An 88532-nucleotide genomic window follows, 5' to 3' on the forward strand; every position below is an offset into this window, starting at 1 on the left:
CGCCCCATGAGCGGCTGTGATGGACTTGAGCGCCGACTGGCCTCAGCCTGCGGGAATGGACGAATCGTCGCCCGCGACCTCTGACCTTCGACATGTTTGAAGCCTTCGAGTTCTTCGCAGGCGGCGGAATGCTGCGCGCGGGCCTCGGCGAGACGTGGCGGTGCACGCTCGCCAACGACTTCGACCCGGCGAAGGCCGCCGCCTATCGTGAAAACTGGGGCGGCGACGAACTGGTCGTCGGGGACATCTGCGCCCTGGACGCCAAAGACCTGCCCGGACAGGCCGACCTGATGTGGGGCTCCTTTCCCTGCCAGGATCTTTCGCTGGCGGGAGCAGGCAAGGGACTGGGCGGCGAACGGTCAGGAACCTTTCACGCCTTCTGGGACCTGTCGCGAGCGCTGATTGCACAGGGCCGGGGTCCGCGCATCGTCGCCATCGAGAATGTCTGCGGAGCGCTGACGTCCCGCGACGGCCGTGATTTCGAGATTCTTTGCCGGACATGGGCGGATGCCGGCTACGCGTTTGGCGCCTTGGTGATCAACGCGGATCGGTTCCTGCCGCAGTCCCGTCCCCGGCTGTTCGTGATCGGGGTGCGTGGCGATCTGGACCTTCCCCAAGGCCTTCTTTCTGCCGAACCCGTCGAGCCGTTTCACCCGATCGCACTTCGTCGCGCTGTGGAACGGTTGCCCGCTGACCTGAGGGGGCGGATGCACTGGTGGCGCCTGCCGACCCCGGCGCAGCCATCGCTGTCGCTGGAAGCGGCGACCGAGCCTGATGGTCCGGCTCTCCGCTGGCACTCTCCAGCCCAGACCGCACGCCTGCTGGAGCTCATGTCTCCGTTGAACCGGGCCAAGGTCGACAAGGCCGTGGCCGCCGGCGGGCGGCATGTCGGCGCCCTGTTCCGCCGGACCCGCGTCGAGGGTGGCCGCAAGGTGCAGAGGGCCGAGGTGCGCTTCGACAGGGCGGGCTGCCTGCGAACTCCGGGTGGAGGCTCGAGCCGCCAGACGCTGGTGATCGTCGAGGGCGGACGGGTGCGCAGTCGCCTGATGACCGCTCGCGAGACCGCCCGGCTGATGGGGCTGCCCGACAGCTATCGCCTGCCCGCGTCCTATAGCGCCGCCTGCCGGCTGACGGGAGACGGCGTCGCCGTGCCGGTCGTGGAGCATCTGGCGCGCCACCTGTTCGAACCGCTGCTGGGCATGGACGGCGCGGCGCGGCGCGCGGCCTGAAGCCGGCAAGCGACTTGCCAAAACCTTCCGTCGGCGCATCATGTCAGCGTCGATCTGGGAGGGTCTTCAATGAAATCGGCAATACTTGGCCTCGCCGTGCTCGGGGCCGTCGCGATGCCTGCCTCGGCAGAGGACTGGCACATCTATTCGCGCAGTCAGCTCAACGCCTTCATGGCCCAGGTGGACAGCATCGCCACCATGGATGACGTGACCTCGATGACGGTCGCGCAGGTGCCGCGTCAGGGTGCGGCGGGCAACCTCGGCCACACCACGGAGCTGTACCAGTTCCGTTGCGCCGCGAGGCAGTGGCGAACCGCCGGGCAGGTCGAATACGGACCGAACGGCGCGGAGATGGATCGCTACCCGGAGGACAACGCCGCCTGGGAGCCCGTGCGGGCGCAGAGCATCCCCGAGCAGCTGATGGGGATCGCCTGCGAGGGCGCGCGGGCCAATCCGCCGACCTGGCCGACGATACGAGCCTGGATCGACGCCGGGCGGCCCTGAAGGCCGCCCGACTGATCCCGCTTACGCGTCGACCGCGGCGTCCAGCGCGTTGGCCTGGATGAACTCGCGACGGGGTTCGACCACGTCGCCCATCAGCTTGGCGAACAGGTCCGACGCCTCTTCCTCGTGCTCGACCGAGACCTGCAGCAGGGTGCGGGCGTTGACGTCCAGCGTCGTCTCCCACAGCTGCTCGGGGTTCATCTCGCCCAGACCCTTGTAGCGCTGGATGGCGATGCCCTTCTTGCCGGCGTCCAGAACGGCGTCAAGCAGGTCCAGCGGACCGCGGATAGTCACCGACTTCTCCTTGCGGCGGAAGACGGCGGGCTTGGCGAACAGGCCCTCGAAGGCGGCGGCGCGCTCGGCCAGACGACGGGCGTCCAGCGATCGGATCAGGGTCTCTTCCAGCACGATGCGCTCGGTGACCGCGCGGCGAACGCGTTCGAAGGCGATCGCGCCCTGGGCGCCAGGCGCGCCGGTCCACGGACCATCGCCTTCCTCCGCATAGAGGTTGAGACGCTCGGCGGCGGTCTGCGGATCGCCGCCGACCTCGGCGAACAGGCCGGCAAGGGCCGACTGCTCGATGGCGAAGGCGGGGGCACGCTGCGACAGGCGGTCGACGCCCGCGCGGAAGGCCTTGGCCTCGCGCACCAGCGACTGCAGGTCCAGCCCCGTGCGGCGCTCGCCGGTAGCCAAATCCAGCTCGGCGTCCGAACAGCCTTCCTCGATGAGGTAGGCGTCCATCTCGGACTGGTCCTTCACATATCGATGCTGCTTGCCCTTGGAGACTTTGTAGAGCGGCGGCTGGGCGATGTAGACGTGGCCGCGCTCGATCAGCTCGGGCATCTGCCGGTAGAAGAAGGTCAGCAGCAGGGTCCGGATGTGGGCGCCGTCGACGTCGGCGTCGGCCATCAGGATGATCTTGTGGTAGCGCAGCTTGTCGGCGTTGAAGTCGTCGCGGCCGATGCCGGTGCCCAACGCCAGAATGAGGGTGCCGATCAGGTCCGACGACAGCATGCGGTCGAAGCGGGCGCGCTCGACGTTCAGGATCTTGCCGCGCAGGGGCAGGACGGCCTGGTTCTCGCGGTTGCGGGCCTGTTTGGCCGAGCCGCCGGCGGAGTCACCCTCGACGATGAACAGTTCGGACTTGGCCGGATCGCGTTCCTGACAGTCGGCCAGCTTGCCCGGCAGGGAGCTGATTTCCATCGCCGTCTTGCGGCGGGTCAGGTCGCGCGCCTTGCGGGCGGCCTCGCGGGCGGCGGCGGCCTCGATGATCTTGGCGACGACCATCTTCGCCTCGACCGGATGCTCCTCGAACCAGGTGGCGAGGCCTTCCTGGCACAGGCCTTCCACGGCGGGACGGACCTCTGACGAGACCAGCTTGTCCTTGGTCTGGGAGCTGAACTTCGGGTCAGGCACCTTGACCGACAGGACGCAGGTCAGGCCCTCGCGGGCGTCCTCGCCCGAGACCGAGACCTTCTCCTTCTTCGCCGCGCCGGCGGCCTCGATATAGCCGCCCATCACGCGGGTGAGGGCCGCGCGGAAGGCCGACAGGTGGGTGCCTCCATCCCGCTGGGGGATGTTGTTGGTGAAGCAGAGCATGGTCTCGTGGTAGCTGTCGTTCCACCACAGGGCGAGATCGAGCTCGATCCCCTCCTTCTTGCCGCGGATGACGATGACATCCTTGAGGATGGGCGACTTGGACTTGTCGAGGTGGCGCACGAAGGCCTCGACGCCGCCCTCGTAGTGCAGGATTTCCTCGAACGGCTCGGCGTGTCGATCGTCGCGCAGCTTGATGACCACGCCCGAGTTCAGGAAGGCCAGCTCGCGCAGGCGGTGCTCCAGCGTCTTCAGGTCGAAGTCGATGTGGCTGAAGGTGGTCAGCGACGGGAAGAAGGTGACCTGGGTGCCGGTCAGCAGCTGGCCGGCCCTGGCGCCTTCGGTGCGGATCGGGGCGTCGCCGGTGACCTTCAGGCTCTCGGCCGTGTCGCCGCGCTCGAAGCGCATCTCGTGGCGTTTGCCGTCGCGGAAGATGACCAGTTTCAGCCAGTCAGACAGGGCGTTCACGACCGAGACGCCCACGCCGTGCAGGCCGCCGGAGACCTTGTAGGAGTTCTGGTCGAACTTACCGCCGGCGTGCAGCTGGGTCATGATGACCTCGGCCGCCGACACACCTTCCTCGGCGTGGATGGCGGTCGGAATGCCGCGGCCGTTGTCGGTCACCGTGACCGAGCCGTCGGCGTTCAGGATCACCTCGACCAGATCGGCGTGACCGGCCAGGGCTTCGTCGATGGCGTTGTCGACCACCTCATAGACCATGTGGTGCAGGCCCGAGCCGTCGTCGGTGTCGCCGATGTACATGCCGGGGCGTTTGCGGACGGCATCCAGGCCCTTGAGAACCTTGATGGAGTCGGCGCCGTATTCGGCCGGGGCGACAGCGTCGTCGGGGGTCTGATCGGTCATTCAATCGGTCGGTGAAACGGCCTCGCGAGAGGCCCGGAGGGCGGCGCGAATCTGACCCGCGCCGAAGTCGTCAGAATATAGGAAATATGACGGGAATTGCGAGTTTTCAGGGGCCTCCTCGTGGAGAGTGGAAACCCCTCCACCCCCGGCTTCGCCGGCGGTCCCCCTCCCCGCTACGCGGAGAGGTGAGGGGCATGCGTGATCGCCGCTTCGGCTGAAGCGGTGGAGGGAAGGCGGCGGGGCGTCCGGGCCTCGCCCGGAGCAGATGGAAAATACCGTTTCGACGAAGCTGAACGCCCCGCGTGAGGATTATCCGGGAGCTTGCGTCAGGTGGCGCTCTTAACGCCTTACCGCAGCGCCTCCGGCGGGCGGGTCGTACTTGCGCGTACGAGCCCCGGACCGGACGAGTATCCCCCTCGCCCCTGTCCCCGCTTCCCCACACCCGCCGCCAGATCACGCAAGGCCTCTGCGCCTCCCCGTGCGACGGGATGGGCAAGAGTATGGGGCTGGGCTTTGGTCAGGACGCTTCGTAACGCTACTTTTTTGGGAAGGTGCGGGATTTCAGCGGGTTGGGGCGCGGGGGATGGCTGACAATCGGAAAATAGTCAGCGGTGTCGGACCCCTCCGTCCCGGCGCGCGAGCGCGCCGGGCCACCTCCCCACCTTCGGTGGAGAGGTGAATCTGGGTCTGTGCTCACCTCTCCAGCGAAGCTGGGGAGGGGGACCATGCGGAGCATGGTGGAGGGGTTAATCCGCGCACGCTTCGGACCCCTCCGTCACGCCGCGTATTCGCGGCGCGCCACCTCCCCACTGCGTGGAGAGGTGCAGCTGTGCCCCCTCACCTCTCCAGCGAAGCTGGGGAGGGGGACCGCCGCCGGAGGCGGGGGTGGAGGGGTCAGCCGAACCCGCCGGCTTCCACCTTCACGAACTGCGCCCGCCCCTGCAGCGGAGCGAACAGATCGGCTTCGGTGCCGGTCATGAAGGCCTGCAGGCCCAAGGCCTCGATCTCGTCGAAGAGGGCGGCACGGCGGGCAGTGTCGAGGTGCGCCGGGGCCTCGTCGAGGAGGAGGATGGGGGCGGCCGCCTGACCCGAAAGGCGGGTGATCTGGGCGAGGATCAGGTTCAGGACCAAGGCCTTCTGCTCGCCGGAGGAGCCCTCGGCGGCGGGGCGGTTCTTCTCGCGGTGCAGGGCGGTCAGGTCCGAGCGGTGCGGGCCGAACAGGGAGCGACCGGCGGCGGCGTCGCGAGGACGGGAGCGGGCCATGCCCTCGCGGATCGCGGCGGCGATGGCGTCCGCTTCGGCGCCGTCGGCGGCCATGGTTTCGGCGTCGCCGGTCAGGCCGAGGTCGGCCTGGGGGAAGGGGCGGTCGTTGCGGGCGTCGATGGCGGACTGCAGCGTCTTCAGGGCGGCGGCGCGGGCGATGGCGGCAGCCGCTCCCGCCTCGCCGAGACGGACCTCCAGCGCATCCAGCCAGATGGGATCGGCCTCGCGCCCCTCGGCGCCGTCGACCAGCAGACGCAGGCGCTCGCGCAGGGCCTTCTCATAGGCCGAGACGGTGGCGGCGTGGTCGGGATCGGCGGCGAAGACGAGCCGGTCGAAGAATTTCAGCCGCTCGGCGCGGGCGTCGGAGAACAGGCGGTCCTGCTCCGGCGTGGCCCAGACCGGGCGCAGATGATCCAGCAGACGGCCGGGCTGGGCGGTTTCGCCGTCGATGCGGACGATGCGGCGCGCGGCGCCCGGCGTCTGCACGCCCGTGCCCAGCCGGATCTCGTCGCCGTCGCCGGTCAGCACCGCAGCGACGGCCCAGGCGCGGCCGCCGCTCTCTCCCGGTTCGCGCCGACCCATCTCGGGCGCGGAGGCGCCGCGCAGGCCCTTGCCGGGCGTGAACAGGCTGAGCGCCTCCAGCAGATTGGTCTTTCCCGCCCCGTTCGGGCCGTGCAGCACCACCGCCCCCGCCTCGATCGGCAGGGTCGCGCTCGCATAGGAGCGGAAGTCGGTGAGGGTGAGGGCGGTGATCAAGGGATTGGAACTACACCAATTCCGCTCATCCCGGCGAAAGCCGGGACCCAGTTCTTTTGAGCGGACTCAGACGGCGCGCCGGAAGCTCTCGAAGAGATCAAGCGAACCGGGGTTGGACTTCTCGATGAGCTCCAGTTTCCAGACGCGCTTCCATTCCTTGATCTGGCCTTCGCGGACGAAGGCCGCATGCCGCGTGGAGTGCGTTTCGTACCAGACCAGTCGCGCAACCCCGTATCTTGCGGTGAAACCATCTCTCGTTTTCGCGCGATGCTGAATGACGCGGTCAATCAGGTTGTCCGCCGAGCCAGTGTAGAGCGTTCCATTTCGCCCACTGGCGACGATGTAGGTGAAGAACGCCAACTCGAACCTCCGCGTAAGAACGAAAGCACTGGGTCCCGGCTTTCGCCGGGATGAGCGGAATTCAACGCTCCTGCATCACACCCGCAGTGGCATCAGCACGTACTGGACGCCCGGATCGCCCGGATCGAGGACGAGGGTGGGGCTGGCCGGGTCGGCGAATTTGAAGCTGGCGGTCTCGCCGGTGATCTGGCCGGCGACGTCCAGCAGATAGCGGGCGTTGAAGCCGATCTCGAAAGGCTCTTCGGAGTAGCCGATCTCGACCTCCTCGACGCCCTGACCGGCTTCCATGTTGCGGACGGTCAAGGTCACGCGGTCCAGCTCGAAGGCCAGTTTCACCGAGCGGCTTTTCTCGGCCGAGATGGTGGCGACGCGGTCGACGGCCGAGGCGAAGACGGCGTTGTCGATGTCGGCCTGCTTGTCGTTGCCTTTGGGGATGACGCGCATGTAGTCGGGGAAGGCGCCGTCGATGACCTTGGAGGTCAGACTGGCCTGGCCGAACTCGAAGCGGATCTTCTGCGGGCTGACCATGACCTCGACCGGGCCGGCGCCGTCGTCCAGCAGGCGGCGGACCTGATCGATGGTCTTGCGCGGCACGATGACGCCCGGACCGCCGGCGGCGCCCTCGGGGGCCGGGGTCTCGGCGAGGGCCAGACGGTGACCGTCGGTGGCCACGGCGCGCAGCAGCGGAATGCCGGCCTCGGCCACCGTGTGCAGGTACAGGCCGTTCAGATAGTAGCGGGTCTCTTCGGTCGAGACGGCGAAGCGCGTCTTGTCGATCAGGCGGGCCAGATCTTCCTTCGGCAGGGTGAAGCGCGCGCCCGAGGTGTCGGTCGACATGACCGGGAAGTCGCCGGCCGGCAGGACCGGCAGGTTGAACTTGGACCGGCCGGCCTGGACCAGCAGGCGGGGATCGTCACCCGAATAGCTGAGCGAAACCTCGGCGCCGTCCGGCAGCTTGCGGACGATTTCGTACAGGGTGTGGGCCGGGGCGGTGATCTGGCCCTCGACGTTCACGGTGGTCTCGGCCTCGTCGACCATCTCCATGTCGAGGTCGGTGGCGGCGAAGCTCAGCTTGTCACGGCCCGCCGACAGCAGGACGTTGGACAGGATCGGAATGGTGTTCCGACGCTCGACGACGCTCTGGACGTGCCCGAGGGCCTTCAGAAGCGCGGATCGTTCGATGGTCAGTTGCATGTCGTCTCGCCCCGCGGCGACTCAACGAGCCGCCGGTAAACTATGGGCTACGGACACTAGCGGATTGGGCGGGCGGAGCAACGGGGGAGGCGGAAAGCCTCCCCGCTGTCCACAGTCAGCCCCGGAGCTTGCGGGTCAGGGCCTCGACGTCGCGGGCGATCTGCTCGTCCTGGGCGATCAGTTCCTCGATCTTGCGCACGCCGTGCAGGACCGTGGTGTGATCGCGACCGCCGAAGCGACGGCCGATGTCCGGATAGGACCGCGTCGTGTGCTGCTTGCACAGATACATGGCGATCTGGCGCGGGCGGGCGACCGAACGGGTGCGGCGCTCCGACAGCAGGTCGGCCTGTTTGAGGTTGAAGTGCTCGGCGACGGTCTTCTGGATTTCGTCGACGGTGATGCGACGCTCCGGACCGCCGCGCAGGGCGGCGCCCAGCAGGCCTTGCGCCTCGTCGACGGTCAGGGCCGACAGACGGGTGGCGGCGACGGCGGCCAGGGTGTTCACGGCGCCTTCCAGCTCGCGCATCGAGCCGGGGGTGCGGTCGACGAGATGCTCCAGCACCTCGGGGCGAACCTCGCCGGAGACGACGCCCAGCTTCGACAGGGCCTCGATGCGGTTGCGGGCCACGGCCAGTTTCAGCGAGCGGTCGGCCGGCTCGACCGGGCAGGTCAGGCCCGAGGCCAGGTGGCTGCGCAGGCGCGGCTCGATCTCGGTCAGGGCCATCGGCGCGCGGTCGGCCGACAGGATGATCTTCTTGCCGTCCTCGATCAGGGCGGTCAGCGTCGACAGCAGCTCTTCCTGGGTGCCGGCCTTGCCGCCGACGAACTGGACGTCGTCGATCAGCAGCATGTCGGCGCTGCGCAGGCTGTCCTTGAAGGCGGCGGTCGAACGGTCCTGCATGGCGCGCACGAAGGTCGACAGGAAGCGCTCGGCGGTCAGGTAGACGACTCTGGCGTCCGGACGCAGGCGCTGGGCCTCCCAGGCGATGGCGTTCAGCAAGTGAGTCTTGCCGTAGCCGTAGGGGCCGCAGAAGAAGATCGGGTTGAAGTGACCGTCGGCCCAGGCGGCGGCCTGACGGGCGATGGCCAGGGCGAAGGCGTTGCCCTGCCCTTCCACGAAGCTGTCGAAGGTCAGACGGTCCTGCAGGCCGGCGGCGCGCACGGCGCGGGCGCCGTCGGCGCTGGGGGCCACCGTGGCCGAGGGCATGGCGACGACGTTGCTGGCGACCGGGGCCGGAGCGGCGCGGCCGGCGGCGACCTGCGAGGCCGGCGGGGTCGAGCCCATCTCGGCGCGGCAGCGGACGTCCAGACGGCGGTTCAGGCCGTCCAGGCCCAGCCACAGCTCGTTCATACGACGCAGGGCGTTCTTGCGCACCCAGTCGCGGGCATAGGCGGTCGGCGTGACGAGGATCAGCTGGCCCGAGCCGTCAACGCGCACGGCGGACGGCGCGATGTAGGAGCTGAAGGCCCCGTCGCCGATCTCGCCGCGCAGGCGACCCGCCGCCTCGGTCCAGATGTGATCCGGATCCGTCATGCCCGCCATCCCCGCACTCCCCATCATCGGTCAGCCACCCGCCTTGAAGTTCCATCACCTGACGCAACTTCCGGAGGGCCTGGAGCGGGGACGACTTCTCCTGCCCGGTGCAGCTGGTCGCCGCCCGGATGGGGTCGTTCTCTCACTCAGACATTCCGCGTCGACGCGACACCAGGGCCCCGCGCCGTCTTCATCCGTGTGAGGATGGAAGTGCGTTAGAGGCCCAAACTTACGCCCGGCGACCCGGCCGTCAACGCTGATTCGAGAGTCGATTCGAAGTTAAAAATGTTGACTCCGCTAAAGGCTGCCGCCGCCTTGGGAAATCCTCATTTCGCCACTGACGCGAGCGCAAATTCCCGCAAGGGGAGTTAGCAGCGCACGCGGAAACGGCGAGGGAGCCTGCGCGCCCTCGCCGTTGTAATCGTTCGAATTTACCATGACAGGCCCGTAAAAGGCCGTCCGGTCGCCGAATGTCAGGCGGCCGACATTTTCTTCAGCTGGGCGGCGAGGCGCGAGACCTTGCGCGAGCCCGTGTTCTTGTGAACGACGCCCTTCGAAACGGCGCGCATCAGCTCCGACTGAGCCTCGACGAAGGCCGTCTTCGCGGCGCCGGCGTCACCACCCGTGACCGCTTCCTGGAACTTGCGCAGGAAGGTGCGGACGCGCGTGCGGCGCGACTTGTTCACTTCGGTGCGGGCAGCGATCTTGCGGATCGCTTTCTTGGCGCCGGCATTGTTGGCCATCAGTCAAACCTTCGAACGGAAAGCGCCGCGGAACACCGTCCACGGCGCGGAAATCTCAAGAGCGCGCGGCTATAGCGGAAAGCCTCAGGCGGTTCAACCCGAGTCTGACTCGTTTTGAGAGACGCCGGGCGCGGGCTTCATCCGTTCTATAGAGGCGAAGCAGGGCTCTCAAGCGACAGTTGACGCTCATTGGTTACAATTGTAGCGTACTTGCGACATTGATCGCAAGGACTGTTCGATGACCGAGCCCGTGGCCCCGACCGACGCCGAGATGGATCTGCTGAAATGCTTCTGGCGCGACGGCGACCTGAGCGCCCGCGAGGTGCAGACGCGGATCGCCGACGGGCTGGGCTGGACCTCGTCCACCACGCGGACCGTGCTGGAGCGCATGCGGGGCAAGGGCCTGCTGGCGCGCAAGGAGGTGCACGGCATCGCCGTCTACTCCGCGAGCCAGCCCAAGGTGGCGGTCATCGGCGGAATGATGAAGCGCCTGTCCGCCATGCTGGAGATGGACGGTCCCCTTCCGGCCTCGGCCTTCTCGGGCAGCTCTCTACTGACCGCGGAGGACATCCGGGCGCTGGACGAGGTGCTGGAAGCCGACGCCGGTGAGGAGAAGGCGAAATGATCGGCGCGGTCGAGCTGCTGACCCTGTCGATGGGTCTGTCCGTCGCCGTGTCGGCGCTCGCCCTCGCGGCAGGATCGCTGATCGAGGCGCGGAACGGCGATCCGGTGCTGAGAGACCGGATCTGGGGCGCGGCCCTGGTTCTGAGCCTGACGCCGGTTCTGGCGGTCGCGATCCTGCTGCTGACGCCCGCCCCGGTTCGGGAGGTTTCCATTCCGACCCTCGTTCCGATCCCGGCCGCCCCGATGGTCGATGCAACGCCGGTCGCCGTCGCGAGAGGCGATATCGCACCCGACTTCGGGCTGCTCGCTCTGGCCCTGCTCGGGGCCGCGGCGGCGCTGGTCGGCCTCAGGGCCATCGGCCTGGCGCTGCGCTCTGTACGGCTGGCCCGCATCCTTCGCGAAGCAAGGCCTGCGGACGTGGTAGTCGAGCGCCAGGTGGCCAAGGCCGCCGCAACGCTGGGCGTCGCCGCACCGCCGACCATGGTCAGCGCGAAGGCCACCGAAGCCCTGCTGTCCGGTCTGGGGCGCGCGCGCCTGATCCTGCCGGAAAGCCTCACGCCGGAGGCCGGCGAGGTCGTCGTCAGTCACGAACTCGCCCATCTGAAACGCGGCGACCATCGCATGTTGTGGCTGGAGGAGGTCGCGGCCGTGCTTCTGGCGTTCAACCCTCTCATCCCGCTGATCCGCGCGAAGCGGGACGGGGCGCGGGAGGAGGCCTGCGATGCGCTCGCCCTCGGCGACGCCGCGCCAGAGGCCCGGCGCGCCTATGCCCAAACCCTGATCGAGGCCCTGCGGAACCGCGCCGGTTCGCAGGCGCCCGCCCTGACCTTCACCGGCGCGGGGAGGACTACCGCCATGCGTCGCCTGAAAGCCGTCATGACCCCGGCCGCCCCGGCCGGTCGCCGCACCCGCCTGATCGCCGGCGTCGCCGGTCTCGCCCTGTTGACCGCCGTCGGCGGCGCCACCGCCGCCCTGGCCGGACAGAGGGAGGCCGAGGTCCGCGTGATCGCCCCGGTCGAGGCGCAGGAACCGCAACACCTCGATGCGCGTGGCCACGCCCAGCTCCTGAACGGTCAGCCCCTGCCCGATGGACTCCCGGTCTGGGCCCTGAGCCCCGAGCGGGTGGATATCCGGACCACCGGCGAGGGGGCCGGCGTCGTGGACTTCATCCTGCCGTTCACCGGGACGACGCCGGTCAGCGTCAATGGACGGCGGCTGCCGGACGGCTTCCCTGTCCGGGGGATCAATCCAGAGGCCGTCGCCCGCGTCGACATGCAAGGCGACCACATGATGCTCACCCTCAAGCCGGAGGACGAAGTCCGCGGGCGCGCGGGACAGGACCCGGCCGCGGCGGAAACACAGACCGCAACCCGGGCCGAGCCCTCGGCGCGCTATCGCCGGGCGTCCGCCACAGATCTGAAGACCTACTGTCTGACGCCGGGCAATGCGGGGGATTACGGGTTCTGCGCCGGCACAATGCTGTCCAGACTGGAGCGCACGCCGGGGGCCGGCCTTTGCCTGCCGACGATCCCGAGCAGCGACGGGGCCGGTCTCACCGCCTATGTCGAACGCGGCAAGGCCCAGATGGCGCGTCTGACGCCCCGGCGCGACGAGGGCGCTCATGAATATGCGACCCGCGCCCTGCAGGCCGCCTATCCTTGCCCGGCCGCAACCCAGGCCACGGCCGCGGCGATGCAGGCGGCGGCTCCGACGAGCGACCGGTCCTCGCAGCGGTTGTCGGTACGCGTCGCCCAGCCCGAGCGCACGCCTTTGGTCCTCGCCGAGGGCGACGTCCTCCGCGTCGTGATGGAAGGGCGCCCGGAGGGCCGCGAGCCCCGCAACGTCATGGCGCAGGAGTACGCCATCCCGCGGGGCGGGTCCGTCGGGATCGAGGCCTGGTTCGACCTGAGGGGCGACCAGTTACCGTCGCTGACGCGCGGCCGGGTCTACACGCTGACGGCCGAGGTGCGGGGTCGTGACGGGACCGTGCGGTATGCCGCGGAGCCGGCGACGATCCGTTTGGGAGCGGGCTCGGACGTGAGCCGGTTGCGGCCGGAGCTGGTGCTGCAGCCGTAGAGGCGACAACCCCTCCGTCTCGTCGGCTGATCGCCGCCGAGCCACCTCCCCACTGCGTGGAGAGGTGAACGGGATATCCTCACCTCTCCACCGAAGGTGGGGAGGGGGACCGCCGGCGAAGCCGGGGGTGAAGGGGTCGGCGCCGCCCCCTATCCTCCCCGCCACCTCTGAAGGTGATCCAGCACGTCCTCGACCAGTTGGTCCTTCGTGAAGCCGGTGACGTCCCTCGCCCGGCGGGCGTCGTCGGAGCGGGCGGAGAGGCGCCACTCCATGGTGCGGCGGCGTTCGGGGGCCTCGAGCGCGGTGAGCGCCGGGCGGGGGCGTTCGTGAGCCGTCAGCCGATAGTGGAAGTCCGAGGCGTGCAGGCTGGGCGCGGTCAGGGTCAGGCCGTCGGCGTCGCGGGCGACCTGGGCGACCAGACCTTCGGCCTCGAGCGCTGCGCGGACAGTTTCGAGGGCGGGGACGCCCGAGCGCTCGATCTGGCGATCGATCTCACGGCGACTGGCGGGCGAGAGGATGCGCTTCAGCTGTTCGCCCAGCGGCGGGGCCTCGGTCTCCAGCGTCTGTCCGGAGAGGTCGGCGTTCATCTGGCGCACCAGACCGATCGAGATCAGGATCATGATGACGGTGAACGGCAGGGCGGCCACCAGGGTGGCGGCCTGAAGCGCGCCCAGACCGCCGGCCAGCAGCAGCAGGGCCGCGACCGCGCCCAGCAGCAGGCACCAGTAGAGACGCTGCCAGCGCGGCGTGTCGTCCGCGCCTCCGGAGGCGATGGTGTCGATGACCAGCGCGCCGGAGTCGGCCGAGGTCACAAAGAAGACGGCCACCAGCAGGATGGCGAGGCCCGAGGTGAAGGCCGCGCCCGGCAGCTGTTCGAGGAAGTGGAACAGGGCGGTCGACAGGTCGGCGCTGACCGCCTGGGAGATGGCGCCGGCGGCGGTGGTCATGTCCAACGCGATGGCCGTGTTCCCGAAGACCGTCATCCAGAGGAAGGTGAAACCGGCCGGGACCAGAAGCACGTTCAGGATGAACTCCCGCACCGTGCGGCCGCGCGAGATGCGGGCGATGAACATGCCCACGAACGGCGACCAGGCTATCCACCACGCCCAGTAGAAGAGCGTCCAGTCGGCCATCCAGGCGCGGGGCTCATAGGCGTAGAGGGTGAAGCTGCGCTCGAAAAAATGGTCGAGATAGAAGCCGAAATTCTGGACCAGCGCCCGGAACAGGAAGTTTGTCGGGCCGACGACCAGCACGAACAGCATCAGCAGGACGGCCAGGATCAGGTTCAGCTCCGACAGGCGGCGCACGCCCTTGCCGACCCCGCTCATCATCGAGGCCGTCGCCGCGGCCATGACGATGGCGATCAGGCCGACCTGAACCCAAGCGTTGTTCGGGATGCCGAACAGATAGGTCAGTCCGCTGTTCATCTGCGATACGCCGAAGCCCAGCGAGGTCGCGATGCCGAAGGCGGTGCCCCAGATGGCGAAGATGTCGACGGCGTCGCCCAACGGCCCGTTGGTGCGCTTGCCCAGCAGGGGCGACAGGCCGGAGCGCAGGGTCAGCGGAAGACCCTTGCGGTGGGCAAAGAAGGCGAGGCTGAGGCCTACCACCGCATAGATGGCCCAGGCGTGGACGCCGTAGTGGAAGAAAGTGATCCCCATGGCCTCGCGGGCGGCGGCGAAGGTGCCGCCCTCGCCGTCCGGCGGGCTGACGAAATGCTGGATCGGTTCGGCGACCCCGAAATACATCAGGCCGATGCCCATGCCCGCCGCGAACAGCATGGCGATCCAAGACAGGTAGGGGAAGTCGGGCTCGGCATCGTCCGCGCCCAGTTTCAGGGCGCCTGTGGGGCCGACCGCAAGGATCAGGATCAGCCCGAGGAAGCCGGCGACGGCGGCGATGTAGAACCAGCCGAAGGTGTCGATGACCCAGCCCTGGGCGGTCTGGAAGATGCGGTCGGAGAGGCCGGGAGCCGCGATCGAAAGCACGAGCAGGAGCCCGATAATGAGGCTCGCCCCCCAGAAAACACGGGGGTTCATCTTGGTGGTCAGCATGGGCCCCAAGCGTCGCAGTGGCGGTTGGGTTCCGAGAAAGTTTGGAACTCAACCCCTCCACCACGCTTCACGTGGTCCCCCTCCCCACCTTTGGTGGAGAGGTGAGGCGTGGAACTGACCCCTCCACCACCGGCTACGCCGGCCCCCCCTCCCCGCTACGCGGAGAGGTGAGGCGACACAGTTTCACCTCTCCACGCAGTGGGGAGGTGGCTCGGCGCGCTCGCGCGACGAGACGGAGGGGTCACCGCCCCGTGAAGTTCGGCTTCCGCTTCTCGACGAAGGCGGACATGCCTTCCTTCTGGTCGTCGAAGGCGAACAGGGAGTGGAAGAGGCGGCGTTCGAACTGGACGCCGTGGGCGAGGGTCGTCTCCAGCGCGGCGTTGACCATTTCCTTGTTGGCCATGACGGCCAGCGGGCTCTGTGAGGCGATCTTCGCGGCAATGGCGCGGGCCTCGTCCAGCAGGCTCTCGTGCGGGAAGACGCGTGAGGCGAGGCCCGCGCGCTCGGCCTCGGCTGCGTCCATCATCCGGCCGGTGAGACACATGTCCATCGCCTTCGACTTGCCCACCAGACGGGTCAGGCGCTGGGAGCCGCCGATGCCGGGAGCCACGCCGAGGTTGATCTCGGGCTGGCCGAACTTCGCCTTCTCCGAGGCGAGGATGAAGTCGCACAGCATGGCCAGCTCGCAGCCGCCGCCCAAAGCGAAGCCGTTGACCGCGGCGATGATCGGTTTGCGGAAGCGCACGATGCGGTCGTGGCCGAGGGCGAAATAGTTGCCCGTGTACATCTGGGCATAGGACTGGTCGGCCATCTCCTTGATGTCGGCGCCAGCGGCGAAGGCCTTTTCGCCCGAGCCGGTCAGGATCAGGCAGCGCACCGAGGCGTCGTGCTCGACGCTGTCGAGGAAGTCCGCGAGGTCCTTGAAGAGGGCCGAGTTCAGCGCGTTCAGCGCCTCGGGCCGGTTCAGGGTGACCACCGCATAACCGTCGGCATGACGCTCGATGAGGAGGTTGGCGTAGGTGTCCATCGACTGAGCTCCGGCGGCGAAGAGGGGGTGGCGGAAAGTGGTTAGTGGCTAGTGGTTAGTAGACGACCGCGCAACGGTCGACGAACCCGGCCAACCACTAATCACTCATCACTTGCCCAACTCTAGCGTCTGGGAAGAAGCGCCAGCGTGAGAGCCGCCCGCAGCAACTCCGCGACGACCACCATGGCCAGCAAGATGTGGGCGGCGATGACCGCGCCTCGGCCGGAGAGGTCGAGGCTCCAGTCGAACAGGCTGGCGACGGCGAGGGCCGTGGCCGCGATCAGGACCATGGCGATCAGCAGCATCAGGGCGACGTGGCTGGCTTTCAAAGCGGCCTGCAGCGTCGGCCCCTCCTCCAGCGTCCGGGCGCGGCGGCGGAACAGCCAGGCGATCAGGCCGGTGGCCACCGTCTCGGCGGCGACGACCACGACGAGGGCGCCGAGAAACCAGAAGGGCAGATCGCCGAAGCTCTGTCGCGCCGCCTGCTGCACGAAATGGACGAAGTAGGCGCCCCAGACGACGACGCCGACGATCAGGCTGATCCAGAGATGGGTCTTGCGATGGGTCATGTCAGCGCTTCTGGCAGCTGGGACAATAGAAGGTCGACCGGCCGCCCTGGACAATGCGTTTGACGACGCCGGTACAACCTTCGCCACGACAGGGTTCGCCCTCGCGGCCGTAGACGTCGAAGCGGTGCTGGAAATAGCCCTGTCCGCCCTCGGCGTTCGCGAAGTCGCGAAGGGTGGAGCCGCCGGCCTCGATGGCGTCGTTCAGCACGTCGCGGATATTGGCCGCCAGCAGTTCGAGGCGAGGCTTCGAGACCTTGCCGGCGGCCAGCGTCGGAGAGATGCGGGCGCGGTACAGGGCCTCGCAGACGTAGATGTTGCCGAGGCCAGCGACGATGCGCTGGTCCAGCAGGGTGACCTTGATGTTCTGCTTCTTGCCGGCCAGCACCTCGACCAGATGGGCGCCGGAGAAGGCGTTGCCGAGCGGCTCGGGCCCCATGCCGGCGAACCACGGATGCGCCTCGACCTGATCGGTCGGGATCAGGCCCATGAAGCCGAAGCGGCGGGCGTCGGCGAAGCCCACGCGGTGGGTGGCGCCGTCGCGCGCAGCGCAGAAGCTCATGTGCTCGTGCTTGCCGGCGATGGGGGCCGGCTCCTCGAACTCGCCCAGTTGACGGCCGTCGAGGGTGAAGCGGCCGGTCATGCCGAGGTGGGTGACCCAGGTCTCGCCGGTGTCGAGGGCGAAGAGGAGGTATTTGGCGCGGCGGTCGAGGCGCTGCACCGTCGCGCCGTTCAGGCGGTCGGGGAAGCGATCGGGGAAGGGGAAGCGCAGGTCCGGGCGGTTCTGGCGGACACGGGACAGGGTCGCGCCTTGCAGGACGGGCTCAAGACCCCGGCGGACGGTCTCGACCTCGGGCAGCTCAGGCATCGGCGCGACCCAGCGCTTTCCAGCCGAAATCGAGCAGGGGGCGGGCGGCGACGGCGAAGTCGGCGAGGCGCCCGGGCAGGTCCGGCGAGGCGATGTCGGCGCCGGTGAGGCGTCGCACGACCAGCCAGCGGGTACGCTTGAGCGTGGTCTCCAGCGGGCCGCCGGCGTGGGCCTCGAAATCCTTGGGCATGCGTTTGACAGGGTCGCCGGGACGCAGGGTCAGGCCGGCGCGGTCCAGCGCGGTCTCGACAGCGGCCCAGGCGGCCGGGCTGGCGACAATGGCGCGGCGCATGGCGTCGATCTCGGGACGTTCCGACAGATAGAAGCCCAAGGCGGCGAAGGGGCCGTCGCCGAACAGGACCTCGCCCTCGTTCGCCGCCGGGGCGGCTGCGGAGGGGTGGGTCGAGGGATCCAGCGGATCGATGCTGTCGGGGTCGAAGCGCGGGCGGCTGCCGCCGTCAGGCTCGATGTGGACGTACATCATGCCCGGAGACATCTTCGCCCCGTCGCGGGTCAGGGTGGCCGAGACGTGGGTTTTGTAAGGCCGCTTGTCCTTCGAGAACCGGACGTCGCGATGGATGCGGAAGACGCTCTTCTTCCCGTCGCCGGACAGGGGCACGCCGCGGGCGGCGCAGGCGGCGGATGTCGCCTCGATCAGGGCCGAAAGCGTCGGTTTCAGTCCATTATCGTAGGCGGCGCGGTTGGCGAGGAACCAGTCGCGGTCGTTGTTGGCGGCGAGGCCCGTCAGGAAGGCGAGGTCGGCGGCGGCGAAGCCGGGGAAGGAGGCGGTCATGGGCGCCAGCCTGACCCCGGAACCGGCGACGGCGCAAGGCTGATGCTCAAACCACTGGCCAGCCGCACGATCTTGAGCTTAGGTCCCGCCCAGGGAGAGGACATTCACCATGACCGATACATCCGCGAGCCCGCCCGCAAGCGGCGGCAAGCGTATCGAACTGACGCTTCGCGCGCTGGTTCTGGGCTGCGTTCTGGCCGTGATCTTCACGGCCGCCAACACCTATCTGGGCCTGCGCGTGGGCCTGACCTTCGCCTCGGCGATCCCCGCGGCGGTGATCGCCATGGCGGTAATGCGGACGTTCCGCACCTCGACGATCTGGGAGAACATGACGGTTCAGACCGTCGCCTCGGTCGGCGGGGCGATGAGCGCCATCATCTTCGTGCTGCCGGGTCTGGTCATGGTCGGGGCATGGCGCGAGTTCCCGATCTGGGAGTCGATCGCCATCTGCGCTCTGGGCGGCGTGCTGGGCGTGACCTTCTCGATCCCGCTGCGCCGGGCGTTGGTCGTCAACGGCGGCCTGCCCTACCCCGAAGGGGTCGCCGCGGCCGAGGTGCTGAAGGTCGGCTCGCGCGGGGCGGACCAGAGCGAGAGCGCGGTCCGCGAGAACAAGATCGGCCTGTGGGTCGTGGTCTGGTCGGCCGTCGCGGCGGCCGGCTTCGCCTTCCTGCAGGCGGCAAGAGCCTTCGCCGGTGAAGCGGCGGCCTTCTTCAAACTTCCCGCCGCCCTCGGCGGCGGCGCGACCGGCCTGGGCGCCGGGATGCAGTTCGCCCTGCTGGGCGCCGGTCACCTGATCGGCCTGACCGTGGGTCTGGCCCAGCTGTTCGGCCTGCTGGTCGCCTGGTTCATCATCGTGCCGATCATGACCTCGCCCGACTATGTGACCTGGACCGCGGGCATGGGACTGGAGTCGCTGGCGGCGACGGTTCCGGCGGGCGCCAGCGCGGCGGAGCTGGCCACCACGGTGTGGCGCAACGAGGTGCGCTTCATGGGCGCCGGCGTCATCGGCGTCGCGGCCATCTGGACCCTGGTCAAGCTGGCCGGCCCGCTGGTCGGCGGCCTGACCTCGGCCCTGAGCGCACAGGCCCGTCGCAAGGGCGGCGAGGTTCTGGACCGTACCGAGCAGGACATTCCGATCAGCTGGGTCGGCGGCCTGTCGGTCCTGTGCCTGGTCGGCATCGCGGCCCTGCTGGCCTATGTGGCCCAGGCCGAACCGGCGCTGGCGGGCTCCACCGCCATGCTGGTGGCCGGCGGCATCGTCTACGTCATCCTGATCGGCTTCTGCGTCGCGGCCATCTGCGGCTACATGGCCGGTCTGATCGGTTCGTCGAACAGCCCGGTGTCAGGCGTCGGCATTCTGGCGATCATCGTCTCGTCGCTGATGATGCTGGCCATCATCGCCGCGGCGGGCGTACCGGCCGATCCGGCCTTCATCGCCTACGCCCTGATCGTCACCGCCATCGTCTTCGCGGTCGCGGTCATCGCCAACGACAACCTGCAGGACCTGAAGACCGGTCAGCTGGTCGAGGCCACGCCCTGGCGTCAGCAAACGGCCCTGATCGTCGGCGTCGCCGCCGGCGCCGTGGTCATCCCGTTCGTACTGAACGCCCTGAACCGCGCCTTCGGCTTCGAGGGCGGACCGGCGGGCATCGCCTCGGAGCCGCTGGCGGCGCCGCAGGCGACCCTGATCTCGGCCCTGGCGCGCGGCGTCATCGGCGGCGACCTGCGCTGGGACCTGATCGGCGTCGGCGCCCTGATCGGCGTGGCCGTGATCCTGCTGGACGCGGTGCTGAACAAGTCAACCAACGGCAAGGTCAAGCTGCCGCCGCTGGCGGTGGGCATCGGCTTCTACCTGCCGGCCGCCGTGACCGTGATGCTGGTCATCGGCGCGGTCTGCGGCTGGCTCTACGAGCGGACGCTGAAGGGCAAGTCGTTCGAGGAGGTAGGCAAGCGCATGGGCGTGCTGATGGCTTCGGGTCTGATCGTGGGCGAAAGCCTGTTCGGCGTGCTGAACGCCGGCGTGATCGGCAGCACCGAGAACGAAGCCCCGTTCGCCGTCTTCGGCATCGCCGAAACCTGGCCCGAGGGCGGCGGCATGCTGAGCGGGATCATCGTCTTCGGCCTGATCGTGTTCGCCCTGTACAACTGGATCCGCGGCCAGTCGGCCAAGGTCTGATCGCCAAAGGATCGCCTCTTTCGGAGGCGATAGGGCCTGCAGTTGCGCCAGTGCGTGTTTCCCACGCACTGGCGTTTCCGCGTGCGGGCCTGTATGAGGCGCGCGCCTTCCCGCAATTACGCCCTGTTCGCGGCCCGAACCGTTCCGGCCGCCCTTTCGCGATACCCATATGAATCTGCGCAACGTCGCCATCATCGCCCACGTTGACCACGGCAAGACGACCCTGGTCGATCAACTGCTGGCCCAGTCGGGCGTGTTCCGAGCCAACGAGGCCACCACCGAACGCGCCATGGACTCCAACGACCAGGAGAAGGAACGCGGGATCACCATCCTGGCGAAAGCCACCTCGGTGCTGTGGAACGGCAAGGCGGGCGAGACCCGCATCAACATCATCGACACCCCCGGCCACGCCGACTTCGGCGGCGAGGTCGAGCGCATCCTGGGCATGGTGGATGGCTGCGTCATCCTGGTGGACGCCGAAGAGGGCGTGATGCCCCAGACCAAATTCGTGCTGACCAAGGCGCTGAAGATGGGCCTGCGTCCCATCCTCTGCATCAACAAGGTCGACCGCGCCCACGCCGATCCGGACCGCGTGCACCTGGAAACCATCGAGCTGTTCGAGGCCATCGGCGCGACGCCGGAGCAGCTGGACTTCCCGCACATCTACGCCTCGGGCCGCAACGGCTGGGCGACGATGGACCTGAACGAGAAATCCGACACCCTGGCTCCGCTGTTCGACCTGATCGTCGACCACGTGCCGCCGCCGGCCGTGCAGGCCAACAAGGACAAGCCGTTCCAGATCCTGAACGTGCTGATCGAGTCCGACCCGTTCCTGGGCCGCATCCTGACTGGTCGCATCGAGAGCGGCAAAGCCGTTCCGGGCATGCCGATCAAGGCGCTGGACCGCGATGGCAAGACGATCGAACAGGGCCGCATCACCAAGGTGCTGGCGTTCCGCGGCCTGAAGCGTCAGGCGCTGGACGAAGGTTCGGAAGCGGGCGACATCGTCGCCATCGCCGGCATGTCCAAGGCCACCGTGGCCGACACCCTGTGCGCGCTGGAAGTCACCGACGCCCTGCCGTCGCAGCCGATCGATCCGCCGACCATTTCCATGACCGTCTCGGTCAACGACAGCCCGCTGGCCGGCCGCGAGGGCGACAAGGTCCAGTCGCGCGTCATCCGCGATCGCCTGCTGAAGGAAGCCGAGGCCAACGTCGCCATCCGCGTGACCCAGACCGCCGGCGCCGACGCCTATGAAGTCGCCGGCCGCGGCGAACTGCAGCTGGGTGTTCTGATCGAGAACATGCGCCGCGAAGGCTTCGAAGTGTCGATCTCGCGTCCGCGCGTGGTCTATCAGACCGGCGAGAACGGCGAGCGGCTGGAGCCGATCGAGGACGTCATGATCGACGTCGACGACGAGTACACCGGCGTGGTCATCGAGAAGCTGTCGACCCGCAAGGCCGAGCTGAAGGACATGGGTCCGTCCGGCGCCGGCAAGACGCGCATCCAGCTGATGTGCCCGTCGCGCTCGCTGATCGGCTATCAGGGCGAGTTCCTGACCGACACGCGCGGCTCCGGCGTGCTGAACCGCGTGTTCAGCCACTACGAGCCGCACAAGGGTACGATCGAGGGCCGCCTGAAGGGCGTGCTGGTCTCGAACTCGGACGGCGATACGGCGGCCTTCGCCCTGTGGAACCTGGAAGACCGCGGCGTCATGTTCGTCGGCGCGGGCGAAAAGACCTACCAGGGCATGATCATCGGCGAGAACTCGAGGTCTGACGACCTCGACGTCAACCCGATCAAGGGCAAGCAGCTGACCAACGTCCGCGCCTCGGGCAAGGACGAGGCCGTGCGTCTGACCCCGCCGCGTCGTCCGTCGCTGGAGCAGGCCATCGCCTATATCGAGAGCGATGAGCTGGTGGAGGTGACCCCGAAGTCGATCCGCCTGCGCAAGGCGGTCCTGAACCCCTCCTTCCGCAAGAAGCGCGTGCGCGAGGACTAGATTTTCGAAACAGGGTTTTCGAGCGAAGGGCGGGCCGAGAGGTGCGCCCTTTTCGATTTCAGGCAAGGATCGACCCTGAATCGGTCAATCCGGGCAGACCTGAGGTCATTTCGTGGCGGTCGAAACAATCCGTCACATCGTGTGTTTGTATCTCCATGCGAGCTCTCCCCGCTCGTGCAAACAAGGCAGAGACATCATGCGTAAGACCGCGCTCCTCACTGGCGTCGCCGGCCTGCTCCTCATGACCGCTCCCGCGTTCGCTCAGGACAGCACGGCGCCGCAAACTCCTCCCGCCCCGGCTGAACAGCCCGCGCAGGAGGCCGCTCCGCAGAGCCTCACCCTCAACCCCGGCCAGACGATCGTCAGCTCGGATGGTCAGGATCTTGGCCAACTGGTTGGCGCCCGTAACGGCGACGCCGGCCAGGAACTGACGGTACGTGGCGCGGATGGTTCGGTCCGCGCCGTTCCGACCACCGGCATCAGCCAGCAAGGCGAGAAGGTCGCGGTGGGCTGGACGGCCGCCGAGTTCCAGGCCGCTCCGCCGATTGCCGATGAATCGGGCGTCCCTGCCGCCGAGCCTTCGGCTCCGCCGGCCCCGGTCGATCCGTCGGCCGCCAGCGAGCCGTCTTCTGTCGAACCGGCCACGCCGCCGAGCGAGCCGATGTCGGAACCGACCCCGGAGCCGGCCCCGGCCGAACCGGAAGCCTGATCGGCTGACGACACTTGAAGTGGAAAGGGCGGTCCCCCGGGGCCGCCTTTTTCACGTCTGCACTCCGGGCAAACAAAAAGGCGGTCCCGATGGGGACCGCCTTTCGTTTCGATGGCCGTCGGATCAGCCGCGTCGTTTGATGAGGCCGACCAGGAACAGCAACAGACAGGCGCCGAGGAAGGCGACCAGCAGAGTGATGAGATTGAAGCCGCCGACGGCGATCCCCAGCAGGTTGCTGGCGATGAAGCCACCCAGCAGGGCGCCGATGACGCCGACAATCAGATTGGTCAGCAGACCGTGGTTACGACCCATGACCTGTTCGGCCAGCCAGCCGGCTGCGATGCCGATGACGATCCAGCCAATGATACCCAAGCCCATTTCTATCTCCTGAAAAAGCAACGCTCGGGCGGGCAAACGTCTCTCCAGCGTTACAGTTGCCTGACATGGTGAAGAACGCTGCTCGGCGACAATCCCCCAAGACGCGAGCGCGGCACGCCCCTTGCCGCTTGAGGGGGGAGACGTCCCGCTTCGGGACAGGCTTGATCAAAGGGGAACGGGGACATGGCCTCGGACATCGATCTTCATCTCGGACGCCGCCTGCGCCGCCGCCGTCGCCTGCTGGGCCTGACCCAGCAACAGCTGGCCATGCAGGTCGGGATCCGCTTCCAGCAGATCCAGAAGTACGAGTGCGGCGCCAACCGCATCTCGGCCGCCCGCCTGTGGCAGCTCGCCGAGGCGCTGGAATCGCCGGTCAGCTATTTCTACGACGGCCTGGAAGAGGCCATCGAACGCAGGGAGGCCGCCAATCAGGGTGGAGAGATGTTTTCCCGCAAGGAAACGCTCGACCTGATCCAGGCCTACTACCAGCTGGACGAGAAGCCGCGCCGTCGCCTTCTGGACCTGGCCAAGTCGCTGCACGCCGAAGACGCGGCCTGATCGGCTACCCCTGCGACCGATTGCACGCGGTTGCGGGGTGACATGACGGCGGGGCGTGAGTATCCCGCCCGTCATGACCGAATTTGAGCGCTTCATCGTCGAGCTGACGTCGGCCGCGGCCGAGGTCACCCTGCCCTTCTTCCGCTCGGACATCGGGCATGTCGACAAGGGCGGCGCCGCGGGCTTCGACCCCGTCACGGAAGCCGACAAGCAGGCGGAGGCCGCGATCCGCAAGGTGATCGCCGCCCGCTATCCGGACCATGGGGTCATCGGCGAGGAGTATGGAGAGGACCGGCCGGACACCGAGTTCGTCTGGGTGCTCGACCCCGTCGACGGGACGCGCGCCTTCATCGCCGGCCTGCCGCTGTGGACCACGCTGATCGGCCTGCGCCACAACGGAAGGCCCGTCGTGGGCGCCATCGCGCAGCCCTATCTGGACGAGGTGTTCGTCGGCGGACCCTCGGGCGGCCAACTGATCTCGCGCGGCGGATCGCGGCCGCTGAAGACGCGGCCCATCGAGACGTTGAACGACGCCATCATCGCCACCACCGACCCGGCCATCTTCACCGGCTCGGAACTGGGCGCCTGGACACAGGTCCGGGCGGCGGCGCGGCTGGCCCGCCTGGGCTGCGATGCCTATGCCTATGCCATGCTGGCGGACGGGCGGATCGATCTGGTCGCCGAGAGCGGGCTGAAGGTCTGGGACTGGTCGGCGCTGGTTCCCGTGATCGAGGCGGCCGGCGGCGAGGTCACCAACTGGCGCGGCGAAACGCCGGACGGCTCGGGACAGATCCTGGCCGTCGGCGACGCCCGCATACGCGATCAGGCGCTGGTGACGCTGAAGCGCGCGGCGCTCTAGGCGGCGCTCGGCTCCGTCGCGGGCACGGGATCAGCCGGCGCGATCGGGCTCAGGTCCTCGACCGGCGACACATAGGCCGCCATGGCGTCGAACTCCTCAAGGAAGACGGCGCGCTTGTCGTCCGTCTCCATGATGACCTCGTGCTTCGCGAAGGGCACCTCGACGTACCGGCCGCGGCCGAGGCGCTTGGCCGCCCATTTGTTGGTCTGCTTCCAGACGCGGTCGTCCTCGGCGGCCTGCACGATGGCGACCGGAACGCGGACGGCCTTCAGCGCCTTGGGCTTGAGTGCGCGCTCGCCGACATCGAGACCGAACGCCAACCAGCCCCAGGTCGGGCCGCCGACGGCGAGGTGCGGGCAGGCGAACAGCTGCTGACGCCACTGTTCGTAACGGGTCTCGTCGGACGTCAGGGCGTCCTTGTCGAACGTGTGGTCGAAGGGATCGTCCGCATCGTCCAGCACATAGTCGCCGGCCTTGCCGTGACGCAGGTTCCAGCGCACCGCCAGCTTGACTGACCACATCGACCGCTTGCCGGTCTTGATGCGCAGCATGGGGCTGGACAACAGGGCGCCCGAGAAGCGGCTCTCGCCGTTCTCCAGCGTCATCAGATTCAGCACGCCGCCCATCGAATGGCCGACCATGACCCAGGGCTTGGGCGCACGGGTTTCGAAGGCGTCGAGCAGGCGGGCGTAGTCGTCGAGAAATTCCTCGACCGCGCGGGCGTGGCCCTTGAGGCGATCCGGCAGCAGGCGGGCCGACAGGCCCTGGCCGCGCCAGTCATGGGCCAGAACGCACCAGCCGCGGGCGAGGAAGTTGCCGATGACCTCGAAATATTTCTCGATCGGCTCGGTCCGGCCGGGGCTGAGGACGACCGTGCCGCGAGGCTTCTGCGCGACGAGGGCCGAGGGGGTCCAGAAAGCCGCGCGCAGACGCAGGCCGCCGGCGCCCCGGAACCATTCGCCCTGACCGCCCGGAGGCGCGGAGGCGCCCGGGACCCCCATCAGGGGTGCGTTGGCGGCGTAGGCGGCGGCTCGATTCACTCGGGTTTCCTGAACTTCAAGGTCATTCGGTCACTCTCACCGATCTCGTCGTACTTACTACGATCGAAGGTCGGATCGGGCGCAGAGCCGCGCGGCGCCGTGAGGCTCCGCGGCGGAAGGGTCTCGACGCCGAATGGATGATCCTTGGTATCTCTTTCATTCGCGTTGATTTCGGACGCGGCGACGAAGGCGAAGCCCGCTTCGGCCGCCAGCTGTCTGACGAACGCTTCCTGGACGTATCCGTTCGCCGCAGCCGGATCCTGATCCTGGTCGGGCGCGAGGCGATGCTGCTCGATGCCGAGAACGCCGCCCGGCCGCAGGGCGGCGAAGGCATCGGCGAAGGCCTTCTCCGCGATGCCGGCGGCCATCCACTGGTGGATGCTGCGCATGAACAGGACCATGTCCGCCGTGCCGGCCTCGGTCACCGGACCGGACGTGGCGCCGAAGGCGCTGATCTCGATCTGGCCATACAGGCGGCGGTCGTTTGCGAAGCGCTGCTGGAAGGCGGCCATCAGCTGGACCTGGGCCGGGTCGGCGCCGGGACCGGTCTGGAAGCCGGCGGCGACATAGGTTCCGCCGCCCTCGGCGAGATAGGGCGCGAGGATCTCGGTGTACCAGCCGCTTCCCGGCCAGAACTCGACCACCTTCATGCGCGGCTGGAGGCCGAAGAAGCGCAGGGTCTCCATGGGGTGACGCCAGACGTCGCGGCCGGCGTCCTGCACGCGCCATGGCCCCTGCACCGCCCATTCGAGCGAACCCTTGGCCGGGCCATCGGGCGTCGCAGGCGGCTCGGCCGTCTGCTCGCGCCGGCCACACGCCGACATGCCCAGCAAGGCCGCCGCCGCAACGCCGGAAAGCACGCTCCGGCGCGACGGCGAAATGCGCCGGCCCTTCGTTCGATCACTCATGCACGTCCCCCGGTCGGGCGCGTCGGCTCGTCGACATACGCCCCGGTCGAACCGGGCTTAACCGTGTTCCCGGACGGGGTCAAAGCCTGCACGGCTCAGCCCGGCTTGCGGAACCGGAGGGTCATGCGGTCGCTCTCGCCGACCGCGTCGAGCTCGGCGCGCTCGGCCTCGGTCAGCGGGGTCGGCCGGTCGAGGGTGTTGCCCTCACGCGGCGCGCTGACCCGGTTGGGCGGGAGGCTCCAGACGCCATAGGGATGGTCATGGTCATCCTTCGGGTTGGCGTTCAGCTGGCTCCGTTCTTCAAGAACGAACCCGGCGGCCTGGGCGGCGTGGATGACATAGCTTTCGGACACATAGCCGGTCGGCGCGGTCTGGTCGGGGTTCAGGCCCTCGGGGCCGCGGTGCTGTTCGATGGCGAGGACGCCGCCCGGCTTCAGGGCCTTGAAGAAGGCTTCCATATAGGGCGCGGTTCGGCCCGCCCGGTGCCAGTTGTGCAGGGCGCGGGCGACCACGACCATGTCGGCCGAGCCGTCGGCGACGCCCATGCCTTCCAGCGGGCGGTTGACGCCGACGTAGGTCCCGCCGGTCGCGGCGGCGTAGGGCTCGAGGATGTTGCGCCACCAGCCGGCGCGGCCCGGCTCGATCTCGACCACCGTCAGATTGGGACGCAGGCCCCAGAAGGTCAGGGTTTCGAAGGGATGCCGGAACTGGTCGCGGGCGCGGTCCGAGGCCGGGCGGGTCTCCGAGGCGACAGCGGCCTGCAGGGCCGTATCTTCCTGAAGGACCGGCGGGGCCATGGCGGCGCGACGGGCGGTGCGCTGGGCCGGGGTCTCGTCCAGCGTCGGCATGGCCGGCAGGGTCTGGGCGGTTGCGAGGGCAGGAGCGAGAACGGCCGCGGCGGCGGCGAGGGCGACAAGGCGCATGGACGTCTTCCTTCAGAACGGCGTCGACTTCAGTGAGCGGGACCCTGACCGTCACCGGCGGCAGGGGCAAGCGAGGTTCGGCGACAAGCGACGAAATCACGCGACCTTGAACGCGCCATCCGTCCCCTTGAACGCGGATCGCGACCTCCTAACTCATTCCCCGAGGCCGCCGATGTCGGGGTCTCCAGACCGGACGGGGCCGAATGCGGGCCGACCGGACTGATCTCCCACTGCCGGTCCGGGCGCCAAACCGCGGGACCGGTTCACCTTGCTGATCCTCAGGAGGATGACCATGCGTACCTATGATTTCTCGCCGCTGTATCGTTCGGCCGTCGGCTTCGACCGTCTGGCCGGTCTGCTGGAAAGCGCCGCGCGCACCAGCCAGGAAAACGGCTGGCCGCCCTACAACATCGAGACGACCGGCGAGAACGCCTATCGCATCGAGATCGCCGTCGCCGGCTTCAAGCCCGACGAGCTGACGCTTGAGGTGAAGGAGAACCTGCTGACCGTCACCGGCCGCAAGACCGCTAACGACGACGCGGGCGCCGAGCGCACCTATCTGCATCGCGGCCTGGCCGAGCGCGATTTCGAGCGCCGCTTCCAGCTGGCCGACTATGTGGTGGTGAAGACCGCGGACCTGAACAACGGCCTGCTGTCGATCGAGCTGGCCCGTGAACTGCCGGAGGCGCTGAAACCCCGCCGCATCGAGATCGGCGCCGGCAAGCCGTTGATCGAGGGCAAGAAGTCGAAGGCGGCGTAAGACCCGCTTTCAACGAAGCCTGATGAAGGGGCGGCGCGATGCGTCGCCCCTTTTTCGTGGTCAGCTGAAGTCGATGCCCCGCGCGCCGGCGGTGATGGCGCCGTCCAGCTCGGCCTGACGCAGACAGGCGCCGCGCATGATGGCCCGGGTCAGGTCAGCGCCGGTCAGGTTGGCGCGCTTGAGATCGGCGCCCGACAAATCGGCGCTCTTGAGATTGGCCCCGGTCAGATCGGCCGGAAGCAGGCGTTCGGGCCCGATCATCAGCGGCCCCAGCTGGGCGCCGCGAAGATCGGCGCCGGACAACCGGGCGCGAGCGAGGCGCGCGCCACGAAGATCGGCGCCCTTCAGATTGGCCGAGCGGAGATCTGCGTCCTCGAGGTGCGCGCCCTGAAGCTGCACGCCCTCCATATCGAGGCCGTAGAAGACCGCGCCCTTGGCCGACAGGGCCGTGAGGTTGTAACCGCGGATCGAGCGGAGGGATCGCAGATCGACCCCGTCGAACACCGAGGGCTGCCCCTCGCCGCCGCCGGTCTCACACCAGCGCGCATGTTCGGCCAGCATGTCGGCGGCCGGCATGTTGTCGACCGGAGCGCCCGAGGCGCGGTCGGTCAGGCAGCCGGACATGTCGGCCCCGTCGGTCCGCCACATGGCGGCCTTGACGCCCACCAGCACCGCATCGCGCAGGTCCGCGCCGGTCAGGTCGCAGCCGGACATGTCCGCGCCGGCGAGGTCCGCGCCGCGGAAGCTGGCGTGCTTCAGGTTGGCCCGGACCAGCTTGCAGTCCTTCATGATGGCGTCGGAAAAATCGGCCGAGACGGCGACGATACCGGTCAGCTTGGAACGCTCGAGGTTTGCGCCCGACAGGTTTGCGCCCTGGGCCTGGGTGTCGTTGCGCTGCTGGGCCTCGATCACCCGGAAGCCGAGCTTGGGGTCCGAGGCGGCGATGGTGCCCTCGCGCAGGTCGGCCTCGAACAGGTCCGCGCCCGTAAGGTCCGCGCCGCGCAGGCAGGCCCCGCGCAGGTCGGCCCGGCGCATGCTGGCGTCCTTCAGGACGACCTCCTGCATGTCGGCGCCGAAGAAGGTGGCGTTGTCGAGGGTGGCGCCGGTGAGATCGCATCCGATCATGCAGGCGGCGGCGAAGTCGGCGTCGGCGAGGTTGCGACCGGCGAGGCTGAGGCCGCTCAGGTCCAGCCATGCGAAGACCGCGCGCGCACCGCCGGGCTTGGCCTGCCACAGGCGATCGTGCCGGGCGCAGATCGCGTCCAGTTCCTGTTGATCAAGACGGCGCCGTCCGGCCGCTGTGGTCGTGTTCCCCGACATTGACCCAGAATGGCACGCTGCCGCTTAAAAAAGCGTTTGGAATCGAGCGTTACGCGAAGCTTGCAATCAGAGGGTCAAAAGACCCTGCTCCTTCAACGCCTCGGCCAGTTCTCCCGGCCCCACCCAGACGCGGGTGTAGCCGGCCTCGCCCAGCCGCTTGAGCTCGGTCGAGAGATCGGATCTGGACGAAGCGGCGAAGCGGGCGTCGAAGCCCTCGCCCGTCTCGTCGATGCGGACCATCGGCCGGCCGGTCTCGACGCGGTGGAGATAGCCCTCGTAGAGAACCGCCGCTTCCTCGGCCAGCAGGCCGGTCTCGACCTCCAGCCCCGCCTTGCGCAGGCGCTCGACGCCCCGCCCCGAGGCGAAAGGCGACGGATCGACAGCAGCGACCACCACGCGGGTCACGCCGGCGTCCATCAGAAAGTGGGAGCAGGAGATACGGCCCGACGAGCGAGCGCCGCAGGGCTCCATCGTCACATAGGCGGTTGCGCCCTTCGCCGTGTCGCCGGCGGCGGGGACAGCCTGTTCCTCGGCGTGGGGACGGCCACCCGGAGCCGTGGCGGCTTCGGAGACCACCTCGCCATCCTTGACGATCACGCAACCGACCGCCGGGTTCGGCCAGGTCTGGCCCATCCGCGCCTTGGCCAGCGCAATGGCCCGGCCCATGAAGCGGATGTCGTCGGAGGCCTGCTGCGCGGTGGTCATGTTCAGGCTCCGACCGCCGGCAGCGGCGTGGCGCGGGTCTGGTCCAGATAGCGGGCGGCCGTCGGCTTCAGGCCGGCGTCCAGATCGATCTCCAGCGGATTGCCTGTCGGGATCTCGACACCGACGATCTGGTCGTCCGGCACGCCGAACAGATGTTTGACGATGGCGCGCAGCGAGTTGCCGTGGGCGGCGATCAGCACATCCTCGCCGGCCTGCAGGCGCGGAGCGATGGCCTCGTTCCAGTAGGGCAGGACGCGATCCAGCGTGGTCTTGAGGCTTTCGGCAGCCGGGATGTCCTTGCCGACATAACGGGCGTCGGCGGTGAAGTCCCATTCGCCGCCCGGAGCCAGCGGAGGAGGCGGAATGTCGTAGCTGCGCCGCCAGATCTTCACCTGATCCTCGCCATGCTTCGCAGCGGTCTCGGCCTTGTCCAGCCCGGTGAGGCCGCCGTAGTGGCGCTCGTTCAGACGCCAATCCTCGACCACCGGCACATCCTTCAGACCGGCCGAGTCCAGCGCCAGCGCGCCGGTGCGCTTCGCCCGTTTCAGGACCGACGTGAACATGACCGCCGGCTTGAAGCCCGCTTCCGCGATCAGTTCGCCGCCGCGCCGGGCCTGGGCCTCGCCCTCGCCCGTCAGATCGACATCGACCCAGCCGGTGAAGCGGTTTTCCAGATTCCACTGGCTCTGGCCGTGGCGCAACAGGATCAGGCGGGGCATGCAGGTCTCCGGTGAACGTCGAACCGGGGTAGGCCGGGGGTCGGAAAGGGTCAAGGTTCGGTGCGATTCGCAGTTCCGGGGACCTCGCCGCGAACTCGTGCGTTGTTGCGGCTTCGCGAGCGGCGCGGCTACAAGTCGGGCCAGCTTCGCCGCACCTTACGGCCATCCAGGATCACCGATGCAAAAGCCCCGCGCCGACATTCGTCCGAACACGGCGGAGTACGAGACCATCCCTCTGGTCAAGGCCACCGGCTTCCGGGAGTACGACGCGCGCTGGGTGCTGGAGAAGGAAATCAACCTGCTGGGCATCCAGGCGCTGGGCCTGGGTCTGGCGACCTACATCCACGAGATCGGCCAGACACCGAAGATCGTCGTGGGCCACGACTTCCGCGGCTACTCCCTGTCGGTGAAGCAGGCGCTGACGCTGGGCCTGCTGGAAGGCGGGATGGAGGTGCTGGACATCGGCCTGGCTCTTTCTCCGATGGCCTATTTCGCCCAGTTCGAGCTGGACGCCCCGTGCGTTGCCATGGTCACCGCCAGCCATAACGAGAACGGCTGGACCGGGGTGAAGATGGGCGCCAATCCGCCGCTGACCTTCGGGCCGGACGAGATCGGCCGCCTCAAGGACATCGTGCTGAATGCCGAGGGCGTCAGCCGCGCCGGCGGCACGCTGACCCGGATCGACGACTTCCGCGAGCGCTACATCGAGGAAGTCTCCAAGCGGGTGAAGCTGAGCCGGCCGATCAAGGTGGTCGCGGCCTGCGGCAACGGCACCGCCGGCGCCTTCGCCCCGGAGGCCCTGCGCCGGATGGGGGCCGAGGTGATCGAGATGGACACCGAGCTGGACTTCACCTTCCCGAAGTACAATCCGAACCCGGAAGACCATGCCATGCTGATGCAGATGGCGGCGCGGGTGAAGGAGACGGGCGCCGACCTCGCCCTGGGCTTCGACGGCGACGGCGACCGCTGCGGCGTGGTGGACAACACCGGCGAGGAAATCTTCGCCGACAAGATCGGCCTGATGCTGGGCCGCGACCTGTCGGCCCTGCACCCCAACGCGACCTTCGTCGTCGATGTGAAGTCGACCGGCCTGTACAAGACCGACGAGGTGCTGGCGGCCAATGGCGCGCAGACGGTCTATTGGAAGACGGGCCACAGCTACATCAAGCGCAAGACGGCCGAGCTGGGCGCGCTGGCGGGCTTTGAAAAATCGGGCCACTTCTTCTTCAATGCCCCGCTGGGCCATGGCTATGACGACGGCATCGTGGCGGCCGGCGCCGTGCTGGCCATGCTGGATCGCAATCCGGGCAAGCAGCTGTCCGAGCTGAAGGCGGCCCTGCCGGACGCCTGGACGTCCCTGACCATGAGCCCGCACTGCGACGACGAGCTGAAGTACGGCGTGCTCGAGCGGATCGTGGCCGAGTACCAAGCGCTGGCCGACGCCGGCAGCGAAATCCTGGGCCGCAGGATCGTCGAGGCCATCACCGTGAACGGCGTGCGCGTGCATCTGGAAGACGGCTCGTGGGTGCTGGTCCGCGCCTCGTCCAACAAGCCGGAGCTGGTGGTCGTGGTCGAGAGCATGCGCTCCGAGGACGACATGCGCGCCCTGTTCCGCGAGGAGGTGAAGCCCCGACTCGCGAAGTACGAAGAGATCGGCGCCTACAACCAGGAAATCTGATCTTCTTTTCGCAGGGCGCGCTCAAAAGGCTCCGCCTTTTCGACCCGACGCGCCCGGAGTTTGACCCCGGATGCGACCCGGTCCAGAAGCGGGCATCCGGGAGGCGACATGGACGGCAAGATCCAGCGCGTGACGATCATCGGCGGCGGGTTCTCCGGAGCCATGCTGGCCGCACGGCTGGCCGAGGGCGGGATCGCCTCGACCCTGATCGACCGGGGCGGGGATTTCGGTTTGGGCGTCGCCTATGCGACCCCGTTCGACGGCCACCTGCTGAACGTCCGCTCCAACCGGATGACGGCGGTCGAGGGTCGGCCGGACGACTTCGTGAGCTGGCTCACGCAACACCATCCCGACCATGCCGCGCCGGAAGGGTTCGCGCCGCGGCGGCTCTATGGCCTTTATGTTCAGGACCGTCTGGCTGCGGTGGACGCTGCGTGTCCGGGTCTGATTTCCCGCGTGCTCGGCGAGGCTGAAGCCATCGACGGCGCTGCTGTCCGGCTGGCGGACGGGCGGGTGGTTGAAGGCGACGCCGTCGTGCTGGCCACGGGCAATCCGACGCCCAAGGCCGCATCGTCCGGCGAGGTCGAGGGACGGGTCATCGGCGATCCCTGGGCGCCCGGGGCGCTGGACAGGATAGGGCCCCAGGATGACGTGATCGTCGTCGGCACCGGCCTGACGATGGTGGACATGGTGCTGTGGCTGGAGGCCCGGGGCTGGCGCGGCAAGGCGAAGACGCTGTCGCGCCGGGGCCTGACGCCGCGTGGACACGAGGCCCGGCCGGACGCGGCCATCGCGCCGACGGATGTGTTGTTGAAGGCCGCGCCGTCGCAACGGCTGCACGAGGCGCGCCGGCTGTCCGGCGACGCGAACTGGCGCGGAATGATGGAGGGCCTGCGCCCGATCACCGCCGAGCTTTGGCAGGCGGCGGACACGCGGACAAGGGCGCGACTGGTCCGGCACCTGCGCCCCTGGTGGGATGTTCACCGACACCGGATCGCCGACGGTATCGCGGCCGCTCTCGCTGCGCTTCAGGCGGGCGGGCGAATGACGGTGACGGCCGGTCGGGTGTCACGGATCGAACAGGACGCCGATGGCGTCAGCCTGAGCTTCAAACCCCGGTCGGGACCGGCCCAGCCGCCGCTGACGGCGCGGTGGCTGATCGACTGCACCGGGCCGGGGCATGATCCGGCGAAGGACCCGCTGACCGGCCCGCTGCTGGCCTCGGGCCGGGCGCGTCTGGATGCGCTGCGGCTGGGGCTGGACCTGGATGCGCAGGGTCGGGTGCTGGACGCGGATGGCGCGACCGATCCGCGGTTGCTGGTATTGGGGCCGCCGGCGCGCGCGGCTTTCTGGGAAACGATCGCCGTGCCGGACATCCGCAAGCGGATCGAGGACATGGCGAAGACATTGGGTGGGGAGACCGCGGCATGATGCTGAAACGAACGGCCGCCGTCGGCCTGCTGCTGGCCCTTGCCGCCTGCGAAGGCGCGCCGCCCACGACCCTGCCGGTCACCGGGACCGAAGTCGCCTCGTCCTGCGTCCTGCCGGATACCCTGCCGGCGCCGCACATGGCCACGGTGCGGCCGGATGAAGTGGTCGCCGACCGGCCGATCCGCTTCCACATGCTGGCGGTCACCTGGATGCCGGAGACCTGCAAGGCTGGCGGCGACGGTCAGGGCGATCTGGCCTGCGGCGGCGAGAACCGCTTCGGCTGGACCCTGCACGGCCTGTGGCCCAACTCGGACGGCCGGCCCTATCCGCGCTACTGCCGTCCGGCGACGCGGGTCAGCGACGCGACCATCCGGGCCAACCTGTGCCGCACGCCCTCGGTCGATCTGGTCCAGCACGAATGGGCGGCGCACGGCACCTGCGGCTGGGAGACGCCAGAGGCGTATTTCGAACAGGCGGCGGTGCTTTACGACAACCTGAAACGCCCCGATCCGACGACGCTGGCGAGCAACGGGGACCGCGGGCCGACGGCGGGCCAGATCCGGGACGCCTTCGTCGCCGCCAATCCGGGCCTGCCGCGCGACGCCATTTTCATCGCCGTGGCCTCGGGCAACCGTCTGCGCGAGGTGCGCATCTGTCATGACCTGCAGTTCCGCGCCGCGACCTGCCACAACGGCGGGCTTGGCGCGCCGGATCCGGTGGTGCTGACGGTGGAGCCGGTGGCGGGTTAACCCGCCGCCTTCACCGCCGCGGCGACATCCGCGACTACCGACCTCACCAACGCCTCGTCGTCGCCCTCGGCCATGACGCGGATCAGTTTCTCGGTGCCGGACGGGCGGACGAGCAGACGGCCCTGGCCTGCAAGGCGAGCCTCGGCGTCGGCGATGGCGGCCTTGACCTGCGCGTCCTCCAGCGGCTTGCCGGCGGTGTAGCGGACGTTCTGGAGAAGCTGCGGGACCTTGTCGAACTGGCGGGCCAGTTCGCTCATCGGCCGGCCGGACTCGACCAGCACCGCCAGCACCTGCAGCGCCGACATCAGGCCGTCGCCGGTCGTGGCGTGGTCGTGCAGGATGATGTGGCCCGACTGCTCGCCGCCGACGTTAAAGCCGCCCTCGCGCATGCGCTCCATGACGTAGCGATCGCCGACCTTGGTACGCTCCAGCGTCAGACCCTCGGCAATCAGCGCGCGCTCGAGACCGAGGTTGGACATCACGGTGGCGACCAGGCCGCCGCCGGTGAGAAGGCCACGCCGGGACCAGTCCAGAGCGACCAGTGCCATGATCTGATCGCCGTCGACGATCTGGCCCTTCTCGTCGCAGATGATGAGACGGTCGGCGTCACCATCCAAGGCGATGCCGATGTCCGCGCGGTAGCGCTTCACTGCCTCGACGAGCGTGTCGGGGTGGGTCGAACCGCACTGTTCGTTGATGTTCACGCCATTCGGCTCGACCCCGACCGGGAAGACCTCGGCGCCAAGCTCGTAGAGCGTCGTCGGCGCCACCTTGTAGCCAGCGCCGTTTGCGCAATCGATGGCGATGCGCAGGCCCTGCAGGCTCAGGCGTTTGGGGAAGCTGGCCTTGGCGATCTCGATGTAGCGCGCCTGGGCGTCGTCGATACGCTTGACCCGGCCCAGCTGATCAGGAGCCGCCAGATCGGTGTCCAGCGCCTCGTCCATCATCGCCTCAATCTTCAGCTCGACCTCGTCCGACAGCTTGTAGCCGTCAGGACCGAACAGCTTGATGCCGTTATCGGCGAAGTTGTTGTGCGAGGCCGAGATCATGACGCCGATATCCGCGCGCATCGAGCGGGTCATCATCGCCACACCCGGCGTCGGCAGAGGCCCGAAAGTCAGGACGTCCATCCCGGCCGAGCTGAACCCGGCCACCAGCGCCGGTTCGATCATGTAGCCGGACAGTCGCGTGTCCTTGCCGATGACGACCAGATGCCGGCGGTCGTCCGCAGACATGAAAAGACGCCCCGCAGCCAGTCCGACGCGCAGCGCCACCTCCGGCGTCATCGGGTGGGTATTGGCCCGGCCCCGGATGCCATCCGTGCCGAAATATCGCCGCTCAGCCAACGCTCTCGATCCTCTACTGCGGCTCGCCGTAACGTTGCGAAACCGCTTTTCAGGTGTAATAGCCGACCACTGTCGCCTAGAGGAAGGCGCAGGACAGTCAGGGTCGGCTTAGACCCTCCCGCGCGGCCATGCCAAGCGCGGAACGTGTAAATCTCCGAGGTTTCTCCCCATGTGCGGCATCATCGGCGTCACCGGCATCGGACCGGCCGTTCCCCGTCTGATCGACAGCCTGAAACGGCTTGAGTATCGCGGTTACGACTCCGCCGGGGTCGCCGCCCTGGTCGATGGACGCATCGAGCGTCGCCGCGCCAAGGGCAAGATCCGTGAACTGGAAGCCGTTCTGATGCAGGAGCCGCTGGAAGCGACGGTCGGCATCGGCCACACCCGCTGGGCGACGCACGGCGCGCCGACCACCGCCAACGCTCACCCGCACAAGGCTGGCCGGGTGACGCTGGTCCACAACGGCATCATCGAGAATTTCGCCGAACTGAAGGCCGACCTGATCGCCGGCGGCAGCGACTTCGAGAGCCAGACCGACACAGAGGTCGTGGCGCACCTGATGAACCGCGAACTGGAGCGTCACAACGATCCGCTGGCGGCGTTCAAGGTGGTGCTGGACCAGCTGACCGGCGCCTATGCCCTGGCGGTCCTGATCGAAGGCGAGAACGAGCTGATCCTGGGCGCCCGTCGCGGCAGCCCGCTGGTGGTCGGCTGGGGCGAGGGCGAGATGTACCTCGGCTCGGACGCCCTGGCGGTCGGTCCCTTCACCCAGAAGATCAGCTATCTCGAGGAAGGGGATTTCGTCGCGCTCGACCGTTCGGGCGCCCGCATGTTCGACGCCTCGGGCGCGCCTGCGGATCGTGCCATCGTCCAGGTTTCGGCCTCGTCGGCCCTGGTCGAGAAGGGCGAGTACCGGCACTTCATGGAGAAGGAAATCCATGAGCAGCCCGACAGCGTGCAGCACACGCTGAGCCACTACCTCGACTTCGTGAACGGCAAGGTGAAACCGGGCGATACCGATTTCTCGAAGATCGATCGCATCCAGATCATCGCCTGCGGCACGGCCTTCTATGCCGGACAGATCGGGCGCTATGCGTTCGAGAAACTGGCGGGCCTGCCCTGCGACGTCGAGATCGCCTCGGAGTTCCGCTACCGCAACCCGGCGCTGACGCCCGGCACGCTCGGCGTGGCCGTCAGCCAGTCGGGTGAGACGGCCGACACCCTCGCCAGCCTGTCATGGTGCAAGCAGAAGGGGCTCGATACCGCCGCCCTGGTGAATGTCCACTCGTCTTCGATGGCGCGGGAAGCCGGGCATCTCTGGCCGACCCACGCGGGGCCGGAGATCGGTGTCGCCTCGACCAAGGCCTTCACCGCCCAGGTCGCCGCCCTGCTGGCTCTTGCGGTGACCGCCGGAGTTCAACGCGGGACGATCGACCCGACCCGCGAGGCGGAACTGGTCAAGGCCCTGTTCGAGGCTCCCCGTCTGATCGCCGAGGCGATGCAGATGGAGGACGCACTCAAGGACGTCGCCCACGAGCTCGCCAAGGCGACGGACGTGCTGTTCCTCGGTCGCGGCTCGATGTTCCCGCTGGCTATGGAAGGCGCGCTGAAGCTCAAGGAGATCAGCTACATCCACGCGGAGGGCTATGCCGCCGGCGAGCTGAAGCACGGGCCGATCGCCCTCGTCGACGAACTGACGCCGATCGTGGCCCTGGCCCCGCTGGACGACGTCTATGAGAAGACGGCGTCGAACCTGCAGGAAGTCGCGGCCCGCGGCGGCCCGGTCATCATGATCGCGCCGAAGTCGGCTCCCGATCCGCATGGCGCCGGCATTCGTCGGGTCGACGCACCGGAGTGCCACACCCTGATCGCGCCGCTGGTCTATGCCATTCCCGTGCAACTGCTGGCCTACTACACGGCCGTTCAGAAGGGCACGGACGTCGACCAGCCGCGCAACCTGGCCAAGTCCGTCACCGTCGAGTGATCGCTTCGGCCGCCTCATGCGTTAGGGTGGCCGACTTCGCTGTTCAGGATACCCGATGACCGCTTCCCCTCGCCGCCTCCGCAAGGCCGTGCTGCCTGTCGCCGGTCTGGGCACGCGCGTGCTGCCCGGCACCAAGACCACGCCCAAGGAACTGCTGAACGTCGTCGACCGACCAATCCTCAGCTATATCGTCGAGGAAGCCCGCGAGGCGGGGATCGAACACATCGTCTTCGTCACGGGTCGCGCCAAACAGGCGATCGAGGACTATTTCGACCACCAGATCGAGCTGGAAGCCCAGCTTCTGGCCAAGGGCAAGACCGACATCCTCGAGATGATGAATGCGGAGCTGGCCGAGGCCGGCGAAATGAGCTTTACGCGCCAGATGCAGCCCAAGGGCCTCGGCCACGCGGTCTGGTGCGCGCGGGACATCATCGGCGACGAGCCGTTCGCTGTGATCCTTCCGGACGTGATCGTCGACTCGGCGCCGGGCGCCCTGAAGCAGCTGGCCAACGTCTACGCCGAGGTCGGCGGCAATGTGATCGGCGTCGAGCAGGTGCCGGAGAGCGAGACCCACAAGTACGGCATCATCGACCCGTCGGCGCACGATGGCCGGCGCTTCGCGATGAAGGGGATGGTGGAAAAGCCGGCCCAGGGCACGGCGCCGTCAAACATGTCGATCTCGGGCCGGTACATCCTGCAGCCGGAGATCTTCGACCTGCTTGAGACGCAGGAGCGCGGCGCCGGCGGCGAGATCCAGCTGACCGACGCCATGGCGCGTCTGATGCAGACCCAGTCCTTCACCGCCTACGAGTACGAGGGCGTGACCCACGACTGCGGCGACAAGATCGGGCTGCTGCGGGCCAACGTCGCTTTGGCGCTAAAGCGGGCGGATCTCGGCGACGCCGCGCGCGCGGCTATCAGCGCGTTGCTCTGAGGCGGAACGCCTCCCGCCGAGGCGGGAGGCTCCGGACTCCTTGGGATCAGCCGCCGCGGGCAGGCTGACCGCGGATCTGGCAGACATAGTCCTGTGGCGCGCGGCCGGTGTTGGCCCCGGTCGGCGCGATGATCCCGCCCCGATCGGTGCAGGTCGCAGTCAGTCGATCGACCTCGGCCTGATAGGCATTGGGGCCGGATTCGGCGGTCGCGCAGGCCGAGAGGGCGAGAGCGAGAGCCGCAGGGGCGGCAAGGATGAGGCGGCGCATGATGATCTCCTGGGACAACAGATAGCTTAGGCGTCAGACCCGTTTTCGTTCCACCGCCTCGATCAGGCGAGCGAGGTCGGCGGGCGTCGACAGACGATGATCCCCGTTTTCGATCAGGTCCAGTGTGACATCGCCGCCGTTGAGTCGCTCGACCAGGGCGGCGTTGTGACGCCACGGGACCGTATCGTCGGCGCGGCCTTGCAGAATGTGCACCGGCGCAGTGATTTCGATAGCGCCATCAAGCAACAGCCAGCTCCGGGCCTCCTCGAACATGTTGCGGGTCAGGACGTACTCGCCGAGCCCCTCCTCGACAATCAGGGCCTCGCCGTCGCGCATGATGGCCTGACGGACATGGTCGGACAGTCCGGGCCACATCAGGCGCTCGGTGAAGTCCTGCGCCGGATTGACCAGCACCAGCCCGGCGATCCGGTCGGGACGGGCGAGCGCCAGCAGCAGCGCGACCCACCCGCCCATCGACGATCCGACCGGGATAACGGGCCCCTCGAGGCTGCCGATCAGGGCGATGGCGTCCTCGCGCCAGCGCCCGATGGTGGCCTGCCGCCAGTCGCCGGAGGAGACGCCATGCGCGAAATGATCGTAGCGGACGTAGTTCCAGCCCCGCTCGCGGGCGGCGGCGTCAAGGGCCAGCGCCTTGGTCCCCTCCATGTCGGAACGGAACCCGCCGATCCACACCACAGTCGGCCCGGAGCCCGCCACCCGCTTCAGGGCGAGGGTTTCGCCGTCGGAGCGCGCCAGCCGTTCGACCTGATCCATGAGGCTTCCTCTCGCGAAATCGTTCGGGGACTGATAGCGAACCCGGAACAGAGAAGCGAAGGCGTAAAGCGTGTCCGAACCCACGGTCCTGTTCGTCACCTCCAACCGCATCGGCGACTGCGTGATCTCGTCTGGCGTGATCCGCGAGATCGGCCGCCAATTGCCGGGCGCCCGGATCACCGTGGCCTGCGGCCGGCCGCCGGCGCCCTTCTTCCGCTCCGCGCCCGGCGTGGTCGAGACCATCATCCTCGACAAGAAGAAGATGGCCGGACACTGGATCGATCTGTGGAAGCAGGTCGCCGGTCGCCGCTGGGACCTGGTCATCGATATCCGCGGCTCGGCGCTGGCGTATCTGATCCCGGCCAGGCGGCGGGTGATCTACAACCGCTCGTGGGAGACCGGGCTGCGCAAGGTCGAGATGGTATCGAAGCTGATGGGCTCCGACACGCCGCTGGATCCTGAAATCTGGCTGGACGATCAGGCCCGCGCCGAGGCCGCCGCCGTGATCGATCCGCAACTGGCCGACGGCGCGGGGCCGGGCCCGATCATCGCTCTGGCCCCCATTGCGCACCAGCCGGGCAAGAGCTGGCCGGCCGAACGCTGGGGCCAGTTGGTCGAGCGCCTGAAGGCCGAGCCGCGCTTCGACGGCTGGCGGTTCATGCCGGTCGGCGGACCCGGCGACCGGCCGCCGGCGACGCCAGCGCTCGAGGCTGCCGGGCCACGCGGCATCGATTTCGTCGGCAAGGGCGACATCCTCGCCTCGGCCGCCGCCATCGCCCGTGCTGATCTGTTTGTGGGCAACGACTCCGGCCTGATGCACGTCTCGGCGGCGCTCGGCGGCCCCACGCTGGGCCTGTTCGGGCCGACCGAATGGTGGTTGTACGGACCGTGGGGCCAGAAAACCCGCACGGCGGCCTCGAACGAGGTGCGTGGGCAGTTCGCGCCGATCGAGGACCTGACGGTGGATCACGTCTTCGACGCGGTCATCGAGTTACACGACAGCTACATCGGCGCGTCATCGCCCGCGAAGCCTTGAAAATACGGGGTTTGACGGTCATATAGGGCCGCTTGGGAGGAACGTCGCGATCCGTCGCGCGCTTCGCCCTGTCAGAACATCAGACTTTTTCGACCACACAAGGAACCGACGCCCATTCGCCGTCCCATGCAAGCGCCGCCCGTCAAGGACGGCCCGCCTATCAACCAGGAAATCCGCGCCACCCGCGTTCTGCTCATCGATCAGAACGGCGAAAAGCAGGGCGTGATGCCGCTGTCCGCAGCGCTCGAGGCCGCCGAGGAAGCCGGGCTGGACCTCGTCCAGATCGTCGCCAATCCTGACGCTCCGGTCTGCAAGATCCTGGACTACGGCAAGCACCGGTTCCAGGAGCAGAAGAAGAAGGCGGAGGCGCGCAAGCGCCAGAAGGTCGTCGAGCTGAAAGAGATCAAGCTCCGTCCGAACATCGACACCCACGACTACGAGGTGAAGGCCAAGGCCATGCACCGCTTCTTCGACGAGGGCGACAAGGTGAAGGTCACCCTGCGCTTCCGCGGTCGCGAGATGGCTCACCCCGAGCTGGGCATGAAGCTGCTGAACAAGGTTCAGGCGGACTTCGAGGAAGTCGCCAAGGTCGAGTACGCCCCGCGTATGGAAGGCCGTCAGATGATCATGATCCTCGCGCCGAAATAGGCTCTGGATCCGATCAGAAATCAGAAGCGCCCCGGTCGGAAACGGCCGGGGCGTTTTCATTTCCGCCGGTCGGAATTCCAGCTAAGCCTGCGACATGACCGACGCGCCCTCGTCTGAGCCCGTGAAACCCAAGGCGCCGGCGCTGGCCGTGCTTTTCTCGGTGGTGTTCATCAATCTGGTCGGCTTCGGCCTGGTGGTGCCGCTGCTGCCCTTCTTCGCCCAGAGCCTGAACGCCGAGGCGTGGCAGATCACCCTGATGTTCTCGGCCTATTCTCTGGGCCAGTTCTTCGCCGAGCCCTTCTGGGGCCGGCTGTCCGATCGGATCGGGCGCAAGCCGGTTCTCCTGATCACCGTTGCGGCCAATGCGGTCGGCTATCTGGCGCTGGCCTTCGTGCCGAACATCTGGCTGGCCATCGCGGTGCGTCTGTTCACCGGCCTGGGCGCCGGCAACATCTCGACCGTGCAGGGTTATGTCGCCGACGTCACTCCGCCGGAGCAGCGGGCGGGGCGGATGGGCCTGATCGGCGCCGCCTTCGGTCTGGGCTTCATCGTCGGGCCGGGACTGGGCGGCCTCCTGACCCAGCCGCAACTGGGCCATATCGGCTATCAGCTGCCGATCTTCACCGCGGCCGCGCTGGCCGCTCTGGCGGCGCTGGGCGTGCTGGTCTTCCTGCGCGAGAGCCGCGCCAAGGCCGATCCGGCGGCGCCGCGCCCCGCCTTCCTGTCGGGCCTGCACGATGCGCGCGCCAATCCGGTCGTGTCGCGGGTGCTGCTGGTGTCGCTGGTCTACATGGCCGGTTTCTCGGCGATGGAGAGCGTGTTCGGCTTGTGGGCCGAGGATCGCTACAGCTGGGGCGCGCGAGAGGTGGGGCTCAGCTTCATGATCGTGGGCATCGTCTCGACGCTGAACCAAGGGTTCCTCGCCGGGCGGCTGGCGCGGACGTTCGGCGAGGCGCGAGTGCTGGCGACGGGGATGCTGCTGTTCGGGGCGTCGCTGATCGCGCAGGTGGTCGCGCCGACCAGGTGGTTCCCGGCCGTCTCACTGGATCTGGGGGTCTTCACCCTGCCGGTCGTGCAGGGCTGGATCATCCCGATCGTGATGGCCGTGGGAGCGTGCGGCATGTCGTTGGCCATGCCGAACATCTCGGCCATGATCAGCCGCTCGACCCCGCCTGACCGGCAGGGCGCCATGCTGGGACTGAACATGGCCTCGGGCTCCATCGCCCGCATCTTCGGTCCGATGGGCGCCGGCGCTCTGTTCTCCACCCTCGGCCACGACTGGCCCTTCCTGGTCGGCGCCGCCCTGACCGTGCCGGCGGCGATCATGGCGATCAACGCGGGCCGGGCCTTCCGCGCACAGCAGGCGAAGGTGCAGGCTGGAACGGCCTGAAATCCAGACTCCGCTTGCCCTGAGCCCCCACATCGACTAGAAGCCGCGCCTTCGCGTACCGAACCGTCGGGCGAACAGGCATGCCTGGGCGGTTCCTAATCAGGGCGACCATATCGGGGGCTTCCGGGCTTCAGACGCGGTAACCCGCTCAAAAGAGAGAGTGAAAATGCCGAAACTGAAGACGAAGTCGGGCGCCAAGAAGCGCTTCAAATTCACGGCGACTGGCAAGGTTAAGGCCGGTGTTGCTGGCAAGCGTCACCGCTTGATCAGCCACAACAGCAAGTACATCCGCCAGAACCGCGGCACCTCGGTCATGGCCGACGCCGACGCCAAGAAGATCAAGTCCTACATGCCGTACGCCTGATTGGCGCGCGCATCTGACTGATCTCACGTAGAATTTGAAAGGATAGCGAAATGGCTCGCGTCACCCGGGGCGTAACGTCCCACGCCAAACACAAGAAGGTCCTGAAGCAAGCCAAGGGCTTCTACGGCCGCCGCAAGAACACCATCCGCACGGCCAAGGCCGCCGTCGATCGCGCCGGCCAGTACGCCTACCGCGACCGCCGCAACAAGAAGCGCAACTTCCGCGCCCTGTGGATCCAGCGCATCAACGCCGCCGCCCGTCTGGAAGGCTTCACCTACTCGCAGTTCATCCACGGCCTGAACAAGGCCGGCATCGAACTGGACCGCAAGGTCATGTCGGCGATCGCCGCCGACGAAGCCAGCTTCAAGGCTATCGCCGACAAGGTCCGCGCCGCCCTGGCGTAAACCTTTTCCGGCAACGGACGATCAAAGAGCCCCCCGGTTCGCGCCGGGGGGCTCTTTCGTTGTCGGTCAGCCCGGGATGCGGGCGATCACCTTGATCTCGAACCGGAAGCCGGCCAGCCAGGTCACGCCGACAGCGGTGATGTTCGGATACGGCTTGTCGCCCCAGTTGGCGCCCAGCACCGGCCAGATGGTCTCGAAGATGGCGTCCGGGTCGACCATGAACAGGGTGACGTCGACCACATCCTCAAAGGTGCAGCCAGCTGCAGCCAGCGTGGCGTTCAGGTTGTCAAAAGCCAGCTGGACCTGTTTCGCAAGGTCCGGCTCCGGGGAGCCGTCCGGCAAGGCACCGACCTGACCGGACACGAACAGAAGGTCGCCCGAGCGCACCGCCGGCGAGTACCGATGATGTTCGTAAAGGGCATGGGGATTGGCGGGGAAGACGACGTCACGGGTGGTCATGGGAGGCTCCATTCAGGCTGCTGCTGTCCAGATGGGGCCCGCAGAGCGCACGAAAAGGCCTCCCTGCCGCGGCAGGGGCTTTTGGCCGCGCCTCTCAGCCGCTAGACGGATCGCGACATGACCGATCTCGCCCAACTCGAACTCGACCTGATCAACGCCATCGGCTCGGCGGAGACCGCTGCGGCGGTCGAGGACATCCGCGTCGCCGCGCTCGGCAAGTCCGGCTCCATCTCCGGCCTGCTCAAGGGCATGGGGGCCATGAGCCCGGACGAGCGCCGCGAGAAGGGTCCGATGATCAACGGCCTGCGCGACCGCGTGCAGTCGGCGCTGGCGGCTCGCAAGACCGAGCTGGAAGCGGCGGAGCTGGACGCCCGGCTGAAGGCCGAGCATGTCGATCTGACCCTGCCGTCGCGCCCGCGCCGCAAGGGCAGCGTCCACCCGACCATGCAGGTGATGGACGAGATGATCGCCCTGTTCGCCGACATGGGCTTCGCGGTGGCCGAGGGCCCGGACGTCGAGGACGACTTCCACAACTTCACGGCCCTGAACTTCCCGCCAAAGCACCCGGCGCGGGAGATGCACGACACCTTCTTCCTGAAGCCAGACCCGGAGACCGGCGAGCGCAAGGTCCTGCGCACGCACACCAGCCCGGTGCAGGTGCGCACGATGATGTCGCAGAAGCCGCCGATCCGGATCATCGCGCCGGGCCGGACCTTCCGGAAGGACTCCGACGCCACCCACACGCCGATGTTCCACCAGGTCGAGGGCCTGGTGATCGACAAGGGCATCCACATGGGCCACCTGAAGTGGACGCTGGAAACCTTCGTCGCCCGCTTCTTCGAGGTGGACGGCGTCGATGCGCGCTTCCGCCCGCACCACTTCCCGTTCACCGAGCCGTCGGCCGAGATGGATATCCGCTGCGACCGCTCGGGCGGCGAGCTGAAGCTGAACACCGGCGACAGCTGGATGGAGATTCTGGGCTGCGGGATGGTGCATCCCAACGTCCTGCGCGCCTGCGGCATCGACCCGGACGAGTACCAGGGCTTCGCCTTCGGCATGGGCGTGGATCGCCTCGCGATGCTGAAATACGGCATCTCCGACCTGCGGCCCATGTTCGAGGCCGATACCCGGTGGCTCGCCCACTACGGCTTCTCCCCCTTCGTCGCACCGAACCCGGCCAGCGGCCTGAGCTGAATCATGACCCAGTCCCCTTCCCTCCACGCCCTGCAGCCCCTCGGCCCCGGGCCGCACTACGTCGATCAGCACATCTGGCTGCCGCAGCTGTTCGCCGAGCACGCCCAGGCCGGACAGCCGTTTATCGACGGCAAGACGTTCGAGCGCTGCCGCTTCGAAGGCCCCGCCGTGCTGTTGCCGCTGGCGGGCACCACCTTCGACGCCTGCAACATGGGCGAGGCGAGCGGTGACATCCGCAACCTGCTGCTCGCCCCGGTCGGCGAGTCGAAGGTCGTCGGCGTGATCCCCGTGCGCAACTGCGCCTTCCGCGATTGCGCCTTCTACATGGTCGGTTTCACCGGCACGACGGAGTTCCTGAAGCAGTTCCGTCAGATGGTGGGCCTGCCCGACGCACCGTCCGCGAACGGCGGGGAAGCCTGACGCCATGAAGTTCACCCTCTCCTGGCTCAAGGAGCACCTCGACACCGAGGCGGACGTCACGGCCGTGGCCGACGCCATGACCATGGCCGGCCTCGAGGTCGAGGAGGTCCACGACCCGATCGCCTCGCTGGCCCCGTTCACGGTTGCGATGATCGTCTCGGCCGAGCGCCACCCCAACGCCGACCGCCTGCAGGTCTGTCAGGTCGATACGGTCGACGGGATGAAGGAAATCGTCTGCGGCGCGCCGAACGCGCGCGCGGGCCTGACCACCATCTACGCCCCGATCGGCGCCTATGTGCCGGGCCTGGGCGTAACCCTGGTCGAGAAGCCGGTGCGCGGCGTGGTCTCGAACGGCATGCTGTGCTCAGGCGCCGAGCTGGAGCTGGCCGACGACAGCGACGGCATTCTCGAGCTGGATGACGCCCTGAAGGTGGGCGAACCCGCCGCCGGCGTGTTCGGCGCCGAACCTGTGATCGACTTCGAGGTCACTCCGAACCGCCCCGACTGGCTGGGCGTCGCCGGCATCGCCCGCGACCTGGCGGCCGCCGGGCTGGGCACGCTGACGACCCCGAATGTCGAGCCGATCGCCGGGACCTTCGTCTCGCCCGTGACCGTACGCATCGACGCGCCGGAGATGTGCCCCACCTTCGGCGGCCGCTTCATTCGCGGCGTGAAGAACGGCCCGTCACCCGACTGGCTGAAGCGCCGTCTGGAGGCTATCGGCCTGCGCTCGATCAATCGACTGGTCGATGTGACGAACCTGATCTCCTACGACCGCGCGCGGCCCCTGCACGTCTATGACGTGGCCAAGCTGTCGGGCGACCAGATCGTCGTGCGCGCCGGACAGGTCGCCAGCGACACGGGCGAGCCCGAGCATCTGATCGCGCTGGACGGCAAGACCTATGCGGTCGATCCGACCATGTGCGTGATCTCCGACGCCAGCGGCGAGCGGCCGATCGGCCTGGGCGGCGTCATGGGCGGCGAGAGCACCGGCTGTTCGGACGAGACCACCGACGTCTTCGTCGAATGCGCCTGGTTCGATCCCATCCTGATCGCCCAGACCGGCCGCACCCTGACCCTGAACTCGGACGCCCAGTACCGCTTCGCCCGGGGCGTGGACACGCACTCGGTGCGCGACGGGCTGGAGCTGGCGACGAAGCTGATCCTCGATCTGTGCGGCGGCGAGCCGTCCGAGGTCGCCATCGTCGGCGAGCCTCCGGCTCCGCCGTCGGCCTTCGCCTTCGACCCGGCCCGCGTCGGTTCGCTGACCGGCCTGACCCTGACCGATGACCGGATCGCGGACATCCTGACCGCCCTCGGCTTCGAGGTCGCGAAGGGTTCGCCCTGGTCGGTGACCCCGCCGACCTGGCGTCGCGATGCCGAAGGTCCGGCCGATCTCGTCGAGGAAGTCGCGCGGATCGAAGGCTTCGGTGAACTGCCGTCCACGCCCCTGCCCGACCAGGGCGCGCCGTCGCGTGGCGTGCTGAGCCCGCGTCAGGCCCGCGTGCGTCTGGCCCGTCGGGCGCTGGCCGCCATGGGCTATGCCGAAGCCGTCACCTGGTCCTTCACCAAGCAATCGACTGCGGCCCTGTTCGGTGGCGGCGACGAGCGGCTGATGGTTGAGAACCCGATCGCGGCCGATCTGGACTGCATGCGGCCCTCGGCCCTGCCGAACCTGATCCAGGCCGCCGCCCGCAACGCCGCGCGCGGCCACGCGGACGCCGCCCTGTTCGAGATCGGTCCGATCTATCTGGACGACCAGCCGAACGGTCAGCGCACCGTCATCGCCGGCCTCGTCGCGCCGCGCAGCGCCCGTCACTGGGGCGGCGGGGCCGAGGATGCCCTGTTCGCAATGAAGGGCGATCTGATGGCCCTGCTGGAGCAACTGGGCGCACCGGTCGCCTCGCTGCAACTGGTGCAGGGTCAGAACCGCGATTGGTGGCATCCGGGCCGTTCAGCTCGTCTGCAGCTGGGTCCGAAGAACGTCATGGTCGAGTTCGGCGCCCTGCACCCGCGCGTGCTGAAGGCGCTGGACGCCGATGCGCCGATGCTGGCGTTCGAGATCGTGCTGGACGCCCTGCCCGAGCCGCGCGGCGCGAAGTCCAAGGCGCGTGGCGCAGCCAGTCTGGCCAATCTGATGCCCCTGACCCGCGACTTCGCCTTCGTGGTCGAGGACGCCAAGGCGACCGGCGATCTGGTCCGCGCTGTGGCCGGGGCCGACAAGGCCCTGATCACCGACGTGCGGGTATTCGACGTCTATCGCGGAAGCGGCGTGCCGGAGGGCATGAAGTCGGTCGCTCTGGAGGTCCAGCTTCAGCCTGTCGAGGCGACGCTGATCGACGCGGAGATCGAGGCGCTGTCGAACAAGGTGGTAGCGGCCGCGACCAAGGTCGGCGCGGCTCTGAGAAGCTGATCCGGGAAAGCTGACGATGGCCCTCAAGCCCAGGATCGAGACGGCGTTCGAACGCCTGCTGTTCCAGTCGCGCTGGCTGATGGCCCCGTTTTACGCGGGTCTGGCTCTGGCGCTGCTGATGCTGCTGGTCGTGTTCCTGCGCGACCTCTTCTACTACCTGCCCAAAGCCTTCCTGATGGCTCCGGGAGCCGGCCTCACCTCCAACGACGCCATTCTGGCCGTGCTGACGCTGGTGGACCTGTCGCTGGCCGGCAATCTGCTGCTGATCGTGATGTTCTCGGGCTACGAGAATTTCGTCTCCAAGCTGGATCTGGAGGGCGAGCAGGACCGTCCGCCGTGGATGGGCACCGTCGACTTCTCCGGCCTGAAGATGAAGCTGATCGCCTCCATCGTGGCGATCTCGGGCATCCAGCTGCTGAAGTTCTTCATGAACATCGGCAAGGACGGCGCGCCAATCGATACGCAGGAAGCGATGTGGGGCGTGATCATCCACCTGGCCTTCGTGCTGTCGGGCGTTCTGCTGGCGCTGATGGACTGGCTGACGGCCAAGACGGACAAACACTGACGCTGACGCGTCAGTATCCTTGTGGGCCGCGGTCAGAAGGCTCGGCCTTCTCGATCCGACGCGGCTTGGCGCTTCGCGCATGCCCGCGCTCAGGCAGCGAGCGGCCGCGCGGCAATCTCCCGTTAACCTTGCCGCCGCAAGGCTGACTCAAAGACCGGCGACGGTGAAGCCAAGCGCCCGCGCGAGTCGGGCGGACCGTCCCGCCTTCGGAGCCAGACCATGCACCGCCGTCACCTGATTCAGTCCGGTATCGCCCTCGGAGCCACCTCAGCCCTCGGCGCCTGCGCCTCGGCGCGCGGCCCGGCCGACCCGAACTATCCGATCCGCTCGGACCAGACCGCCCCGGCCTATACGTCGGACGAGCTGATCGCCGCCGGCTCGCGCGAGCTGGGCATCGCGGCCGAAGCCATCGGCGGCGTCATCGAGCGGATCTTCGCCGACCAGGGCGACCGCCCCACCGCCTATATCGCCGGCGAGGAAGCCTCGGCCGCCATCGCCGTCGGCGCCCGCTACGGCCGTGGCGCGCTGCACATGAAGGACCTGTCGGCGTCGCAGGAGGTGTTCTGGCAAGGCGCATCGATCGGTTGGGATATCGGCGGCAACGGCAGCCGGGTCTTCACCCTGATCTACGGCCTTTATCACCCGGACATGATCTACCGCCGCTACCCGGGCGTGGAGGGCACCGCCTATCTGATCGCGGGTCTGGGCGTGAACTACCAGCAGGCCGACGGCATCGTCCTGGCGCCGATCCGCACCGGCGTGGGCGTGCGTCTGGGCGCCAACGTCGGCACCATGTCCTACAGCCGCCAACGGAATCTGCTGCCTTTCTAGGGCGCTATCGCTCGCCTCTCGGAGGCTCGCTGCTTGAGCGCAGAGGCGCTCAGGCGGCGTCAGCGATCATCGCCTCAAGCCCTTCGCGCCAGCCGGGATATTTCGGCCGCCAGCCGAGCTCGGCCTTGGCCCTGGCGTTCGAGAGGCGTTTGGAGTCGCGGTAGAAGCGGCGCATGGCGTCCGACACCGAGGGGTCGTCCAGATCGACCTCGGGCGGCAGGGGCAGGCCGAGGCGCTGGGCCGCCCCCTCGACGATCACATGGGCCGGCGAAGGCTCGTCGTCGCACAGGGTGTAGGCCGCGCCGGGGTGCGGGCGCGCCATCGAGGCGAACAGGCCCGAGACCGCGTCGTCGACGTGGATGCGGTTGAAGACCTGTCCCGGCTTGCGAACCATCCGGGCCGTGCCGTCGCGCAGCTTGTCCAGCGGCGACCGGCCGGGACCATAGAGGGCCGGCAGGCGGAACAGCTGCACCGTCAGCCCCATGCCGCGTCCGGCATCCAGCCAGTCCCGTTCGGCCCGAACGCGGCGCGCGCCCTCCAGCGTCGCGGCGTTCAGCACGTCGTCCTCGAAGGCCCAGCCGCCGGCGCGATCGCCGAACACGGCCGTCGAGGAGACGTAGCCGATCCAGTCCGGCCAGGCGCCCGAGGCGGTGATGGCGGGGATCAGGGCCTTCAGTCCGGGACAACCCGCCCCCTCCGGCGGCGCGGTGACGAGGATGGCGCTGGCCTGACCCACGGCGGCGGCGAGCGCCGCCTCGTCCGCCGGATCGACCGGCTCGATGCCTTCCGCCTTGAGGGTCGTACGGGTGTCCGCATCCCGTGAGGTGGCGGCGGCGCGGCCGCCCCGGCGCAAGGCCTCGCGGGCGGCGGCCTGACCCAGCCATCCGCCGCCGAAGACGAGCAGGGAGACGGGCGGCGCGGGATCAGACATCAAACCTCAGGCGGACAGAGCAGGTGCGGCCGGCGCCTCGACGACGCGGGCGGGCTCAGTCTTCAGCGCCTCGGCCCGCTTGCCGTTCCAGCTGGAGACACAGGGGATCTTGGTCCGGTCGGCGCGATCGGCATAGCGACGGGCGATCTCGGTCACGTCCTGCATCAGACCTTCGGCGAGGGTGATCGGCTTGAGGCCCAGTTCCCTGAACTGGTCATTGGCGACCACCAGCTCGTTCTCGTCGGCTTCCTGACGCGGGTTGGCGACATTGTGGACCTCGGCGCCGGTCATGCCGGCGACCATGACGGCCAGGTCGCGAACACGGCGGCTCTCGGTCATCTGGTTCAGGATCTTCACCCGGTCGCCCGACTTCGGCGGGTTCTTCAGCGCCAGCTCTACGCAGCGGACGGTGTCCTGGATGTGGATGAAGGCGCGGGTCTGACCGCCGGAACCGTGAACCGTCAGCGGATAGCCGACCGCCGCCTGGATGAGGAAGCGGTTCAGCACGGTGCCGTAGTCGCCGTCGTAGTCGAAGCGGTTGATGAGCCGCTCGTCCTTGCGGGTTTCCTCGGTCTCCGCGCCCCAGACGATGCCCTGGTGCAGGTCGGTGATCCGCAGGCCGTCGTTCTTGGCGTAGAACTGGAACAGCAGGGCGTCCTGCGTCTTGGTCATGTGGTAGATCGAGCCGGGATTCGGCGGGAACAGGATCTCCTGCTCGGCCGGGCCGAAGTCGGTGTCGACCGTGACCTTCAGATAGCCTTCCGGGATGCGCAGGCCGGCGGTCGTGTAGCCATAGACGCCCATGGTGCCGAGGTGGGCGAGGTGGACGTCGCGTCCGCTCTCCACGATGGCCGCCAGCAGGTGGTTGGTGGCGTTCAGGTTGTTGTCGACGGTGTAGAGCTTGTGCCGGGCCGACTTCATCGAATAGGGCGCGGCGCGCTGTTCGGCGAAGTGGACGACGCTGTCGGGCTGCCAGTCGCGGATCAGGGCGACGAGCCGGTCGAACTCCTTGCCGACGGTGATGTTCTCGAACGCGATCGTCTTGCCCGAGACCTCCTTCCACGCGGCGATGCGCTCGCCCATGGTCCGGATCGGGGTCAGGGACTGGACTTCCAGCTCGTTGTCGATGTTGCGACGGCTGAGGTTGTCGACGATCAGCACGTCCCACCCGCGCGCGGACAGGTGCAGAGCCGTGGGCCAGCCGCAGAAGCCGTCACCACCCAGAATTATAACGCGCATGGAATCCTCGATCACTTCCCCGTCACCTGCGTAGCTCAGGTCATGCGTCGGGCAAAGCGTGGCCTTGCGCCGCGCGAACTACTTGCGACGGGCGCGCCATTCCTCGCGGGTCTGGCCCCAGGCGTCGACGCGCTCGTTTTCGAACGGCGCCGGCAGGCGGGTCGGGCCGCGGTTCTTGGCGCCCAGCCGTTCGGCCAGCCGTTGCGAGGGCGTGTTCTCGGGGTCGATGCTGTGGATCACATCGGTCCAGCCCAGAACGTCGAAGGCGTAGTCGATGGTCGCCGTGGCCGCCTCGACGCCGTAGCCCTTACCCTGGGCGTCCGGGTGCAGTCCCCAACCGACCTCGTCGCCCGGCCAGTCCAATGGACGCCACGGTCCGATCCGGCCCAGCCAGAGGCCGGTGTCCCGTTCGATCAGCGAAAACATGGCGATGCCGGTCATGCTCCACGCCCCGGCCATGGTCATGAAGCCGCGCCAGGCGGCCGCCGGGGCCTGGACGCCGCCGATGAACCGCGACGCCTCCGGGTCCGCCATCATCTCGGCCCAGCGCGGAAAATCCTCCATCGCCGTCGGGCGCAGGATCAGGCGTTCGGTGTGCAGGACGGGTCCGGTCACAGAAGATACTCCCTCTCGAGTTGATACTGGCTGCCATCGGACGTCAGGACGCTGGAGTACAGGCCGAACCGATCCACGCGGATCGGCGGCGAGTGCAGCAGGTTGTGGCCTGTGATCCAGGCGCCGATCCGGTCCGGGTTTGTCTGAGGCTTCAGATAGGCCAGCGTGACGTGGGGGCGATAATCGCGACGCTCCATCACGACGCCCGCCCGCTCGGCGGCGGTGCGGCAGCGGCCCGCGAGGACGTTGAGACGCTCACTGGGCTGCACCCCGGCCCAGAGGGTGTGGCTGCGGTGGGCGTCCCCGAAGGCGCCGACCCCGGCCAGTTCGATCTCGAAGGCTCCTCCGGTCGCCGCCCGGCCCAGTTCCGCGGCCAGATCGTCGGCGGTGCGCTCGCTGACCTCGCCATAGAAGGCCAGCGTCACATGCAACTGCTCCTCGCTGCGCCATTTCGCGCCGGGCAGGCCTGACTGGCGACGCTTCAGCGTCTCGGCCACGTCCCAAGGGATGGAGAGGGCGGTGAACAGCCGGATCATGCGACCGTTGGTAGCGGCTGCGGAGCCATCTCCCAAGTCCGGTTTTCCTTGCGGAAGGCCCGAACCGGCCCGATATTTCACCAAAGGCCGGAGTTCGTCCGGCCGAACGGAGGACATGGTCGCGATGAGCGATTTCAGAAACTACAGTCCGGCGGACGTGCGCACCGACGTTGCGACCGACCCGGGCCTCAAGAAATTCATGGTCGGCGTCTACGCCAAGGTGGCCATGGGCCTGCTGGTGTCGGCCGTGCTGGCCTACATCACCGGCTCCTACGCCCCGGTGCGAGACCTTCTGTTCGCCGTGTCGCCGACCGGCGCGCTGGCAGGCTTCACCCCGCTGGGCATGATCGTCAGCTACGCGCCGCTGGCCGTGCTGCTGTTCTCGGCCTTCGCCATGCGCAACGCCAGCGCCGGCGCCGCCAACATCCTGTACTGGGTGGTCGTGGCCCTGATCGGCGCGTCCATGGGCACGCTGGTGCTGATGTACACGGGCGTCAGCATCGTCACGACCTTCCTGATCACCGCTTCGGCTTTCGGCGCGCTGAGCCTGTTCGGCTACACGACGAAGATGAACCTGGGGCCGATCCGCAGCTTCCTGATCATCGCCGCTTGGGGCCTGCTGGCCACCATCATCGTCGGCGCCATCGGCGGCGGCATGGGCCTGTTCCCGACCGGCGGCCTGTTCCTGGTCGTCAACGCGGTCGGCGTGCTGATCTTCGCCGGCCTGATCGCCGCGGACACGCAGAACCTGAAGATGACCTACTACGAGCTGGGCGGTAACCAGTCGGCCCTGAACGCGGCCACCAGCTACGGCGCCCTGAGCCTGTACCTGGACTTCATCAACCTGTTCCGCTTCCTGCTCTACTTCCTCGGCGTTCGCCGCGAGTAGTCGATCAGCGACAGACCGAAACGGAAAAGGCCCGGAGCGATCCGGGCCTTTTTTCTATTCGATCACCGTGAACCTGCGGCTGTCGAAAACCCGCAGCACCTGCGGCAGCTCGCGGCCCCGGCGCAGGACGATCCCGCCCTCGCCGACCACAGCCCATTCCCCCTGCCTCAGCCGCAAGGCCGGGCGCTTCTCGATCCTGTAGAGCGGGGCGTCGCCCGAGCGGCGGAAGACGGCGAACTCTGCGACGTCCTTGTGGCCGACAATGGCATAGTCGCGCCACTCGCCGGCGGCGACCATGCGGCCATAGACCCTGAGGATCTGGTCCAGTTCACGCCGATCGAAGAAGACCGGGCCAGCCTGCGGCTGGGCGTCGGAGGCGTCGCTCATCCCTTCAAGCTAATCCTCCGCGAGCGGCGCGCCAGCCCCTGATGCGTGTTGCGAACGCCGCAATGCGAAGAAATCGCACAGAACACGAAATTGCCCCCGTTCCGCCAATCGCCGGCCCCCTTGGGAGGCGACACCCGACACATCGGCTCGTCGGAGTTCGGAACGGTTCCGGATCCTGAACAGCCCCCCCAGCCCCCTGGAATTGTTCCATCAAGGGCTTCGGCGGGCCGATGCTTCCTCCAAAGCGAGACGCCCGCTCCGCCACCCTCCCCCTCCCGGCCGAGCGGGCGTTTTGCTGTCCGGGGTCAGGCGGCGCCCGCCCGATCAGGGCAGGGTGATGCGGACACTCTCTCCACCGCGACGCACCGACACGACCCGCTGACCGCGACGATCCATGGCGCGAGCGAAAGCCGTCAGGGACGTGACCCGGCCGCCATCGACAGCCTCGACAACATCGCCGGCGCGGATGCCCGCAGCCGCCGCGGCGGAACCGCCTTCGACCGACGAGACCTGCAGGTCGCCCTCGTTCAAGTGAACGGTGACGCCGCGGGCGAGAACCACTTCCGATCCGGCGGCGACCACCTGCTCGGTCCGCTCCTGAACCTGCAGGGTGGCGCGACCTTCGTGGCCGTCGCGCAGGTAGACCAGCGCCAGCTCTGCGCCCGGCGCGGCGATGCCGATGGTCGCCTGGACGGTTCCGGCGTTGGAGACCGGGCGGTTCTGGATGCGGGTGACGATGTCGCCGCGGCGCAGGCCGGCCCGTTCCGAAGACGAGCCCGGGGCCACGTCCTCGACCACGGCGCCGCGCACGATGCCGATATTGAAGTCACGCGAGCGCTCGGCGTTCAACGAGCCGAAGATGGCGCCGGTCACGCCGCGCTTTACCTCTCCGGTCTCGCGCAGCTGAGCCACGACATAGTTCATGATCCGGCTGGGGACGGCGAAGGCGATGCCGTCGTTGCCACCGCCGCCGCCCGACAGGATGGAGGTGTTGATGCCGATCAGTCGCCCGCGGCTGTCCAGCAGCGGGCCGCCCGAGTTGCCGGAGTTCACTGCGGCGTCGGTCTGGATGTAGTCCTCGATCCGGTCGCCCATGCCCGAGCGGCCCAGACCCGAAATCACGCCCATGGTCAGGGTCTGGTCGAGACCCAGCGGATAGCCGACCGCGAACGCCAGATCGCCGGTGCGCAGGGTATCGGAGCTGACAACCTCGATCTGCGACAGGCCGGTCGCGTCGAACTTCAGCACGGCGAGGTCGGTCGCCTTGTCGGCGCCGATCAGGGTCGCCTCGAAGATCCGGCCGTCGGTCAGATCCACCGTGAACTTCTGGCCGCCCTCGACGACGTGGTTGTTGGTCACGACAATGCCTTGGGCCGCGTCGATGATGGCGCCCGAGCCGCTGGCCATCGGGCGGGGCTCTGCGTCGCCGGAGCGGGGGCCGGAGGAACTGCCGAGGGTCGTGACCTGCACCACGGCCGGGAGGGCCTGCTCGAGCCCGTTGGCGAAGGTGAAGACGCCCCGTTCGGCGTCATAAGGCAGCGGTGACTGGGCCGTCTGGGCCGCGGCAGGCGTCGCCATCAGCAGCGGAACCGCCGCCACCAGCGCCAGCACCGAGAAACCGCCCGACCGGGAGAAGGTCCGCCGCATAATCAATCCCCTGTTCTGAAAAGGGACCCTAGCGCGAGAATTGCGCCGTGACGACAGCCCCCGGCGCCGCGTCATCAATCGTCATGGACGCGCCATGCCGTTTCAGGATCGCGCGCACGAAGGCCAGGCCCATGCCATGGCTCTCGCGCCCGTCGTTTCCAGCCTTTGCGCGGGCGGCGGCGAAACCCGGCCCCTGATCCACGACCGCGAGTACGGGTCGGTCGTCGCGCAGATCGACCTGCAAGGTCACGACGCCGCCGTCCGGCGAGAACTTCACGGCATTGTCGACCAGATTGGTCACCGCTCTCTGCAGGAGGGAGCGCACACCGAGGACCGACACCGGCACGGCGACGACGCGGATCTCGATTCCGCGTTCCTCGGCCAGCGGCTGGTAGAGCTCGGCCGCCTGCATCGCCAGCGTGTCCAGCCTCACCGGCTCGAAGGACCAGGCCTCGCCGTCGCGAAGGGCCATGGCGTCCGTCATGGCACGATTGATGCCGGCCAGATCCGCGCGCGCTTCCTCGATCAGAGCCCTGGCCTTCGCCGAAGTCGCGGTTTCCGCCAGTCGGTCCAGTCGGGCGGACGCCCGCGCCAGAGGCGTACGGAAATCGTGAGCCAGCTGGTCGGCGGAGTCCCTGAGCCAGCTGAGCAACTCCTCCAGACGGTCCAGCGTCAGGTTCACATGGCCGGTCAGTTCGGTCAGCTCGGGCGCCAGCGCCGTCTGCGGCGCACGCAGGGAGAAGTCGCCGACGGCGGCGCGATCCAGCGCAAGGCTGACCTGCACCACGGCATTGGTCAGGCGACGACGGGCGAAAGTCGCGGCGATCAGGCCGATGGCGACCATCAGCACCCCTGCGCCGATCACCGCAGCCACCGCCCAGCCCCAGGCGTCGCCCGAGGCGTCGACGACCCGGCCGACTGCGATATCCAGCGCGCCAACCGATCGGCGCACGACGACGACCTCAACCGGGCGGCTGGGGCACAGGACACCCTGCGCCAGACGGACGATGTAGACGTCGTCGCCGAGGCGGGGACTGCGCTCTCCCCGGATAGCTTCCAGCTCCGACAGACCCGCCGGCTTGCCGACCGGCGCGCGGATGAAGCGAACGCCGGCGCCGCCCCGGCCGGTGCGACAGGTTTCTTCCAGCGTTCGGGCGTCCTGCACGCGTCCGGGACCGCTCTGGAAGGCGGTCAGCCAAGCGGACAGGTAGGCGGCATCGCCGGCGGAGATGTTCTCGCGGGTGAAGCTGGCCTCGGCCGACAGCTTCTCGGCCATGGTCCCGTAGTCGGCCAGCGCCGCCAGCGCCGCCTTCTCGCGCTGGTCCATGCGAACGGCCGTGCTCGTGACGAAGAGGGACCCGGTCAGGGCCAGGGCGGACAGGACGGCGATGCCGACCGCCAGCTGGGTCGTCGTCAGGCGATTGAGCCAGGCGAGCAGCCGCCGGAACGCCTCCCTCATACGCTCAGCCAGCCGCCGACAGATCGCGGAAGATCAGGCTCTGACTGCGCGCCGAGACGATCAGCGGGTGCAAATCCTCGCCCAGCTCCGGCGCCTGCTCCTTCAACCGACGGCGAAGGGCGCTGATGCGGGCGTCGATGATGTTGACGAAGTTGTCGGGCAGGAATTTCCACTCCACCCAGCACCGATCCCACAGCATCGTCTTGGTCACCGGCTGGCCGCGCGCGGTCGTCAGCTCGCAGACGATCGAGAACTCCAGCGGCGAGAGGTCGATCTGGCGCGAGACGTCGTCCAGTTCCAGCTTGAGCGTCCGGGCCCCCAGCGACAGGCGGAACGGGCCGTTGATGAGGTCAGCCGAGGCCGGGCGTGCGCGGCGGGCGGCGCGGCGCAGTTGGGCGGCGATGCGGGCCAGAAGCTCCTCGTCCCCGACCGGTTTGGCCAGATAGTCGTCGGCGCCGCCCAGAAGGCCCTCGACCTTCTGCCGCTCGGCGCCCATGGCCGTCAGCATAAGGGCCGGGGCATCGGACGAGGGGCCAGCGGCGGCGCGCAGGGTCTTGAGCATCTCCAGCCCATCCATGCCGCGCGTGTGGCGATCGAGGATCAGCACGTCGTAGGGACGGTTCCGGGCCGCCTCCAGCGCGTCCTCGCCGGCGTCGAAGCGATCGACCTGCTCGAACCCGGCCTGCAGCAGGCGTTCGGCGACATGGTCGGACAGGGCGGGGTCATCTTCCAGCAGCAGGGCGGCGCGCCCGGCGAAGACATCGGTCAGCTGGGCGAACGGATCGTCGCCGATGGTGATCTGTTCGCCGTCCATGCCCAACTCCCTTAACGCAACGATACGCCGCCCCGGTCGAATGACAATGGTCGGTGACGCAGGCCCACCCTGCCCTGCGCGCGCGCGGCCACGCCGCTGATTGTTCCTGACCGAACAACGATTGCGGACTGAAGAGCACGTGCTAGCGTCGGCAGACAGGAGAACGCCCATGCTCGCCGCTGCCGCACTCGCTCTCGCCCTTCAGAGTACACCCGTCGACCCTGCCTCGGCCGACGCGGCCGCCGTCATGGTTCCTGTGAACGGCGTCTTCGCCGCCCTGTCGGCTCGCGACGGTCAGGCGCTGCTGCCTCTGATGGACGCGGAAGCGCGCATCAATGTCGTGGCGGAGGGGCCGAACGGCGCGCGCCGTCACGCCAGCCCGACCGTGGCCGATTTCACCGGGAGCCTGACGCCCGGGCCCGAGCGGTTCGAGGAGATCATGCCGGCGCCGTCCGTGATGATCGACGGGGATATCGCCTCGGTCTGGGGCCGCTACGTCTTCCGCGTCGACGGCGAGCTGAGCCATTGCGGCGTGAACCACTTCGGCCTGATCCGCCGCGACGGCGTCTGGAAGATCGCCAACCTGACCTGGACGCAGCGCATGACCGGCTGCGAGGGGATTGTGCCCTAGCCTCGCGCTCATGCAGCTCGCGACCGCGTCGCGAGCGTTAGCGCACTAGAATGCGCTTTCGCCCGTAATCGCCCGTCCAAGGATCAGGGCGTGGACGTCGTGGGCGCCCTCGTAGGTGTTGACCGTCTCGAGGTTCATGGCGTGGCGCATGACGTGCATCTCGCCGGTGATGCCGGCTCCGCCGTGCATGTCGCGGGCCTCGCGGGCGATGGCCAGCGCCTTGCCGCAGTTGTTGCGCTTCATCATCGAGATGGCTTCCGGGCACCAGTCGCCGTTGTCGAGACGACGGCCCAGCGCCAGCGCGCCCTCGAAGCCGAGGAAGATCTCGGTCTGCATGTCGGCCAGCTTCTTCTGCACCAGTTGGCGCGCGGCCAGCGGGCGGCCGAACAGCATGCGCTCGGCGACATAGTCGCGGGTTGCGTGCAGGCAGAACTCGGCGGCGCCCATCGCGCCCCACGAAATGCCGTAACGGGCCTTGTTCAGGCAGGAGAACGGGCCGCGCAGGCCCTTCACGCCGGGCAGAATGTTCTCTTCCGGCACGAAGACGTCGTTCAGGCCGATGTCGCCGGTGATCGAGGCGCGCAGGCTGAGCTTGTCGCCGATCTTGTCGGTGGTGAAGCCCTCCATGCCGCGCTCGACGATGAAGCCGCGGATGACGTCGTCCAGCTTGGCCCAGACCACGGCGAGGTCCGAGATCGGCGAGTTGGTGATCCAGTATTTTGCGCCGTTCAGGCGATAGCCGCCCTCGACCTTGACCGCCTTGGTCTTCATCGAGGCGGGGTCCGACCCGCCGTCCGCCTCGGTCAGGCCGAAGCAGCCGATCAGCTCGCCGGCGGCCATGCGCGGCAGGAAGCGCATCTTCTGCTCCTCCGAGCCGAAGGCGTAGATCGGGTACATGGCCAGCGACGACTGCACCGACATGGCCGAGCGATAGCCGCTGTCGACCGCCTCGATCTCGCGCGCGATCAGGCCGTAGGCAACGTGGCTGGCGCCGGCGCCGCCGTACTGTTCCGGCAGGGTGGCGCCGAGAAAGCCCATCTCGCCCATCTCGGTCATGATCGAGCGGTCGAAGGTCTCGTCGCGGAAGGCGGCGACCACGCGCGGCAAAAGCTTCTCGCGCGCATAGGCGCGGGCCGCTTGCTGGATCATCCGCTCGTCGTCGGTCAGCCGCCCGTCCAGATCCAGCGGGTCTTCCCAGCTGAAGGTCTTGTGCGAGGCGGTGTGTCCGTCGGCCATGGTCGTCTTCCTGAGCGTCTGCGGGGTTCAGGCGATCGTGAGCATCCGTGACGATCGGCCCCCTGTTCTGCGCTGCGGTTTAGGCCAGAATGACGCTCGCGGGTAGAGGGAGCGCCCGCGTCACGATAGGCTGTCCGGATGAGCCGCACGCTGAATCGCCTGTTCTCCGATCACCCCCGCGAGGTGGGCGAGGGCTATTTCGAGCACATGGGCCACGCATTCAGCTTCGGCTTCAAGCTCTTGCGCCTGTCCGCCTGCGCCTTCGCCCACGGCGTCGTGCCCGGCGTTCACAAGACGACCGTCTCGGACGAGATCAAATGCATGGCCCGCGACATGGGCAGCCGCGCGGACGAGGCGCGAGAGTGCCGGATGAAGGATGCCGGGGTCTGGGATCCGGGGCTGTAGTTCCCCTCATCCGACCCGCTTCGCCGGCCACCTTCTCCCGCAGGGGGAGAAGGGCTAGTCAGTGGACATGACCCAAGGCCCCCTCTCCGGCGTTCGCGTCCTCGATCTGTCCCGCGTACTGGCCGGCCCTTGGGCGACGCAGACGCTGGCGGACCTCGGCGCCGAGGTGATCAAGATCGAGCGCCCCGGCGCGGGCGACGACACCCGACTGTGGGGGCCTCCGTTCACGACGAAGGCCGACGGCTCGCGCGGGGACGCAGCCTATTTCCTGTGCGCCAACCGGGGCAAGAAGTCGGTCGCCATCGACATCGCCACGCCCGAGGGCGCGGCGGCCGTGCGCGAGCTGGCGAAGACCTGCGACGTAGTGGTCGAGAACTTCAAGACCGGCGGCCTGCGCAAATATGGTCTCGACTTCGCCGGCCTGTCGGCGGTGAACCCGAAGCTGATCTATTGCTCGATCACCGGTTTCGGCCAGAGCGGGCCGGACGCCCATCGGGCCGGTTACGACTACATGATCCAGGCCATGGGCGGCCTCATGTCGGTCACCGGCCAGCCGGACGGCGCGCCGGGCGCCGAGCCGATGAAGGTCGGGGTGGCGGTCGTGGATCTGTTCACCGGCCTGTACGCCTCCAACGCCATCATGGCCGGCCTGTTGCATGCCCGGGCCACGGGCGAGGGCCAGCACATCGACATCGCCCTGTTCGACGTTCAGGCGGCCATGCTGGCCAATCAGGCGACCAACTATTTTGTCTCCGGACAGGCGCCGACGCGGATGGGCAATGCCCACCCCAACCTGGCTCCCTATCAACCCTTCCCCTGCAGCGACGGCATGGTGGTGATCGCCGTCGGCAATGACGGCCAGTTCCGGTCGCTGTGCACGGCGCTGGAGATCGAGGCGATGGGGATGGAGCCGCGCTTCGCCACCAACGCCCAGCGCATCGCGCACCGGGGCGAACTGACCGCCCTGCTGTCCGACCGCACGGCGCGGCACGGGATGAAGGCGCTGATGACCATGCTGGACGCCGCCGGCGTGCCCTGCGGGCCGGTCAACACCATCGATCAGGTGTTCGAGGAGCCGCAGGCAATCCATCGCGGTCTGGTCGTCGAACAGACCCGGGACGATCTGGAGGGGGTGGTGAAGACAGTCGCTTCGCCCATTCGCATGTCGCGCACGCCCGTCGTCTACGACCGCGCCCCGCCGGCGCTGGGCGAGCATACGGACGAGGTGCTGGGCGGGAAGGCCTAGGGCGGGTTCAGCAGCAGCTGACCGACGCCCCACGCCGCGCCGAGGATCGTCAGCAGCAAGGCGCTGGACACCAGTATCCCCTGCCACGGAACCGGCCGGAACCGGTGCGGCAGGCTGGTGCCCCAGAAGCCGCCGGTGGCGAAGGCCGCCACCGCCATCAGACGTCCGGCTGTCCGCGTGCCGCCGTCGTCCTCGTCCAGATCGTCGCCCTCGTCGGTCGCGAACTCGCCCGCGCGGGCCATGGCCAGCAGGGCGCGGGCCTGCTCGATCTCCGACTCCGGCGCCATCAGCCGGATGCCCAGCGCCCGCTGCATCAACGGATCGACGGTCGTCTGGTAGCGCTCGGTCACCGAGACCGGGATGCCGTGGCTTTCGAGGAAGGCCGCGGCGAGGTCGGCTTCATAGACGTCGGTGAAGCGGGCGATCTCGGCGAGGCTCATGCGAGGAGCCTAGCACCGTGGCCGGAAATGAAAACGGCGGGAGCCCGAAAGCGCCCGCCGTCTGCATGGGATGGTGCGAGGTGGATCAGAGATCCAGCAGCGCGCGCGCCGGGTCTTCCAGCAGTTCCTTGACGCGGACCAGGAAGGTCACGGCTTCCTTGCCGTCGACGATCCGGTGGTCGTAGCTCAGCGCGATGTACATCATCGGGCGGATCTCGACCTGGCCGTTCACCGCCATCGGGCGCTGCACGATGTTGTGCATGCCCAAGATGCCCGACTGCGGCGCGTTCAGGATAGGCGTCGACATCAGCGAGCCGTAGGTGCCGCCGTTGGTGATGGTGAAGGTGCCGCCCTGCAGCTGGTCGAGGCTCAGCGCGCCATCGCGGGCCGCCTTGCCGAGAGCGCCGATGCCCTTCTCGATGCCGGCCAGCGACAGGGTGTCGGCGTCACGCAGAACCGGAACAACCAGGCCCTTGTCGGTACCGACGGCGACGCCGATGTCGTAGTGGTTCTTGTAGATGATGTCCGTGCCGTCGATCTCGGCGTTCACGGCCGGGATTTCCTTCAGGGCGGCGACGACGGCCTTGGTGAAGAAGGACATGAAGCCCAGCTTCACACCGTGGCGCTTCTCGAAGACGTCCTTGTACTGACTGCGCAGGGCCATGACGTTGGTCATGTCCACCTCGTTGAAGGTGGTCAGCTGGGCGGCCGTGTTCTGCGATTCCTTCAGGCGACGGGCGATGGTCTGACGCAGGCGCGTCATCTTCACCCGCTCCTCGCGCGGCTGGTCGACGCGAGGGGCCGCAGCCGGAGCGGCGGCGGCCGGAGCCGCGGCGGGCGCCGCGTTGATCGCGTTCAGGGCATCGCCCTTGGTGATGTTGCCCTTCGGACCGGTGGCCGCGATGGCCTTCGGATCGAGGTTGTTCTCGGTGACCACGCGCTGGACCGCCGGCGACAGGTGCGGGCTGTCCGAAGCGATCTGGGCGGAGCCGGTGTTGGCCGGGGCGGCGGCGGCCGGAGCCGGGGCCGGGGCGGCGCCCGAGGCCGAGATCGAACCGATCTGCTGGCCCGGGGTGACGCTCGCGCCGGCATCGGCCGAGATGGTCAGGACGCCGGCGGCCGGAGCCGAGACTTCCACGGCGACCTTGTCGGTCTCGATCTCGACCAGCAGCTCGTCCTTGGCGACGGTGTCGCCCGACTTCTTCAGCCAGGCGCCCATCGAACCCTCGGCGACGCTCTCGCCCATGGTCGGCACGTTGATGGCGACGGCATCTCCCGAGGCGGCGGCAGCGGCCGGAGCCGGAGCAGCCTCGGCCTTCGGTGCTTCAGCCTTGGCCGGAGCAGCCGCGGGAGCCGGAGCGGCGGCGGCTGCCGCGCCGCCTTCGGACACCACACCCAAGATCGCGCCCGGAGTCACGGTGTCGCCGTCGGCGAACTTGATCTCGGCCAGGGTGCCGTCGGAGGGCGAAACCACCTCAAGCGAGACCTTGTCGGTTTCCAGCTCGACCAGGACCTCGTCCTTCTTCACCGGATCACCGGCCTTCTTCGTCCACTTGCCGATCGTGGCTTCGGTGACGGATTCGCCGAGGGCGGGGGTCAGGATGTCGGCCATGGGGAGGGTCCGGGTCTCGTTCAGGTTCTGTCGTTATCGCTTATCAGGCGAAGGCGTCGGTAAGGAAGGCGTCGAGTTCCTTCAGGTGGCGGCTCATCAGACCCGCGGCCGTCGAGGCGGAAGCCGGGCGGCCCACATAGCGGGCGCGTTTCGACTTCACGTTCAGCTTCTCGAGCGTCAGTTCGATCCACGGATCGACGAAGGTCCAGCCGCCCATGTTCTTGGGCTCTTCCTGACACCACACCAGTTCGGCGTTCGGGAAGCGGGCCAGTTCGGTCATCAGCGACTTCATCGGCCACGGATAGAACTGCTCGAGACGCAGGATGTAGACGTCGTCCACCGGCTTGCCGTCCTGCATGTCCTTCTCGCGGCGCTCCAGCAGATCGTAATAGACCTTGCCCGAGCACAGGATCACGCGGCGGATGTCCTTGTCCGCCTTGATCTTGATGCCGGCGACGTCCGGACGGGTCTGGGCGTCGTCGTGCAGCACGCGGTGGAACGAGCTGCCCTCGGCCAGATCGGCGAGGGTCGATACCGCCTTCTTGTGACGCAGCAGCGACTTCGGCGTCATGATGATCAGCGGCTTGCGGAACGGCCGCTGCATCTGGCGACGCAGGATGTGGAAGTAGTTGGCCGGGGTCGTGCAGTTGGCGACCTGGATGTTGTCCTCGGCGCAGGCCTGCAGGAAGCGCTCAAGGCGCGCCGACGAGTGCTCGGGGCCCTGACCTTCGTAGCCGTGCGGCAGCAGCATGGTGAGGCCGCTCATGCGCAGCCATTTGCGTTCACCCGAGGTGATGAACTGGTCGATCACAACCTGGGCGCCGTTCACGAAGTCGCCGAACTGGCCTTCCCACAGGACCAGGGTGTTCGGATCGGCCAGCGAGTAGCCGTACTCGAAGCCCAATACGGCCTCTTCGGACAGGGCCGAGTCGATGACCTCGAAGTGGGCCTGTCCGTCCGACAGATTGTTCAGCGGGGTGTAGCGCTTCTCGGTCGTCTGATCGACGATGCCCGAGTGGCGTTGGGAGAAGGTGCCGCGCACCGAGTCCTGACCCGACAGGCGGACCGGGAAACCCTCTTCCAGCAGCGAGCCGTAGGCGAGGCTCTCGGCCGTGGCCCAGTCGATGTTCTGACCGGTCGTGATCATCTCGCGACGAGCGTCGATGACGCGCTTCAGCGTCTTGTGGATGTCCACGGCGTTCGGGATGGTCGTCAGACGATGGCCCAGATCGGTCAGCTTCGCAGCGGGCACTGCGGTGTCGCCGCGGCGCTCGTCGCCTTCGGCGAGACCGATGCCCTGCCATTGACCGTCCATCCAGTCGGCCTTCTTGGCCTCGAACGCCTTGCCGGCGTCGAACTCGGCGTCGAGGAAGTTCTCGAAGCGCGAGACCTCGGCGTCGACCTCGGCCTGGCTGATCACGCCCTCGGCCACCAGACGCGCGGCGTAGATTTCGCGCGTCGACTGCTGGGCGCGGATCTTCGCGTACATCAGCGGCTGGGTGAACGTGGGGTCGTCGCCCTCGTTGTGGCCGAAGCGGCGGTAGCAGAACATGTCCACCACCACGTCCTTGTGGAACTTCTGGCGGAACTCGGTGGCCACCTTGGCGGCGAAGACGACCGCTTCGGGGTCATCGCCGTTCACGTGGAAGATCGGGGCCTGGACCATCAGGGCCACATCCGACGGATAGGGCGACGAGCGCGAGTTCCGCGGGCTGGTGGTGAAGCCGATCTGGTTGTTGACCACGAAGTGGATGGTGCCGCCGGTGCGGTAACCCTTCAGCCCCATCAGGGCGAAGCACTCGGCCACCACGCCCTGACCGGCGAAGGCGGCGTCGCCGTGGATCAACAGCGGTACGACCTTGGAGCGGTCCAGCGCCCACTGCTCTTCCGGCACGCCGGCGTTGGCCTCGCGGATGTCGAACGCCTGCTTGGCGCGCGCCTTGCCCAGCACGACCGGATTGACGATCTCGAGGTGCGACGGGTTGGCGGTCAGCGACAGGTGGACCTTGTTGCCGTCAAACTCGCGGTCCGACGAGGCCCCCATGTGATATTTCACATCGCCCGAGCCTTCGATGTCCGAAGGGACGGTCGAACCGCCCTGGAACTCGTGGAAGATCGCGCGGTAGGGCTTGCCCATCACGGCGGCCAAGGTGTTCAGGCGGCCGCGGTGGGCCATGCCGAAGATGATCTCGTCGACGCCCAGGGCGCCGCCGCGCTTGATGATCTGCTCCAGCGCCGGGACCATGGCCTCGCCACCGTCCAGACCGAACCGCTTGGTGCCCGGGAAGCGCTTGTGCAGGAAGCGTTCGAAGCCCTCGGCCTCGATCAGCTTGTTCAGGATCGCCAGCTTGCCTTCCTTGGTGAAGGCGTTCTGCTCGAACTTGTCGGCGCCCTCGAAGCGGGCCTGCAGCCAGGATTTCTCTTCCGGTTCAGCGATGTGCATGAACTGGATGCCGATGTTGCCGCAGTAGGTGCGCTTCAGCAGCGCCAAGACCTCGCGGATGGTGCCGGTCTGCAGACCCAGCACGCCGTCCAGGAAGATCGGGCGGTCCATGTCGGCGGCGGTGAAGCCGTAGAACTCGGGCGTCAGTTCCGGGTTGTTCACCGGCTGCTCGATGCCCAGCGGGTCCAGCGTGGCCTGCAGGTGGCCGCGGACACGGTAGCTGCGGATCAGCATCAGGGCGCGGATCGAGTCGTGGGCGGCGGCGCGGACGTCCTCGGCGGAGACGGCGGCGGCGGGCGCGGCCGGAGCCGGTGCGGCGCCCGGCTTCTTCGGATCGGGCTTGGGCGCGGGCCAGCGGCCGTCGAACACGCCGGTGGCTTCGGTCGGCTCGGTGGTGACCGGACGGCCCCAGGCGCCGGCGCCGGCCGAGGCCTTCACCGCGGCGGCGTTGTCACGCAGCTGGTCGAAGAAGGCGCGCCATTCGCCGGAAACCGACGACGGATCGTTGGCCCACTTCTCGTGCAGGTCTTCGATGAAGGCGGCGTTCGAGCCGTACAGGAAGCTGGTCTCGGCAAAGACCTGGTTCAGCCGACCGGCATCGTCCGCCATTGTTCTCGTCACGTCCCTGAGATCGGTCGCGCACGTCTGCGCGAACCGGCGCCGTTCATATAGGCGCTGTTTCCTTATGGGTCATGACCAAATGGGGGCATTTCGTGCGGAATTCGACCTTCGTCGGCCTCCGGCGCGCGGGTTGGCCCCCGCCCGGAGCCCCTGAACAGATTGATCCAGTCGAAAAGCGGCCCGAAACAGCGTCAAAATCACGCGCCATGTCTCGCCATAGAGACACATCGTCCGGAAATGAAAACGCCTCACCCGCTGCCAGATGAGGCGCCTTCGATATCAGACCGTTTCGGCAGGCCGGAGCTTGATCAGCCCTTCAGGACCTCGACCAGGGTCTTGCCGAGACGGGCCGGCGATTCCGACATGCGGATGCCGGCGGCTTCCATGGCGGCGATCTTGGATTCCGCATCGCCCTTGCCGCCCGAGACGACCGCGCCGGCGTGGCCCATGGTGCGGCCCTTCGGAGCGGTGCGGCCCGCGATGAAACCGGCCATCGGCTTCTTGCGGCCCTTCTTCGCTTCGTCGATCAGGAACTGGGCGGCGTCTTCCTCGGCGCCGCCGCCGATCTCGCCGATCATGATGATCGAGGTGGTGGCGTCGTCGGCCAGGAACATCTCCAGCATGTCGATGAACTCGGTGCCCTTGACCGGGTCGCCGCCGATGCCGACGGCCGTCGTCTGGCCGAGGCCCTCGTTCGAGGTCTGGAACACGGCTTCATAGGTCAGGGTGCCCGAGCGCGACACGATGCCGACCGAGCCCTTCTTGAAGATGTTGCCCGGCATGATGCCGATCTTGCACTCGTCCGGGGTCAGGATGCCCGGGCAGTTCGGGCCCAGCAGGCGCGACTTCGAGTTTTCCAGACGGCGCTTCACCTGGACCATGTCCAGCACCGGGATGCCTTCGGTGATGCAGGTGATGAAGGGGATCTCGGCGTCGATGGCCTCGATGATGGCGGCCGCGGCGCCTGCCGGCGGGACGTAGATGACCGAGGCGTCGGCGCCGGTGGCGTCCTTGGCTTCGGCGACCGAGGCGTAGATCGGCAGGGTTTCGCCGTGCGAGCCGGTCCAGTTCGTGCCGCCCTTGGTCGGGTGCACGCCGGCGACCATCTGGGTGCCGTGGTAGGCCAGCGCCTGCTCGGTGTGGAAGCCGCCGGTCTTGCCGGTCAGGCCCTGGACGATGATCTTGGTGTTCTTGTCGACGAGAATGGACATGTTCTGTCTCTGAATAGGTGTGTCAGCAGGGCGGTGGCGGTGAGGCGAAGCCTCAGCCGACCGCCGCGACGATCTTCTGGGCGGCGTCGTCGAGGTCGTCGGCGGCCGTGATGGCCAGACCCGAGCCGTTCAGGATCTGCTTGCCCAGCTCGGCGTTGGTGCCTTCCAGACGAACGACCAGCGGAACCTTCAGGCCGACTTCCTTCACCGCGGCGATGACGCCCTCGGCGATGACGTCGCACTTCATGATGCCGCCGAAGATGTTGACCAGGATGCCCTGCACAGCCGGATCGGCCGTGATGATCTTGAAGGCCGCGGCGACCTTCTCCTTGCCGGCGCCGCCGCCGACGTCACAGAAGTTGGCCGGCTCCTTGCCGTACAGCTTGATGATATCCATCGTCGCCATGGCCAGGCCGGCGCCGTTGACCATGCAGCCGATGTTGCCGTCCAGGGCGACGTAGGCGAGGTCCCACTCCGAGGCCTCGATTTCCTTGGCGTCTTCCTCGGTCTCGTCGCGCAGTTCCTTGATGTCCGGGTGACGGAACAGGGCGTTGCCGTCGAACGAGACCTTGGCGTCCAGAACGCGCAGGTGGCCATTCTCCATGACAATCAGAGGATTGACCTCCAGCATCGCCATGTCCTTCTCGATGAAGGCCTTGTAGAGCGCCGGGAACAGCGACTTGCCGTCTTCGGCGGCGTCGCCGGTCAGGCCGTAGGCGGCGTTGATCTTCGCCACGTCGGCGTCGGTCACACCCGTCGACGGGTCGATGGCGATGGTCACGATCTTCTCGGGCGTGTCGTGGGCGACGGCCTCGATGTCCATGCCGCCCTCGGTCGAGACGACGAAGGCGACGCGGCCGACTTCACGATCGACCAGCAGCGAGCAGTACAGCTCGCGGGCGATGTCGGCGCCGTCCTCGATGTACAGGCGGTTCACCTGTTTGCCGGCGTCGCCGGTCTGGGCGGTGACCAGGGTGTTGCCCAGCATTTCGCCGGCGTGCTTGACCACGTCCTCGATCGAGAAGGCGAGGCGGACGCCGCCCTTGGCGTCGGCCGGCAGTTCCTTGAACTTGCCCTTGCCGCGGCCGCCCGCGTGGATCTGCGACTTCACGACGTACAGCGGGCCAGGCAGTTGCTTGGCGGCCGCTTCGGCCTCTGCGACCGAAGTGATCGGGACGCCGGCCGCGACCGGAGCGCCAAAGCCCTTCAGGACCTGTTTGGCCTGATACTCGTGAATGTTCATGGGAGACCGCCGCAATCGCTGCCAGAAGAATTGCGGGGCTTATAGGCCCCCCGCCTTCGCAGGTGCAACAGTTCCCCTACGTTAGTCGACCCAGTCACGCTTCAGGGTGCGCGAGGCGGCCAGCAGAAGCACCGACGCCAGCACATAGAAGCCCATGCCCGTGTAGATCGCCCAGCGCAGGCTCTCCTCGCCGAAGCGCGGGGCCAGCAGGTCGCTCATCCAGCCGAAATAATAGAAGCCCACGGCGATGCCGAGCAGGTTGTTGACCAGCAGGAACAGCGCCGAGGCCATGGTCCGCATCGACGGCCCGACCAGATGCTGGACCGCCGCGAGGATCGGCCCCGCCCAGCTGAGGTTCAGGCCGGTGGGGATCAGGAAGATGATGAAGGCCAGGATCAGGGCCTGTGCCTGACTGCCGCCACCGGGGATGATCTGGTCGATCAGCCAGGCCGCGTTCATGGCCAGCACGAAACAGGGCGCCGAGATCAGGAAGGCGATCGCCGGGATCAACGGATAGGCCCCGCGCGACACCTTGCCGAGGCGATCGGCGAGCACTCCGCCCATCCAGATGCCCGCCACGCCGCCGACCAGCGCGATGCCCGAATAGTACCAGGAGGTCTGCAGCAGGGTCAGATCGAAACTGCGCATGAAGAAGGTCGGCAGCCAGCCGGCGACGCCGTAGTTGCAGACCGACGAAGCAGCGGCGCCGAGCGCCAGAAACCAGAACGACGGCTTGGCGCCGAGCGCGCCGACCACGTCCTTGCTGGCGATCATCGACTGGGCGAACAGGCCCATGCCCGCGCCGGCCACGCACAGACCGGCCAGCAGGACGCCCTCCACCTTCAGCGCCAGACCGAGCGCGCCGCCGGCAGCGGCGAGGAGCGCCATGAGGATCACCAGCTGGCGCGCGCCCTTGCTGGCGACGCGCGGCGCCGGGACGGTTTCGGGCGCCGGGGCGGGCGCAGGTTCCGGCGCCGCTCGGACATCCATCCCCCCGCGGATCGGATCGCGCACCGTCATCCGCAGCAGGGGCGCGACCGCGACGCCCAGCAGGCCCACGACGATGAAGGCGGTGCGCCAGCCGTACTGGGCCGCCAGAACTCCGCCGACCAGCGTACCCGCCGCCGTGCCCATGGGAATGCCGAACGAATAGACCGCCAGCGCCCTCGCGCGCTGCTCCTTGGGGAAGTAGTCGGCGATCAGGGAGTAGGCGGGCGGCGAACCGCCGGCCTCGCCAACGCCGACGCCCATTCGCGCGAGGAACAGCTGGCTGAACGAGCCGGCCACGCCGCACAGGGCGGTGAAGCCGGACCAGACCGCCAAGGCGATGCTCATGATCCAGACCCGGCTGAACCGGTCGGCCAGCCAGGCCAGCGGGATGGCGAGCGTCGTATAGACCGAGGCGAAGGCGATACCGCCGAGCAGGCCGAACCGGGTGTCCGACAGCCCGAACTCTGCCTTCAGCGGAACCGCGAGGATGCCGATGATCTGGCGATCCAGAAAGTTCAGCATGTAGACGAGGATCAGGATCGCCAGGACGTAGTAGCGATATCCTGGCGCGGCCGGGCGGGCGGCGACGGCGGTCATGGCGTTCCCCTCGTCATCTGTTTTCGCGTGACGTCCGCCCAGTGCGCCACGCTTCCGCTACGTCAGTCGACCCAATCCTTCTTCAGGGTGCGCGACGCGCCGATCAGCAGGATCGACGAGAGCAGGTAGAAGCCCATGCCGGTGTAGATGGCCCACCTGAGGCTTTCGTCGCCGAAGCGGGGCGCCAGCAGGTCGCTCATCCAGCCGAAGTAGAAGAAGCCCACGGCGATGCCGAGCAGGTTGTTGAACAGCAGGAAGATGGCCGAGGCCGTCGAGCGCATCGGCGCGGGCGCCAGATGCTGGACGGCCGCCGTCACCGGTCCCAGCCAGGCCAGGTTCAGGCCGGTCGGGATCAGGAAGATGACGAAGGCCACGGCCAGTTGCTGGAACTGGGTGCCGCCGCCGGGGAAGATCAGACCGATCAGCCAGGGCGAGTTCATCGCCAGGATGAAGCAGGGCGCCGAGATCAGGAAGGCGATGGCGGGCGTCAGCGGATAGGCGCCCTTGCCGCGCTTGGCCAGCTTGTCGGCGATCGCGCCACCGCCCCAAATGCCGAGGATACCGCCGATCAGGGCGATGCCGGAATAGTACCAGCTGACCTGCGTCAGGCTGAGCTCGAAGCTGCGCATGAAGAACAGCGGCAACCAGCCCGCGACGCCGTAGCCGCAGACCGACGACGAGGCCGCGCCCAGCGCCAGCAGCCAGAAGCTGGGCTTGGGCATGATGGCAGAGGCCGTGATCCGCGCGATCATTAAGGAGGCGCCGATGACGCCGGCCAGCATGCCTGCGAACAGCAGGATCAGGGCGTTGGCGGCGAAGACGCCGAAGTGGGCAAGGGCCGCGAGGATCAGCAGGCCGGCTGCCAGACCCAACAGGTATTGCGCGACCTTCTTGCCCAGACGGCCGTCGCCGGTGACCGGGGCGGGGGCAGCAGCCGGAGCCGGGGCCTTCACAACATCGGTGCCACCGCGCACCGGATCCTTCACCGTCAGGCGCAGCACCGGAGCGATCAGCAGACCCAGCAGACCGACCACGATGAAGGCGGTCTGCCAGCCATAGGTCGCCGCCAGCAGGCCGCCGACGAGAGTGCCGGCCGCCGTGCCCAGCGGAATCCCGAAGGCGAAGGCTGCAAGCGCGCGGGCGCGCTGGTGCGGCGGGAAGTAGTCGGCGACCAGGGAGTAGGCCGGGGCCACGCCGCCGGCCTCGCCCACACCCACGCCCATGCGGAACAGGAATAGCTGGGTGAACGAACCGGCGACGCCGCACAGGGCGGTGAAGCCCGACCAGACCGCCAGCGCGCCGGTCATGATCCAGACCCGGCTGAACCGGTCTGCGAACCAGGCCAGTGGAATGGCGAGCGTCGAATAGACCGAGGCGAAGGCGATACCGCCCAGCAGGCCGAACTCGGTGTCCGACATGCCGAAATGTTCCTTCAGCGGCGCGGCGAGGATGCCGATGATCTGCCGGTCGAGGAAGTTCAGCATGTAGACGAGGATGAGGATCGCCAGGACGTAGTAGCGATACCCGGGGCGGACAGGCGGCGAGGCCGGCGCGGCGGCGTCCGTGGTCATGGCGTTTCCCTCGACTTGCGTCTTTTCGTTGATCGGACCGTAGCGGCGCAGCGGCCCGACGCCAGAAGAAAAAAGGGCGACGGCTCCCTGGAGCCGCCGCCCGTGATCAGAAGCGATCAGGCTTCAGGAGATCAGAACTTGTAACCGACGCGGGCGGTGAACGTCCGCGGAGCGCCGTAGAAGGCGATCAGCGAGTCACCGGTCAGCGCGCCCGGGAACGAATAGCCGCCCGTCTTGTAGCGCTCGTCCGACAGGTTCTTGCCGTGGAAGCCGATGGTCAGGCGATCATCCGCCCCGGTCCACACCACGCTGGCGTCGTACATCCAGTAGGATTCCTGATCGAGCAGCGGAGCCGGAGTCTCGAACTGCTGATAGGCGCCGCGGTAGGCGGCGGACGGCGTGAAGGCGATCTCGCTGCCATCGGCGAACCAGTGGGTCCAGGTCGCGCTGATCGCGCCGGTCCATTCCGGGGTGTTCTGGAAGTTGCGGGCACTCGACACGTCGACGAAGCAGCCGACCGCGGTCGGGCAGGTCGAGTTCAGCGGGCCGGTCGGGATGTAGGCGAGGAACTCGTCGAACTCGGCGTCGATGTAGCTCAGCATGCCGTTGATCACGAGGTTGTCGGTCGCCCGCAGCGAACCTTCGAACTCCCAGCCGCGGATCGAGGACGAACCGACGTTGTCGACCACCGAGGCGACGGTGGCGCCGGCCGGATACTGGGTCGTGATCTGCTGGTCTTCGTACGAGGAGTCGAACACCGCGGTCGCGAAGCTGAAGCGGTCGAACAGCGTGCCCTTCAGGCCCAGTTCGATCGTTTCGACGGTTTCCGGATCATAGCCGTCGACGGTGTTCGGATAGAGCACGGCGTCACCGCGCATATCGAAGCCGCCCGACTTGAAGCCGCGACCCCACGAGGCGTAGGTCGTCAGGTCCGGGGTGATCTTGTAGGAAACGCTTGCGCGCGGGGTGAACTCCTCGAACTCGCGCGTGCGGGTGTAGTTGGTGCGCGGCGAGCCCAGCAGGGTTGCAGCGGCGTTGCCGAACGTGGGGCTGCGGATGCCGAGATACTGCTGGCGGAAGACCGTGCCAGTCTTCTCGTCGCTGGTGTAGCGACCGCCGACCGAGACCGACAGTTGATCGGTGAAGTCGTAGGTGAAGTCACCGAACACCGACCAGCTCTTGGTGTCGACGCTGCCGGCCGTCAGGGTGGTCAGGTTGGCCAGGCCGACGACGGTGTCGAAGGCGCCCGAGGCGGTGGCGTCCATGTAGAAGACGCCGGCCACACCCGACCAGTTGTCGCCCTCGAACAGAGCCTGGAATTCCTGGCTGAACTGGTCGTCGTCGTACATCGCGGGGATGTCGAGGATCGGACCGGCGAGGTTGTCAAAGTCGATATTGCCGCGGGTCGTGCCGTCACGATAGGCGGTGATCGACTTCAGCGTCAGGGTGTCGCTGACCGCCCATTCGCCGGTGAGCGAGATGCCACGGGTTTCGACGTGGTTGTCGTCGCCGGCGCCGGCGCGGGTGTCGTACGCGCTGTCCAGGATCGGCGCGAACTCGCGGTGACCGTGGCGGGCGTTGGAATCGTCCTGAACCCAGTCGGCGGCGACACGGAAGAACAGCGAGTCCGACGGGGTCCATTCCACGCTGGCGCGGGCGGCCGTGACGTCCTTGTTGTAGTGGTCGTTGCCGGTGGTCAGGTTGGTCCCGTAGCCGTTGCGCAGATAGCGGGCGATGCCGACCGACACGCCGAGCGTGTCGCTGACCGGCGCGGAGACGTTGGCCAGGACGTCGATCTGGTCATAGCTGCCATAGGCGCCCTGCACCTGCATCGAAGGCTCGTCGCCGATGCGGCGCGTGACGTACTTGATGGCGCCGCCGATGGTGTTGCGGCCGTAGAGCGTGCCTTGAGGGCCGCGCAGGACCTCGATGCGCTCGACGTCGAAGATGTCCAGAACGGCAGCCTGCGGGCGGGCGACGTAGACGTCGTCGATGTACAGGCCCACGCCCGGATCGAAGCCCCACAGCGGGTCCTGCTGGCCGACGCCGCGGATGAAGGAGATCAGCGTCGAGTTCGAGCCGCGCGCCGAGTTCAGCGTCAGGCTGGGCGTCGAGCGGGCCAGTTCGGTGATGTCGGCCGAGCCGCGGTTCTCGAGCTGTTGGGCAGTGACGGCGGTCACGGCGACCGGCACGTCCTGCAGCGCCTCGGCGCGGCGGCGGGCGGTCACGACGACCTCGCCCAACGAGGTGGCTTCCTGTTCCTGCGACGCCGGTTGGGCGTTCTGGGCGAGGGCGACGCCGGACAGCGCGGTCCAGGCGGCGCCGGCGAGCAAGGCGGTTTTCACGAGTCTGTTCATTGAAGTCCCCGGTCCTGATGTTTCCATTTGACGCTTTTATTCAGCGTTCAATGATTTTCTCGGAACGTAACCGATTTCAGCTTTGTGTCAAACTGCAGCGCTTTCGTAAGCAGCCCGTCCGCAATCACTGTGGCGCCGTTGCACAGTCGCCCCGGGACGGCCTAGCCTCCCGTCCCATGAGCAGCAGCGACGCTTCCGAACCCGACGAAACCCGCCCCGCAAGACGCGGCAGGCCGTCCAAGGCCAAGGCCGCAGCCACGGGCGAAACGCGCGAATCAATCCTCGACGCAGCAGAGGATCTGTTCTCGAAACACGGATTCTACGGCGTAACCATCCGCGAGGTGGCGCGCGAAGCCGGCGTCGATACGGCCTTGGTCCACTATTATTTCGGCGCCAAGCGATCCCTGTTCGACGCCGTCTTCCTGCGCCGGGCCGAGGTCTGGAACAACGAACGGGTCGACGCCATCAACCGCTATGCGCGCGAAACCCCGCAGGGCAAGATGACGCTGGAGGGGCTGCTGGACGCCTTCCTGCGCCCACCGTTCCAGTGGTCGCTCAAGGGCGGGCCGGGCTGGAAGCACTACGCGGCGCTGGTCGCCCAGACCAACGCCAATCCGGCCTTCGGCGGCGAGACCATGGCGCGCTATTTCGATCCCGCGATCCGGCGGCTGATCGAACTGATCCGTCAGATTCTACCGGATGCGCGCGAAGTGGATCTCTACTGGGCCTATCACAACCTGTCGGGCGCCTTGACGCTGACGCTCGGCGAGACCGGGCGCCTGGACAGATTGTCGGGCGGCCTGTGTCGATCTGGCGATCTGGAGACGGCCGGCGACTACATGGTCCGCTTCGCCGCCGCCGGCTTCCGCGCGGTCTGCGCGCCGGACAAGAGCGCATGACAGACACGCCTGTCCGGCTGTCGATCGCGATCGACCGCAGCCTGATCAAGGGCACGGGGATCGCCTTGGCCGCCGGCTTCGTTCTGGCTTTCACCGGCGCGTTCGGCATGACCGGAGCTGGACTGATCCACCGCCTGATCTACTGGCTGCCGCTGATGGCGGTCGGCGCGATCTGGGGCCATGTCTGTTCACAGGTCATCGAGCGCTGGATCGACTACGACCGCCGACCTTGGCTGGGCGCGCTGGTGCTGACGCTGGCGATCGGCCTGCCGCTGACGTTCGTGGTGTGGGGCTACACCCTGTTCTGGTTCGAGCAGGGCCGGCACCCGTCGGTCGCCAGACTGGTCCGCTTCTTCGTGCCGGTGATCTTCATCACAGGCATCCTGAGCCTCCTCAACATCTTCCTTCAGCGCACGCCGGTGCAGACCCACGCCGCGCCGGTGAACGCCGCGCCGGCCCGGTTCCTCGATCGCCTGCCGCCGAAGCTGCGTGGCGGGGCGATCCGGGCAGTTGAGTCCGAAGACCACTATCTGCGCATCCACACCGATCGAGGCTCCGACCTGATCCTGATGCGCTTCTCCGACGCCCTCGCCGAACTTGAGGGGCTGGAAGGCGCCCAGACGCACCGCAGCTGGTGGGTGGCGAAGGGCGCCGTCCGCGATGTCGCCCGTGGCGAGGGCCGGGCGACCCTGACGCTGGACGGCGGGATCGAGGCCCCGGTCAGCCGGCGCTACGCAAAGGCCCTGCGCGACGCCGGCTGGTACTAGAGCCTGGACCGAAATCTGAGCCCAGTTGGACTGCGCCCAACTGATCCGATTTCGGTCTAGCCTGCCCAGACCCCGTGGAAGCCGGCCGGAAGGGCGATGTCGGCGCGCCAGCTGGCGACCGGCCCATCGGACACCCGCGCCGCGTCGAACGCATGCAGCTCGGTGACGCCCTCCGTCAGGTTGATCGCCGGGCCGACGAGCCAGGCGTCCCGTTCACCGGATCGACCGGGCTTCGGGACCCAGACGGCCTCTTCCATTACCACCGTGTCGCCGAAGTCAAAGCCGTCGGACCGACCGGTCTCCCAGTCGTGCACGGCGAGCCCGGTGGGCAGGGGTCGGCCGCCCGTCTCGCCCGCCACATGGGAGGTGTAGCGACGCGGCAGACCCGCGCGGCGCGGATCGCTCTTGGGAAACTCGGCGGTGACGCCCGAGGAGACCATTTCGGCGCGACCGTCGGGGTGCAGGGTGATGAGCGAGAGCTGAGCCGGCTCGCCCGGCACGGTTCCCCTGCCCTCGACCATGACCCGCGCGCCCTCGATGGCGAAGGCCACGTCCTTGCCCGCCGCGACGTCGAAGCGGATCGCGCCCGAGGCGTCCTCCCAGGCGTCGCCCAGGTGGAAATAGCTGAAGGCCGGCAGGTAAAAGAGGCGCGTCCGGGTCAGGTCGGCCTTGTCGATCACCATCACCTGCGTGCCCATGTCCGGCCGCCAGGCGAACTGGGCCGCATAGGGCATGGTCCGGTGATCGAAGACCCAAGGCTGAAGCACGATCACCAGATGCCGGGCCGAGGCGGTGAAGTCATGCATGTAGCTGGCCCGCGGCAGGGCCACGACCTCGGCCGTGTGCAGGCTGCGGTCGGCGTTCAGACGCCAGACGATCATCCGGTCGCCATGCAGGCCGATGTTCCAGATCGTGCCGTCCGAATCGTAGCGGGGATGCGCCTGGAACGGCATGCCCTTGAGGTCATCACGCAGGGTGACGAAGCCCTCGCTGGTCAGGTCGCCGGCGTCCATGGCCATGGGCGAGCCGCCCTCCCACAGAGCCCAGATCTGATCGCCGGCGGTCATGACGGCGGTGTTGGCCGAGTTGGCGTCGTTGGGTGAACCGATCCGCGCGCGGTCGTCGCCGGCGGTGCCGAAGCCGGGCGTGACGACGGCGTCGATCTCACTCTCCCAGCGGCGCTTGGGCGTGTCCGCGAAGCGCGCTTCCAGCGTCGCCTGACCGTCCCGGATGCGGAAGGCGCGCATCAAGCCGTCGCCGTCGAACCAGTGGGTGGCCGAGCCGCCAGGCCGCCGGAACTTGCCCGGGCCGTTACGGAACAGGGCGCCCTCCAGACCGGCGGGCGCACGACCCTGGACCAGCCGCAGGGCGCGCGGCGCAATGTCACCCTCCAGATCCGCGGTGGCGAGCGCCCAGTCGGCGGAAGCCTGCATGGCGGCCATGGCGCGGACGGTCTCGGGCGTGACGACGGCGGCCGACAGGGCGGCGGCGCCCATCAGGAAGTTGCGGCGCGAGGCGAGCATGACGGTTCTCCCCCTCGTCGCGATCAGCGGATGACGATGGTCTGGGCGACGTCGCCCGAGACGGAGAAGCGGGCGCGCCCCCAGCTGGCCGGGCCCATATTGCCGACGGCGTTGTTGGAGAAGGCGAAGGGCTCGACCGGCAGGCCGAACGGATTGGTGTTCATCCGGCCGTCGCCGTTCACGTCATGAAACGCCTTCACCGCATAGTCGCCGGCGGGCAGGTCGGCGAAGGTGGCGACAGTCTGGCCCGACGCATCCACCATGGCCTGGGCGACCGCCGGGCCCGAGCGATAGCCGTCTTCGGAATTGTAGAGGGCGACCATGATCGTGCCGGTGCGGGCGCCGGTCTCGAAGGTCAGGGTGACGGTGGCGGGGGCGCTCTGCGCGAAGGCCGGGGCGGCGATCAGGGTCAGTGCGGCAGCTGCGGATGCGAGGCGGATCATGGCGAGGGCTCCGGGACTGGAGGCCCGACTGCCGGGCTCCGATGACCCGACGTTGCCGATCAGGATTTCGGGCCGCCACCGGACATGCAGGAACGCGCGCCCTCCATTCGCGAACGGAGGGCGCTGTTCGTTCGCGAAGCGCGAACGAACAGCTTGCGTGTGGTGGATGCGGTCAGCGACCGCCAGACCAACTCAGCGCGGGGCGCGCTTGGCCAGGATTCGCTGCAGCGTCCGACGATGCATGCCGAGACGGCGCGCGGTTTCCGAAACGTTGTGATCGCAGAGCTCATAGACGCGCTGGATGTGCTCCCAGCGAACGCGGTCAGCGCTCATCGGATTGTCCGGCGGCTCGGGGGCCTCACCGGTCATCAGCAGGGCCTTCACGACGTCGTCGGCGTCGGCCGGCTTCTGCAGATAGTCGACCGCGCCGGCCTTCACGGCGGCGACGGCTGTGGCGATGGCGCCGTAGCCGGTCAGCATGACCATGCGGGCGTCCTCGCGCCGGTCCCGGATCATCTCGACCACCTTCAGGCCGTTGCCGTCCTCAAGACGCATGTCCAGCACGGCGAAGGCCGGGACCGAGATCCGCAGGGCGTCCGTCGCCTCGGCGACCGACCCGGCGGTCGTCACGACGAAGCCCCGACTCTCCAGCGCGCGGCCCAGCCGCGTGCGCAGGGCGTTGTCGTCGTCCAGCAGCAGCAGGGTCTTGTCGTCCAGCGTGGCGATGCGGGCTTCAATCTCGGACATCATCTTCTCCTTGCCACTCAAGTCGGTAACGGATCGGCTGCGGTCAAGGTTCACGTCCCTGGGTGCGACACCACGGACCATCGGTCAGACCGCGACCTCCAGCGCCGCACGCGACCAGCGCACAGTGACCCGCGCGCCTTTCGGCTGCCCGCGACCGCCGTCGCCGGCGCCGACGCTGACCTTGCCGCCGGTGCGTTCCAGCAAGGTCCGGGCAATGAAGAAGCCCAATCCCATGCCGCCCTGACTGGGCGCAATGGCTTCCGGCTCGGGCGCCCCGGCCTTGCGCCCCTTGCGTCCCGGCGCGGCAGAGGCGACGGACGCGGCGATCTGGGCCGCCAGCGCCCGACGCGCCTTTCCGTGCGGACGGCTGGTCACATAGGGCTCGCCGAGACGCGGCAGGATGTCGGGCGGGAAGCCGGGGCCATCGTCGACGACCTCGATCTCGATGAAGCCGGCGTCCACGGTCGCCCGGACCCTGACCCGGTTGGTGGCGAAGTCGGCGGCGTTCTCGACCAGAGTGGACAGGCCATGGATCACCTCCGGCAGGCGACGCACGCGCGGGGCCGCTTCTCCCGAAGCGGTCCGGACCGAAACGTCGAAGGCGAGATCGAAGCCGCGATGGGGCTCGACGACCTCTTCCAGCAGCGCTTTGAGCCCCACCTCGGCGAAGGCGATGCCCCCCTCCTCAGGCTGCTGCGACAGGCGTTTCAGGATCTCGCGACAACGTTCGGCCTGTTGCAGGATCAGGGCGGCGTCCTCGGCAGCCTGGCCGTCCTGCGCTGACGCGCGCAGCAACTCCTTGGCCACGACCTGGATGGTCGCCAGAGGAGTGCCCAGCTCATGCGCGGCCGAAGCGGCCAGCCCGCCCAGAGCCGCCATGCGCTGCTCGCGCTGCAGCACGTCCTGCGTCGTCGCCAGAGCCAGCTCCAGCTTCTCGGCGTCGGCGGCCACCCGCCAGGCATAGGCCGAGGTGAAGACCACGCCCGTCGTCAGGGCCATGCCGATACCGAGCTTGTAGAGCGTCGGAAGCTCAAGCTCGGTGCCCAGCTGCCAAGGCAGCGGCAGGGAGAAGTAGAAGAGGCCGACGGTCGCCATCAGCACCATCAGCCCCATCAGGACCGCCTGCCGCGCAGGGAGCGAAGCGGCCGCGATGGTCACGGGCGCCACCAGCAGGATGCAGAACGGGTTCTGCAGGCCGCCGGTCAGCGCCAGCAGGATCGAGAGCTGCAGGATGTCGAAGCCGAGGTGACCCGCCGTGCGAACGCCGTCGGAGATCGGCGCATCCGTGCGCTTCAGCCGGGCGGTGGAGCTGAGGTTCATCGCCACGCTGGTGGCGATGACGGCGAGACACCCCCACAGCGGCAGGTCGAAGTGGAAGAAGGCCGTCGCGACAAGGATGGTCGCGCTCTGACCGAAGATGGCCATCCAGCGCAGGATGATCAGGGTGCGTAGCGACAGGCCCCGGCTACGACGCGGCATGTTGCGCCAGCCGGCCAGCGGACTGGCCGCCGGCCAGGCGGACCCCGGCGGAGGAACAGGCTGCGGCGAAGGATGATCTTCTGTGACGCTCACGGCTCTTCTATAGACGCGTTCTGCCCGTTGGGGGCGTTTTCGAGAGGGTCGCGATGCCGCGCCGTTCTGTCCTGCTGTTCGCCGGCGCCTGTGTCGCCATCGCCACCGCCCTGGCCGTCGTCACCATGGTCGTGGTCGGCCGTCAGGACGCCGCCGGGCCCGGTGTCGTCAGCAGCACCGGCCAGCCGCAGGTCGGTGGCCCGTTCCAGCTCGTGAACCAGGACGGCCAGACCGTCGATCAGACCATGCTGGACGGGAAATGGTCGCTGGTCTTCTTCGGCTTCACCTACTGCCCCGACTACTGCCCCACGACCCTGACCTCGCTGGAGGCGACCAGGCAGCAGATGGGCGCGAAGGCCGACGGTCTGCAGATCGTCTTCATCTCGGTCGATCCGGAGCGGGACACGCCGCAGGCGCTGAAGGACTATCTGTCCACCGACGGCTTCCCGCAGGGCGTCATCGGCCTGACCGGCACGCCGGAGCAGATCCGCGCCGCCGCCGACGCGTATCGCGCGATGTACCAGAAGGTCGGCGAGGGCGAGGGCTACACCATGAACCACTCGCTGACCGTCTATCTGATGGGCCCGGACGGGACGTTCCGCACCGCGATCGCGCATGACCTTGGGCCCGAGCGGGCGGCGCAGGTGATCGAGCGGGCGATGGCGCGGGGATAGGGCAGCAACAACGCCGTCCCGGAACCCAGGAGAGAAGCCCGGAACGGCGTGTCAGCGATCGGAAGTGCTGCGTAAACCGACCGCGCCTTCCATCTAGCGCGGGCAGGGAGCGGCTACAGCCTTAACTTTGGTTATAAAAATCGACGGTGTGCGGGATGAAAGCGTGCTGCAGCGGGCTTTCCTGCCCCTCAAACCCACGTGATCGTCGATAATCTTTTTGCAGTGCGATGCGTTCTATGGTGCCCTGCCGCATTCTCGCGGCGTGGGCCGTATCAGGACACGCATGCTCTATACGCTTCACGAGCTGGCCTACGCATCGGCCGCTCCCTTCCGGATCGGGGCCCAGATGGCCCGGGATTTCTGGACCTCGCCCCTCAACCCGGCCGCTGACACGGCCATCGGGCGGACGGCGTTCGCCTCGGCCGAGCTGTTCGAAAGCGTCACCCGTCGCTACGGCAAGCCGGACTGGGGCCTCAAGGTCATCAACATCGACAACAAGCCGGTCCGCACGACCGAGCAGGTCGTCTGGTCGTCGCCATGGTGCCGGCTCGTCCGGTTCGCCCGGCACATCGGCGACCTGAAGAGGGCGAACAAGCCGACATCGGCGCCGGCGGTGCTGATCGTCGCCCCGCTGTCGGGCCACTACGCCACCCTGTTGCGCGGGACCGTCGAGGGCTTCCTGCAGGACCACGACGTCTATGTCACCGACTGGACCAACGCCCGGCAGGTGCCGATGCTGGAGGGCCGGTTCGACTTCTTCGACTACATGGACCACGTCCGATCCATGCTGGGCGTGATCGGCCCGCGCGCCCACGTCGTCGGCGTCTGTCAGCCGGGACCGCCTGTTCTGGCCGCCTGCGCCCTGATGGCGGAGGACGAGGATCCGAACCGCCCGGCGTCGATGACCTTCATGGGCTCGCCAATCGACGCCCGCCTGTCGCCGACGGTCACGAACCAGCTGGCGGAGGAAAAGCCCTTCACCTGGTTCAGCTCAAACATGATCCACACCGTGCCGTGGCCCTATCCGGGCTTCGGGCGCCGGGTCTACCCGGGCTTCGTGCAGCTCTACAGCTTCATGTCGATGAACGAGGAGAAGCACACGGACGCCCACTGGCGCTATTTCCAGGACCTGGTGTCCGGCGATGGCGACGGCGCCCAGAAGCATGAGGAATTCTACGACGAGTACCTGTCGGTGCTGGACCTGTCGGAAGAATTCTACCTGCAGACCATCGACATCGTCTTCCAGCAGCACCTGCTACCCCGCGGCCTGCTGGAGCACCGCGGACGCAAGGTGAATCTGACGAAAATCACGGACATCGGCCTGATGACCGTCGAGGGCGAGAAGGACGACATCTCCGGCGTCGGCCAGACCCAGGCGGCGCATGTGCTGTGCACTGAAATCCCGGACGAGCGCCGGGTGCTGTACGTCCAGCCCGAAGTCGGCCACTACGGCGTCTTCAATGGGCGCCGGTTCCGGGACGAGATCTACCCGCGCGTCCGCGACTTCATCGCGGCCAACGAGGCGCTGAGTGCAGTACCGGAACGGACAGCGACTGCCGCCTGAGGCCCTCGGGGTCCCGGTCAGGCTGTCGGTCAATCCCCGCGCGCGGCGGCTGTCGATCCGCATCGACGCCCGCGCCGGCGAGGCCGTTCTGGTCGCGCCGTCAGAGCGCAAGCTGGGCGAGGTCGTCGCCTTCGCCCACACCAAGGCCGACTGGATGCGTCAACGGCTGGCCGAGCGCGTCGAAGGGCAGCCTCTGGAGCCCGGCGAGACCATCCCGCTGTTCGGCCGCGACACGCGACTGGTCGCCACGGGCGGCGCGGGCGCGGCGCGCCTGATCGACGGGCCGGAGGGACCGGTCATCCAGTCCGGCGGCGAGGGTGAGGCCTTCGCGCGCCGGGTCGAGAATCTGATCAAGCGGCTGGCGCGGCAGGTGCTGGTCGAGCGCACCGAGCATCACCTGCGGACCCTCGGGCAGAAGCCAGTCCGTGTGTCCATCGCCGACACGAAATCGCGCTGGGGCTCATGCAGCCCGCACAATCGTAGCATCCGCTACAGCTGGCGGGTGATCATGGCCCCGCCCGCCGTGGCCGACTATCTGGCCGCGCACGAGGTCGCCCATCTGGTCCACGCCGACCACAGCCCGGCCTACTGGTCGGTCGTGGCGCGGTTGGTCGGCGACCACCGTCCCTTCCGCAAATGGCTTCGCGAGCACGGCGCGGCGCTGCACGCGGTGGGGCGCTAGGCGCAAACCAACCCCTCCACCACCCCTCGGGCGGTCCCCCTCCCCGCTGCGTGGAGAGGTGGCACGGCGCGTGCGCGCCGTGACGGAGGGGTTGCCCGTCTACGTCAGAAGAACAGCGGGTCGGCGCGTTTCTCTGTCGGCGGCGTCGGCTCCGGTCGCTGGGCCGGCTCGTCCCGCTGCGGCTGGGGCTGCGTCGGCCGGATGACCGGCTGCTGAGGTTCGGCCGGACGCGGCTGGGGCTGGGGCTGGGGCTGAGGCGCCGGCTGGTTCGGTTGCGGCTCATAGGGCGCGCCCTGATCGGCTGGCGGGCTGTCGCCGAAGATGTCGCCGATCTGGCCCAGCAGGTTCTCGACCGGACTGGGCGGCTGCCAGCCTTCAGGCATCGCCGGGCCGTTGGGGATGGCCGGCGCGTTCAGGCGCGGCAGGGCCGCCTCCATAAAGCCTTTCCAGATCGCCGCCGGGGCCGCGCCGCCGGTGACGCCGCGCATCGGGGTATTGTCGTCCTTGCCGACCCAGACAGCGGTGACGAAGCCGCCCGTGTAGCCGACGAACCAGGCGTCCTTGTAGTCCGACGTCGTGCCCGTCTTGCCCGCCAGATCGCGACCGGCGATGGCGGCGCTGCGGCCGGTGCCGGAGCTGACGACGCCGCGCAGCATCTGGTTCTGGTAGTAGAGGAAGGGGTTCGGGATGGCCTGAACCGCCGCCGCCTCACGGTTGGCGCGCTGGTAGATCACCCGGCCCTGCGGCGTGCGGATGCGGCTGATGCCATGAGCCTGTACCCGCTTGCCGCCATTGGCGAAGGCGTCATAGGCCTGGGCCATCTCCAGCGGCGAGACCTCGACGGCGCCGAGCGCCATGGCCGGCTCCAGACCGATGCGGCTGGTGATGCCGAGGCGGCGGGCGGTGCGGGCGACGTTGTCGCGGCCGATCTGGTCGGCGATGCCGGCCGCGACCGTGTTGGTCGACTGGGCCACAGCATTGGCCAGGGTCATCTCTCCGGCGAAATTGCCGGAGTAGTTGCGCGGCGACCAGTTGCCGATGCGGATCGGGGCGTCGTTGACGCGGGTCTCCGGCGTGTAGCCGCTCTCCAGCGCCGCAAGATAAACGAACGGCTTGAAGGCCGAGCCAGCCTGACGGCGGGCGTCGGTGGCGCGATTGAACTGGCTGTCGGCATAGGAGGCGCCGCCGATCATGGCGCGCACCCGGCCCTCGCCATCCAGCGCGACCAAGGCCGCCTGCTGCACCCCGCGCGAGCGGTCGCGATCCAGAATCCGGCGCACCGAGCGCTCGGCCTGGGTCTGCAGGGTCAGGTCGAGGGTGGTCTCGACGATCATGTCTTCGGTCGGCTCCCCGACCAGTTCGCGGATCTGTTTGTCAAGCCAGTCGATGAAGTACTGGGCGTGCTGGGTGGCCAAGGTGCGCGAGACGCGGACCGGTTCGGTCACGGCTTGGGCGCGCTGCTCGGGCGTGATGACGCCCGCATCGACCATCTCGTTCAGCACGACTGTGGCGCGGTTGGCGGCGCGTTCGCTCTCCGAAACCGGCGAGTAGCGCGAGGGAGCCTTCAGCAGACCGGCCAGCAAAGCGGCCTCGCCGACGGTCAGATTGTTGGCCGATTTGTCGAAATAGCGCTGGGACGCCGCCTCGATGCCGTATGCGCCGGCGCCGAAATAGACGCGGTTCAGATAGAGGGCGAGAATCTCTTCCTTGGAGAATTTCATCTCCAGCCACACGGCCAGCATCAGCTCCTGGACCTTGCGCTTCATGTTCTGGTCGGGGCTGAGGAACAGGTTTTTCGCCAGTTGCTGGGTCAGGGTCGAACCGCCCTGCACGACGCGGCCGGCGCGCATGTTCGACACCATGGCCCGGCTCATGCCGATCGGGTCGAAACCGGGGTGGTGGTAGAAGCGCCGGTCCTCGATGGCGATGAAGGCGGCCGGGACGTAGTCCGGCAGGGCGTCGAGGTCAGCCGGCGGGGCCTGCTGCGTGCCGCGCACCGCGATCAGGGCGCCGTTGCGATCCAGATAGGTGATCGAGGGCTGACGATCGACATTATAGAGCGTTGAGGTGTCCGGCAGGTCGCGCGCGAACACGGCGAAGAAGACGACCAGGAATATGATCCCCCAGACAGCCAGCACCGCGCCCCAGTAGAGAAGGCGCTGCAAGGGCGTGCGGGCGGGCCTGTCGCCGCCGCCGCGTCCGAAGCTGAAGCCACCGGCCATGAAGAACCTCACCCAACCCGCTGCGTCGGTCCTAGCCGATCAGGCGGTGAACGGAAACGCCCCCGTATCCTTCACAGGACCGTGAACGACGTTTCCGCCGAAACCATGACCGTGAAGCGCCCTATTCTAAAAACGCGTTCACCTCGGTGGCGAACTGCGCCGGCTGGTCCAGCATGATGAAGTGGGCGCTGTTGTCGATTCGCTTTAGCTGCGCTGACGGAAGGGTGGCGAACGCGCCCCGGTAGATGCCGTCTACCATCTCGTTGGTCATGCCCGGATAGTTGAACTTGACGTACAGCACCGTGGTCGGAGCGGTGATGCGAGACAGCTCCGGCCGCAGGTCCGAGACCAGAAGCTCGCGGTAAGCGTTGGCCGCGGTTTGCTGGTTGCTGGTCCTCATGTCCTCGATCGGCCCGGCGCGAAGGCTCTCGGTATTGATCATTCCATTGATCGCCATGATGGCCTGGGTGTCGTAGGCCTCACGCGTCCCCGAGCTCATTCCGGCGTGGATCTGGTCGGCGACAGGCGCAATGCTTTCAGGCGTGGCGCTGGGGTTGCCGAACATCATTCCCATGAAGGGCACCATATCCACGACCATCAGCTTGCCGACGCTGTCGGGGTGGCGAGCGGCCAGCATCATGCCGATGGTTCCGCCCATGGAATGACCAATCACGACCGGCTTGTTCAGTCCCTGCTCGGCGATGTACCGGGCAAGATCCTCGGCGACCGGGGCGGCAACCGGACCGGCCGCATTGTCCATCGGCTCCGCGCCGGCGAACCCCTGAACGTGGACCCGGTGAACCCGGTAGCGCCCCTTCAGCTCATCGGTCAGGCCCTGCCAGATGTCGGGCGACGAGGTCAGACCCGGGATCAGGATGACGTCGCCGATCGGCTGTGCCGGTCCGTCAACCCGAACGTGGAAGCGGCCGGACTCGAAATCCGCATGCTGGTGGCCGTGCCCGGCGTGAGCCTGCGCCGGCTGGGCGCCGTGCGATCCATGCGCGCCGTGGGAGCCGTGATCATGCTCCTGGGCGATGGTTGGCGTCGCGAGGCAGAGCGAGGCGGCGAGCGCGGCGATGGCGGTCATGGTCTTCATGGCGTTTCCCCTGTCTGGCGGACAACGGCCCGCTTCTGAACTCTGGTCGCCGCAGAGGGCGCGAATGGATGCAGCCGGTCAAGACTTCCCCCGCGACGGCCGCTAAAGTGATCCCATGACGCCCGCAGATTCCGCCCCCGCCGCAAGCTCGCCCGAGGCCAAGGCTCCACCCGCCACCTTCGGCAAGGGCTTCGTGACGGACGCCTGGTATTTCGTCGCCCTGGCGCGAGACGTGAAGCCGGGGTCGCTGAAGCGCTACGAACTGCTGGGCGAGCCGGTGCTGATCGGTCGGACCAACGGCGGACAGGTCTTCGCCATGCGCGACATCTGCCCCCACCGGGCCGCGCCTTTGTCCGCCGGTCGCGTGGTCGACAAGCCCGGCGAAGGCGAGACCGTCGAGTGTCCCTATCACGGCTGGCGCTTCCGGCCAGACGGCGCCTGCGCCGCCATTCCCTCGCTGGTCGAGGCCCAGGCCTTCGAGACCGACCGCATCCGCGTGCGCAGCTATCCGGTCCGCGAGAGCCAGGGCCTTATCTTCGTCTGGCTGACATCCGACCCGCGCGGCGCCGGCGAACCGGACCACGAGCCGCCGCAGTTTCCGGGCGTGGTGGGCGGCGAGGCCAAGCTGGTCGAATGGATGGATTTCGACAGCCACATCGACCACGCCGTCGTCGGCCTGATGGACCCCGCCCACGGCCCCTATGTCCATCAGCAGTGGTGGTGGCGGTCCGAGCATTCGATGCACGAAAAGGCCAAGGCCTTCGAGCCGCGCGAGCACGGCTTCGCCATGGTGCGCCATGCCCCGTCTTCGAACAGCCGGGCCTACAAGATCCTTGGCGGCGCGCCGGCGACCGAGATCACCTTCCGTTTGCCGGGCTATCGCTGGGAGCATATCCAAGTCGGCGAGAAACAGGTGCTGGCCCTGACCTGCCTGACGCCGGTCACGCCGACGAAGACACGGATCACCCAGATTTTCTGGTCGGACCACTGGGTGTTCGATCTCGCCAAGCCCTTCCTGCGTATGGGCGTGGTCGCCTTCCTGAAACAGGACGGCGGCATGGTGAACCTGCAGAACGAGGGCCTTCGCTACGACCCGGCGCTGATCTGGATCGACGACGCCGACAAGCAGGCGAAGTGGTACCAGCAGCTGAAGCGTGAATGGCTGAAGAGCCGCGCGGAAGGCCGGCCGTTCGCCAATCCGGTCAAGGCGGCGACCCTGCGCTGGAA

80 protein-coding genes are annotated in these 88532 nt (G+C 68.0%); 35 read left to right on the forward strand and 45 right to left on the reverse strand.

Annotated features, from left to right (window positions below; genetic code table 11):
* Positions 1-92: 92 nt before the first annotated feature.
* Together ABDZ95_RS01975 and ABDZ95_RS01980 are read left to right on the forward strand one after the other, a co-directional pair.
* A complete protein-coding gene (locus tag ABDZ95_RS01975; protein ID WP_343789559.1) occupies positions 93-1229 on the forward strand; it encodes a DNA cytosine methyltransferase in 1137 nt (378 codons plus the stop codon).
* 69 nt (positions 1230-1298) lie between these two features.
* On the forward strand, positions 1299-1733 hold the full coding sequence (locus ABDZ95_RS01980; protein ID WP_343789562.1) for a surface-adhesin E family protein: 435 nt from the start codon (positions 1299-1301) through the stop codon (positions 1731-1733).
* A 21-nt stretch (positions 1734-1754) separates the two neighbouring features.
* Here ABDZ95_RS01980 and gyrB read toward each other — a convergent pair whose 3' ends face one another.
* The 6 genes from gyrB to rpsT all read right to left on the reverse strand — a co-directional run bounded on the left by gyrB (position 1755) and on the right by rpsT (position 10043).
* Entirely contained in the window at positions 1755-4193 is a 2439-nt protein-coding gene (gyrB, locus tag ABDZ95_RS01985; RefSeq protein WP_343789565.1) for a DNA topoisomerase (ATP-hydrolyzing) subunit B, read from the reverse strand.
* Between the two features lie 894 nt (positions 4194-5087).
* The gene (recF, locus tag ABDZ95_RS01990) at positions 5088-6212 is read right to left on the reverse strand and encodes a DNA replication/repair protein RecF (protein ID WP_343789568.1); all 1125 of its coding nucleotides are present in this window, start codon (positions 6210-6212) and stop codon (positions 5088-5090) included.
* A gap of 66 nt (positions 6213-6278) precedes the next feature.
* Positions 6279-6572: a GIY-YIG nuclease family protein gene (locus ABDZ95_RS01995; RefSeq protein ID WP_343789571.1), complete on the reverse strand. Its 294-nt coding sequence runs from the start codon at positions 6570-6572 to the stop codon at positions 6279-6281.
* Positions 6573-6647: 75 nt separating this feature from the next.
* Positions 6648-7766 (reverse strand): DNA polymerase III subunit beta, encoded by a 1119-nt coding sequence (dnaN, locus tag ABDZ95_RS02000; protein WP_343789575.1) that lies wholly within the window; start codon positions 7764-7766, stop codon positions 6648-6650.
* Positions 7767-7881: 115 nt separating this feature from the next.
* Positions 7882-9309 (reverse strand): chromosomal replication initiator protein DnaA, encoded by a 1428-nt coding sequence (gene dnaA / locus ABDZ95_RS02005; RefSeq protein ID WP_425542930.1) that lies wholly within the window; start codon positions 9307-9309, stop codon positions 7882-7884.
* Between the two features lie 464 nt (positions 9310-9773).
* Complete coding sequence (rpsT, locus tag ABDZ95_RS02010; protein ID WP_343789578.1) at positions 9774-10043, reverse strand: 30S ribosomal protein S20; 270 nt, start codon at positions 10041-10043, stop codon at positions 9774-9776.
* 238 nt (positions 10044-10281) lie between these two features.
* On the opposite strand from rpsT, the gene ABDZ95_RS02015 reads away from it, so the two are divergent.
* A complete protein-coding gene (locus ABDZ95_RS02015; protein WP_343789581.1) occupies positions 10282-10668 on the forward strand; it encodes a BlaI/MecI/CopY family transcriptional regulator in 387 nt (128 codons plus the stop codon).
* Positions 10665-12743 carry a M56 family metallopeptidase gene (locus ABDZ95_RS02020; RefSeq protein ID WP_343789584.1) on the forward strand — a complete coding sequence of 693 codons (2079 nt, stop codon included), beginning with the start codon at positions 10665-10667 and terminating at the stop codon, positions 12741-12743. The genes ABDZ95_RS02015 and ABDZ95_RS02020 overlap by 4 nt, the downstream gene beginning before the upstream one ends.
* 149 nt (positions 12744-12892) lie before the next feature.
* On the opposite strand, the gene ABDZ95_RS02025 is transcribed toward ABDZ95_RS02020, so the two are convergent.
* The 5 genes from ABDZ95_RS02025 to ABDZ95_RS02045 form a co-directional block, all read right to left on the reverse strand.
* Complete coding sequence (locus ABDZ95_RS02025) at positions 12893-14731, reverse strand: BCCT family transporter (protein ID WP_425542931.1); 1839 nt, start codon at positions 14729-14731, stop codon at positions 12893-12895.
* Positions 14732-15038: 307 nt separating this feature from the next.
* Positions 15039-15824, reverse strand: coding sequence for an enoyl-CoA hydratase-related protein (locus tag ABDZ95_RS02030; RefSeq protein WP_343789590.1), 786 nt, complete (start codon positions 15822-15824; stop codon positions 15039-15041).
* A 122-nt stretch (positions 15825-15946) separates the two neighbouring features.
* The gene (locus ABDZ95_RS02035; protein ID WP_343789593.1) at positions 15947-16393 is read right to left on the reverse strand and encodes a hypothetical protein; all 447 of its coding nucleotides are present in this window, start codon (positions 16391-16393) and stop codon (positions 15947-15949) included.
* Between the two features lies 1 nt (position 16394).
* Complete coding sequence (mutM, locus tag ABDZ95_RS02040) at positions 16395-17258, reverse strand: bifunctional DNA-formamidopyrimidine glycosylase/DNA-(apurinic or apyrimidinic site) lyase (protein ID WP_343789596.1); 864 nt, start codon at positions 17256-17258, stop codon at positions 16395-16397.
* Entirely contained in the window at positions 17251-18051 is an 801-nt protein-coding gene (locus ABDZ95_RS02045) for a DUF2461 domain-containing protein (RefSeq protein WP_343789599.1), read from the reverse strand. The genes mutM and ABDZ95_RS02045 overlap by 8 nt, the downstream gene beginning before the upstream one ends.
* Before the next feature lie 109 nt (positions 18052-18160).
* Here ABDZ95_RS02045 and ABDZ95_RS02050 point away from each other — a divergent pair, with 109 nt between their 5' ends.
* The 3 genes from ABDZ95_RS02050 to ABDZ95_RS02060 all read left to right on the forward strand — a co-directional run bounded on the left by ABDZ95_RS02050 (position 18161) and on the right by ABDZ95_RS02060 (position 22938).
* Positions 18161-20227, forward strand: coding sequence for an OPT family oligopeptide transporter (locus ABDZ95_RS02050; protein WP_343789602.1), 2067 nt, complete (start codon positions 18161-18163; stop codon positions 20225-20227).
* A gap of 169 nt (positions 20228-20396) precedes the next feature.
* Positions 20397-22229: a translational GTPase TypA gene (typA, locus tag ABDZ95_RS02055; protein WP_343789605.1), complete on the forward strand. Its 1833-nt coding sequence runs from the start codon at positions 20397-20399 to the stop codon at positions 22227-22229.
* A 196-nt stretch (positions 22230-22425) separates the two neighbouring features.
* Complete coding sequence (locus tag ABDZ95_RS02060) at positions 22426-22938, forward strand: superoxide dismutase (RefSeq protein ID WP_343789608.1); 513 nt, start codon at positions 22426-22428, stop codon at positions 22936-22938.
* A gap of 123 nt (positions 22939-23061) precedes the next feature.
* Here the strand turns inward: ABDZ95_RS02060 and ABDZ95_RS02065 are convergent, their stop codons facing one another.
* Positions 23062-23316 carry a GlsB/YeaQ/YmgE family stress response membrane protein gene (locus tag ABDZ95_RS02065; RefSeq protein WP_343789611.1) on the reverse strand — a complete coding sequence of 85 codons (255 nt, stop codon included), beginning with the start codon at positions 23314-23316 and terminating at the stop codon, positions 23062-23064.
* 183 nt (positions 23317-23499) lie between these two features.
* Here ABDZ95_RS02065 and ABDZ95_RS02070 point away from each other — a divergent pair, with 183 nt between their 5' ends.
* Positions 23500-23874 (forward strand): helix-turn-helix domain-containing protein, encoded by a 375-nt coding sequence (locus ABDZ95_RS02070; RefSeq protein WP_343789614.1) that lies wholly within the window; start codon positions 23500-23502, stop codon positions 23872-23874.
* A 73-nt stretch (positions 23875-23947) separates the two neighbouring features.
* The gene (hisN, locus tag ABDZ95_RS02075) at positions 23948-24733 is read left to right on the forward strand and encodes a histidinol-phosphatase (RefSeq protein ID WP_343789618.1); all 786 of its coding nucleotides are present in this window, start codon (positions 23948-23950) and stop codon (positions 24731-24733) included.
* On the opposite strand, the gene ABDZ95_RS02080 is transcribed toward hisN, so the two are convergent.
* From ABDZ95_RS02080 to ABDZ95_RS02090, 3 genes are all read right to left on the reverse strand, one after another.
* Positions 24730-25773, reverse strand: coding sequence for an alpha/beta hydrolase (locus ABDZ95_RS02080; protein WP_343789621.1), 1044 nt, complete (start codon positions 25771-25773; stop codon positions 24730-24732). The genes hisN and ABDZ95_RS02080 overlap by 4 nt on opposite strands.
* Entirely contained in the window at positions 25770-26681 is a 912-nt protein-coding gene (locus tag ABDZ95_RS02085) for a class I SAM-dependent methyltransferase (protein ID WP_343789624.1), read from the reverse strand. The genes ABDZ95_RS02080 and ABDZ95_RS02085 overlap by 4 nt, the downstream gene beginning before the upstream one ends.
* A 95-nt stretch (positions 26682-26776) precedes the next feature.
* Positions 26777-27604, reverse strand: coding sequence for a class I SAM-dependent methyltransferase (locus ABDZ95_RS02090; protein ID WP_343789627.1), 828 nt, complete (start codon positions 27602-27604; stop codon positions 26777-26779).
* A 292-nt stretch (positions 27605-27896) separates the two neighbouring features.
* On the opposite strand from ABDZ95_RS02090, the gene ABDZ95_RS02095 reads away from it, so the two are divergent.
* Positions 27897-28364 carry an Hsp20 family protein gene (locus tag ABDZ95_RS02095; protein ID WP_343789630.1) on the forward strand — a complete coding sequence of 156 codons (468 nt, stop codon included), beginning with the start codon at positions 27897-27899 and terminating at the stop codon, positions 28362-28364.
* A gap of 60 nt (positions 28365-28424) precedes the next feature.
* Here ABDZ95_RS02095 and ABDZ95_RS02100 read toward each other — a convergent pair whose 3' ends face one another.
* The 3 genes from ABDZ95_RS02100 to gpmA form a co-directional block, all read right to left on the reverse strand.
* On the reverse strand, positions 28425-29684 hold the full coding sequence (locus tag ABDZ95_RS02100; RefSeq protein ID WP_343789633.1) for a pentapeptide repeat-containing protein: 1260 nt from the start codon (positions 29682-29684) through the stop codon (positions 28425-28427).
* A gap of 66 nt (positions 29685-29750) precedes the next feature.
* The gene (ribD, locus tag ABDZ95_RS02105; RefSeq protein ID WP_343789636.1) at positions 29751-30389 is read right to left on the reverse strand and encodes a bifunctional diaminohydroxyphosphoribosylaminopyrimidine deaminase/5-amino-6-(5-phosphoribosylamino)uracil reductase RibD; all 639 of its coding nucleotides are present in this window, start codon (positions 30387-30389) and stop codon (positions 29751-29753) included.
* Between the two features lie 2 nt (positions 30390-30391).
* Entirely contained in the window at positions 30392-31108 is a 717-nt protein-coding gene (gpmA, locus tag ABDZ95_RS02110) for a 2,3-diphosphoglycerate-dependent phosphoglycerate mutase (RefSeq protein ID WP_343789639.1), read from the reverse strand.
* 178 nt (positions 31109-31286) lie between these two features.
* Between gpmA and ABDZ95_RS02115 the strand changes: the two genes are divergently transcribed.
* From ABDZ95_RS02115 to ABDZ95_RS02125, 3 genes are all read left to right on the forward strand, one after another.
* Positions 31287-32786 (forward strand): phosphomannomutase/phosphoglucomutase, encoded by a 1500-nt coding sequence (locus ABDZ95_RS02115; RefSeq protein ID WP_343789643.1) that lies wholly within the window; start codon positions 31287-31289, stop codon positions 32784-32786.
* Between the two features lie 108 nt (positions 32787-32894).
* Positions 32895-34217 (forward strand): FAD/NAD(P)-binding protein, encoded by a 1323-nt coding sequence (locus ABDZ95_RS02120; protein WP_343789646.1) that lies wholly within the window; start codon positions 32895-32897, stop codon positions 34215-34217.
* Entirely contained in the window at positions 34214-34966 is a 753-nt protein-coding gene (locus ABDZ95_RS02125) for a ribonuclease T2 family protein (RefSeq protein ID WP_343789649.1), read from the forward strand. The genes ABDZ95_RS02120 and ABDZ95_RS02125 overlap by 4 nt, the downstream gene beginning before the upstream one ends.
* Here ABDZ95_RS02125 and glmM read toward each other — a convergent pair.
* A complete protein-coding gene (gene glmM, locus ABDZ95_RS02130) occupies positions 34963-36312 on the reverse strand; it encodes a phosphoglucosamine mutase (RefSeq protein ID WP_343789652.1) in 1350 nt (449 codons plus the stop codon). The two genes, ABDZ95_RS02125 and glmM, sit on opposite strands and share 4 nt — an antisense overlap.
* A 169-nt stretch (positions 36313-36481) precedes the next feature.
* On the opposite strand from glmM, the gene glmS reads away from it, so the two are divergent.
* Together glmS and galU are read left to right on the forward strand one after the other, a co-directional pair.
* On the forward strand, positions 36482-38296 hold the full coding sequence (gene glmS, locus ABDZ95_RS02135) for a glutamine--fructose-6-phosphate transaminase (isomerizing) (protein ID WP_343789655.1): 1815 nt from the start codon (positions 36482-36484) through the stop codon (positions 38294-38296).
* 55 nt (positions 38297-38351) lie between these two features.
* The gene (gene galU, locus ABDZ95_RS02140) at positions 38352-39230 is read left to right on the forward strand and encodes a UTP--glucose-1-phosphate uridylyltransferase GalU (protein WP_343789658.1); all 879 of its coding nucleotides are present in this window, start codon (positions 38352-38354) and stop codon (positions 39228-39230) included.
* Positions 39231-39276: 46 nt separating this feature from the next.
* On the opposite strand, the gene ABDZ95_RS02145 is transcribed toward galU, so the two are convergent.
* Positions 39277-39498 (reverse strand): hypothetical protein, encoded by a 222-nt coding sequence (locus ABDZ95_RS02145; protein WP_343789661.1) that lies wholly within the window; start codon positions 39496-39498, stop codon positions 39277-39279.
* Positions 39499-39531: 33 nt separating this feature from the next.
* Entirely contained in the window at positions 39532-40272 is a 741-nt protein-coding gene (locus ABDZ95_RS02150) for an alpha/beta fold hydrolase (RefSeq protein ID WP_343789664.1), read from the reverse strand.
* Positions 40273-40342: 70 nt separating this feature from the next.
* On the opposite strand from ABDZ95_RS02150, the gene ABDZ95_RS02155 reads away from it, so the two are divergent.
* The 5 genes from ABDZ95_RS02155 (at position 40343) to rplT (ending at position 44114) form a co-directional block, all read left to right on the forward strand.
* Entirely contained in the window at positions 40343-41308 is a 966-nt protein-coding gene (locus ABDZ95_RS02155; RefSeq protein ID WP_343789667.1) for a glycosyltransferase family 9 protein, read from the forward strand.
* 126 nt (positions 41309-41434) lie between these two features.
* Complete coding sequence (infC, locus tag ABDZ95_RS02160; protein WP_343789670.1) at positions 41435-41956, forward strand: translation initiation factor IF-3; 522 nt, start codon at positions 41435-41437, stop codon at positions 41954-41956.
* Positions 41957-42050: 94 nt separating this feature from the next.
* Positions 42051-43346, forward strand: coding sequence for an MFS transporter (locus ABDZ95_RS02165; RefSeq protein ID WP_343789673.1), 1296 nt, complete (start codon positions 42051-42053; stop codon positions 43344-43346).
* Positions 43347-43512: 166 nt separating this feature from the next.
* Entirely contained in the window at positions 43513-43710 is a 198-nt protein-coding gene (rpmI, locus tag ABDZ95_RS02170; protein ID WP_003166435.1) for a 50S ribosomal protein L35, read from the forward strand.
* Positions 43711-43760: 50 nt separating this feature from the next.
* Complete coding sequence (gene rplT, locus ABDZ95_RS02175) at positions 43761-44114, forward strand: 50S ribosomal protein L20 (RefSeq protein ID WP_343789676.1); 354 nt, start codon at positions 43761-43763, stop codon at positions 44112-44114.
* A 66-nt stretch (positions 44115-44180) separates the two neighbouring features.
* On the opposite strand, the gene ABDZ95_RS02180 is transcribed toward rplT, so the two are convergent.
* Positions 44181-44573, reverse strand: coding sequence for a RidA family protein (locus tag ABDZ95_RS02180; RefSeq protein ID WP_343789679.1), 393 nt, complete (start codon positions 44571-44573; stop codon positions 44181-44183).
* Positions 44574-44690: 117 nt separating this feature from the next.
* Here ABDZ95_RS02180 and pheS point away from each other — a divergent pair, with 117 nt between their 5' ends.
* The 5 genes from pheS to ABDZ95_RS02205 all read left to right on the forward strand — a co-directional run bounded on the left by pheS (position 44691) and on the right by ABDZ95_RS02205 (position 49996).
* Positions 44691-45767, forward strand: a complete 1077-nt coding sequence (gene pheS, locus ABDZ95_RS02185) for a phenylalanine--tRNA ligase subunit alpha (RefSeq protein WP_343789682.1) — start codon at positions 44691-44693, stop codon at positions 45765-45767.
* Positions 45768-45770: 3 nt separating this feature from the next.
* A complete protein-coding gene (locus ABDZ95_RS02190) occupies positions 45771-46187 on the forward strand; it encodes a hypothetical protein (protein WP_343789684.1) in 417 nt (138 codons plus the stop codon).
* 4 nt (positions 46188-46191) lie between these two features.
* Complete coding sequence (gene pheT, locus ABDZ95_RS02195; protein ID WP_343789687.1) at positions 46192-48600, forward strand: phenylalanine--tRNA ligase subunit beta; 2409 nt, start codon at positions 46192-46194, stop codon at positions 48598-48600.
* Positions 48601-48616: 16 nt separating this feature from the next.
* Positions 48617-49165 carry a TIGR00645 family protein gene (locus ABDZ95_RS02200; RefSeq protein WP_343789690.1) on the forward strand — a complete coding sequence of 183 codons (549 nt, stop codon included), beginning with the start codon at positions 48617-48619 and terminating at the stop codon, positions 49163-49165.
* A gap of 219 nt (positions 49166-49384) precedes the next feature.
* Positions 49385-49996 carry a DUF1134 domain-containing protein gene (locus ABDZ95_RS02205; protein WP_343789693.1) on the forward strand — a complete coding sequence of 204 codons (612 nt, stop codon included), beginning with the start codon at positions 49385-49387 and terminating at the stop codon, positions 49994-49996.
* Between the two features lie 49 nt (positions 49997-50045).
* Here ABDZ95_RS02205 and ABDZ95_RS02210 read toward each other — a convergent pair whose 3' ends face one another.
* From ABDZ95_RS02210 to thpR, 4 genes are all read right to left on the reverse strand, one after another.
* Positions 50046-50927, reverse strand: coding sequence for a Rossmann-fold NAD(P)-binding domain-containing protein (locus ABDZ95_RS02210; RefSeq protein ID WP_343789696.1), 882 nt, complete (start codon positions 50925-50927; stop codon positions 50046-50048).
* A 6-nt stretch (positions 50928-50933) separates the two neighbouring features.
* Positions 50934-52181, reverse strand: a complete 1248-nt coding sequence (locus ABDZ95_RS02215; protein WP_425542933.1) for an NAD-dependent epimerase/dehydratase family protein — start codon at positions 52179-52181, stop codon at positions 50934-50936.
* A 63-nt stretch (positions 52182-52244) separates the two neighbouring features.
* On the reverse strand, positions 52245-52781 hold the full coding sequence (locus tag ABDZ95_RS02220) for a GNAT family N-acetyltransferase (protein WP_343789699.1): 537 nt from the start codon (positions 52779-52781) through the stop codon (positions 52245-52247).
* Positions 52778-53317, reverse strand: coding sequence for an RNA 2',3'-cyclic phosphodiesterase (gene thpR, locus ABDZ95_RS02225; protein WP_343791215.1), 540 nt, complete (start codon positions 53315-53317; stop codon positions 52778-52780). Before thpR ends, ABDZ95_RS02220 begins: the two co-directional genes overlap by 4 nt.
* Before the next feature lie 124 nt (positions 53318-53441).
* Here thpR and ABDZ95_RS02230 point away from each other — a divergent pair, with 124 nt between their 5' ends.
* Positions 53442-54206, forward strand: coding sequence for a Bax inhibitor-1/YccA family protein (locus tag ABDZ95_RS02230; RefSeq protein ID WP_343789702.1), 765 nt, complete (start codon positions 53442-53444; stop codon positions 54204-54206).
* Between the two features lie 54 nt (positions 54207-54260).
* On the opposite strand, the gene ABDZ95_RS02235 is transcribed toward ABDZ95_RS02230, so the two are convergent.
* The 4 genes from ABDZ95_RS02235 to ABDZ95_RS02250 form a co-directional block, all read right to left on the reverse strand.
* On the reverse strand, positions 54261-54593 hold the full coding sequence (locus ABDZ95_RS02235; RefSeq protein WP_343789704.1) for a DUF2794 domain-containing protein: 333 nt from the start codon (positions 54591-54593) through the stop codon (positions 54261-54263).
* 324 nt (positions 54594-54917) lie between these two features.
* Positions 54918-56240 carry a S1C family serine protease gene (locus ABDZ95_RS02240; RefSeq protein WP_343789706.1) on the reverse strand — a complete coding sequence of 441 codons (1323 nt, stop codon included), beginning with the start codon at positions 56238-56240 and terminating at the stop codon, positions 54918-54920.
* A 28-nt stretch (positions 56241-56268) separates the two neighbouring features.
* Positions 56269-57699 (reverse strand): sensor histidine kinase, encoded by a 1431-nt coding sequence (locus ABDZ95_RS02245; protein WP_343789709.1) that lies wholly within the window; start codon positions 57697-57699, stop codon positions 56269-56271.
* Positions 57700-57703: 4 nt separating this feature from the next.
* Positions 57704-58513 (reverse strand): response regulator transcription factor, encoded by an 810-nt coding sequence (locus tag ABDZ95_RS02250; protein ID WP_343789712.1) that lies wholly within the window; start codon positions 58511-58513, stop codon positions 57704-57706.
* Positions 58514-58682: 169 nt separating this feature from the next.
* On the opposite strand from ABDZ95_RS02250, the gene ABDZ95_RS02255 reads away from it, so the two are divergent.
* Complete coding sequence (locus tag ABDZ95_RS02255) at positions 58683-59144, forward strand: nuclear transport factor 2 family protein (protein WP_343789714.1); 462 nt, start codon at positions 58683-58685, stop codon at positions 59142-59144.
* 45 nt (positions 59145-59189) lie between these two features.
* Here the strand turns inward: ABDZ95_RS02255 and ABDZ95_RS02260 are convergent, their stop codons facing one another.
* Positions 59190-60380, reverse strand: coding sequence for an acyl-CoA dehydrogenase (locus ABDZ95_RS02260; protein WP_343789717.1), 1191 nt, complete (start codon positions 60378-60380; stop codon positions 59190-59192).
* A gap of 138 nt (positions 60381-60518) precedes the next feature.
* Between ABDZ95_RS02260 and ABDZ95_RS02265 the strand changes: the two genes are divergently transcribed.
* Both ABDZ95_RS02265 and ABDZ95_RS02270 read left to right on the forward strand, forming a co-directional pair.
* Positions 60519-60785, forward strand: coding sequence for a DUF6356 family protein (locus tag ABDZ95_RS02265; RefSeq protein ID WP_343789720.1), 267 nt, complete (start codon positions 60519-60521; stop codon positions 60783-60785).
* 67 nt (positions 60786-60852) lie between these two features.
* Positions 60853-62031: a CaiB/BaiF CoA transferase family protein gene (locus tag ABDZ95_RS02270; protein WP_343789723.1), complete on the forward strand. Its 1179-nt coding sequence runs from the start codon at positions 60853-60855 to the stop codon at positions 62029-62031.
* On the opposite strand, the gene ABDZ95_RS02275 is transcribed toward ABDZ95_RS02270, so the two are convergent.
* The 8 genes from ABDZ95_RS02275 to ABDZ95_RS02310 all read right to left on the reverse strand — a co-directional run bounded on the left by ABDZ95_RS02275 (position 62028) and on the right by ABDZ95_RS02310 (position 75116).
* On the reverse strand, positions 62028-62471 hold the full coding sequence (locus ABDZ95_RS02275) for a putative signal transducing protein (protein WP_343789726.1): 444 nt from the start codon (positions 62469-62471) through the stop codon (positions 62028-62030). The genes ABDZ95_RS02270 and ABDZ95_RS02275 overlap by 4 nt on opposite strands.
* 85 nt (positions 62472-62556) lie before the next feature.
* Positions 62557-64083, reverse strand: coding sequence for a 2-oxoglutarate dehydrogenase complex dihydrolipoyllysine-residue succinyltransferase (odhB, locus tag ABDZ95_RS02280; protein WP_343789729.1), 1527 nt, complete (start codon positions 64081-64083; stop codon positions 62557-62559).
* 43 nt (positions 64084-64126) lie between these two features.
* Positions 64127-67135, reverse strand: a complete 3009-nt coding sequence (locus ABDZ95_RS02285; protein WP_343789732.1) for a 2-oxoglutarate dehydrogenase E1 component — start codon at positions 67133-67135, stop codon at positions 64127-64129.
* 320 nt (positions 67136-67455) lie between these two features.
* Positions 67456-68358 (reverse strand): succinate--CoA ligase subunit alpha, encoded by a 903-nt coding sequence (gene sucD, locus ABDZ95_RS02290; RefSeq protein ID WP_343789735.1) that lies wholly within the window; start codon positions 68356-68358, stop codon positions 67456-67458.
* Between the two features lie 52 nt (positions 68359-68410).
* On the reverse strand, positions 68411-69601 hold the full coding sequence (gene sucC, locus ABDZ95_RS02295) for an ADP-forming succinate--CoA ligase subunit beta (protein WP_343789738.1): 1191 nt from the start codon (positions 69599-69601) through the stop codon (positions 68411-68413).
* A gap of 81 nt (positions 69602-69682) precedes the next feature.
* Positions 69683-71188 carry a spinster family MFS transporter gene (locus tag ABDZ95_RS02300; RefSeq protein WP_343789741.1) on the reverse strand — a complete coding sequence of 502 codons (1506 nt, stop codon included), beginning with the start codon at positions 71186-71188 and terminating at the stop codon, positions 69683-69685.
* Positions 71189-71250: 62 nt separating this feature from the next.
* Complete coding sequence (locus tag ABDZ95_RS02305) at positions 71251-72759, reverse strand: spinster family MFS transporter (protein WP_343789744.1); 1509 nt, start codon at positions 72757-72759, stop codon at positions 71251-71253.
* Positions 72760-72890: 131 nt separating this feature from the next.
* The gene (locus ABDZ95_RS02310) at positions 72891-75116 is read right to left on the reverse strand and encodes a TonB-dependent receptor (protein WP_343789747.1); all 2226 of its coding nucleotides are present in this window, start codon (positions 75114-75116) and stop codon (positions 72891-72893) included.
* A gap of 176 nt (positions 75117-75292) precedes the next feature.
* Between ABDZ95_RS02310 and ABDZ95_RS02315 the strand changes: the two genes are divergently transcribed.
* Both ABDZ95_RS02315 and ABDZ95_RS02320 read left to right on the forward strand, forming a co-directional pair.
* Positions 75293-76015, forward strand: coding sequence for a TetR/AcrR family transcriptional regulator (locus tag ABDZ95_RS02315; protein WP_343789750.1), 723 nt, complete (start codon positions 75293-75295; stop codon positions 76013-76015).
* Complete coding sequence (locus tag ABDZ95_RS02320) at positions 76012-76782, forward strand: LytTR family DNA-binding domain-containing protein (RefSeq protein WP_343789753.1); 771 nt, start codon at positions 76012-76014, stop codon at positions 76780-76782. Before ABDZ95_RS02315 ends, ABDZ95_RS02320 begins: the two co-directional genes overlap by 4 nt.
* A gap of 56 nt (positions 76783-76838) precedes the next feature.
* Here ABDZ95_RS02320 and ABDZ95_RS02325 read toward each other — a convergent pair whose 3' ends face one another.
* The 4 genes from ABDZ95_RS02325 to ABDZ95_RS02340 form a co-directional block, all read right to left on the reverse strand.
* Positions 76839-78305: a carotenoid oxygenase family protein gene (locus ABDZ95_RS02325; protein ID WP_343789756.1), complete on the reverse strand. Its 1467-nt coding sequence runs from the start codon at positions 78303-78305 to the stop codon at positions 76839-76841.
* Positions 78306-78328: 23 nt separating this feature from the next.
* Positions 78329-78748, reverse strand: coding sequence for a DUF2141 domain-containing protein (locus tag ABDZ95_RS02330; RefSeq protein WP_343789759.1), 420 nt, complete (start codon positions 78746-78748; stop codon positions 78329-78331).
* A 192-nt stretch (positions 78749-78940) separates the two neighbouring features.
* Complete coding sequence (locus ABDZ95_RS02335; RefSeq protein ID WP_343789762.1) at positions 78941-79495, reverse strand: ActR/PrrA/RegA family redox response regulator transcription factor; 555 nt, start codon at positions 79493-79495, stop codon at positions 78941-78943.
* Positions 79496-79579: 84 nt separating this feature from the next.
* Positions 79580-80974: an ActS/PrrB/RegB family redox-sensitive histidine kinase gene (locus ABDZ95_RS02340; protein ID WP_343789764.1), complete on the reverse strand. Its 1395-nt coding sequence runs from the start codon at positions 80972-80974 to the stop codon at positions 79580-79582.
* Positions 80975-81120: 146 nt separating this feature from the next.
* Here ABDZ95_RS02340 and ABDZ95_RS02345 point away from each other — a divergent pair, with 146 nt between their 5' ends.
* From ABDZ95_RS02345 to ABDZ95_RS02355, 3 genes are all read left to right on the forward strand, one after another.
* On the forward strand, positions 81121-81741 hold the full coding sequence (locus ABDZ95_RS02345) for an SCO family protein (protein ID WP_343789768.1): 621 nt from the start codon (positions 81121-81123) through the stop codon (positions 81739-81741).
* Between the two features lie 283 nt (positions 81742-82024).
* Positions 82025-83305, forward strand: a complete 1281-nt coding sequence (locus ABDZ95_RS02350) for a polyhydroxyalkanoate depolymerase (RefSeq protein ID WP_343789771.1) — start codon at positions 82025-82027, stop codon at positions 83303-83305.
* Positions 83271-83987 (forward strand): M48 family metallopeptidase, encoded by a 717-nt coding sequence (locus ABDZ95_RS02355; RefSeq protein ID WP_343789774.1) that lies wholly within the window; start codon positions 83271-83273, stop codon positions 83985-83987. Before ABDZ95_RS02350 ends, ABDZ95_RS02355 begins: the two co-directional genes overlap by 35 nt.
* Before the next feature lie 104 nt (positions 83988-84091).
* On the opposite strand, the gene ABDZ95_RS02360 is transcribed toward ABDZ95_RS02355, so the two are convergent.
* The gene (locus ABDZ95_RS02360; RefSeq protein ID WP_343789777.1) at positions 84092-86209 is read right to left on the reverse strand and encodes a transglycosylase domain-containing protein; all 2118 of its coding nucleotides are present in this window, start codon (positions 86207-86209) and stop codon (positions 84092-84094) included.
* Between the two features lie 121 nt (positions 86210-86330).
* The gene (locus ABDZ95_RS02365) at positions 86331-87305 is read right to left on the reverse strand and encodes an alpha/beta fold hydrolase (RefSeq protein ID WP_343789780.1); all 975 of its coding nucleotides are present in this window, start codon (positions 87303-87305) and stop codon (positions 86331-86333) included.
* A gap of 115 nt (positions 87306-87420) precedes the next feature.
* Here ABDZ95_RS02365 and ABDZ95_RS02370 point away from each other — a divergent pair.
* The coding region (locus ABDZ95_RS02370) for a Rieske 2Fe-2S domain-containing protein (RefSeq protein ID WP_343789782.1) at positions 87421-88532 on the forward strand (1112 nt) is incomplete at its 3' end.

Source organism: Brevundimonas kwangchunensis, from assembly GCF_039523815.1.
In the GTDB taxonomy this organism is placed as follows: Bacteria; Pseudomonadota; Alphaproteobacteria; order Caulobacterales; family Caulobacteraceae; genus Brevundimonas; species Brevundimonas kwangchunensis.

What these genes read in the sequence shown, in the direction of transcription:
- ABDZ95_RS01975 (WP_343789559.1), top strand. Translation starts at nt 93, where the DNA reads ATGTTTGAAGCCTTCGAGTTCTTCGCAGGCGGCGGAATGCTGCGCGCG.
- ABDZ95_RS01980 (WP_343789562.1), top strand. Translation starts at nt 1,299, where the DNA reads ATGAAATCGGCAATACTTGGCCTCGCCGTGCTCGGGGCCGTCGCGATG.
- gyrB (WP_343789565.1), bottom strand. Translation starts at nt 4,193, where the DNA reads ATGACCGATCAGACCCCCGACGACGCTGTCGCCCCGGCCGAATACGGC.
- dnaN (WP_343789575.1), bottom strand. Translation starts at nt 7,766, where the DNA reads ATGCAACTGACCATCGAACGATCCGCGCTTCTGAAGGCCCTCGGGCAC.
- dnaA (WP_425542930.1), bottom strand. Translation starts at nt 9,309, where the DNA reads ATGGCGGGCATGACGGATCCGGATCACATCTGGACCGAGGCGGCGGGT.
- rpsT (WP_343789578.1), bottom strand. Translation starts at nt 10,043, where the DNA reads ATGGCCAACAATGCCGGCGCCAAGAAAGCGATCCGCAAGATCGCTGCC.
- ABDZ95_RS02015 (WP_343789581.1), top strand. Translation starts at nt 10,282, where the DNA reads ATGACCGAGCCCGTGGCCCCGACCGACGCCGAGATGGATCTGCTGAAA.
- ABDZ95_RS02020 (WP_343789584.1), top strand. Translation starts at nt 10,665, where the DNA reads ATGATCGGCGCGGTCGAGCTGCTGACCCTGTCGATGGGTCTGTCCGTC.
- ABDZ95_RS02030 (WP_343789590.1), bottom strand. Translation starts at nt 15,824, where the DNA reads ATGGACACCTACGCCAACCTCCTCATCGAGCGTCATGCCGACGGTTAT.
- ABDZ95_RS02035 (WP_343789593.1), bottom strand. Translation starts at nt 16,393, where the DNA reads ATGACCCATCGCAAGACCCATCTCTGGATCAGCCTGATCGTCGGCGTC.
- mutM (WP_343789596.1), bottom strand. Translation starts at nt 17,258, where the DNA reads ATGCCTGAGCTGCCCGAGGTCGAGACCGTCCGCCGGGGTCTTGAGCCC.
- ABDZ95_RS02045 (WP_343789599.1), bottom strand. Translation starts at nt 18,051, where the DNA reads ATGACCGCCTCCTTCCCCGGCTTCGCCGCCGCCGACCTCGCCTTCCTG.
- ABDZ95_RS02050 (WP_343789602.1), top strand. Translation starts at nt 18,161, where the DNA reads ATGACCGATACATCCGCGAGCCCGCCCGCAAGCGGCGGCAAGCGTATC.
- typA (WP_343789605.1), top strand. Translation starts at nt 20,397, where the DNA reads ATGAATCTGCGCAACGTCGCCATCATCGCCCACGTTGACCACGGCAAG.
- ABDZ95_RS02060 (WP_343789608.1), top strand. Translation starts at nt 22,426, where the DNA reads ATGCGTAAGACCGCGCTCCTCACTGGCGTCGCCGGCCTGCTCCTCATG.
- ABDZ95_RS02065 (WP_343789611.1), bottom strand. Translation starts at nt 23,316, where the DNA reads ATGGGCTTGGGTATCATTGGCTGGATCGTCATCGGCATCGCAGCCGGC.
- ABDZ95_RS02070 (WP_343789614.1), top strand. Translation starts at nt 23,500, where the DNA reads ATGGCCTCGGACATCGATCTTCATCTCGGACGCCGCCTGCGCCGCCGC.
- hisN (WP_343789618.1), top strand. Translation starts at nt 23,948, where the DNA reads ATGACCGAATTTGAGCGCTTCATCGTCGAGCTGACGTCGGCCGCGGCC.
- ABDZ95_RS02085 (WP_343789624.1), bottom strand. Translation starts at nt 26,681, where the DNA reads ATGAGTGATCGAACGAAGGGCCGGCGCATTTCGCCGTCGCGCCGGAGC.
- ABDZ95_RS02090 (WP_343789627.1), bottom strand. Translation starts at nt 27,604, where the DNA reads ATGCGCCTTGTCGCCCTCGCCGCCGCCGCGGCCGTTCTCGCTCCTGCC.
- ABDZ95_RS02095 (WP_343789630.1), top strand. Translation starts at nt 27,897, where the DNA reads ATGCGTACCTATGATTTCTCGCCGCTGTATCGTTCGGCCGTCGGCTTC.
- ABDZ95_RS02100 (WP_343789633.1), bottom strand. Translation starts at nt 29,684, where the DNA reads ATGTCGGGGAACACGACCACAGCGGCCGGACGGCGCCGTCTTGATCAA.
- ribD (WP_343789636.1), bottom strand. Translation starts at nt 30,389, where the DNA reads ATGACCACCGCGCAGCAGGCCTCCGACGACATCCGCTTCATGGGCCGG.
- gpmA (WP_343789639.1), bottom strand. Translation starts at nt 31,108, where the DNA reads ATGCCCCGCCTGATCCTGTTGCGCCACGGCCAGAGCCAGTGGAATCTG.
- ABDZ95_RS02115 (WP_343789643.1), top strand. Translation starts at nt 31,287, where the DNA reads ATGCAAAAGCCCCGCGCCGACATTCGTCCGAACACGGCGGAGTACGAG.
- ABDZ95_RS02120 (WP_343789646.1), top strand. Translation starts at nt 32,895, where the DNA reads ATGGACGGCAAGATCCAGCGCGTGACGATCATCGGCGGCGGGTTCTCC.
- ABDZ95_RS02125 (WP_343789649.1), top strand. Translation starts at nt 34,214, where the DNA reads ATGATGCTGAAACGAACGGCCGCCGTCGGCCTGCTGCTGGCCCTTGCC.
- glmS (WP_343789655.1), top strand. Translation starts at nt 36,482, where the DNA reads ATGTGCGGCATCATCGGCGTCACCGGCATCGGACCGGCCGTTCCCCGT.
- galU (WP_343789658.1), top strand. Translation starts at nt 38,352, where the DNA reads ATGACCGCTTCCCCTCGCCGCCTCCGCAAGGCCGTGCTGCCTGTCGCC.
- ABDZ95_RS02145 (WP_343789661.1), bottom strand. Translation starts at nt 39,498, where the DNA reads ATGCGCCGCCTCATCCTTGCCGCCCCTGCGGCTCTCGCTCTCGCCCTC.
- ABDZ95_RS02150 (WP_343789664.1), bottom strand. Translation starts at nt 40,272, where the DNA reads ATGGATCAGGTCGAACGGCTGGCGCGCTCCGACGGCGAAACCCTCGCC.
- infC (WP_343789670.1), top strand. Translation starts at nt 41,435, where the DNA reads ATGCAAGCGCCGCCCGTCAAGGACGGCCCGCCTATCAACCAGGAAATC.
- ABDZ95_RS02165 (WP_343789673.1), top strand. Translation starts at nt 42,051, where the DNA reads ATGACCGACGCGCCCTCGTCTGAGCCCGTGAAACCCAAGGCGCCGGCG.
- rpmI (WP_003166435.1), top strand. Translation starts at nt 43,513, where the DNA reads ATGCCGAAACTGAAGACGAAGTCGGGCGCCAAGAAGCGCTTCAAATTC.
- rplT (WP_343789676.1), top strand. Translation starts at nt 43,761, where the DNA reads ATGGCTCGCGTCACCCGGGGCGTAACGTCCCACGCCAAACACAAGAAG.
- ABDZ95_RS02180 (WP_343789679.1), bottom strand. Translation starts at nt 44,573, where the DNA reads ATGACCACCCGTGACGTCGTCTTCCCCGCCAATCCCCATGCCCTTTAC.
- pheS (WP_343789682.1), top strand. Translation starts at nt 44,691, where the DNA reads ATGACCGATCTCGCCCAACTCGAACTCGACCTGATCAACGCCATCGGC.
- ABDZ95_RS02190 (WP_343789684.1), top strand. Translation starts at nt 45,771, where the DNA reads ATGACCCAGTCCCCTTCCCTCCACGCCCTGCAGCCCCTCGGCCCCGGG.
- pheT (WP_343789687.1), top strand. Translation starts at nt 46,192, where the DNA reads ATGAAGTTCACCCTCTCCTGGCTCAAGGAGCACCTCGACACCGAGGCG.
- ABDZ95_RS02200 (WP_343789690.1), top strand. Translation starts at nt 48,617, where the DNA reads ATGGCCCTCAAGCCCAGGATCGAGACGGCGTTCGAACGCCTGCTGTTC.
- ABDZ95_RS02205 (WP_343789693.1), top strand. Translation starts at nt 49,385, where the DNA reads ATGCACCGCCGTCACCTGATTCAGTCCGGTATCGCCCTCGGAGCCACC.
- ABDZ95_RS02210 (WP_343789696.1), bottom strand. Translation starts at nt 50,927, where the DNA reads ATGTCTGATCCCGCGCCGCCCGTCTCCCTGCTCGTCTTCGGCGGCGGA.
- thpR (WP_343791215.1), bottom strand. Translation starts at nt 53,317, where the DNA reads ATGATCCGGCTGTTCACCGCCCTCTCCATCCCTTGGGACGTGGCCGAG.
- ABDZ95_RS02230 (WP_343789702.1), top strand. Translation starts at nt 53,442, where the DNA reads ATGAGCGATTTCAGAAACTACAGTCCGGCGGACGTGCGCACCGACGTT.
- ABDZ95_RS02235 (WP_343789704.1), bottom strand. Translation starts at nt 54,593, where the DNA reads ATGAGCGACGCCTCCGACGCCCAGCCGCAGGCTGGCCCGGTCTTCTTC.
- ABDZ95_RS02240 (WP_343789706.1), bottom strand. Translation starts at nt 56,240, where the DNA reads ATGCGGCGGACCTTCTCCCGGTCGGGCGGTTTCTCGGTGCTGGCGCTG.
- ABDZ95_RS02245 (WP_343789709.1), bottom strand. Translation starts at nt 57,699, where the DNA reads ATGAGGGAGGCGTTCCGGCGGCTGCTCGCCTGGCTCAATCGCCTGACG.
- ABDZ95_RS02250 (WP_343789712.1), bottom strand. Translation starts at nt 58,513, where the DNA reads ATGGACGGCGAACAGATCACCATCGGCGACGATCCGTTCGCCCAGCTG.
- ABDZ95_RS02255 (WP_343789714.1), top strand. Translation starts at nt 58,683, where the DNA reads ATGCTCGCCGCTGCCGCACTCGCTCTCGCCCTTCAGAGTACACCCGTC.
- ABDZ95_RS02260 (WP_343789717.1), bottom strand. Translation starts at nt 60,380, where the DNA reads ATGGCCGACGGACACACCGCCTCGCACAAGACCTTCAGCTGGGAAGAC.
- ABDZ95_RS02265 (WP_343789720.1), top strand. Translation starts at nt 60,519, where the DNA reads ATGAGCCGCACGCTGAATCGCCTGTTCTCCGATCACCCCCGCGAGGTG.
- ABDZ95_RS02270 (WP_343789723.1), top strand. Translation starts at nt 60,853, where the DNA reads ATGACCCAAGGCCCCCTCTCCGGCGTTCGCGTCCTCGATCTGTCCCGC.
- ABDZ95_RS02275 (WP_343789726.1), bottom strand. Translation starts at nt 62,471, where the DNA reads ATGAGCCTCGCCGAGATCGCCCGCTTCACCGACGTCTATGAAGCCGAC.
- odhB (WP_343789729.1), bottom strand. Translation starts at nt 64,083, where the DNA reads ATGGCCGACATCCTGACCCCCGCCCTCGGCGAATCCGTCACCGAAGCC.
- ABDZ95_RS02285 (WP_343789732.1), bottom strand. Translation starts at nt 67,135, where the DNA reads ATGGCGGACGATGCCGGTCGGCTGAACCAGGTCTTTGCCGAGACCAGC.
- sucD (WP_343789735.1), bottom strand. Translation starts at nt 68,358, where the DNA reads ATGTCCATTCTCGTCGACAAGAACACCAAGATCATCGTCCAGGGCCTG.
- sucC (WP_343789738.1), bottom strand. Translation starts at nt 69,601, where the DNA reads ATGAACATTCACGAGTATCAGGCCAAACAGGTCCTGAAGGGCTTTGGC.
- ABDZ95_RS02300 (WP_343789741.1), bottom strand. Translation starts at nt 71,188, where the DNA reads ATGACCGCCGTCGCCGCCCGCCCGGCCGCGCCAGGATATCGCTACTAC.
- ABDZ95_RS02305 (WP_343789744.1), bottom strand. Translation starts at nt 72,759, where the DNA reads ATGACCACGGACGCCGCCGCGCCGGCCTCGCCGCCTGTCCGCCCCGGG.
- ABDZ95_RS02310 (WP_343789747.1), bottom strand. Translation starts at nt 75,116, where the DNA reads ATGAACAGACTCGTGAAAACCGCCTTGCTCGCCGGCGCCGCCTGGACC.
- ABDZ95_RS02315 (WP_343789750.1), top strand. Translation starts at nt 75,293, where the DNA reads ATGAGCAGCAGCGACGCTTCCGAACCCGACGAAACCCGCCCCGCAAGA.
- ABDZ95_RS02320 (WP_343789753.1), top strand. Translation starts at nt 76,012, where the DNA reads ATGACAGACACGCCTGTCCGGCTGTCGATCGCGATCGACCGCAGCCTG.
- ABDZ95_RS02325 (WP_343789756.1), bottom strand. Translation starts at nt 78,305, where the DNA reads ATGCTCGCCTCGCGCCGCAACTTCCTGATGGGCGCCGCCGCCCTGTCG.
- ABDZ95_RS02330 (WP_343789759.1), bottom strand. Translation starts at nt 78,748, where the DNA reads ATGATCCGCCTCGCATCCGCAGCTGCCGCACTGACCCTGATCGCCGCC.
- ABDZ95_RS02335 (WP_343789762.1), bottom strand. Translation starts at nt 79,495, where the DNA reads ATGTCCGAGATTGAAGCCCGCATCGCCACGCTGGACGACAAGACCCTG.
- ABDZ95_RS02340 (WP_343789764.1), bottom strand. Translation starts at nt 80,974, where the DNA reads ATGCCGCGTCGTAGCCGGGGCCTGTCGCTACGCACCCTGATCATCCTG.
- ABDZ95_RS02345 (WP_343789768.1), top strand. Translation starts at nt 81,121, where the DNA reads ATGCCGCGCCGTTCTGTCCTGCTGTTCGCCGGCGCCTGTGTCGCCATC.
- ABDZ95_RS02350 (WP_343789771.1), top strand. Translation starts at nt 82,025, where the DNA reads ATGCTCTATACGCTTCACGAGCTGGCCTACGCATCGGCCGCTCCCTTC.
- ABDZ95_RS02360 (WP_343789777.1), bottom strand. Translation starts at nt 86,209, where the DNA reads ATGGCCGGTGGCTTCAGCTTCGGACGCGGCGGCGGCGACAGGCCCGCC.
- ABDZ95_RS02365 (WP_343789780.1), bottom strand. Translation starts at nt 87,305, where the DNA reads ATGAAGACCATGACCGCCATCGCCGCGCTCGCCGCCTCGCTCTGCCTC.